Genomic DNA, 109,442 nt, shown 5'->3' on the forward strand with positions numbered 1-109,442 from the left:
CCGTTCGACGCTTTCATGTTGTGCGTGAAGTTTTGGGCCGACTCGAACGAGACGACGACCACGTTCTTGCCTTTATACTTCCCGAACATCTCCGGGTCCGGAGCCGCATAGTTCTGACGTGTGAAGTTCTCGACTTCGTCCAGTTCAGAACCGTCTGCGAGCGCCTTCTGGGCCGACGTCTTCGTTTGGAGCATGGCGTCGTAGACGTGGAAGTTGAACGTTCCTAAGTTTTTAACCAACAGCTCTCGGTCGAACGAGCGCGTCAACAGTTCTGGACGCTCCGTTTCGGCGAGGACGAGGTTGAACCCGAACAAAGCCGCGGCCGCACCGAACGTGATTAAGACGCGGCGTTGCGATGCCTGGCTCGTCTCGTTCATCTTCCATAATAGGAATGGAAGCACGACGAGGTCCCCTAATAGAAGCAAGTCTTTCCATTCGAGAAGCGACAGGAATGAAGACGAGAGCGTCTCCATGTTCGACGACTGGAACAAGACCGGTACGGTCAAGAAGTCTGTGAACTCACGATAGTACGTCGTATCCGCGAACAAGATGAGCGAGGAGACGAGGTACAGACTGTACAGTGCCCACTTCCGCTTATTCCCCCCAAAGAAGAAGCTGAAAGCGAACAGGAACAACGTGAAACTGAGCGGGTTGATGATGAGGATGAATGCCTGGACCGCGTTCTCGGCCGGCATATTGAAGAAGAACTGATACGCGATCAGCGACTTCGTCCATAACAGGATGGTGAACATCCAAAACAGACGGTGTGTCTTGAACGAGTCGAGCGCCGTCTGGCGGAAGCGGTCCATCCTTCCTTTCGATTGATTCATGGGATTCATGTAAACACTCCTTATATGGAATTCAAGTTAAAGATTCATTTTCTTTTTAGACGTATAAGCTATATTTTAACGTTCCCTTGAACTCAATTCAACTAATTGACGTTTACAACTATACACAAACTTAACAATCCGATTGCAATGTTTACGAAAAAAAGACTACCGAGTCGCCTCGGTAGCCGATTACGAGTGATTCGCTCACCCGATGAGATCCATCCAAATTTTTACTGTACTCGCTAAAATGAGTAACGCTAAAATCATCTGCAGTGATTTCGTCTTCATGTTTTTACCGACGTTCGCGCCGAGCGGTGCGGCGATCAAACTGGCGATAATCATGATGACGGCAGGTTCCCACACAATTTGGTCGGTGATAATTTTCCCTGCTGTCGAGCCGATTGACGAGATGAACGTGATGGCGAGCGAACTCGCGATTGCCATCTTCGTCGGAATCCGGAGCACGACGAGCATAATCGGCATCAAAATGAACGCGCCTGCCGCCCCGACGATTCCCGCGGCCACCCCGACGACGAACGCCGAACTCGCTGCAATCACTTTATTGAATGTGACTTGGTCGAGCGGGACGTCCTCGACGTTCTTTTTCGGTAAGAACATCATGATTGTCGCAATCGTCGCGAGCACGGCGTAGACGACGTTAATCAAGTTCTCAGACAAGAGCGTCGAGCCGTAGCCGCCGATGAAACTCCCGATCAAGACGGCGACACCCATATACAGGATGAGCTGCTTGTTCAAGTAGCCGCCTTTCCGGTATGCGTAAATCCCACCGATTGTCGCGAAGAAAACTTGAATCGCGCTGATCCCCGATACTTCATGGGCGCTGAACGCTGCGAAGCCGAGAAGCGGTGGAATGTACAACAGCATCGGATATTTAATAATCGATCCGCCAATCCCGACCATCCCCGAAATGAACGACCCGATAAAGCCGATCAAAAAGATGGTGATAATAAATCCAAATTCCATATTAACTCCTCCAATTCCCTACCCTCTATATAAGTAAGTTTTATTGTTGTTCCCAAGCAATCATGCCGCCTGAGATATCATAAATTTCCGTGTAGCCACGTTCTTGCAACAGCTGTGCCGCTTGAGCACTTCGATTTCCGCTCTGGCAGATGACATAAATCGGTTCATCTTTCGGATAAGGTAATTCGGTTGCATTTAATGATGAAAGTGGTGCGTTCACCGCTCCTTCAATATGCCCCCCCTCGTATTCATCCACTTCTCGGACGTCTAACAAGGTTATTTCTTCGTTTTCCAATCTGTTTTGCAGTGTTTCGACGTCGATTTTTGTAATTCCACTCTCATCTGACGTAAAAAGAACGATTCCGACCGTCGCTAGCACTAAAATCGATACAATCATCATGATTTTCTTCAATTTTCGACCTCCGATTCTTTTTCTTGCATTCAGTATACCTCAGGGGGTATATTAAAAACAACGAAAGAAACTCACTTCAAAAATTCTTGAATCACAAAGGAGATTTATCACTCATGAAAACCATTTCGACTACTGAACTAGAAACGTTGCTTCAATCTGATGAGACGCTCAACTTGATTGATGTTCGAGAGACAGACGAATTTGCAGGTGGCCACATCAAGCAAGCGAAAAACGTCCCACTCTCTGAATTCGGTGCGAAAGTCGATGAGCTCGATCGTTCGAAACCGATTCACGTCATCTGTGCGGCAGGCGGACGAAGCATGAACGCTTCGGCTTACCTCGACTCACTCGGCTTCGATGTCGTCAACGTCGATGGCGGCATGATGAGCTGGACAGGTGAAACGGTCTAACAATCTTCTATATATACAGTAAAAAAAGCACAGTCGTTTACAGTCAACTATTCTTAGGGGGTATTACACATGTTATTACGTTATTTCTATGATCAAAAATTAGCACAAGCATCTTATATGGTCGGTTGCCAAATGACCGGCGAAGCCGTCGTCATCGACCCGGCCCGTAACATCACACCTTATCTTCAAGAAGCTGAAAAAGAAGGCATGAAAATCGTCGCGACGGCTGAGACTCACATCCACGCCGATTTCGTATCAGGTTCACTCGAGCTTGCGAAACGCACCGGTTCAACAGCTTACCTCTCAGACGAAGGTGACGCGTCATGGAAATATGCGTTCGCGAAAGACATCGATTCAAAACTCGTCAAAAATGGCGACACGTTCAAAGTCGGTAACGTCACACTCGAAGTCATGCATACACCAGGCCACACGCCAGAACACATCTCGTTCTTACTCTATGACCGGAACCAAACACAACCGATGGGCATCTTCACAGGCGACTTCGTCTTCGTCGGCGACATCGGTCGTCCTGACTTGCTCGAAGAAGCAGCTGGCGTAAAAGGAACGACAGCCATCGGTGCCGAGCAAATGTTCAACTCGCTCAAGAAGTTCAAAGCTCTTCCTGACTTCGTTCAAGTCTGGCCGGGCCACGGTGCCGGCAGTGCCTGTGGGAAAGCGCTCGGCGCCATCCCGACATCGACAGTCGGTTACGAGAAAGCGACGAACTGGGCACTTCAAATGACTGATCAAGATGCGTTCATCAAAGAGTTGACGACGGATCAACCAGAACCGCCGAACTACTTCGCAATGATGAAGAAAGTAAACAAAGAAGGCATTCAAGTGACGAACATGATCGCTCGTCCGGAAGTCGTCGGTACGGACCGCCTCGACACGCTCGTCGACGAGACACAAGTCGTCGATACACGTACAGGGGAAGAATTCGCCAAAGGACACGTCCCTGGTACCATCAACATCCCATACAACACGAAATTCGTCTCATGGGCCGGCTGGCTCGTCAACTTCGACAAAGACATCACGCTCATCGCGAGCGCGGAAGACGTCGAACAAGTGCAGACCGATCTTCAATCAATCGGTCTCGACCGTCTCCGCTTCATCGTCCCAGTCGAAGAGCTCGGTCAAGAACTTTTGACGGAAACGTACACGGACGTGACAGCGGAACAAGCGATTGAATCAGCTGAAAAAGGTGACGTCTTCGTCCTCGACGTCCGAAATGCGACGGAATGGAACGCGAGCCACTATGAGAAAGCCGAGCGCATCTTACTCGGTAAGTTGGCGCGTGACCACGAAGGCCTCCCGACAGACCAAACGATTGCCGTTCACTGTGCGTCAGGCGTCCGTTCACGGATGGCCGCGAGCGTGCTTCAATCACTCGGCTACAAGGATATCCAAAACATCCTCGGTGGCTATGGTGCGATGAAGACTGTCCTCAATGCAGAACAAATCGGCTAATGCTATACTACAAACAAAGAAAGCGCCCACTCGTCTGGGCGCTTTTTCTCTAGGAGGGATTGTGTGATTGCGATCGGTCCATTGAACGTTCGACTCGATTTACTGGCTATGATGGCCAGCCTGCTCATTCTCTACATCGGTTTTAAAAAAATCGGCTTATCGGAAAAAGACCGCGACGTCGTCCTCGGCACATGGTTCGCCGGTTTCCTCGCGTGGAAAGGAAGTGCAATCGTCCTCGGTCTCGCGTCGACGGGTAGTTTGGCCTTATCCCTTTATGCGACCGGGGGCACGTGGTCAATCCTGATCGCCGCTGGTGTGATTGCATTTTTCGTCTACCGGCTCTTGCCTAGCCTTCGTGGCTATTGGTTGTTCTCGGCCTTGTTCCTTTGGTTTGCGATGACGCTCGTCGTCCCGAAATATGGGACGCTCCCGCTGCTTTCTTCATCGCAACCGCTCCATCTCTATATGGCCGCCCTCATCGTCTTACTGCTTATCGCGACGTGGCGCTGGATGCGGACACCGACGCTCGGAGCGCTGCTCTGGACGGGGGTCGGTGCATTTTCGATTTGGTTGATCGGGTCAATCGTCACCGGTACGTTGAAGTTGTGGTGGATCATTCCATTCTTCCTTCTCATCGCCGTCGCCGCCTACGTGGCGCGACCGTCCCAGAAGGCCATTCAATACGGACTCGGTCTCATTGTCGTGCTCGCCATCATCAACGCCAGCCTACCAGACGAGACACCACGGCTCGAAGCCGGTTCGTCTCAGACCGGTTTGAACATTGGTCAAGTGCCGCCGAACTTCGAATTGAAGCGGACGGATGGGACGACGTTCAACTTGAGTAAGTTGCGCGGCGAACGGGTCGTCGTCAACTTCTGGGCGTCGTGGTGCCCACCGTGTCGGGCCGAGATGCCCGACATGGCCAAGTTTGCCCGTGAACAAGACGATGTGACCATCGTCGCCGTCAATACGACGACGAGCGAACGGGATGTCGCTGATGCCGAATCATTCGTCGCCCCGTATGAAGATGCGTTCGAAGTCGTCTACGACGAGAACGGGATGGTCGGGGATGCGTATCGGATTCAGGCGATGCCGACGACGTACGTCCTCGATGAAAATGGGGTCATCGTCGCCAAGCAATTCGGCGCCATCGACCACGCCTGGCTCGATGCTCAGACAAATTGAAAGTAAAGGAGCGGTTTTCTCTCGATTGAGAAAAGCCGCTCCTTTATTTGTCTCGCCGGTAATTCTACTCATCTTTTTTCGTAAGCTTCAAATTCTTTTGAACCTCGTTTTGGAGGATCAGGATCTTGTTGAATAGATAACCACCCTACTAGACCTGTGACAAGCGAGAACAGACTGATCCCCAGTTGAGAAATCGACACAGACGTCATCAATCGGTCAATGATATTAACAATGATGAATGTACTCATGACGTGAAGGAACAAAGCTAACATCCCTGTATGTGATTGGATGACATTGAGAGTCGTCAACGCCTTCAATAAAGCCGACAGAAACAAGTTAATCGGGATCTCTGACAGTCCGTATACGAGGAAGAAGAGGAGCAGACTCCACAACGATTCATATTGTAGACCGAGTATTTTCAAGATTAGAAATTCAAGAGACGTAAACACAATCAATATGATGGAAATAATTAACGTACAAATCAATAAAGGTTTGATTCCTTTTATCGTGATTGCCCCCTTCTGTATAGACAGCGCCCCCAAATTAAAAACCGCCTGAGCGGTTCTTAATTTTGCTTTGAATAACCTTGAGTCTTCAAGAAGTCTTTTACGTCGAGCCGGGTCGGTTTCGATAACATCCGTCCCATTTGTCCGGTCCACGTGTCGCTTCGTTGGTTCGACCCACGGGCCGCGTAGTAGTCGTGAATCGTCGCATCGTACGCATCGAGTTCTTGTTTCAATTGCTCGGCGTCTGCGACGTATGTGTTCTCGTGATAAATATGTTCGAGCGGGAGACGCGGCTTTTGACCTTCGACGTGCTCCGGTACACCGATGGCAAGTCCGAAGAGCGGCAATACCCGCTCCGGCAGACCGAGCAGTTCCTTCACAGCGAACATATCATTGCGAATCCCGCCGATATAGCAAATGCCGAGGCCCATCGATTCGGCGGCCACGACGGCATTTTGCGACGCGAGCGCGACATCGATGACCGCGACAAGCAACTTCTCGTCCGTCTCGAGCGTCGCATTCACTTCGGCCTCCCTCAGTTCACCGATCAACTCATGTCGATATAAATCAGCGCAGAAGACGAAGAAGTGACCGTTGTCGATGACGTACTGCTGGTTACCGGCGATTTCAGCCAGTCGAGCTTTCTTCTCCGGGTCGGTCACCCCGATGATGGAATAGGCTTGGATGAAGCTCGATGTCGAGGCGCGCTGAGCACTCTCGACGATGAGTCGGATTTGTTCGTCGGTCAACGTCTCGTCCGTGAACGAGCGAACAGAGCGGTGGTTCAATAGTGTTTCGATGACTTGATTCATGAAGCTTCCCCCTTTTTTCTTATCTTGGCATAACCACAAGATCGGGACAATTTTGAAAGCTTCTATTCAGACATCCACCTCAAAAATCGCCCACGGTAGCCAAAGGACAGATTCTGTCTCCACGTCTTCTTGATTGCTGTATGTACAATAGCGTTCCGCTTCTTCAAATGTCGATATGAATCCGTGTCTATTCAACTGGAACGAGAACTGTTTGGCAAAATCTTGTTCTAGCCCATTACATAGATACGAATGAAACATGCCATTCTCATAACCGAGCACTTCGTACCCGAGCAGTCTCCCTACTGGCGCGCCGCATCCATGTCGCAATAAACGTTCGACACCATAACGCTCAAGACTCTCTCCTTCGTCCCCTTCTGCTAAAAAGTCAGCAACATAAGACTCAGGCAAACCGAGTTCAATGATGTCGAGCTCGATGTGAGAGAAGAAACGATTGCGAAGTCTCTTGGCGAGTTCAACCGTCTGAAACGTTTGAGGGTATCCGAGGTCCCCACTCTCTTGATGAATCTCCACCCATTCCGTGAGCTTAAAGAACGCTTCTTCGCTAAGTCGCAGTCGTTCTCGATACGCCTTCTTACGCTCTTTTGAAGTCCCCCAAAGCACATCGAGCGTCGGGTGTTGCTCACAAATGCATGCACTTGCTGATTGTACGGACTCCGGAATAAGTTGCGCGTCCATATAAGCTGCTCGTTTTGTACGTTCAATCAGCAAATACCCCCCACTTCGTATATTCATCTCATCCCCTCCACTTTCTAGTATACGCAAAAAAAGCAGAGTGGCCTGTTCCCACTCTGCTTGCGTGTTTATTCTGTGACTTGACTCAAGAACGGTGTGATATCGACGTTAAGTGCTTCCGAGAGACGCGCGCCGAGGTCGCGGTCGGCCCGGTAGAAGTTGCAGATCAAGAGGAGCACCGTGTTTTCATGGCGAACTTCTTTAATATGCGCCACCAAGTTGTTCACGAGTGCCGTCTTCTCTTCTTCCGAGTAGCGACGGTACACTTCTCCAGCTTGACCGAAGTCGTTCGTCTTCTCGATTTTTTGACGTCCGGCCACGCCTGAGAGTGGTTGTTCCGTCTCGATATAAGCCGCATCCGGTTTCGGTGCGTCCTCATAGCGGTTCGGTTCATAGTTGACCGGGCTCGTTTGTTGTTTGAACGGCATCACGCCATCACGCTGATTGTTCGATACTTGTGCGAACGGACAGTTGATTGGGAGCTGCAAGTAGTTCGCTCCGATACGGTAACGTTGCGTATCCGAATAGGAGAACAAGCGACCTTGGAGCATTTTGTCTTCCGACGGTTGAATCCCAGGTACAAGCACGCCCGGGTTGAAGCCGACCGATTCCGTCTCGGCAAAGTAGTTGTCGACGTTTTTGTTGAGTGTCATCGTGCCGACGAGTTGATACGGGATGACGTCTTCGAACCAGTCTTTTGTCGCGTCGAGCGGATCGAAGTCGAAGTTGTCCATATCGGCCGGGTCGAGGATTTGGACGTAGAGATCCCATTCTGGGAAGTCGCCTTCCTCGATGGCGTTGAACAAGTCGCGTGTCGCATGGTTGAAGTCTTCGGCCTGTACTTTCGCCGCGTCTTCCATCGACAAGTTTTTAACCCCTTGTTTTGGGACCCAACGGAGTTTTATGTACACCGTGTTTCCGTATTCGTTGACCCATTTGAATGAGTGGACCGATGAACCGCGCATATGACGGTATGAGGCTGGAATCCCTTCATCGCTGAACAAGTGGATGAGCATGCTCGTCGATTCCGGCGTGAGCGACATGAAGTCGAAGAAACGGTCTGGGTCTTGCAAGTTCGTCCGTGGGTCCGGTTTGAGTGAGTGGATCACGTCTGGGAATTTGATGGCGTCACGGATAAAGAAGACCGGTAAGTTGTTTCCGACGAAATCATAGTTCCCTTCTTCCGTGTAAAACTTGACCGAGAATCCACGTGGGTCACGAAGCGTCTCTGGTGAGCCAAGACCATGAATGACGGTTGAGAAGCGAGCGAAGATTGGTGTCTCTTGTCCCTCTTCCTGCAAAAATTTGGCTTTTGTATATCGTTTCATGCTATTTTTAACTTTGAAGACACCGTGTGCTCCGGCACCACGGGCATGAACGACCCGCTCCGGCACGCGCTCACGGTCAAAGTGGGCGAGTTTTTCAATGAGTTGATAATCTTCGAGAAGTGTCGGGCCGCGGCGACCCGCTGTGATGGAGTTGGCGTTATCCCCGATTGGGACGCCTTGGTTAGTAGTTAGACGACGATGTTGATCCATATTGTTGCCTCCTCTTTATAATTATTCTTACAAAGTTAATGATATTAAAAGATAATAATTATTACAAATAAAACGCTCGAGCACTGCTAGGGCGTTTTGCAATCGCTTTCAGTTTTTACGTTTCTTGTGTTGTTCTTTCCGGTGAATCTCGGTCACGAGCAAGGCTGCGATAATGCCGCCGAGTGATCCGGCAACGAGATCGACCATCGTGTCGTCGTTCCCGTTCCCTTGCATCGTCGTGTTCAATAGCAAGTCCGATGTGAATTCATACATTTCCCAAAGTGCCGCCCCGGCCATCGCGAAGACGACGATATAGACGAAGACGAACCGCTTCGGCATCTCAAGTCGGATGTCCTCATCAAGTCGACTTAAGAAATCGAAGCCGAGAAACGCCAAGAAGACGCCGCTCAACACGTGAAGAAACGTGTCCCACCAACCGTTCGAATACAAGCCGACAATCGACCCCAAGTACTGCGACGCAAACAAGAATAAGATATAGGCGACTTTCATTTTAGCGTCGAACTCGGTTTTGAACGTCTTCTCGAGGATGAACGGAATCAAACCCGACACGATCCCCGCCCCGGCGACGCTCGCGTCAAACCACTCTCCTTCGATGATTGACGTGACGAGTATGACCGCCATGAACAACACGAACCCGAATTCCAGTAGACGTCCTCGTGTCAGTTTCATCTCTGAGCGCCTTCCTTCGTAAGAATGTCTCACCTACCGTATTCCCGTTTCAGCGACCGTTTCAACAATCTCGTCCGAAAATTCGTGCTTTTGTCGGATTCTTCCGTCATCGGTTTGTCTCATACTGAAAGAAACGATTCGAGGAGGAACACTCATGCCGATCAACCCGTATCTCAATTTCAATGGCAACTGTCGCGACGCCGTCCTGTTTTATGCCGACGTCTTCGCCGAGCCCGCCCCGGACATCATGACGTTTGCTGCCCAGCCTGGACCGGACGGTGAACCGGTACCGGATGAGCTGGCCGACCTCGTGCTCCATGCCCGTCTAAGCGTCCACGGCACTTCGCTCATGTTTTCGGACGCGATGCCGGACGGTCCGGTCACGTTCGGACAGAACATCACGCTCGCCGTCGTGACAGATGACCTCCACGCCATCCGTCGTGAATTCGAGGCCCTATCTGACGGCGGCCGTGTCCTCATGCCGCTCCAAGAGACGTTCTGGAGCAAAGCGTACGGTATGGTCGAAGACCGTTTCGGTGTCCAATGGCAATTCAGTCACGAGGCGTAAACGAAAGACCCCATCGCAAATCCGCGGTGGGGTCTCGTTTATTTCTGGGCGACAAAAAAGATTCGTTCTGCGTTCGGGCCCGGAGCTTGGTCCGTAAAGTCGGCCGTGACCGATTTCACATGGAAGCCGGCTCCGATGAGCCATTGCATATATTGCCCCGGCTCATACGTCCGTTGCTCATGCGTCTCTTCGACACGCTCATACGTGCCATCCTCAAGGGCGACAAAGAACGTCAAATCGTGAACGACCGAGAGCGGTGCTTCGCCTGGGTCGGCGAACCAGATATACGAGCAATCTTCCCCGTTCGAGGCATACGTCTTCTGGTTGAAAAGCGTCTGCATCTTGTTTGGCGAATGCACATCAAAGATGAACATGCCGCCCGGTTTCAATTGTTCGTACACCGCCTCGAACGTGTCGATGACATCGGCCTCATCCTCGAGATAGCAAAGCGAGTCACAGAGGATTGTCACGGCGTCGACCGGATGTGGCAATTCAAGCTCCCGCATGTCCTGTTGCCAGAGCGGAAGCGTGATGCCTGCCTCGAGCGCTTTCTCTTGGGCGACTTCGAGCATCGACTCAGATAAGTCGAGTCCGATCGTCTCGTAATACTGCGCCAAGCGAATCGTCGCCGAGCCCGTCCCGCATCCGACGTCAGCAAGCGATGCACCGTCTTTGACATGGCGGCGCACGAAGGCGACCCAGTCCTCGTACGGGGCATCTTTCATCAACTCATCGTAGACGTAGGCGAACCCTTCGTACGCCATTAGCCGACTTCTACTTCCACTTGTGGCGCATCTGCCCACAGTTTTTCAAGGTTGTAGTAGTCGCGGTCATCGCGATGGAAGATATGGACGACGACGTTTTCGAGGTCAGCGAGCACCCAACGTGCCGAGTCCATGCCTTCGAATTTGTGGAGCGGAAGCTCATGCTCGCCGGCCACGTCTTTGATTTCGCGCGCAATCGCTTGGACTTGCTTCTCTGAGTTACCGTGGCAGATGACGAAATAATCTGCGACTGGTGAGATGCCTTCCATGTCGAGGACGACGATATCTTCGGCACGCTTATCGTCAGCGGCCTTCACGATCAATTCTAATTCTTCTTTTACAGTCATACTGTACCTCCTAGGGTGTTTTCACAAAATGGTTATACGTCTCAATCGTCAGTGGGAAAATCCGCACCGACTTGTTCAATAAATAAGCAATCGTCTGGCGCAACGTCGCGACGACGGCCGCTTCGAGCGAACGATCCGCGAGGTCACGTAAGACGTCGACGCCGGGATACGACCGATTCGGTTCGATTGCGTCCGCAACGAATAAAATCTGGTCGAGCCGGGACATGCCCGGTTCTCCGGTCGTGTGGTTCTTGATGGCCGACACGACGGCCGGGTCAAGGTCGTACGCTCGGTCTAACAGGATGGCCCCGACCGGCGCATGCAACAGCTCGTCATCAAACGCAAGCAAGCTCGGGTCGAGGTTCTCCTCGACCACGACTTGCCGCATCATGTCGGCATCCAAATATTTCGCATAGTCGTGCAACATCGCCGCGAGTCGCGCCGCTTCCACATCAGCCCCGTACAAGCGGGCCAACCGGTCGGCCGTTTCGACGACACCGAGCGTGTGGATGTAGCGTTTCTCGGGCAACGTCGCCTCAATCAATGATTGTGCTTCCTCATACGTCATACAAGTCGCGCTCCTTGATATAAGTTTCGACATCGAGCGGGACGAGATATTTGATGGACTTGTCCCGTCTCATCCGCTCCCGGATATCGGTCGACGAGATCTCGAGTTGCGGCATATCGATCGTGCGCACATCTGCCTGTTTCGGGATGCGGTAGCGGCTGCCCGGACGCGCGACAGCCCCGAACGTGACGAGGGTGACGAGCGTCTCGTAATCGTACCACTTCTCGAGTGATTCGAGCGAGTCCGCCCCAATCAAGAAGAAGAACGTGTCGTCCGGAAACAAGTCCCGCAACCGTCTCATCGTCTCGACCGTATAGGACGGTTCGTCACGTTCAAACTCAATCAAGCTTAGTTTGAACGCAGGTTGATCCGCAATCGCCCGCCGGGTCATTTCGATTCGGTCTTCGGCCGGGCTGAAGCCCGCCTTGTGCGGCGGAATCGCCGCCGGCAGAAACCATACCTCATCGAGCTCCAACTGTTCGCGCGCCTGTTCGGCGATCAATAAATGACCGAGATGTGGCGGGTCGAACGTGCCTCCCATCAGGCCGATGCGGCTCATGGGAGTTTGATTTGGCGATTTTCTTTCTCAGTCGCCTGTTTGTACAAGACGATGACTTTTCCGATGACTTGAACGACTTCGGCTTTCGTGCCTTCAGCCAATTCTCCGGCTACGTCTTTCGGCGTATCGGTACAGTTTTGAAGCACTTGAACTTTCAAGAGCTCACGTTTTTCGAGCGCGTCGCTGATGTCTTTGCACATCGCTTCACTCACTCCATTTTTTCCGACTTGATAAATCGGCGAGAGGTGGTGTGCCTCGGCACGTAAAAAGCGTTTTTGTTTACCTGATAACATACTATTTATTCCTCCAATAAGCGTTCAATTAACTTCATTCCGACAAGTTGATCCGGTCTCACACCTGTCCAATATTCAAACGCCAAAGCGCCTTGTCCGACGAACATGGCAGTTCCGTTGACGATTTTCGCGTCTGCTTTGGCGGCTTCCTTTAAAAACGGTGTGACGAGTGGACGATATATGATATCACAAACGACGGTGTTTTGTCGTAAACCTTTTAACGATCGTGGTGAATCGACGCCGTCCATGCCGACCGATGTCGTCTGGATGATGACGTCATACCGTGCGATCTCGACATCTGTGAGCGCCTGCGCCTCGATCCCGAACGCGTCCGCGAGACGCTCCGCCCGTTCCATCGTTCGATTCGTGACCGTGACGTCACGGGTCGGCAAGGCACTGATGATGCCGCGCGCTGCCCCACCCGCCCCGATGACGAGCACATGGCCCGTCCAATCGGTCCAGCGGTCGAGCGCGGCGACGAGGCCGGCACCGTCCGTGTTCGTCCCAATCAGCTTCCCGTCCCGCTTATACACCGTGTTGACGGCACCAGCGGCTTCGGCCGCCACATCGAGTGTATCAAGGTACGGGATGACAGCCTCTTTATACGGGATTGTGACGTTAAATCCGTCCCAGACACCGTCACGCATCTGTTGAAACAAGTCCTCGATTTCGTCCGGGGTGACGTCGAGCGCCTCATAGCGCCCGAAAAGCCCAGACGCTCTCAGCCACTGCTCGTGCAGGACGGGAGAGAGCGAATGAGCAATCGGGTGACCGATGACGGCCAGTCTCATACGAGCGCCTCACGCAATGTGACGGCAACTCCTTTTGGTGCCCATGCGGCGATGCGTCCACCTTTTCCGTGAATCGCAACCCAACCGAGTCCGCTGAAGACGATGTCTGTCTTGACGCCGTCACGGAGACTGAACTCGTGACGCACGAGCGGAGGCAATAGTTGCAACGTTTTCTCGTTCGGCGGATTGAGCATCTTACCGATATGGTTTTCGTATAGTTCATCTGCTTTGTCGAGCTTGGTCCGGTGTGTCTTCAACTCGTTCGACATGTAGACAACGAACGAGCGCTTGTTGCCTTCCATGTAGTCGAGCCGGGCGAGTCCACCGAAGAAGAGTGTCTGCTGCGGGTTCAATTGGAACACGTGCGGCTTAATCTCTTTTTTCGGGGTGATCGTCTTCAAATCTTTCGCATCGACATAATGCGCCATTTGATGACGGTTGATAATCCCCGGCGTATCGTACAGGTTCGCATCATCGTCGAGCGGGACGTCAATCAAATCGAGCGTCGTTCCCGGGAAATGACTGACCGTGATGATAGCCTCGTCTTCTGCTCCGAAGCGCTTGATGATTTGGTTGATGAGCGTCGACTTCCCGACGTTCGTACAACCGACGACATAGACGTCCTTGCCTTTACGATAGTACTCAATTTTCTCTGCGAGCTCGTCGATGCCGTGCCCTTTTTTGGCACTGATCAAGTGCACATCGACCGGGTTCAAGCCGAGTTCTTTCGCTTCAGACTTCATCCAGTTGGCCATCCGGTTCGGGTTGACCGACTTCGGTAATAAGTCGACTTTGTTCCCGACCAAGAGGACGGGGTTCGTGCCGACTGAGCGTTGTAGCCCTGGCAACCAGCTGCCGTTGAAGTCGAAAATATCGACGATTTTAATGACGAGCGCTTCTTTGGAGCTGATGCCGTTCAAGATGCGCAAGAAGTCGTCATCTGTCAATTCGACGTCTTGAATTTGATTGTAGTGCTTCAATTTGAAGCAACGTTGGCAAATGACGATCTCGCGATCGAGTGCCGATTTTGGTGCATAACCGGCACCGGTCGGGTCTTCCGTTTGAATAGCGACACCGCAACCGGCGCAATAACGTGTTGTTTCTTCCATAATGTTGTCTGCTGTCATTTAAGTTGCCTCTTCTTCATTCACTGTAGCGCCTCGCCGCTACTCCTGAAGCGTTAATTCCGACGCCTTACGCGCCGTACATGGACAGCCTCCTTCTTCCTGTGCGTTCGAGGTCCTTATTCATCTTTTTTATGTGAATCTTCGGAACGTGAGTGCATCGCTTCACCGATTTTCTCAGCGACGGCCACTTTGGCGCGCTTCGCATCGACGGCGAGTTCCTCAACTTTTTTCGTGATCAACACGTACTTTCCGCGACGTTTCATATGGGCGAACACGACTTTTTCAAGCATGCGATTGAACTTCGTGACGAGTCCGTCCGTCTTGACGACCGGTTGCACGTGGATGACGTGAATCCCGGCCATGTTGGCACCGAGTACGTCCGTGAACAATTGATCGCCTAAGAAGATGGCTTCTTTCGTCGAATAGCCATATTTTGCGAGCGCCTGTTTGAATCCAGACGGTAACGGCTTTTTCGCACGTGCCACATAGTGAAGGCCGAGCGGTTCCGTGAACGTACGTACGCGGTTCTCGTTATTATTCGAGACGACGATGACATCGAGGCCGTGTGACTTCACTTTTTCAAGCCATAGCAAAAGAAGCTCTGGTGCGTGCGGGACGTCCCAGGCCACGAGTGTATTATCAAGGTCCGTCAAAATTACACGTACCCCACGGTCTTTCAATTCTTCAAGGTCGATGTCAAATACTGACGCGACGAACTGTTTCGGATAAAGTCGATTAAACACGGTTAAATTCCTCCAATTAGCTAAAGCGATTCAACTACTATACATGTAGTGATATCCCTTCTATGGTAAACGAAAACCGACCAAACGACTAGTGTATCGTTCGGTCGGCCTGAAAAAGTTTTAAAAAATCAACCGTTTTGCATCGTCCCGATGCCTTCTCCGAGTCGAACCGGGCCGATTTTGGCTGGGTCGATGGTGACGCGGCCTTTCTCAAAACAAAGGATGACGGTCGAGCCGAATGAGAAATAACCGACCTCGTCGCCTTTGCCCGCGTGTTCGCCTTCAAGCGTCCATTCGATCGTATTGACGTTCAACGCCCCGACCATGATGTGCTCGTATACTCCAACGGCCGTCTCGAAGCGTGTGACGCGACGATAGTTGCGTGAGAGCGGACGAACCGTCTCCGTCAACCCGATGTCATTCACCGGTGCCGAACGGTCACCGAGTTCATAATGACTGAGCACCCGCCCGGCGAGCGGGACGTGGACGCGGTGATAGTCACGCGGGCTCAAATAAAGGACACAGACCGTACCGCCGGCGTAACGTCTTGCTTCTTGTTGCGATCCGAGCAGTTCGGCGAGCGTGTACGACTGACCCTTGACCTCGAAGCGGCTGTCGTCCGTAATATCGGCCACGATGGATAGTTTGCCGTCGCATGGTGAGACGACCGAGTTCGGGTTGGCGTCAATCGGCCGGACCCCGTCTTTCAAATGACGTGTGAAAAAGGCGTGCAGGCTCGGATAAGCCTCGATCGGTTCCGCCGCTTCATCAACGTTGATTTGATACGTTTTCGCAAACGACGGGATGAAGGCCCGGCTCGCTGACGATTCAGCGAAGGCACGGAGTCGCTTGGCAATGACCGGGGTCGCGTTCAATTCAAACAAAGTCTGATATAAGCGGCTTTTGATCACTGTGTGCCCTCCTCGTTTTTAAAGAACGTTTCATACTGTTGCTCAGAGACCGCTCCTTCAACACGTCCGACTTCTTTTCCATCTTGGAAACGAATCATCGTCGGTGTCCCGTTGATGCCATAAGTCGTCCAGACGTTGTGGTCGGCCAAGTTGATGGAGACGGCGTCATTCTCTTCGATGAGTGGCTCGACGTATGGTTTGACTTGCTCACAGTATTCGCAACCTGTCTGCCAGAAGTAGACGACGACTTCCTCTTCTTCTGAAATCTTCGTCTCGAGCTCGTCAGGTGTGACGGCGTTGACGCCCGTCTCCTCGTTCGCGTTGTTCAAGAAGAACAACAAGCCGAGACCGATGACGATGATGACTCCGATGATGGCGAACGTGATGAAGTTCGCCCGTTTGGCATTGTTTTTCATATTCGATTCCTCCTAATAATATAAAAAGAACTGACTCGGATATGAGCCAGCTTGGTTGTAGACGTCTTACTTCTCTTGTGCGACGTCGCTAATCCCCATATCTTGGTTAAGCGTGTCCAAGAGTACAATAAAGATCGTGATGACGACGCCAAAGAATGTCGCGAGCATCGCGTTGAACGTCACGCCATCGACAGCAGAAATGATAAAAATTGCTGTATTCGAAAGCAAGATCGCCCAGAACAATGTGACTAAGTAACGCATCGATAGTCCCCTCCATCTCACAGATGATTCATGAAAAATTCATACGTCCTTAGTATAGCATTGTTACCGTAAAATGTGCGACCTCGATTGTATATTCTTTCCGTCGAAACGGGAAATATGGTACGGTTTGAGAAATAAGCAACTCGTAGAAAAGAGGAAACCCTATGTCACGTTATTTAATCGCAGTCGATTTGGATGGAACGTTGTTGCGCGACGACAAGACGATCAGTGAGCGCAACGTGCGCGCGCTTCAAGCAGCCCGTGAGGCGGGTCATGAAGTGATGATCGCGACCGGTCGCCCACAACGCCACTCGATCATGTATTACGAAGAGCTCGGCTTGACGACACCGCTCATCAACTTCAACGGCGCGCTCGTCCATCACCCGAAAGATCCGTCATACGCAGTGACGCACCGGCCGATTCCCCTCAAGACGGCGCACGAAATTATCGAGGAAGTATCGGAAACGAAAGCGCACAACATCGTCGTCGAAGTGACCGACCACGTCTATTTCCATAAAGATCCGCAAGAGTTTTACAGCCCGTACGCCGAGCGCGCGCTCAGCGTCACGTCGGGCAACTTGCTCAAACACTTGCAGGAAGAACCGACATCGCTCCTCATCCACGCGACGAAAGAGCACGTCGACAACGTCCGCGCTCGTTTGAATAAAGTCCACGCCGAGGCCGTCTTGAACCGCCAATGGCGCATGCCAGAGCACATGATCGAGGTCATGAGCCAGAACACGTCGAAAGCGCTCGGGTTGCGCGAAGTATCGAAACATCTCGGTATCAACCGCAAAAACATCATCGCGTTCGGCGACGAGGAAAACGACCTCGAGATGCTCGACTACGTCGGCACCGGCGTCGCGATGGCCAATGCCATCAGCCAGTTGAAAGCCGTCGCGGATGAAGTGACCGCTTCAAATATGGAAGACGGCATCGCCATCTACCTCGAAGAAAAACTTGGCATCAAAGCATAATCCACACACCGACTGTTCATGCAGTCGGTGTTTTTTGCGTTCGATTCTAACCATGGTCAAATAAAGCGCCACAAATAGTCGTCAAAAATCTTGGTCATCACTTTCGGGGTGTTCGCGATGTACACATTGATTTGTTCCACGTTCGATTCATACGGATCCGCGTCACGTTCATCCGTCGGGAAGTCTGAGATTCCTTTGATGACGATGCATTCGACGTCATTTTTCTTGCAGATATACGCGATGGCGCCTGCTTCCGTATCCGCGATGGTGATGTCGTGTCCTTTCAGTTCCAGGTAGTCGTTCCACATCACGACCGCCCGATCGGCCGTCGCAATGGTACCCGTCAAAAAATCGTCCCCGTAGTTCGCTAGTTCAATGTCGACGATGAACGATTGCTTGATCAGCGGCTCTACTTCTTTGACCGTGCAATCGTATTGAACAGCGCGATGAGGGATGAGGATATCCAACTGGTTGAACGTATCGTCGATTCCGGCGCACGTGCCAGCCACAATCACTTTCATTAAATTGAAGCGAGACATCATATATTGATTGGCACCGACCCCGTTCGCTTTCCGCACACCGGTGCTGTAGAAAACGAGTTCGACATCATCAAGCGTCCTCTTGAAATACTCGCCATACGGGTAACTGAACCGTTCATCCACGCTAACGTCATAATACTCCAATGTCGCTTCATACTCCCATTTCGTCGCAATACTGACTCCAATCATCACACGTCCCCCTCACACTCGTTTTATCTCTACCTATACAATAACCCCCGCTGAGCGTTCAGCGGGGGTTTATTTTAGCGTCGGAACGCACCTTCGACATCTTCAGTCGGGACCATATTGATGAAGACGCTTGGATCGGCGTCTTTACAGATGCGTGTGATTTCACGCACTTCGTGTCGTTGAGCGACCATCATGAGCGTCGCTTTCTCGACTTTCGAGTATGTGCCGATCGCCGGCATGAGCGTGATGCCGCGGAAGACGTGCTGGTGCAACTCCTTCGTCACTTCGTCCGGATGACTCGTGACGATGAAGAGCGTCTGGCGCTGCGTATTCGTATAAATCTCATCGATGACTTTCGACGTCACATATAAGAAGACGATCGTATAAAGCGCGGTCTGCCAACCGAACAACGCACCGGCCCAAAGCGCGATCATCATGTTCATGAGGAACAGATAGACGCCGACCGAGTTGTTCGTGAACTTCGCTAAGATCAGGGCGACGATATCGAATCCGCCGGTCGAGGCACCGAAACGAATCGTAATCCCCGAACCGATGGCGAGCAAAACCCCACCGAACACAGCGTTCAAAAGCGGGTCGTCCGAAATGATTGACGACTGCGGAAGCACGCGAATGAACACGGTGACTGCCGCGACGCTGATCAATGTATGAATCATCATGTTCTTGCCGAGCATGAAATAACTGACGATCAACAGCGGTACGTTCAAGACGAAGAACCAAATCCCTTCCCCGAGCTCAAACGGTGTCCCCGCAAACAGTTGCGTAAAAATTTGGGCGAGCCCCGTAAATCCGGTCGAGTATACCCCCGCCGGGATTAAAAATAATGTCATGGATAATGCAACGAACACTCCCCCGATAATCGAAACGATTCCGATGCGAGCGTGTTCTTTAACGGCTTCCGTCAAGTTTTGTCTCCCCTTTCAAAAATGGCTAAGAATCAAGATAACATAGTTTTCTAGTGCTGCCTACCATAAAAATAATGGGATGTGTCCACGCTCTTCATAAAAAAACAAGCCGGCCGAGGCCGACTTGTTGAACTGATGCGTTTGGTCACGCTTTCACCGTCTCGATTGTCACGGCATCGTTTGCCGGGACCGTGACGATGTTTCCGTATACGCGGATGGACACGTCCGTGCCACCTGTCTGTTTGATCGTCACTTGTTCACGCGTCGACGTGACCGTCAAGTGATGACCGCGCCAGAGCATGTTGAACGAGTACCCGTTCCAGCCTTTAGGAATCATCGGGCTGAATGTGAGCTCCGACTCAAGGGCGCGCATACCTGCGAAACCGTGAACGATCGACATCCATGAGCCGACCATCGACGTGATGTGAAGCCCGTCTTCCGTGTCGTTGTTATAGTTATCGAGATCGAGTCGTGCCGAACGTTGGTACAACTCGACCGCCTTGTCTTCATAGCCGACTTCGGCTGCTATAATCGAGTAGACGCAAGGCGACAAGCTCGACTCATGGACCGTACGCGGCTCATAGAAGTCGAAGTTGGCCCGCTTCTGTTCGACCGTGAAGCGATCGCTGAACGTATACAGTCCTTGTAGCACATCCGCCTGCTTGATGAAGTTCGAGCGGAGGATACGGTCCCACGACCAGTTTTGGTTGAGCGGCAAATGTTTCGGATCGAGGTCTTTCACCAAAATCTGTTCTTTATCCATGAAGCCGTCCTGTTGCATGAACACGTCTGGGACGAGGTCATCTTTCGGGTAGTACATCTTCGTTTGGATATCGTTCCACTTCGCGAGTTCTTCGTCTGAAAGACCGAGCGTCGCGACAAGTTCTTCAAGGCGCGCCGGCTCTGCTTCTTTCAAATAGTTGTACACTTCTTGCGTGTACTCGAGCGTCCAAGCGGCAATCAAGTTCGTATACCAGTTGTTGTTGACGTTGTTGTCGTATTCGTTCGGACCTGTGACGCCTAGAATCATATACACGTCTTTGTGCGGGACAAAGTTGACGCGGCTCGCCCAGTAACGCGAGATCTCGACCAATACTTCAAGTCCGTATTGACCTAGGTATGACTTGTCGCCCGTGAAGTTCGTATAGTTGAAGATGGCGTGGGCGATCGCACCGTTCCGGTGAATCTCTTCATGCGTGATTTCCCACTCGTTGTGGCACTCTTCCCCGTTCATCGTCACCATCGGATAGAGGGCGCCTTCCATGCCGACGTTCTTGACCGAGTTCTCTTTTGCTTGCGGCAATTGGTTGTGACGATATTTGAGCAAGTTCCACGATACTTCCGGTTTCGTCGTCGCCAAGTAGAAGTGGAGGCAATACGCTTCCGTGTCCCAGTATGTGGCGCCGCCGTATTTCTCGCCGGTGAACCCTTTCGGTCCGATGTTGAGGCGCGAGTCCTCGCCCGTATACGTCTGATACATGTTGAAAATGTTGAAGCGGATACCTTGCTGCGCTTCAGCGTCGCCGTCGATGCGGACGTCCGCGTCTTCCCAACGAGCGAGCCATGCTTCCGTCTGCTCGGCGAGAAGCGTTTCGAAGCCTTTTTCGAACGCCATCTCGACACGTTGCATCCCTTCCGATTGTAACGCCTCGACTTCATAATCACGGTTCGTGACGACCGAGACGTACTTGTACGCCGTCGCCGTCTCACCAGCTGGTGCCGTGACCGTGAACTTGTTGGCGACGTAAAGGTCCGTCGCTTCGAGCACTTCGCAACGTGCCCCCTCGACGTCAGCAATCATCGATGCCGTGACGTGCCAGTCGAGCTTCTTCGTTTTCGTTGTCACGAAACCGAAACGCTCTTCGACGCCGTGTTCGACCGGCAACCAGAACTTCTCATCGTAGTTCGAGTCTTCGTTGACGACATCGCCGTCCAAGAAAGGTGTGAATTCGACTTTCGCTTCGTAGTTGACCGGAGTGACGTTGTAACGGATCGCCAAAATCTCTTTGTCGACGATTGAGAAGAACCGGACGACTTCGACGTTCGTCTCTTCCGTCCCGTTCACGAGCGTGAACGTCCGCGTCAAGACACCGCGCTGCATATCAAGTTCACGCGTAAAGTCTTTCACTTCCCACTTCGCCAAGTCGACCGGCGTCCCGTTGATGGCGACACGAAGCCCAACGACGTTCGTCGCGTTCAATACTTTTGCGAAGTATTCCGGATAACCGTTCTTCCACCAACCGACACGTGTCTTATCTGGGTAATAAACACCGGCCACGTAAAAGCCTTGATGTGTATCGTTTGAATACTCTTCTTCAAAGTTGCCACGCATCCCCATATGTCCATTCCCGAGCGAGGTAATTGATTCCGCCAGGCGATTTTCTTCCGGATGTAGGCCTTTTTCCGTTACTTTCCATTCGTCGACTGCAAACAATCGTTTCATCTGTCTGCCACTCCTTTTTCTCTACAAGGCTACTCGTCATTAGACAATCGAATCATGCAACCGTTTGTCTATGAAAGCGCTGTATTTCAATCTCACCTCTCATTTTACACGACTCGCACGAGAATGCAATCGTTTGCATAAACTTTTTTCTTACTTTTTGGAGCAAACAAAAAACCTACCACCTTTTCAAGAAGGCAGTAGGTGCTCTAGTCACTTGTCTTGGTCGCGCCCGAACGCCGCGTTCGCTTCGTGCCCTTCGAACGCCGGGTTGTTTCCGTCATTGAACCCCGTGTCCGGTTCATCGAGAATCAAGGCGTAGCCTCCGTTTAAAATATCGCCATACGCGCGGTTGACGTCGTCGTCAGCGAGACCGAGGTCGAGCAACGCCCGCTTCACTTCCTGCTCGCCTTCGGCCACACCCGCGAACTTTTGCATCCAGTTCGCGCTCGCTGCTTCCACTTTTGCGTCGGTGTTCCGTTTGACGAGCGAGACGTCATCTTTGTCTCTCGCGACGACATATAAGTCGCTCTCCTCATAGCCTTCCTCGGTCAGTTGATCGATTTTGGCGACGAGGGCCGCCTCGTCTTGGTATGTGTCTACAAATCGACGTTTGCTCATCGTGTCTCATCCTTTCGGGTTGTCTGGTCATGAATCGTGACGTCGGCCTGGCCGACCTCGGTCACTTCAATTTCTTCTTTACGGAGCGTCTCCGTCATGGTTTTCACGTCTTCGGTCACTTGTTTCCGGACGATAATCTCTTCGACGACGACAGGACGTTTGACGATGAACGCCCGTTCCTCGATGACTTGAATCCGGAGATGGTCCCCTTCGTCAATCGTGCGAATGCCGGGCTGATTAAAGTCATAGTCCTCGAGCACGTCTTCTGACCCTGGTGTCCGCTCCACATGAACCTGTTCCCTGCGGACCGGGACTTCAATCTCTTGAACTGTCTCCGCGACGTGTCGATTGATGACGACCTCGCCCGTTTGAACGGCTTGTTTCTCGACGGTCAAGCGTTCCTCGTGCAAGGCAAGCGTCTGTTCTTCCGTCTCCGGTTCTGATTTCATTTTCGGGCGGCCGGCCTCAAGCGATTGGTCGCCACGGTCGGCATCGACGTACAAGAAGAGTCGTCCCTGCTCGACTTCCTGAGCGAAGCGATCCTGTTGCTCCTTCGTGAGCCGCATGCTACCAAGCCAGCGTTCAATCGGTCGCTCGCTCGATGTGACGAGTGAGGCGACCGTACCCGGTTCGTCGGTGACGAGCACATATAACTTCGACTGGCGTCGGACCGCGTCCGCGACGTCGGCTCGTTTGACGAGGACGTACATGTCCTCTTCGGCGTATCCTTCTCGTTTCAAATCGACCGTTCGATTGAGCAGCGCCTCCGGCTGGTCAAATACTTCAGAGATAATCGCATGTTTCATGGCATTGATTCCTCCTATGGTTACTTGGCGAAAAAAAGGATGGTCCCTCAGAGAGAGCCATCCTTGTCGAGGTACTTGGTCAATCGATTACAGGCGGTCACGCTCGTCGCGACGTTTGCGATCGAGATCATGATCGCGATGGCGAAGGTCGTCTTCCCCTTCGATATGCGCTTCTTCTTTACGCAACGTCTCACGTACCGTTTCCGTATCTTTGACTTTCTCTTTGCCGACGATGATTTCTTCGGCAACGACATCTTTCTTCGTCACATCGACACGTTCTTCCGTGACCGGTACGCGAATCTCATCGCGGTCAGTCGTCGCATCGAACGAATGCCCCGTCGCTTCACGGTCCCCATCGACACGGCGACGTTCGACATACACTTCATCGTGCTCGACTTCGACATCGACGCGTTCTTCGCGTTCGACGACATCTTTCTCGACGCGAACTTCACCAGTCTGCACACGTTCCTTGTTCACAAGGAGACGCTCTTCGTGCAACTCGAGTTTCTGTTCGTCCGTCAAGTCCGTACGGTTACGGATGTCCTCATCCATATCGTTGAAGCGGTTCGAGTTGACGCCTGCACCTGTTGCACCGATGCCGGCACCGGTTACGCCAGTCCCTGTTCCGAAGTCACGCGCGGTCATATTGCCCGCTTCGTTACCTTCTGATCCGTAACCAGCTGATGTGCGGCCGCCTTCGAACGTATCGTTACGTCCGTCGTCAAACACGCCGTCATTCTTGTCGAGCAAGAGGACCATGCCGCCGTTTTCGATATCTTGGTGATGACGCGCCGTCTCTTCTTCTGAGAAGCCAAGTTTATCGAACGTGTGACGTACTTCGTCTCCGCCGTCTGCTACTCCGAAGAAACGATCGAGCCATGACGCTTTCGTTTCTTTTACTTCTGCATCCGTTTCGCCGCGAACCATCGAAAGGTTCGACTTATCTTTCACAACGACGTACAGATCGTCTTCGCGATGCCCTTGGGCGCGAAGCTCATCAATTTTTGACACAAGCTCTGACTCCTGATAGTAAGTGCCTACATAACGTTTGTTATCCATGATTGTATCTCCCTTTCAAATTCTTTATTTTTTTGGTTATTGGCTGGGCGGATTCGTAATGATCTGCCATTCGGCCGGTAATGTAGATGTTCCCTTGCAACTCCGTTTCATGCATTTCTTTCACGATTGTAATCTGTTTGTAACGATATGACTTTTGACCGATTGATTCCCCTTCTATTATATGCATCCGGATTGAACATTAAAAAACCTCCCGCATGACACGGAAGGTTTGCCCTCATTCAACGATTTCAGTTTTCTTTTTCTGCCCACATGACTGACGAACGACCAAATAATGCGGAACGATGACGCGTTTCCCGTAAGGTGGCGCGCTGTCTCCAATCTGTTCAATCAGACAGTTCGTTGCCTCGAAACCGAGGCCGAAGATGTTGATTTCGACCGAAGTGAGCGGCGGATTCGAATGTTCGGCGATGTAGACGTTGTTGAAACTGACGACGGCGACGTCCTCAGGTATCTTAAGCCCCATCTCACTGAGCGTGCTGATGACGCCGAGCGCCATCATATCGTCACTGACGACGACGGCTGTCGGTGGTTCCTCTAACTGGAGCAACTCCCGCACGGCTTTGGCCCCGCCCTTCGTCATGAACTCGGCACGAGCGATATAGTCTTCCCGAACCGGGATGCCCGCCTCCATCAACGCTGTCGCGTACCCGTTGCGACGATCTTGTGTGACGGCGAGTTTATCGGATCCCCCGATAAAGGCGATGCAACGATGGCCGAGGTTGTATAAATGTTTCGTTACTTCACGCCCGGCCAAATAGTTGTCCGTGTCGACGTACGTAATCGAGGAGGCATCTCCAAACGGCTTCCCGACGACGACGAACGGGAATTTTGTCTGACGTAAGTATTGAACGACTTTGTCGTCTTCACGTGAGTACAAGACGATGACGCCGTCAACGCGACGGCCTTGGACCATCTCGATGACCCCCGACAAGACCTCTTCTTCGGTCACGCCCGTCGTCATGTAAAGCGAGTAACCGTTTTGGTGGGCTTTCGTACTGATTCCACGCAATACTTCAGGGAAAAATGGATTTTGAAGCGTTTTCGTCGCTGCGCTCGGCATGACGAGACCAATCGACTGTGTCGAGCGGTTGGCGAGACTTCGCGCGTGAATGTTCGGATGGTACCCGAGTTCTTCCATCGAACTGCGTACACGCTCTTTCGTTTTCTGACTGATACGCGGACTGTTGGCGATGACGCGAGACACGGTCGACGGTGCGACATTGGCGTGTTTGGCGACATCTTTAATCGTGATTTGCATGATGCTCCCCCTTGCTTCCGTTAATTCAAAGTTCCCTATCACAGGGTATCGTCAGCTCGCGCTCTTGCGACGCTTCCACATGACCAATCCAGTCAAGAAAATCGGGATGGCGATGACAAGTAGACCGATCGTCCACATGTTCACTTCCGATTCTTCGACGATGTAGGCGTTCGCGCTTTCTCCTGCGAGCTTGATGGTGAACGTGCCACGTTTGTCGGTGACAAGTTGTGAGAACAAGAGACCACGAAGGCGTGTATCTTCCCCGACTTCGCTTACCTCGAATTCAATCTCTCGGTCCTCGGCGTTCATATTGATAGCGTACAAAGCGACATCGTCGCCGTCACGACGCTCGAACACGGCCATGCCGTCTTTCGAGGCGATCATGCGTTGTTCGCCGGTCGCGAAGACGGGATATTCCTCTCGCATCCGGTTCATCATCGTGACGTATTCATGGAGCTCTTCATTTCCAGGGAAATCGGTCATGGCCCGGTTCGCCGGATCGGCTCCGCCCTTTTGTGCGTTCTCCGTCCCTTGGAAGACGATCGGCATGCCTGGAGACGCATAAAGAGCGAACAATCCGAGGCGTAGGCGACGCTCGGCCGACTCGGCCCCGCCGAGTTCCGCGACGTGCATGAATCGTTCTACGTCGTGGTTATCGAGGAACGTCGCCATTTGGTTCGGGTCGTTGAAGAACGTCTCGGCGTAGCTCGCGGCCACGTCGATTTCGTCCACACTCGCCGACTTTTGCGTCATCGTCTTCGAGACGCGGTCGTAAAACGTGAAGTTCGTGATGCTGTTGAAGCCTAGGTCATCATATTCCGCGACGTACTGTGGATCCGGGTCGAACACTTCGGCCAACAGATAAAAGTCGGGGTCGACGGCCCGGACCGCTTTAACGAAGTCTTCCCAAAACGGTTTGTCGACGTGACGTACCGTATCGAGACGATAGCCGTCAATGCCGGTCTCTTCAATCCAATACGTGGCCGCATCGAGTAAGTAGTCTTTCACTTCCGGGTCTTCCGTTTTGAAGTCCGGCAAGTCGAACAGCCAGTGCGTCTCGACTTGTTCTTGATCGTTCCAAAGCACGATCGGCAACTCGTCATGGAACCAGTCCGGTCGTTCTTCGACCCATGGATGTTTCGGACCGACGTGGTTGACGACGAAGTCGAGGATGACTTTCATGTCCCGTTTATGGGCCTCGTCGACGAGTTCTTGCAAATCTTCTTTCGTCCCAAATTGGGGATCGATGTTATAAAAGTCTTTAATCCAATATCCGTGATAACCGTCCGGCATGTTCTCAAACACCGGTGTCAGCCAGACGGACGTGAACCCGAGCGACTCGATATAATCGAGCTTTTCAATCACGCCGCGGATATCGCCCCCGTGAAAGGCTTTCGGGTCATCTTTGTCGACCTGCGCGTTGTTGTCCGGATTCCCGTCAACAAATCGGTCGACCATGATAAAGTACATGCGTTCCTGTTCCCATGATGCTGCTTCTTTCGCTCCGACGATTGTTGGAAACAAAAGAAGCGACAGAAGAACGAGCACGACGCCTCGCCTCATATCGCTTCCCCCTTAAGTGAGTATTATCCTTTCGTACCACCGGCAGTGAGACCCGAGACAAAGTAGCGTTGGAACATGAAGAACAAGAGGACGATTGGAAGGGCCGAAAGGACGGCGCCTGCCGCGAACAACGTGAAGTTGTTGTCGAACTGTCGAGAGATCATGTTGTAAAGACCAACCGCGAGCGTCTGTTTCTCTGGTGAACGAAGGACGAGCGATGCCAAGATGAAGTCGTTGAACGGGCCCATGAAGTTGAACAAGGCGATCGTTGCGACGATTGGCTTCGCGAGCGGCAAAATGATTTGCCAGAAGATACGAAGGTGACCGGCACCATCCATCCGAGCAGCTTCATCGAGCTCTTTCGGAATCGTATCGAAATAACCTTTTGCCAAGTACGTGTTCATCGGGATTGCGCCTCCGGCATACAGCAAAATAAGGGCTGTGTGCGTATCAAGAAGGTTGAGCATGTTCAAGAGCACGTAGATGGCGATGATGGCAACGAATTGCGGGACCATCTGTAAGACGAGGAACATGACGAGCGAGTTCTTCCGTCCCACGAAACGGTAACGCGAGAAGACATAACCTGTAATCGTTACCAAAACGACTGAGAGCAACATTGTGATGACTGCAATTTTTAATGTGTTCACATACCATAAACTATAATCCGAAATAGATAGATCGAACAAGTTTTTATAGTGAATAAATGTCGGGTTCGACGGAATGATGGTCGATGTGATCGTACGACCCGGGTTGAATGACGTCCCGACCACCCAAAGCATTGGATAGAGAATGATGATCGACGCAAGCGTCAAGATGACATAAGAGAACGCCAAATTGATTCGTTTTTGTTTTTTCATATCAGATCATATCCTCGTCTTTGAAAGATTTTGTCCGACGGAACTGGATGACGGCAAGTGTCATGATGAAGAATGACAAGATGAGCGTAATCGCAGCCGCAAGTCCGTATTGCGGGTTGGCTCCGAGCGACAATTTGTAAATCCATGAAATCAAGATATCGGTACCGCCGGCAGTTTGGCCCGGAACAGCCGGTCCACCACCGTTAAAGAGATAGATGATGTTGAAGTTGTTGAAGTTGAACGTGAACTGCGTGATGAGAATCGGTGCTGTTGCGAACAAGAGCATCGGCAATGTGATTAAACGGAACTTATCAAAGATGGTCGCACCGTCAATCGTCGCCGCTTCATATAAGTCACCCGGGATGGATTGAAGCACCCCAGTCATGAGCGTCATGATGAACGGGAAGCCGAGCCACCATTGAATCAAGATGAGCGCACTGCGTGTCGCCGTCGGATCGGTCATCCAGTTGATCGGATCAAGTCCGAACGCCGGAAGAATCGTCGTATTGAATACCCCGAACGATTCGTTGAACATCGAACGGAAAATCAAGATCGTGATGAACGCCGGTACGGCCCATGACAAAATCAAGATTGAGCGGAACAAGCGACGGAAACGAAGACCTTCTTGGTTCAAGAGGACTGCAAGGAAGATCCCGATGGCGATGACACCGACCGTCGAAGCGACTGTCCAGACGAGCGTCCAACCAAGAACGCCGACGAACGTGTCACGGAAAATATCAATTTCAAAGATTCGTGTGAAGTTCTCAAATCCGACCCATTCCACGAGTTTCGCCGGTGGTGCGTTGTTGTAGCGATAGTTCGTGAAGGCGATCAAGAATGTGAAAATCAATGGAAGAATAACGGTGAAGACGAGCAAGATGAGCGACGGAATTAACATCAGGTATGGGAATCCGTGGTCGCGCAAGTTGCGAAGTTGCACTTGGAACGTTGCAACGTTTAGGTGCTGATCACGAATGCGACCGACTCGGTAAGCGTCACGAATGTTCCAGACGTAGAACGCGATTCCGAAGAAAAGTAAGATCAATGCGACAATACCTTCTACCATCAAGAAGATGGAATGGTCGTTACGAGGTCCTGCCACTTCGCCAAGCGTGATCAATCCCCAAAGGCCGCCACGGTCGCCAGGTCCAGCGCCTGCTCCTTTGAAAAAGAGATCGTAGTTTACTGCAAAATAAGACATGATGACAATAAAGAAAGCGATCGCTTTCGCTTTTTGGTTGTTATAAAATTGACCGGCTCCCGGAATGATCGAGAGTAATGCAGCGTTCCGAGCATGATTGGTCGGTTGTTTGTCCGGACGTTGATCCGGCGTTTTCGGGTTCGCAATTGAAGCCATCCTCAATTTCTCCTTTCAATTTGAGCAAATCAATCGAGCAAGCGTTTGCTCAATTCTAGAAAATGAGGGGGAACGCCAGTCGGCGTACCCCATCATTTCTTGTCCTTATTGGTTGTTCGCTTGGATTTGTTGCTCGATGACTTTAACAGCATCGTCAGCTGATTTTTGTGCATCTTGCTTGCCAGTTGCTACGAGCTGAAGTGCTTGTGCCATTGGCTCCCAAACTTGTCCCATTTCAGGAATGTTAGGCATTGGGATTGCGTTCGTCGCTTGATCGAATACCGCTTTCGCAACTTCGTTCGACGTGATTGTCTCATTCGACTCGAGTGCTGCTACTGGTGGAATCTCGTTGTACGCTTCGAACATTTTCAATGCGTTCTCTTCGTTCGTGAGTTCTGCGAGGAACATTTCAGCCCACTCTTGGTTTTCTGTGTAAGCAGAAAGTGCGTATGTCTTCACGCCCATGAACGTCTTGATTGGCTCACCGTTTGGAAGTGTCGGCAATGCAGACGCTCCAAGGTTGACGCCAGCATCTTGGTAACCAGCTACGGCCCATGGTCCGTTCATGACTGTGTGTGCTTTCTTCTCAGTGAAGAGTTGGTCCATCGCTTGGCCACCAGACTCGCCGATCAACCCTTTAGGGAAGAGGCCTTCTTGGTACCATTTGCCGATGTAGTCGAAGCCTTCAACTGCGCCTTCGTTGTTCAAACCGATGTCAGTTGGGTCGAGCGCGCCGCCGTCTTCTTTGAAGACGTAACCGCCGAAGCCAGCCACTACACCGTGAGCGAAGTAGAAGTTATCCCAAAGACCGAGGAAGCCGTACTCGCCTTTGTCTTTAAGATCTGTAGACAACTTGTACAAGTCGTCCATTGAAGTAGGAGCTTCTGATACCAAATCCTTGTTGTACATGAGGACTGGTGTTTCAACTGATTTCGGATAGCCGTAAGCTTGTCCGTCGAACATGACAGCCGATTTCGAAGCGTCTGTGAACGCTTCAAGTGCGCCTTCATCCGTAAGTGGAGCCAAGTGACCTTGGTCAGCGATTGTTCCGATTTGGTCGTGTGGTACGAGAACGATATCAGGACCTTTACCAGCTGGGCCATCAAGCGCCAACTTGTCTTTTTGATCCGTCATTTGGACTTCAACGACTTCAACTGCGACGCCGTGTTCTTCTTCAAACGCCTTCGCAACTTCTTTCGTCGTTTCCGACTTTTCAATATCTTCCCAAATTACGATTTTTTCTGGCTTGTTCTCGCTAGAAGAACCGCCTTCGTTAGTAGAACCGTTGTCCGTACCGCCACCACATGCAGCAAGTGCACCGAAAGCGAATACTGCCGTTGAAAGTCCTGCTACCATTTTTTTCATCTTCATGATGAAAAACCTCCCCAAGGAATAGTATGGTCAGATTTGCGCAATCGCACTGGCCTACTGATTTTAAACAACTCCGCTACAGAATCAGTAGGTTAGTGAAAACGTTTGCATCCTCACCTCAATTTTTATTATACAGTTGTGTAAGCGTTTTACAAGACTTTTTTTTAGGATTTTTTCCTGCTGTTGTCCCATTTATCTCTTTTTGAACTTTTTGTAGGTGTTTTTCTTATGAAACAAGGAATCGAACGATTGACAAAATGTAAACGCTTTATTAACCTTTGCTTGAGCAAACGTTTTCACAACTGATGTTTCTTTTCTGAACAGACAGTGTAAAATGGTAACAACCCTAAGAGAGAAAGGAACGATTTCATTTGATTAAAGAAGCTATCTATCATCGCGCCATGTCCCCTTTCGTGTACAAGTACGACCGAGAAACGATACATATTCGATTCCATACGAAAAGAAATGATATCCAATCTGTTGACTTAATTTGGAATGACCCATATGACTGGCATTCGGAAGACCCGGCCATGTGGAACTTCGATCCGGACAAGCCGAGCTTCTGGCGCACGTTCGAGACACCGATGGAAAAGATCGGACACGACGACCAATACGACTATTGGTTCATCGCCATCAAGCCGCCATTCCGCCGGCTCCGTTACGGCTTCCGTCTCCATGACGGTAATGAGACGGCCGTCTATACGGAAAAAGGTTGGTTCGAAGATAAGCCGCTCGATGATACGGGCTACTATTTCTGCATCCCATTCATCAACCCGGTCGACATCTTCCATGCCCCGTCGTGGGTGAAAGATACGGTCTGGTATCAAATCTTCCCGGACCGGTTCGCGAACGGTGACTCGTCACTCGACCCGGAAGGCACGCTCCCGTGGAATAGCACCGAGCCGACAATCACGAACTTCTTCGGCGGCGACTTCCAAGGGATCATCGATCATATCGACCACATCGTCGACCTCGGCATTACCGGCATCTACTTCTGCCCGATCTTCAAGGCGACGACGAACCATAAATACGATACGCTCGATTATATGGAAATCGATCCTCAGTTCGGAACGAAGGAACAGTTCAAACAACTCGTCGACCTTCTGCACGAGAACGGGATTAAAGTCATGCTCGACGCGGTCTTCAACCACGTCGGGTACAATCACCCGTGGTTCCTCGACGTCGTCGAGAACGGACCACAGTCGGAGTACCGGGACTGGTTCTACCTTCGTGACTTCCCGATCGAGACGACACCGAAGCCGAACTACGATACGTTCGCGTTCGAGAAGAACATGCCGAAAATCAATACGGAGCACCCGGCGCTAAAAGCTTATCTATTAGAAGTCGCGCGCTATTGGGTCGAGGAGTTCGGCATCGACGGCTGGCGTTTGGACGTCGCTAACGAAGTCGATCATGCGTTCTGGCGCGACTTCCGGAAAGCCGTGAAACAAGCGAACCCAGAAGCGTACATCCTCGGTGAGATTTGGCATGACGCGCAGCCGTGGCTTCAAGGCGATCAGTTCGATGCGGTCATGAACTACCCGTTCACGAACGCGAGCCTCAACTATTTCGCGCTCGACCGGACGTCCGCTTCCGAGTTCCGGGATGAATTGACGCGCGTCGAGATGATGAACACGACGAACGTGAACGAAGTGACGTTCAACTTGATTGATTCGCACGACACGCCGCGTGCCCTTACACGAGCGAAAGGACATAAAGGAAAGTTCAAGTTGCTCATGACGTCGATGCTCACGTACACGGGCAGCCCATGTATCTATTACGGGGATGAAATCGGGCTCGAGGGTGAACAAGACCCGGGCTGCCGTCGTTGTATGCCGTGGGATGAGACGCAGGAAGACCGGGAGCTGTTCCGCTATATCCAAAAATTGATTCGACTCCGCAAAGAGCACCCGGTGCTCGCCAACGCCGGCTCGTATCGCTTCAACCTCGTCGATAACGAGTCGAACGCACTCATCATTGAGCGTTGCACGAAAGACGAGACATATTTGATATACTTCAATAACTCAGAGACGGTATCGAAGCTGAACCCACTCTGGCATACGGGAAGCGCTTACGATTTGCTTCACGACCGCGATGTAGACTCACTTGAAGTCGAACTCGCACCGTTCAGCGCCACGATTTTGAAAATGAAATAAATTCGGTTTTGCACCCGTTTCGGCGGGTGTTTTTTTTGTTGAAAATAATTTGCTAAATCCCTTTCTTTTTCATATCAAAAGGAGTAACATGACCCTTGTGATTTTGACAACGTAAATATTTCATAGAGAGAATTGTAGAAACAAGGGAGAATACACATGCCGAATAAAAACACCGAACAGCTCAGTTTATTTAAAATATCGTGGCCGATCTTCATCGAGCTCGCGCTCCATATGGGGACCGGGATTATCGCCACGCTCATGCTGGCCCATTACTCCGATGCCGCCGCTTCTGCCGTCGGCGTCGCCAACCAAATTTTGAACGTTTTCTTAATCGTCTTCAGCGTGACGTCGGTCGGCGCGACCATCTTGATCGGTCAAGCCATCGGCGCCAATCGGATGAAGAAGAGTCGCGACTTTGCCCGTTCTGCCGTCAGCTTGAACATGTGGCTCGGCGTGATCATGGTCGCCGTCGTGTTCTTGTTCGGTGAGACGTTCCTCCGCCTGTTCGGTCTATCGGATGAGCTGTTCGACCACGGTCTCTTGTTTTTACAAATCGTCGGGTTGTCGCTCTTCACCGAGGCGCTCATCATGGCGCTCAGTTCCGTCCTCCGGAGTCACGGGATGACGAAACATGCGATGCTCGCGACGCTTCTCATCGATATCATCACGGCCATCGGAGCCATGATTGCCGTCATGGGTTGGTTCGGCCTCCCGGTGACAGGTGTCGCCGGTGTCGCCTGGGCCATCGTCATCGCCCGTTTCTCGGCGATGGTACTCTTGTTCTGGATCGTCAAGAAGCGACTCATGCTCCGCTTCCCGCTCAAAGAATTGATTAAGCCGCAACGCGATGATATCCGTGCCTTGCTCCAAATCGGGGTACCATCGGCCGGAGAGAACTTGTCGTATCAGTTCTCGCAAATCATCATCACCGGTTTCATCGCCACGATGGGTGAGGCGTCCCTCGCCGCCCGCGTCTACGTCATGAACCTGTCGATGCTCGCCTTCTTGTTCACGGTCGCCGTCGCGCAAGGGACGCAGCTGTTGATTGCCCGTGACATCGGCGGGAAACGGTTTAAAGAGGCGTATACCCGCGCCGTCAAGACGTTGAAGCTCGCCATGTTCGCATCACTCGTGGCCTCACTCGGACTCGCCGTCTTCGGTAAGTCGTTGCTCGGCCTGTTCACGTCGAACCCGGACATCATCGCCGTCGGCGTACCGATTTTATGGGCGACGCTCATCCTTGAGCCAGGTCGTGCCATGAACATCGTCTTGATGGGCTCGCTCAAGTCGGTCGGCGACGTTCGCTTCCCGGTCATGATTGGAATCGCCTCGATGTGGGGCGTCGCCGTCGTCTTCAGTTATTTGTTCGGTCTCCAGATGGGGCTCGGCGTCCTCGGGATTTGGCTCGCCTTCTCACTCGACGAGTGGTTCCGCGGTTTCTTCGCCTTCCGGCGCTGGAAATACGGGACGTGGCAACAAAAAGGCTTCCAGTTCGAACCGAAGCCAACTTCATAACCAATCAAAAAGAAGCGGTCGCTGTGACCGCTTCTTTTTTTATCGATTATCGATTTAAGAACGCCTGCATCGCCTGGCGATGAACGTCCGTCTGCCCACATTTCCGTTGCCAGATAATCTCTTGCTCGAGCCCGTCCTCGAACGAATCGGCCCGGAACAACGCCTTCATGCCTTGCACCGCCGTCGGTGACTTGGCTGCGAGCGTCTCGGCGTATGTCGTCAACCGTTCCAAGTACGCCTCATCCTCGACGAGCTCCGTAACGAGACCGAACGTCTCGGCCTGTTTGGCGTCAATCGTGCTGCCGCTCCACATCCAAGCGAGCGCGAGATCTGGCCGCATCAAGCGTCGCAAATGGTACGGTCCCCCGGCGTCTGCGACGAGACCGATTTTGATGAACGCCGAACTGAACTTCGTCGACCTTGCGACGAGCCGGACGTCCGCGGCGAGCGCCAGACTGAGACCCGCCCCCGCGACGACCCCATGAATGCCGGCAATGATTGGTTTCGGACAGTCGGCAAGCGCCCGCACGAGCGGATGATACACCTCTTCTAAATACACTCCATAGTCGGCGTCACTCTCAATCGTCAAGTCCTGTCCCGATGAGAAGGCACGCCCTTGCCCGACGAGCACGATGACGTGGACGGCCTCATCCGCCACGAGCTGCTCCATCGCTTCCCTCGCCTCACGAAGCAACGTCTCATTTAATGCGTTCAATTTTTCCGGCCGGTCCCATTTCAGCCAGCCGACCCCGTTCCGCTGTTCCAGTTGAATCGTTTCCATCCTGATTTCCCCCTTCATGATAAAATGAATCACTATTCATTTCTCTATCGTGGTTTCTGTTTCCTTCTTGTCATGAAAACTTTCCGAGTTCGATTGCCCGACGCTACCACTATTTGCTATTCTTAAAAGAGTCGTTCAACGAAAGGGTGGGACTGATGCAACTGACAAACGCCGCAAGACAACTGAAACAACGGAACGTCCCGTTCACGTATCACACATATGAAGTGGACGAGTCCGACGTCTCGGCCAAGCATGTCGCCGCATCACTCGGTAAACCGCTCGACCAACTGTATAAAACGATTTGTCTCGAGAACGAGCAACGCCGATTCGCCTTCTTTTTGATTTCAGGAGAGCTCGATATCGACTTAAAAGCGGCCGCAAAAGCCTGGGGTGCCAAAAAGGCGTCGCCCGTACCGATGAAGGAACTCGAGGCGCTGACCGGGTACATCCGGGGCGGGGTCTCGCCGATCGGTGCGAAGAAACGATTCCCTGTGTTTCTTCACGACAGCGCCAAACGAAAAGACACGATTATCATCTCGGCCGGAAAACGCGGCTATCAACTCGAACTCGCTCCGGCTGACTTGCTCGGATTCACGGACGGTCGCTGGTTCACTCAATAACAAAGATGGAGGCAATACCTATGTGGAAAGAACGAATCCGCTCGTGGATTCCTAACTCATTTACGTTCGGCAACTTGTTCTGTGGCGTCTTGGCCATCGTCTACGCGGCGCGCGGCGACTTTTCGAACGCGACGTTACTGATTATCATCGCCATGATGCTCGACAGTCTCGACGGACGGCTGGCCCGTATGCTCGGAGTGGCCGGTGACTTCGGGAAAGAACTCGACTCGCTCGCCGATGTCGTCACGTTCGGGGTCGCCCCGGCGTTACTCGCCTACTACACGTTCTTTATCGATTACGGCAATTACGGCCTCTTCTTCGCCGCCCTATTCCCGTTGTTCGGCGCTTACCGCTTGGCCCGCTTCAACTTATCGGCGACGAACGTCACGGCCAGCTACTTCTCAGGCGTCCCGATCACCGCGGCCGGCGGACTGCTCGCCGTCGTGACGACGTTCGGGGACCAGATCAATGAACTGCTCACCCCAATCTTTTTCACGGGTCTCGCCCTGCTCATGGTCAGCCGCGTGCGCATCCCGAGTTTCAAAGATGTGCCGCTCCCGCGCCATTCGTTCATCATCACAGTCAGTCTCATCTACTTGACGTACATGATTTTCGCCCGGTGGAAAGAATGGCCGTCGTTCTGGTTCATCGCCGTCACGTTCTACGTCTTATTCATCGCCTTCTCGTTCGTCAAGAAACGAAAACGGATGGCGAATTGATGGGTCCCTCTCAAGGGGCTCTTTTTTTGCATGCATTTATTAGACGGATGTCACAAACCTCTCTAGAATGGTAATAGAGGTGATGAAATGAAAGTGTATCCATGGATTTGGAAATGGTTTTTAGTTTGGTATGTCATCGGGGTCGTCCTCGTTGGCTTTGATTTGTTGCCGAGTTGGCTCGAATGGGCGAACCCGGTGTTCTTATGGCTCGCTGGGGCCATCGGCGGTTGGGTGATTGCGGACGGCGTCCGTCACGCCCGCTGGATTGTCCCGTTCATCTTCTTCGGCTCGATCGCTGTCGAGACGCTCGGTGTCAAAACCGGGTTCCCGTTCAGCGAGTACATCTACGCCGAGGCGTTCGGCCCGACCGTGTTCGGCGTACCGGTCACAATCGGAGCGGCCTGGCTCGCCGTCATCGGCTCGAGCTTTGCCGTCGCCCGCTTGTTCTCGTTCAAGAACCGCACGCTCTGGCTCGTCCCATTCCTCGCTGTTTGGCTCGACATGGCGATTGATCCGGTCGCCGCGAACGTGAAAGGCTATTGGGAATGGGCAAATGACGGTTTGTATTATGACATCCCGACGCAAAACTTCGTCGGCTGGTTCGGACTGTCGCTCATTTTCTCTTGGTTGCTCGACCGGTTTGAAGTCGAGGCGGAACCGATGTTGCTTGGGCACGGCCGTTATTTGTTCGTCATGCTTCACGCCTTGTTCGGAGTCACGGCCGTCAACGCCGGTCTCTACGGGATCGGTGTACTCAGCCTCGTGACCGCCGCAGGTCTCATCTTGATAGAACGGAGGAGCCGTCATGATCGAAGCGAGCAAAAAGAAATGGTTCAATAACCTGTTCTCGACGTTCGTCAAAGAGCGTCAAATCCGTCCGTTTTTCCATACGATTCACGTCCGGGCCGATGACGTGCCAACACCTGGATTGTTTTTGAGCACACACAGCTCGTGGTGGGACGGGATGATTCTGCTCATGTTGAACGAATATTATTTGCGTCACGACGTCCACGTCTTGATGGATGAGGATGGACTGCGCCGCTTCCCGTTCTTCCGCCACTTAGGTGCGTTCTCCATCAAAAAAGGCAAACTGTCGGACGTGCGCGCCTCGCTCGACTATGCCAATCGGCTATTACTCGCTGGCAAGTCCGTCTGGGTGTTCCCGCAAGGACGTGAGTATCCACAGGAGCATCGCCCGCTCGAGATTGGTTCCGGAGCAACGATGCTGATTCACAATCCAGAAGTCCGGTTGTGCGCCATCTATTATACGTTCGCGTCCCACGCCGCCCCGCTCGTCTATGTGCGGTTCCGCAACCATACGGTCGTCTCTAAGACGCGACGTGACCAAAAACAAGAGCTCGCCAAAGCACTTGAGCGACTATATGACGATACGCGCGACGACGTGATCGCACAATCCGACCGCTATATCGAACTGTTCCCTCCGAAGCGCAGTTTGGCGGATTGGACGGAACATCTGCTCCAAATTGGAAGAGGCCGCTCATGATCCTGCTCGTCATCACGTCCCTGATGCTCGTCTTCACGTTGGTGAACTTGCTATTCCTCCGGCCGCTCACCGTTCCGGCCCCTGTCCCTTCGACCGCGATTTGCATCCCGCTTCGGAACGAGGAGCGGAACGTGCCGAAACTCGTCACAAGTTTAATGGCCGCCTTGACGGATGAATGTCACGTTTATTTGTATGAGGACCGGTCCGAGGACGGTACATATGAGGTGCTCGTTCAAGCGATTGCGGGCGATTCCCGCTTCACCATCTTCCGTGGGGTGCCGCTCCCGGAAGGCTGGGCCGGTAAAGTCCATGCATGCCATCAGTTGGCGACCCGGACGACCGAGCCGTATGTATTGTTCCTCGATGCCGACGTGACGATCGACCCGACGTTCATCGGTCGACTTCACGGCACACTCGCCCGCGAAGGAGCGGTCTTCTTGTCCGGCTTCCCCCGTTTCCCGACACCGACTTGGCTCGGGAAACTGTTGATTCCGATGCAGCACGTCTTAATCGCCCAGCATTTGCCCCTGTTTTGGCGAAAAGTCCGTCATCCTGCCTTCGCCGCGGCCAACGGGATGAACGTCCTCGTCGAGCGGGCGAGCTACGAGGATGTCGGAGGGCACGCCTCGATTCATGATTCATTGATTGACGACATCGATCTCTGCCGCGAGTTCAAACGTCGGAAAAAGATCACGTCGCTCGTCAACGTCTCGCCGTATATCACGTGTGACATGTATGCGACGAATGAAGAAGTCTGGAATGGGTTTTCAAAGAACGTATTCAAGGGAATGAATGAAGCAGTGGGCATCGCCCTTTATTTCTTTCTCTACTACGGCATCCAGCTGTCTGCTTTCATCGCCTTTCTCGTCCGCATGGACTGGATTTCATTCTTGGCATGCGCGTTCGTTTTGCTCGCGCGCCTCGCCATCGATGTCAAATCGGGTGGCCGCCAATTTTGGCTCCACCCGTTCAGTCTCATCGCCTACTTGCTCCTCTTGTCGAGCGCGGTCGTGCGCAAATGGCGACGGAAGCCGATTTCATGGAAAGGCCGGACGTATCAATAATTAGGAGGCATACTATGAAACATATCGCCATTATCGGGGCCGGTCTCGGCGGCTTGAGTGCCGCCGTCACCTTGGCCGCCCGCGGTTACGACGTGACCGTCATTGAAAAGAATGAGCATGTCGGTGGGAAGCTCATGCCGATTATCACCGATGGACACCGCTTCGACTTCGGACCGAATACGATTACGATGCCGGACGTGTTCCGCTCCGTCATCCGCAACAGCGGCGCCAACCCGGATGACTATTTTGAGCTCGTCAAACTCGAGTCGCACACGGTCAACCACTTCTCCGACGGTTCGACGTTCACATTCGATTCGGACCGCGAAAAAATGGAAGCTGAGGTGCGCCGTCTGACCGGCGATAAAGCCGATAAAAATCAATTGGCCGCTTACTTAGACGAGGCGGAAAAACTGTTCGAGATTGCCAATCACCGCTTCTTCACGCGGATGGACTCGAAAATCGATACCGGTCTTTGGGCCGACATGATGAAAGTGCATCCGCTCAAGAGCCTGCATGCGCTCCATAAAAAGTACTTCAAGGACCCGCGCATCATCCAAGCGCTCGACCGGTATGCGACGTATATCGGCAGCAGCCCCTACGTCACACCGGGCACGTTCGCGCTCATCTCGCATCTCGAGCTGAATGACGGCGTCTATTTCGCCAAAGGCGGGAACTGGACGATCGCGAAAGGCTTCGCGAAACGGGCGAGCGAGCTCGGCGTCGAGTTCCGACTCGGCCATGAGGTGACGAAAATCGAAGTGACGAACGGGAAGGCCCATGCGGTCGTCATCGACCACGAAGAGGTCATGTCTTGCGATGCCGTCCTTCTGAACGGGGAACTGCTCACGCAATATCCGCGTCTCGTCGACGCCATGGACCGTCCCTCGTTCCCGGTACCGACACGCGACACGATCGAGCCATCGGTGTCCGCTTTCGTCATCATGGTCGGCTTGAACAAACGATTGAACCTCGCCCACCACAACGTCTATTTCTCAGACGACTACGAGGCCGAGTTCCGGGCCTTGTTTGAAGAGGAACGCTATGCCGATGAGCCGACGATCTATATCTCGAACTCGGCCCATACCGACCCGTCAATGGGAGAAGCAGGCGATAACTTGTTCATCCTCGTCAATGCGCCGGCCCATATGACCGATATCGATGCCGAGACGTATGAGCATTTGATTCGTCGACGGCTCCGCACGTTCGGTGTCGATTGGGAAGACAGCGATGTCTTGTTCCATCGCCGCGTCACTCCACTCGATTTGACCCGTGATTTTTACGCATATTACGGAGCGTTGTACGGGACGTCGGCCAACTCGAAAAAAGGAGCGTTCTTCCGTCCGTCGGCCCGCTCCGAAGACGTCTCAAACATCTGGTTTGCGGGCGGTTCGACCCACCCTGGTGGCGGTAGCCCGATGGTGACGCTTTCAGGACAATTCGCGGCCCGATCGATGTTAGAGGACATACCTCTGACAATTTGAACATTTTGTGAACAGAGGATTCGACACTTGTCGACACGGGACAGACGTGATAATATCATATTCGAGTTCAAGCAGTTTTGTAACGTTAGTTACACCTGTAGCGATCGAATGGCTTCCCCGAGCCTATCGCGTTTTGAACTTGTCACACCCGAGAAAAAAGTGATGAGCGAGTTTCCCCACTCGTATCCCGCAGCTGGAACAGCATGCATCTGATGTTCCCCCTTAGTCCATCAAGCATCCTGCTTCAGCGAAGATGCCCCATTGTCTCATTCCCCATGAGACGAGGCACATCTTTAGGGTTCATCACGTCCGATTCGTTCGTTTCCCCGATGAACGAATCACATAACGCTTACACCACTTTTGGTCCCCCGCCAAAAGTGGTTTTTTTTGTGCGCAAAAAAGGCAGCCGTCTCAAGACGACCGCCCTTGCTTATAATCTGGCCAACAGTTTGCCTTTTTGAATCGTCGAGACATACGCCCGCTTCGTGAAGACGTCATGCCCGTTCTGCCGGGCCGCATCTAAAATTCCTTCATAGAGGAGCGCTGCCGCCGCGACAGGCTTCCGGCTCGTCACAGGATACAAGTGATGCGTCTCCCGGGCGCTGCTGTATAACGCTTCCGCGCGACGGGCCACTGTCTCCCAGACGTCGATGAACGCCGGAGTCACTTGCCGCGCAAACAAATCGGCTTCCGCGACACCGAACTCGGCGAGCAACGATTGGGGCACATAAATCCGGTCCCGATCGAGGTCTTCCCCGACGTCGCGCAAGATGTTCGTCAACTGCATGGCAATCCCTAAATCGATGGCGCCTTGCTTCAATTGCTGGCGTCCAGCCGCATCGGCGTCCGGCGCGAGAATCGGTAACAGCATCAAGCCGACGGTGCTGGCCGCGTAATAGCCATACTGCTCCGTCTCCTCGAGCGTCGCATAACGCGTCTTATGTAAGTCCCATTTCATGCCTTCGGCCAACTCGAAGAACGGTTCGACGTCCATGTCGTATCGCTTCCAGACATCCTCGAGCGCCACCCAGAGCGCATCCGGCAATGGTTCGCCTGCCAAGAAACGATCGAACTCGGCCAAAAAATGCGTCAAACTTTCCTCAGGGCTGTCAGATTCGTCGACCGCGTCATCGAGTGTCCGACAAAACGTATAGACCGCAGCCACGGCTTGGCGGTCAGATTTAGAGAGCAGGGAAAAGGCCCGATAGAACGTGAGCGAGCCTTTTTTCATTACGTCTTCACATTGACGATACGCTTCTTGTGTCGTCATGGTACAATGCCCCCATTTCTTCTTCCATTCTTTTCACTAACAGTTGCGAGCCGATCATGACGATGGGAACGCCTCCGCACGGATGGACCGATGCCCCGACCGCATAGAGACGGTCGATCTGAGCATACGGACGGGCCTGCGGTTTGAACGCAGCCGATTGGGCCAATTTCGGGGCGATGCCGAAGCTTCCGCCCTCGAACAAGCCGAATCGTTCCGCGTCCATCGGCGTCCGGACTTTCATTTCCAAGACACGGTCTCTGAAATCGGGCACCATCCGTTCGATGCGGCCGATCAAATGCTCGATTGCACCGCTCGTTTCAAAGTCTTTCCGTTCCAATTTACGCGGCACCGGTACGAGTACGTACAGCACACTCGTGCCCGTCGGTGCGAGCGAGTCATCGATGAGGGACGGATTGAACGTATACATCGCTGGATACTTGCTCAGTTTACCATCTTCGAAGATGGTCCGCATCGACCCGGCGAAATCAGTCGGCAAATCGAATTGGTGGACCGGCAAGTCGATGTCCCCGTTCACGGTAAAATACAACAAGAGCGTCCCACTCGACGGTTCATACGATTTTGGCTTGATGCCATCAATCAAGCGTTCCATGAGCGGGAAGTCGCCGTTGACGACGACCGCATCATACGGATGGACGACACCGTCGACAACGACCGCATCCGCCCGACCTTCGACGACGCGGACGCGTTCCACGTTCGCGTTCAGCTTGAACGTGACGCCCCGGCGCTTCAACTCTTGTTCTATTTTCGTCGCCAGCGAGAAATATCCTCCTTTGACGTACCAAATCCCCTCTTCTTGCTCCCGATACGGAATCAAGCCATAGAGGGATGGCGTGTCATACGGGTTGCCGCCGATGTAGAGCGTTTGCAGACTATAGGCGACACGAAGACGTTCGTCCTTAAAGAAGCGTTTCATGTTCTCGTGGGCCGTCTCATACGCCTTCAAGCGCATGAGGAGCATCAATAACTTCGGCTCGAACAGATCCGTCTTGCTCTTATAGCCCCGGTCCAAGAACGCGTCGAAGCCGAGGCGATACTCTTCTCGTTTTTGGGCCATATATTTTTTGAATCCGGCACCCTCGTTGAAAAGACGGTCGATTTCGGCCGCCTGGCGCTCGATATCGCGATATTTATAGAACGTCGTCCCATCCTCATAACGGAGGCGATAGAGCGGGTCGACTTCAAGCAGTTCGAGCTCACGTTCCGGGAACCCGGCTTCTTGAAGCTGACTTTTCAGTTTCCCGGGTAACAGGACGATGGTCGGCCCCTCATCGACGCGGGCGCCGTTCTCGAATTCGACATAATTGAGTCGACCCCCGACGCGGGATTCTTTCTCATAGATGGTCACGTGTAGCGACGGATATTTATGGGTCAGGAGCAAGGCCGCGTAAAGCGACCCAATTCCGGCACCGACGAAGCTGATGTTCATTGGCCGACACCTGCCCGGTCACGCAATAGGTTCGCCGTGATCCGCGCCGACTCAAAAATCGTCGGCAGTCCGCTGCCTGGATGAGTGCCCCCTCCGACGAGCCAGACGTGATCGAGTTCCTCGAACTGATTGTGCGGACGGAAATACATCATCTGCGATAAGTTGTGTCCGAGATTGAACGTGGCTCCTTCATATACACCGAACGCTTCCCAGTCGTTCGGCGTGAGCGGCTGCATGACATCGATATGGTTACGAATGTCGCGATACGGTGAACGCGTCTCAAGCGCATCGAGGACACGTTCCGTCATCGTCGCCTCGAGCTTCTGCCAAGGCAAATTCGACAGATTATTCGGGACAGGCACGAGGACGTAGAGTGACGATTTACCGGCTGGCGCCAGCGTCGGATCAATGTTTGACGCGTTCTGCACGTAGAAGGAGAAGTCTTCACTCAGCTTCAAGTCTTGCGTCATCTCTTTCACGTTACGCTCGTAGTCGTCTGCGAAATGAATTGAGTGATGGGCGACGTCGTCATAGACGCGATCGAGCCCGAGATAGAGCATGAACGTCGAACACGAGTAGCGCTTCTTCTTCAGTTGTTTCGGACTCCAACGCGTGAGCGCATCACTCGGGACGAGCGTCGTCATCGCATGGGCGAAATCGGCCCCGACAATCACTTCATCGAACGCGTAATGCACGTTGTTCGCCACGAGACCGTTAACACGTTTCCCATCGAGCAAGAGACGGTCAACGCCTTCTCCGAGACGAATCTCGCCGCCCTCTTCTTCGATGACGCGCGCCATCGCTGTACATAGTTGGTTCACGCCGCCAATCGGATGATGGACGCCGTAGGCATGCTCCATATACGACAAAATCGAGAAGCCGCCTGGACAATCCCAAGCCGACATCCCTAAATATTTGGCTTGGAACGTGAAGGCGTACTTCAGCTCCTCGCTCGTGAAGTATTCCGATAACACGTCATATAACGATTTACCAATCGACAAGAACGGCAACGCCTTCAAAACACGTGTGGCCACGTAATCCGTCAGCTTGTCATGCGCCGTCTGCAGGACCGGCATCAACTTCGACAGCTTGATGGCTTGTTCGGCCATGAAGCGCTCATAGCCTTCCCCGTTCCCAGGGAACTGCTCTTCAATCGCCTGATGCATTTGATCGCGGTCGGTCGTCATCGACAGTACCCGGTTCCCTCGATCGAAATAAAGGTCGTACATCGGTTCAAGGCGTTTCATCTCGACGTAGTCATGTAAATCGCGACCCGTCTCTTCGAAAATCTCTTCTAAAATATACGGCATATTTAAAAAAGTCGGGCCACGATCGAACGCGAATTCTCCGACTTGAAGACGAGACGTTCGTCCACCGACGAACGCCTGCTTCTCAAATACTGTTACCTTCACACCACGGCTTGCGAGCAGCATCGCAGCCGCAAGTCCTCCTGGTCCGGCACCGATCACGGCGACTCTTTTTTCCGACACGTTGAACAACTCCCTATGTGAATAGTCTCTTATGCTTCTATCTCATTATAGAAATGACTGGAGACAAGTTCAAATTTGAATCGGCTCGTCGTGTGTCCGCCATGTGTCAATTGCCGCGCTCGGCAATGACGATATACCATGATCCTTCCGGGATGAATGGGATAAAGCGAATATTTTCAAAGCCGACTTGCTGCATTTGACGGCGCAACTCTCGAATTGTCGGTAACGGATGCAAGTTGTCGTGGAGGGTCATGAACGCATTGAACGCCGAGGCAAACCGAGAGCCGAGCGGCGTCTCTGCGAGCGGAGTGACGAGGACAGCGACACCGGACGCCTCGAGGTTCTCGAGCATCCGTTCGAGCAATTCGATTCGTTTTTCTGGCGAGAAGTAATAGAGCATGTTGTTCATCATGACGGCATCGAACCGGTCCTCATGATCCCATTCCATGAAATCGGCCACTTCGTAACGAATATCACCTGACTCATCCTGCTCACGGGCTTCGGCGATGACGTCCTCTTCTAAGTCAATCCCGGTCAACTTCCACTCTGGTTCGAGGCCATGCAGTTTACGCAAGTAACCACCGTGCCCGCATCCGATATCGAGCATCGTCTTCACGTCGGCCTGACGCAACAGTTGTTGGACGACTGGGAAAGCGACCGTCTCGACGAGCGTCGACGTCTGTGCAACGACCTGTCCATGCGTCGCCCCATCGAACGTCTTCTGTTTGCCCGACTCTAAAAAGTCAGGGTAAGCGATGAGCGCCGGGATATGCAGCTCCATCATCTCTTGCAGCATGAAACCGATACTGCGCTCATCCTCATGCGACAATTGATATTTCAAACTACGTGTCGGGAAGTAACGCCAGCCTCTCTTCTTCAAATGACGAACGGCGACCCCCACTTCAAGCCAACGCTCCAGCGCGAGCTTCGTCAACGGTTGCTTCAAGCGAAGCGTCATCTCCGCAAAGCTGGCCCCGCCTTGGAGTGCATCGAACAATCCATATTTATAGCCGATATATCCGTGCCAAAGCGGCAGGAACGATTCCGTTTGTTTCATCCATCTTCGCGCGTGCAAGACGCGTGACCATTCATTCATTTGTTGTTCCATCATTTCACCTCATCATCGTTATCACTGATTTTTTTATTTTCCCCTAATAATTTACGGACAAACAAAAAAATCCCACTCCGATGTGCGGAATGGGAATCAACCTTAAATGAAATTGCTAAAGAACGACTGTCCGTATGGCAACGCATAGCCGATGAAAATCGTCACGAGTGCAAGTACGACGAAACCGCCGAACATCGCGTTCGCTGGTTTTTTCTTCTTCACACGGATGAGCGTCATCTCACCGAAGATGAGCGTGAGCAGTCCGACCGTGATTTTCACGTGATAGAACATGCCGCCATCGTTCAATTGTAAATACAAATAAAGTCCTGTGCCGAACGCGACGAGCAACATGAGTCGAAACACCATGTGGGCAATCTTCCCGCTCTTGTTCGCGTTCTTATAGCCGACGTAGGCGACAGCGAACAAGACGAGTAATAAAATCCAGCTCGTGACGTGCGTGTGTAGGAATGCAGTCAATGGCATTCAAAGTCCCCCTTTCCATTATGTACAATCTCTATTGTACACGAGTCGCTCGCTTTACGGTCAAGCGGGTGATTGAAAAATCTTCGCTTCCACCAAAAAGGCGCCCCATCGATGATCGATAGGCGCCTTGCGTTGCTGACGTGGTTAAGCTGTCGTCGTTTCTTGTTCACGGACGGCGTATTCATAACTTGGAATGACGACCGTGAACGTCGAGCCTTGATGCTGCACCGACTCGACATGAATCTGACCGGCGTGACCGCGGACGATCTCCTGACAGATCGGAAGGCCGAGTCCGGTACCGCCGATTTCACGGCTGTCCGAATTGTCGACACGATAGAACTTGTCGAAGAGTCGGTCGAGCGCATCGCTCGGAATCCCGATTCCTTGGTCTTTCACTTTAATCGAAATGGATTGGTCGTGATGGGCCAGTTCGACTGTGATTTTCCCGCCACGCGGCGAATACTTCACGGCGTTCGAGAGCAAGTTACTCATCAACTGTTTGAACTTCTGACAGTCGGCGAACAGTTCATACGGGCGATCATCGGCCGTGACGAGTTCGAACTGATGTTTCAACGATGACGCCTCATAGAACGTCATCATATCGCGAATGACCGGCTCGACGTCGAGCTGTTCGCGGTCATACATTTGACTGCCGGCTTCCATCCGTTGTACGTCAAGGAAGTCGTTGACGAGATGCGTCAAGCGCTCCGTCTCGGCATGAATCGTCTGCAAGTATTTCGCTTGCTTCTCGTTCGGCAACTGCTTCTTGACCATGAGCTCGGTGAACCCATAAATCGAAGAGAGCGGGGTCCGCAATTCATGGGAGATGGTCGAGATGAACTCGCTCTTCAAGCGCTCCGCCTCGGTCTCGCTCGTGATGTCACGGAAGACGAGTAACGTTCCTTTCGATAACCCGCCGACGACGATGCGTTCCGCATACATCTGTAGGTTCATCTCCCCTTTACGAATCGAGAAACTCACGCTGTCATGCGGGAAGTCGTCCGTGAACAAACGATCGGTATACTTCAAGAAATCGTCTTCTTGATCGACTGTCGTTGAAATCGTCTCGCGCCATTCGTTCCATGATAGTTCCGCGAGTTCGCTCGACGTGATGTCGTCAAGCTCAGGGAACATCTCATAGAGCGGACGGTTGACGAAGACGTCATCGGTCGAGTGTTCGACGTAAATGACCGCCTCGCGAATCGAGTCGAGAATCCGTTCCGTCTTCCCTTTCTCACGGGTCATCTCTTCAAACAGACGCATCCGGAGAAGTGAGAGCGACAACTGACGGGCGAACGACATAATGTCGCCCATCTGTGTCTGCGTGAAGCGGTCTTTATAACGAACGAGATAGATGAACGCGATAATCGAGTCATCCGTCGGATCATGGACCGGCACGGCCGTCTCATACATATAGTATGGATACGGGAGCGGATGGTCGCTCGCGACTTGTTTCGACGAATGGACGGTCGTCCGCAGTGTCATCGCCCGCGTCAAGACCGAATTCTCGCTATCGAGCAATTGACGCGTGAGCGTCTCGTTCAAGCCGTGGCTCGTGATCGAGAATGAACCTGTCGCATCGACGAAGACGAGCGCGCCGACTTCTGAGTCGGTGATGGCGACGAGCTTCTCGATAATTTCTGGATAGGCCGTGAGCGAATCGCGGGCCGCGAGCGTCTCGGTCAATTCGTTACGATAAGCCAAGTGTTGCTCGTTCTGTTGCGTCTGCTCCAAGATCTCTTCAAGCTCTTGCTGTTGCGCTTGAAGCTCTTCTTGTTGAGCAATCAACTCTTCTTGTTGCGCTTGCAACTCGTGGTTCTTCTCAATCAAGTGACGTTCGTTGTCACGAAGCGTCTCGGCCATTTTGTTGAACGACCGTGACATCGTCCCAATCTCATCTTCACGCTCCATCTGGTCGCTCAAATCGACGATCTCGCCTTTAAGCAGACGGTCCGATGCGATCGAGAGACGTGAAATCAAACGCGTTTGACGGCGCAAGAACGGTTGGATGAACAATAAAATCAAGGCCGCGAACGACAAAATGCTCGCAATCCACAAGAACTGAAGAATGTCGTTATTCAACTTCCAAGCGTCATACACTTTTTGTTTCTCGCTATTCATCAAGTCCTTATAATCGGATAAGGCCGTCTCGATCTGTTGAATCGGGCCGAGCGTATCGATGCCACGCTCTGGGCTATACGGCACGACGCCCTGTTCGATCAAACGCTGGGCTGTCGGCAACGCCAACACCGTCTCTGGGTCGATGGTCGTCTCGGTGATTTCACCTTCTGCCCGCAATTGACCGTACTCCGTCGTCACCGGAAGGATGACACCGAAATAGAAGTCATGAAACCCTTGCAAATCCTCCGCGAAAATCTCACCTTGTTTCGTCTGGACGACGCTCTTGAACCAGTTAATCTCTTGTTGGAACTCGTTCTCTTTCGCCTTGGCCCGCTCAAGTGCCTCGGTATCCCCAAACAAGAGGAAGCCACGAGAATCATATTGAGCGCCTTGCCAGTCGTCCCAAAGCACGTTCAACCGGTCAATCCGCTCATCGACATCTTGTAGTCGTTGTTCGTTCGCCGCAACCCGCTCTTCCATGTACATGTACATGAAAATTGAGCCGACGAGCGCGAGCGCGAGGAACGAGTAGAGGACGACCATGAGGTCGCGACCGAGTTTTTGTTTAAACCATCTGTTCAATTCACGATGCCTCCTATAATCTTCACCAATTCAAGTGGACTGAACGGCTTCGAAATAAAGTAGTCGACGCCAATCTCATTCGCGCAATCACGATCAGATTGTTGGCTCTTCGCCGTGAGCATCATCACTTTCGTATGTTGACGTCCTGGAAGTTTTCGTACTTTCTCAATGACCTCAAGACCGGTCATGCCTGGCATCATATGGTCGACAATCACGAGGTCATACTCGTTCTGTTCGATTAGCCGGTAGGCTTCAAGGCCGTCTGGTGCTTCATCAATGTCATATCCTTCATCTTCTAATGTATCTAAAACAAGCATGCGCAATACTTCTTCATCTTCTGCTAGTAAAATTTTTACCATGACGATTCCTCCATTTTTTATCCCATTCCATTATTTTAACGGATTCAGTTCGTAATCACAAAAAATAAGGGTGTACGGTGTATAACCGTACCCCTTTTTCTTCACAACGTCTACATTATAATACAACAATTTCCTGCAATTCGAGCGAATAAATGAGCATCTGCCCGACCGTGATTCCCCAAATCGCCTCGATTGCCTCACGATAAAGCGAGAGTTGGACGTGATAGCGGTCTCGCAACATTTGTTTGGCCGCTTCACGGGAACCGCTCGAGAAAAGCACGGAGTCCGATTTATAGTCAAGGAGCACATACGTCTCTCCGTCATAAAACAGACAATCGATAATTCCTTGAATCAGCACGTGCTCGTCGGTGAACACCCCTGTCGGATTGACTCGCTCGGCCGGGACCGTGTACGTGAACGGTAGCTCGCGCCAACCTGTCCCGGTTTGAAGCGCTGCTGTCAACGAGCGTCCTGTTTCAGAGGCAAAGAACGCCTCGATTTCGGGACTCGCAAGCCGTGCCGTCTCGGCCTCGACCGGGCTGAGCATGCTTTCCGCTTCCCAGCGGTCGATTTGGACATCGAGCGGTTTGGACGGGTCAATTAATTGGAAGACGAGATGTAACGTCGTCCCCCGTTCCGCCCCTGTCTGTTGAGATTGCTTCCATTTCGGTTCTCGATACGGGGTGTCCGTCGCCCGGTACGTCTCTTCGAACGCCGCCTGTTCAAGCTGAAGCGCCCGTTTCAACTCGGTCACCGTTTGTTTGGCCGCCGTCTCCGTCGCAGCCTGCGCCGGATAAGCGTAGGCGAATGCCTTGTGGACGAACTCGCTGACGTTCGCTTCGTCTTTCACCTTGAAATCGATCGCCTCGAACTGTTTGACGTGATGGAGCTGCGCCATCATCTCTTGGAGCGTCGCGACTTCTGCCAAATCTCCCTCACCGATGATGCGATACGTCCACGGTGTCGCTTCTGGTTGCGGAGCGATAACCGGCAAGCCTTGTTGTTCTAAGAACGAGGCAGCCCCTTCAAGTTTCAGGAGTGCCGGAGCGACCCAATCGAGATACGTCTTCGCGTCACGACGCGACTCGGCCGATAACGTCGTCCCGGTCTGCTCGACGTGCAGCCACTTCTGAATCTGTTTCCCCGGTTCTTTAATCGTCCCGACCAAAATCAATTTCTCTTTGGCACGGGTGAGGGCGACATACAGGACGCGCATCTCTTCGGCTTTCATCGTGGCATCGAGATCGCGGCGAATCATCTCTTTGACGAACGTCTCCGTCTTCGTCCGGGTGACGACATCGATGGCGTCGAGTGAGATGCCATACCGTTTATGGAAGATGACGCGCTGCATTTGGTCGCGTTTATTGAACTGCTTTCCAAGCTGGGCGACGATCGTGACCGGGAATTCCAGTCCTTTCGACTTATGGACCGTCATGATTCGGACGACGTTCTCTTCTTCGCCGAGCGAACGCGCCTCTGACAAATCCTCACCGTTATCTTGCAGTCGGTCCATCACGCGGAGGAAGCGATACAAACCGCGGTATCCGCTCCGTTCATAGGACAAGGCCCGATCATAGAGCGCCTTCAAGTTTTCTTGGCGTCCTTTCCCACCTGGCAAGCCGCCGGCGAAATCGTAGAAGCCGGTGTCGTTGAACACTTGTTGAATCAGCTCCGACAAACTATGGTTCCGTGCGAACGTGCGCCACGCTGACAACGCGTCGAGCACATCGCCGCACTTCAGACCGAGGTCATCCTCATCGTCCGCTTTCGCTTTGAGCGCCTCGAAGAACGAGTCCTCCGATTCAAGACGAATCTTGGCCAGTTCTTGGTCACTGAAGCCGAACATCGGTGAACGGAGCGCTCCCGCGAGCGGGATGTCTTGAAGCGGATTGTCAATCAGTTTCAACACGGCGAGCATCATGCGAATCTCGGTCGCCTGGAAATAGCCGCCGTCTGAATCGGTATAGGCCGGGATGTTGTACTGTGTCAAAATATCCATTAGCTGTTCGACGCGCTCTTTTTTTGAGCGGACCAAGATGACGATATCGCGATATTCGCACGACCGCAGCAAGCCGGTCGCCTCATCGGTCACTTTGAACGGTTCCTCGCCCGAGACAAGTTCTAAAATCCGGGTCGCGATGGCGCGTCCTTCGAGCTCTTGTTTCGAGAGATCACGACTCTCACCATTGACGAGAATCAGCTCAGGTCTCGCCTCGAGCTCCTCATACGCCCGGCCTGGCACGAGTCGGGCCGCCTCATCGTATTCAATCTCACTTACTTCCTCGTCCATCAACCGGACGAACAAGTCGTTGATGCCATGGAGCACTTCGGCCCGGCTCCTGAAGTTTTGGGACAGGTCGATCCGTTGTCCCGAACCACCTTGTTTGAACCGGGTCGCCTTTTCGATGAACAGACGCGGCTCGGCATGGCGGAACCGATAAATCGATTGTTTGATATCGCCGACCATGAACAAGTTGCCGACGTGTTCGGCTTCGTGGCTGACGAGTCCGATAATCGTCTCTTGGATCTCGTTCGTATCTTGATACTCATCGATCAACACTTCGGCGAAGCGCTGTTTATAGAGCGATGCGACCGAAGACGGTCCGTCCCCGTCGCGCAAAATCGCGAGCGCATAATGTTCAAGGTCGCTGAAATCGACGAAGGCGCGGTCCCGCTTCGCCTGCTCATAGGCGGCACCGAACGTCCGGACGGTCTTGACGAGCGTCTCGACGAGCGGACATTGCGTCATCAAGACCTCTAAATAGTCCGCTCCGCTCGTGCCGGCCTGTGCGGTCGCTTCGCTCAACTTCTTCTTCGCCTGGTCGTAGGCCGGTTTCAACACCGTGTGGTAGACATGATGTTCGTCTTTCTTTTGGACGGATTTCATCGTCCCGAATTTGACGGCGCGGGAAGCCGTCTCGAGCTCGCTCCACTTGAACGAGTTCGGATCAAGGTTCGCGAACGGCAAAATCGCCTGTTGCACGTTCTCGGATTGCGCCTCATAACCGGCGAGCCGAAGCTCGATGGCGACGCGACGAAGTTGACGCAACGCTTTCTCGATGTCTACCCAAAGCAGGTGACCGAATTCGATCAGCAATTGCTCATCGTCCGGGTCCCCGTCAAATTGATACAACGAGACGAGCTCATCCAGATAGGCTTCCGGGTCAGGCAGTGTTCGCGCATAGTGATAAAGTCCGAGAATCAACTCCTCAATCTCACTGTCCCCGCGGTCGGACGTATAGGCGTCAATCAAGGCGAAGAACGCTTGGTCTTGTTCGCCATAGGCGTCTTCGAGCACGTCTTCGAGCACATCGTCCTGCAAGAGCACCAAATCACGCTCTTCAGCGATTTTGAACGCCGGGTCGAGGTCGAGCAAATAGTAATTCTCTCGAATCACCTCGAGACAGAACGAGTGAATCGTCGTGATGAGTGCTCGGTTGAGCATTTGGCGTTGTTTGCGAATATATGCGTTCTCCGGGTCGTCACGAAGCGCTTGATCGAGCGCTTTGGCGATTCGCCGCTTCATCTCGGCCGCGGCCGCATTCGTGAATGTGACCACGAGCATGCGGTCGGCCGTCAGTTCGTCCGTCTCATCCAAGAGACGGCTCGCAAGTCGTTCCACGAGGACTGCCGTCTTGCCGGAACCGGCTGCCGCCGAGACGAGCACGTGCGATCCTCTGGCATCAATGGCCGCTTGTTGGTCATTCGTCCACTTCATCGACGTCACCTCCTAATCTTGACAAGACGTCATCTTTTTCTAGCTTTTTCAATTGCCGTGTCTCGTTGGACAACGCCTCATCAAAGTGACAGACACTTTGGAACGGGCACGTCTGGCATGGCCGGCGTTCTTTATACTCATACGGTTCGACCCCGATTTCACCGTCATACATCGCCTCGGCGCTCGATTGGGCCAAATCGATGGCATGGTCCATCAACTGTTCGAGTTGCGGTGGCGAGACGACTTTTTTCGTCGTGTTCGCATCGAGCGTCCCGTCTTTCTTGTACTTGACCGGGATGACGATTGATTTTTTCTGGTCGAGTTTCGCCGTCCGGTCCATCATCTCTAAAATGGCCGGATCATCGACGAGCAACCCTTGCATCTGATACGACTCGAGCACCTTGCGTTCGGTGTCGGTATCCGTCTCGGCCGGAGCGACGAGCGGGCGATGGACGTGGAAATAGAGCGCGGCCGCTGGGGCGACGTTCTCTTGCGTCCAGGCGTTCGCCTGCTCAATCAACACTTTCAAATAGATGAGCATCTGCATCGCGAGCCCGTAATAAATCTCGGCGAAGTCGATCTCTCGTTTACTCGACTTGTAATCGACGATCCGAACGTACAATTGGTCGTGAATCGAAGCCGTATCGACCCGGTCAATCCGACCGACGAGTTCGCACGTCGCCCCGTTACTGAGCGTGAACGATACCGGCGGGAAATTGCCGCTGCCGAAAGCGAGCTCAAAGGCGACCGGATCGAACCCGTCTCGTTTCGACTGCTCGATTAACACTTCCGCCGTCTTGCTGACGACGTCGGTCAATTTTTTCTTCAAATAGCCATACCGGTTCGAACTCATCAAAATCGCGTTTTGAATCTCTGGTGTGACGAGCTCGACGGCCGCCTCGGCGAGAGACGAACATTCCTCCCGGCTCACATCACGCCATTCTTTCCCTTCCATCTGCACGGTCTGGGACATGTGCTCGATGGTGCGATGATACAAGTTGCCGATATCTGGCGCCTCTAAGCGATACAAGCGGCGCTCTTTTAAACGAAGGCCGTAACTGGCGAAGTGACGGTACGGACAGGCTTGGAACGTCTCGAGCCGCGAGACGCTCGCCCGAATCGAGTTCGTGTAGAGCGACTTGGCGACGTCTTCCGGTAACGGCTTGGGCACGTTTTGATAGAAGAGCGCGCTCGTCAATAACCGGATCCGCTCGCGGCCTTCCGGATGTTTCAACAGCTCGTTATATACCGTGAACCACGTGTCTTGAATCGGGTAGTGGCGACTGAGCCGCTGTAATTCGAGCGCCGTGACCGCTGCCGTCTGATTCACGTTCGTGATGAACGACAACTGGTCGCTCGGGCGATGTTCACCGGCTTCTGCGAAGTGGGTCGTCACGACCTTGCCACCGCCAAGCCGCGCCTTGAGGTCCGCGATGAAGCTGGCCGGCTGAATCGCCTTGCCGGCGCGGTCGACGAGGGCGTAGCTGACGAACAGCCGATGACTCGGTGCAGTGAGCGCCTTATACAAATAGTACGTCTCATCGTCAAACAAGTGCTCGGTCGCTTTCCCGGCCCGGACGCCGTTCTCGTGCATGAAGTCGAGGTCCTGGTCGGTCAATAGTTTCGACTGGGTCGAGACGAGCGGGATTTGATCTTCGTTCGCTCCGAGCAGGAAGACGACTTTCTTATCAAGCAACCGGCCCCGAACATAATCGGTGACCGTCAATTGATCCAAAGAAGGCGGGACGAGCGCATAGCGCAGACTATCGAGCCCGGTGTCCATCATTTGGAGGAACAGCTCGGTCGAGAGCGTCTCGTCCGGTGCGGCCGCCTCTAGCTGTTCAAGCAAGTGCAACACCGCGTCCCATACTTGCGTATGTTCGCGCGCCTCGAGCAAGCGTGCCTCTTCGAGCGCCTCATCTCGCCAATGGGCAAGACAGGACGCCACGCCGACTCGTTCCAAGAATGCGTAGATGGCATGCGTGTAAGCCTGCATCGTTTTCGCTGCCTTCAAGTCATCCAACAACGGGTCGAACGTGTCGACGACGGTTTGCCGATAGCGATTGAGCGCCGTCTCTACGTCGAGTTCTTCCCCGGTCAACCGTGCCTCTTCCTCGGCACGACGTTTCAAGTACCACGCATCATGCCAATGGTAATGTTTAATCCCCCGTTCAATCACGAACGCCTCGAGCCGGTCGACCGATGTGCGTCGATGCTCCGCATCGAGCAGAATCAATTCCGTCTTCAGTGCGCGAAACACCGGCTCTTCCCGGTATCCACGGAGTGCGACTTCAATCGTCGCCTTCAGTAATTCGACGACCGGATGATCGAGCATCGGTTGTCGCTCATCGAGGAAGAACGGCAAGTTCATTTTTTGTAGCGCCTGCGTCGCCAAATCGCCGTACGCTTCAAGCGAACGGGACACGAACGCGATATCGCGGTAACGGAAGCCTTCCTCACGAACGAGACGCACGACTTCACGGACGGCGGCCTCGACTTCCACCGACCGGTCGACGGCCGCGTGTAACACGACGTTCGAATCGGGACGGGTATACGGGGCTGCCGTCACTTGCCCGAACGTGGCCTCGAGATAGGCCAAGCTCGGATGTTGGAAGCGAGGCGCACCCGTATGAGGCGTGTCACTCGACGAGATGCCCCGTTCGGATAACAGCTCTTTGAAGCGCATGAGCGTACGCTGTGTCGGTCCGAAAGACGGATGGGGCCGGTAGAGCGAATCCGGATCGATCGTCAACAGGACATCGAGCGGCGCCTTCTCCGCCAAAGCGACCAGCACCGCCAGCTCCTGCTCGGAAAATTCATTGAACCCATCGACGTAAAACCGGGTCCCGGTCAAGTCGATGTCCGGCAACAGTTGCAGCAGCACGTTAAAGTAATCTTCGGCGTGCAGCGATTTCCCCGCTGTCATCGTCAAGAAGCCTTCATACAGGATGGACAGGTCCTGCAGTTTCAGCGACCGGTGTTGGTCTTGTTCGCTCAAGCGGAGCAACTGCTCCGGATCGACGAGTCCTCGTTTGAGGAGCGTGATCAACGCATTCAATTCCTCATAGAAACCGAACTGATTCATCGTCCGGCGGAACAAGGTCAAGCGTTCCTCGTTCATCTCGACGACACGGCGCAACAGCAAATGTGTCCCCGTCTGGTCCAAAAACTGTTCGGTCGCGACGCCACGGTCGCGCATCATCAAAAAGGCGAGACGGCGCATCGATAAGACTTGAATCCGGGTCGACCCGTTCAAGCCGTCGGTCATCGCCATCTTCCGTTCCATTTCAAACGACATTTGGTCTGGGACGAGCATATAGATGGTCGGTCCGCTCGGGTCACGCTTCAGCTCTTCGATGACTTGTTTCGTCATCCATTCGCTTTTTCCGCTCCCGGAACGCCCGACGTGAAAAGTGACCGTCATTTAGGCGAACACCCCTTCCCTTTTTTCTTTATTATGACCCATTCCGCGCAGTTTGTAGAGGGAAATCCTTCGAGACCCCGGCAAGAAAATTGGCCAGCCCGCATCCTTCCCAATTTCAGCGAAAATCGATTAGACTGGACGTATGAGGGGGAAATGAACATGAGTGCATATGAACAATTCGGCGGCGAGCGTGGAGTCCAACAGCTCGTAGACGCCTTTTATGATCTCGTCTACGCCGACCCGGTCTTGTTGCCGTTGTTTCCGGACGACAAAGAGCGGGTCAAAGCGCATCAATTCGAATTTTTAACACAGTTGCTCGGGGGACCGAAACTGTATACGGAACGTCGTGGTGGCGGTAACTTGGCGATGATCCATCGTGACCACCCCATCTCTGAGACTCATGCCGGACATTGGCTCGGCTGCATGGAGCAAGCGCTCAAAACGGTCGATGCGCCCGAGTCGATCAAACAACAGCTGTTCCATCGCTTGATCATGTCATCCTCGAACGTCGTCCGCGTCTGCTCGCACCATTTTGAGTAGTCAGCCTTTCGAAAAGCGGGTATGATAAGAAAGTAAGTAAAGGAGGTCGTTTTTCATGACAGAAGAAGAAAAGAAAGAGGCCGTTTCGTCTGAAGAAGAAACGGAAGAAGTAGAACCGACGGCAGTCCTCGCCGACGCCCTCGAAGAGGACGAAGAGGAAGAAGACCAACCCGAAGAAAAGAACATGGACCACATTAAAGGTGTGTTCAACTATATGCACGAGAACGGACGAGAGTACCGCGTCGTCTTTTATCAGGACCGCAAAAACCTCGTCTTCCGTGAACTCGGCAACGGGAAAGTCGAATTCGTCGGACGTTTCACTGACGAGGCATACGATGAAGAGAATGAAGCAGAGATGCGCGAACTCGGCGAGCAACAGCTCGAACGGATTCTTGCGGATCGTCTCAAATAAAAAAATCGCCCGAGTTGGGCGATTTTTTTATTTTCCTTTGTTCCGCTTTTTCTTGCGCAGTGCATAAATGACTCCGGCAATCCCACCAGCGACGGCAATCCCGGCCATGGCAGGCACGAGGATTTTCTTCGTCGGAATCATCTCTTTGACCCGTTCGTACGGTGTCGGCACCGACAACTCGAGTTGAACGGCCGACTCACCATGACCGTTGGCCCGCGCTTTGCGTGCCGCATCGGTGATGACGACGCGCCCCGTCGTATAACGGCGATTTCCATGCTCATCCGTATACGGACGACGTACGCGTTTGACACCGCGAACCGTCTTCCCACGGGCTGCATCCGGACGGACGACGCGTTCGCTCGTCCACGCTCGTCCCCCTGTCGCACTGTAAGCCGGGCGAATTGTCCGGCGATTTAACCATGTGTATGAATCATTCATCGTTGATTCCCTCCAATATTGTGAAGTCCTTTTCTTATTATACCCATAGAGCATCTCACAAAAACATACGTCTCCCGACGTAAACGAACAAAGGATGGCCCACCTCGGGCCATCCTTTGTCGTCATGCAATTACTCTGTGAACGGTTTATCCCGGTGGCGACGTTTCGCTAAAATCAAGTAGTAAGCCGGAACGAGCACGAGCGTCAGTACCGTCGAGAACAGAATCCCTGACACGATACAGATGGCAAGTGGTTTGAAGAGTGGGTCTTGTCCGAACGCGACCGGCAAGAGGGCGACGACGGCGGTCAAGGCCGTCAACAGGATCGGACGAATCCGGGCCCGCCCTGCCTCATAGACAGCGGTCGTGACAGCCATGCCGTCCCGAATCCCTTGCTCGATGAACTCGAACAAGACGACGGCGTTCCGCACGACGATTCCGGCGAGCGAGACAATCCCCATCGAAGCCATGAAGCTAAATGGCGTCTGTGTGACGAACAGTCCGACGACCGCTCCGGCAATCGCCAAGTAAATCGTGAACAGGACGAGCATCGGCAGTGACAATGAATTGAACTGGAACGCGATAATCAAGAAGATTAAGAACAAGACGACGACGAACAACGTGGCGAGTTCAAGGAAGAACTCGTTTTGTGTGTCACTTGCCCCCGATTGATCAAAGGCGATCCCGTCATCGGTCAATGCAGACTCCGCATCGGCGAGCACGCGGTCGACGTCTTGTTTGAACGCTTCCTCGTCCATACCTTCGCTCGCAAAGATTTGGAGCGTCACGGTCCGTTCTCCGTTTTCACGCGGAATCTGTTGAATCTGTTCCGTCGTCGTTTCGGTGACGAACGTGCTGAGCGGTGCGACCGGTGGGCCGGCTTCCGTTTCGACTGGGACGAGAATATCGTCTAAAGCGAGCGCCTCACGGTTTGCTTCCGCATCGACGACAATTTTCACATCGCGCTGTTCGACACCATCATCGAACGTTCCGATTGGAATCCCGTCCGTGACGAGGCGAATCTGGTCACTGATCGCTTTCGCGGTCACGCCAGCAGCCGCCATCGCGTCACGGTCAAGCTCATACGTGAGCGTTTGGAACGGCTCTTTAATGTTATCGAGGACGAGTGCGCCGTCAATCTCTTCGAGGTCTGCTTTCACGGTATCCCGTGCCGCCACGAGCTCGTCGATTGTCTCGCCGCGCATCGTGAACTCGACAGGTGCCGAAGTCGGCGGTCCTTGTTGTTGCGTATCCAAGAAGATTTCAGCGTCCGGGTTATTTTCCCGGATTTGTGTCGTATACTCATCAATCAATTGAATCGCATCGATTGTCTCGTTATCGACACGGACGACGATTTGGCCGGTGTTGTCACCTGTTTGGTCGAGTCCACCCGTGAACAGGCTCGGTAACCCGCCCCCGGCAAAGATGGACGTCTCGGTGACGCCATCGATGCTTTGGAACTCTTCCTCGATGGCTTGAAGTCTCCGTTCCGTCTCTTCCAAGTCGGTCTGGACCGGTAACGTGACGCTCGTCACGACTTCTGGTCGGTTCGCGGCCGGGAAAAATTCGAATGGTGTCAATAGAATCAATCCGTACAAGGCGGTCGTGATGACGAAACCGACGAGTCCGAACGTCCATGGACGCTTCGCAACTTTTGGCAACAACGTGTCCGCATAGAAATTACTGAGACGGTTGAGTGGTTTCCCTAACCAACCCGGCTCTCGTTTCGAGACTTTGACTTGTTTCCGGTTCAACCAGTATTGGGCAATCGGGACGAGAGTCAAACTGATGACCATCGAAGCGAGCACCGATAACGCCAATACGGTCGGCAAGGCGCGGATAAAGTTCCCGTTTGCACCTGACAAGAGGGTCAATGGCAAGAAAGCGAAGACGACGGCGAGCGTCGAAGTAACGATCGAGCCCCACACTTCTTTCGTCCCGCGTACGGCACCTCCCATCGCCGTATCCCCTTTCCGGTAACGACGCAGGATGTTGTCGTTGACGACGATGGCGTCATCGACGAGAATCCCGAGGGCGATGATGGCACCGATGATGGAGATTTGGTTCAAGTCGACCCCCGTGAAGCGAAGCGGGATTAACGCGAGCAAGAACGATAATGGAATCGCCAAGCTGACGATGATGGATCCTGATACCGTCAATCCGATCGTCGTGACGACGATGACGGCAATCATGGCGACGATGAACTCTTTTGTCAACGACGAGAAGATTGCGTCGACCGCTTTTGCCTGCTCGTAATAAGGGACGAGCTCGACGCCAGAGACGTCTCCGACTTCTGCGGCGACGACTTCATCGACGCGTTCTTGAAGCGTCGGGATATCTTGTCCCGACTCGATCGTGACTGTCAAGGAAATGGCGGGCATCCCATCGAGCGAGACGAGGTCGGTGACCGCTTTTTCCGTCTCTTCGACCGTACCGACGTCTTCGAGTAGAACGGGCGTCCCGTCTACCGATCCGACGACGACTTGGCCCATATCATTGACGTTCGTCAAACTGTCGATTGCCAACTGATAGATGCCCTCTTCCGTCGACTGGCGTCCGAGGGGTGTCGTCTTATATTCTTCATTGATGGCCGTCAAAACGTCCGGGAAGGCGAGTTGACGCTCCCCGAGTTCGGCCGAGTCGAGCGAGACGACGAATTCGGTTTCTGGCAATCCTTTGATTGTCACACCGGTCACGCCATCGGTCCGCAACAATCGTTCCTCCAACCGCTCGACATCTTCTCGAGCCGCTTGCAGCGTTTCGCGGTCGTCCGAAGTCAACAAATATGAAGCGACCGGCAATTGTCCGATCGAATCATTGACGGTCGGTGCCAGCGCATTCTCAGGCAAGCGCGGTGCGGCATCCGAGATGGCTTGGCGCACGTTCGCCTGGAGCTCACTTCGGTCGAAGCCGTCTTCATACTCGACTGTGATGTTTGAGAACTCGGATGCGGATAATGATGACACATTCTCGATTCCTTCGAGTCCTCTCAATTCAGTCTCCAAAATATTCGTGACGTTCCGTTCGACCGTCTCTGCGGTCGCGCCTGGATATGGCGTCTGAATCAAGATGATATTGACACTCGTCTCCGGAATTTCACGCTTCGGAAGTTGGAAGAACGTGAGCACCCCGACGACGACTGCGACGAGTAAAAACACAATGACCAGTTTTCCTCGTTCAATCATTTTCTGAAAAAACATGTTGACCCCTCACTTTCAAATGATGTGCAAATACACATATGAACTATTCTTCTTCATCATAGAGGGGTTCGTCATCGATTTCAATCTTTAAACCTGACTGAATGTGTTTCAGTGAAAGCGTTTTTGAAACGAATACGATAACTCGATGGAACGCTGCTTCTGCTTATAGACGGTATGATTCGACACCGGCACTTCGACCGATTCACCTGAATGAAAGATAATTCGGCTCCCTTTTCCGCTCTTCTCCGCATCATAGACTTGAGAGAAGTTGATCCAGGCACAGTCGGGGCTTTCTTTGGCAATGGTCGGGAAAAATACGGCATCTGCATGCCAATCCATGATGACGGGCGTTTTCCGGTGCGGTCCGAGTACGTCACGGGCCGCTTCAATCCGTCCTTGGATACTTGAACCGTAATACAGACAGGCGGATTCGAGTAAGTGAAGGGGTGAGCCTTTCAAGCGTCTGACCCCGTCGGATTGATAGACGAGCGTCTCCGCCTCCCCGTACTCATTAAACACCGGAATCAAAGCTCTTGTTTCATTCGTCAACTGAGTCATCTGATCTGCCTCCATCATGGATGTATTGCCTTACCTCTCATTCATACCAAGGAGTCACCGTTTCCACAAATCGAGCTCAAACATTTCCCACTTAAAAAACCAGCCAACGAGTGGCTGATTTTTTAATTTCGATGATCTAACTTTAGTTTTGGATTCGAATTCGATGGCGGAAAGTGAAAATGTACAGCAACTCCGTCACTCGTATTTCCCAAGGCGACCGTCCCCTCATGAAGCGTCACAATCCGTTGAACGATGAAGAGACCGAGCCCAAACTTTCCTTGTTTTCCGCGTGAGAATTGATGGAACAAATCGAGGTTCTCATCGACCGGTGGACCATCGTTCTCAATCGTAATCTCGACGCCTGCCCCAGTGTGAGACAGACGGATATGAATCCTCGATTCGGCGTAGCGCAAGGCGTTATCGAGCACGTTCTCGAACGCGACGCGAATCTGTTCCCCATCACCGAGCATCTCACCGGCATGCCCTTCGACCGTCCAGTCCAAGTTGCCACGCAATTTGAACCGGCTGACGAGCAGCTCTACCAATTTATCGAGATTGATTGGTTCAAGTCGCATCTCTTGGCCTTTGAAATATTCCAGCTTGGTGACGTACAACAAATCGACGACTTTCTTCTCGAGACGCGATGCCTCTTCATCAATGACTTCGGCCGACCCTTTCAAGTCTCCGGTCGGATAGATGCCGTCCCCAATCGATTGGGCGTAACCACGGATGACCATGATTGGCGTCTTCAAGTCGTGGGAGATGTTTTGAAGCAAAGCCTGTTGGGCCACGTCCTGCTCTTGCAACTCTTGCCGCATCGCATCAATTGACCGGGCCAATTGGCCGAGCTCGTCTTCACGGGCGAGCGGGAGCACCGTCTCCCATTGACGGTTCGAGATTTTTTCGACCGCCCGTTCCATCTCGACGATCGGCTTCGTCAGCTCACGCGACATCCATAAGGCCGGAATCAACGACAGCAAGCTGATGACCCCGATTAAAATCGAGATGCGCCAGTAGAGCGTCGAGACGAGCTCACGGCGATAGGCGTCCCACGCATAAGATGCCTGATAGATGAGCTCCCCGTCGTATTCGTTTTGACGGATGATATAGTAGACATCCTCTCCGTCAATCGTCGTCTGATATTTAGCGACCTCGCTCGTCTGTTCGATCGCCTCTTGATACATCCGGTTCGTCAGTTCGAGTGGGGCCGATCCATAAATGATTCGTCCGTTCGGTAGAAAGATGAGCTGGTTGACCGAACGGGACTCTTGTTGGCGACGGTCATATTCAATCGGATTTTGCGGGATATTTTCCAACTCGTTCGTATTACCCAGGTAATAATCGACATCTTGTAACGTCTCATACACTTGTTCATCGATGAACTGCGTGATTGAGGAACGAATCGTCAATAAAATCATCAAGGCGAGCGTCACGATGATGAGGAGAATCAACACCCAGATTTTCCACATGAGCCGCTTCGGCTGAAGGTGATCGAGCTTCATGGCTTAACGAGTCGATAACCGACGCCATAAAGCGTCTCGAGCTCCAAGCGATGCAATTTCTTCCGCAGGCGCCGCACCAAATCATCGACGACGCGGTCCGAACCGAAATAGTCATGGCCCCAGACGCCTTCGAGAATCTGTTCACGCGACAACGCCGAACCCGGGTGTTCGAGGAAGAGGAGCAATAAGTCGAACTCTTTCGACGTCAAATCGATTTCATCCTGTTCGTGTCGGATGAGACGTTTCTCGGGATAAATCGTATATTCCCCATACTCGATATGTTCGTTCGATTTTGAGCCGTACACCCGGTCAATCAACTTCTTCACCCGGATGACAAGCTCGCGCGGCAAGAACGGTTTGGCGATGTAATCGTCAGACCCCATCTCGAGCCCGATGATTTTATCGATGTCTTCGTCACGTGCCGAAATAAAGATCGTCGGCGTGAAGGCGTTCGTCGCCTTGATTTGTTTCAACAGTTGGAACCCATCCAAGTCTGGAAGCATGATATCGAGCACCCATAGATCCGGCTCGTCCTTGATGGCAGCTTGAGCCGAGATTCCGTCCGTGAACGACCGAACGCGATACCCTTCCTGCTCCAAATATGTGACGAGCATTTTGTTCAAATTGATTTCGTCATCCACTAAATAAATTGTGTACATTCGAGTCACCTCTGCAACGTTTTTACATATCATATCAAACAATTATGGACAAAAGATGGGAATGGGGTCGTTTCTTGGGCGCTGAATGTGCTCGCCACACGTCAACGAATCGACAAAAAAAGAAGGGTCTCCCCTTCCTTACCGTGTCGGCCGAGTGCGCATCTGTTGCGCGAGGAATACCGTGCCTCCACTCAGTAAGGCCAGTACGCCGCTAATCATTACGAGTTCCATCTTGCCCCCACCTTCCCCATTGATAGCGATTCTCATTATCACCTATAATATAGCATGTTTTGACTCGCTTGAACATCACAAAAAAGCTCCCGCCGTCAGGCGAGAGCTTTGAATCATGCGTTAACGTCGTAGCCTTGTTCTTCGATGGCTTCAATCATCGCTTGTTTCGAGATTTTATCGTTATGGATGACATCGACCCGATGGTCCTGGAGCGAGACGATTGCTGATTCGACGCCGTCTAATTCCGTCAGCGCCCCTTCGACCGCTGCTTTGCAATGGTTGCATGTCATACCTTCTACTTTTAAAGTCGTTTCATTCATGTTGATTTTCCTCCTTGTGTTTTCAATCGTAACGCATTCAAGACGACAGAGACCGAACTGAACGCCATCGCTGCCCCGGCAATCCAAGGGGCGAGTAGACCCGCCGCTGCGACCGGAATGCCCAGACTGTTATAGGCCAGCGCCCAGAACAGGTTTTGCCGAATGTTGCGCATCGTCAATGAACTCATTTCGATGGCGCGGTTCACGCCCTCGATGTCTTGTCCCATCACTGTGACGTCAGCCGCTTCTAACGCGACATCCGTCCCGCTTCCGAACGCGATGCCGACATCCGCGACGGCGAGAGCCGGCGCATCATTCATGCCGTCCCCGACCATGGCGACACGTCCTTGGCGCTTCAACGCTTCGACGTGATCCGCTTTCTCGACCGGTAGCACCTCGGCGATGACGTTCGTTTCGGGAATCCCGAGTTGACGGGCGATATCGAATGCGACTTCTTTGCGGTCACCGGTCAAGACGTACACTTGTCTCGTCAAGGCTAGATGTTGCACGACGGCACGGCTCCGCTCTTTCAATTGATCTTGTAGACCGAACGCCGCGACGATTCCAGACTCGTCGGCCACATAGACAGGCGTCATCGCCTGCATGTCCCATTCCGGTAAGGCGAATCCGGCTTCTTGCATCATGCGGACCGAACCGATACGTAGAGGTTTCCCATCCACGACCGCTTTCAATCCTCGACCGGCCAACTCTTCGACACGTTCGACCTGGCCGCTTCCTTCACCACGACCGATTGCCTCGGCGAGCGGATGTGTCGACTGGCGTTCGGCCATGATGGCCAACTTCAAGAACGCCGCGTCTCCGAACGTCGCCACCACTTCCGGCGTCCCTTTTGTGAGTGTCCCCGTCTTATCGAAGACAACGATGTCGACACCGTTCAACGATTCGAGTTGGCCACCACCTTTAAATAAGACGCCTTGTTCGGCGGCACGGCCTGTCCCGACCATAATCGATGTCGGGGTCGCCAAACCGAGCGCACACGGACAGGCGATGACGAGGACGGCGATCGAGGCCCGAATTGCCATATCTAAATCGTTGAACCCGAGTGTCCACACCGCGAACGTCAAGGCGCTGATGGCGACGACGATTGGGACGAACACACCCGAAATCCGGTCGGCCTGCCGTTGAATCGGCGCCTTGTCCGTTTGGGCCTGTTCGACGACGCGGACAATTTGAGCGAGCATCGTCTCGCTACCGACACGTTCGGCAACCATCAACACCCGATGTGAACGGTTAATCGTTCCGCCGACGACGTCAGCTCCGACAGTTTTCTCGGATGGGATTGACTCCCCGGTCAGCATCGACTCATCGATGACCGTCTCTCCTTCGACGATTTTCCCATCGACCGGCACTTTCTCACCTGGACGAACGACGATGACGTCACCGGATTTGACCAAATCGATCGCGACCGAGCGTTCGACACCATCGACGAGTAAAATCGCCTCTTTTGCCTGTAACGACAGGAGCGATTTGAGCGCGTCCGTCGTTTTCTCTTTCGCTCGGGCCTCTAACCATTTCCCGAGCAATACGAGCGTGATTAGGACGGCACTCGTCTCAAAATAAAGTGACGGATGCATCGGATGGGCGAGCATCTCGAAGACGGAGTAAAAATAAGCCGCCGACGTCCCGGTCGCCACGAGCACGTCCATATTGGCCGCGCCGCTCTTCAAACTCTTATAAGCACCTTTATAAAACTGGGCCCCAATCCAAAACTGGACCGGCGTGGCGAGCGCGAATTGCCACCACGGGCTCATCAGCCAATCGGCCTGGAACGTCACACCTGGGATGTGCGTAATCATGACGAGCAGAAGCGGTGCCGACAACAGCGCCGAGATGAGCACTTTTCGCTCGAGCGGGCGCAGGTCGTGTTTTGGCGTCAGTTCCGCCTTTCGTTCTGCGCCATAACCGATTTTTTCGATGCGGGCGATCAGTTCGTCTTCGGTGATGCCGTCGTCGACGCGAATCGTCGCCGTCTCGAGCGGCAAGTTGACGGTCGCTTCGACACCGTCCATTTTATTTAACACTTTCTCGATGCGGGCCGAGCATGCGGCACATGTCATCCCTTGAATCGACAGTTCGACGGTTTTCATCGGAACACCTCCTTACTTCTTGATGCGGCTGACGATTGTCATCAATTCGTCAATGTACGGGTCCATGTCTTCCGTTTCACTCGCATGGACTAAACATTTACGCATGTGACGTTCGAGCAGTTGCATCTCGACTTGTTTGAGTGCCGCTTGAATAGCTGACGTCTGGGTCAAAATATCGACGCAGTAGCGGTCGCTCTCGACCATCTTTTGAATCCCACGTACTTGTCCTTCGATCCGGCGCAGCCGTTTGCTGAGCGCTTCACGTTCTGCGTCTTCACGCGGAACGATTGGTTGGTCATGCATGAATTCTTCCATGTTTATCACCTCACCACCAATATACCCCTACCCGGTAACGGTGTCAAATCTTTTGAACAAAAAAGGACGACTGATTTCGTCGTCCTTCTCTCCCGTCAATTACGTTGGAATTGCTCGCTCTTCAAGACGGTCCGTAAAATCTTCCCGGTCGTGTTCCGCGGTAGCTCCTCGATGATCTCGATGTGCGTCGGCTGTTTGTACTTCGCCAGTTTCGTCGCCGCGAACGCTCGAATCTCGTCGAGCGTCACCTGTTCGTCTCGCGTGACGATGAACGCTTTGACCGCTTCCCCTTGTTCGGCATCCGGTACCCCGATGACGGCTGCTTCGACGATGCCCGGATGTTGATAGAGCACTTCTTCGACTTCGCGCGGATAGACGTTATAGCCACCGACGATAACCATGTCCTTCTTCCGGTCGACGATATAAAAGTAACCGTCTTTGTCACGTTTCGCCAAGTCGCCCGTATAGAGCCACCCGTCGCGAAGCGTCATCGACGTCTCTTCCGGTAATTTATAATAGCCTTTCATCACGTTCGGTCCACGGACGATCAGTTCACCGACCTCGTCGACCCCGACCTCTTCACCTAGTTCGTCGACGACCTTGTTCTCGACGTGGACAATTGACGGACCGATCGATCCGGCTTTCCGTTCGCCGTGGAGCGGATTGAAACACGTGACCGGTGACGCCTCGGACAGACCGTATCCTTCAAGAATCTTACACTCGAACTTTTGCTCGAACGATTCGAGCAACTGTACTGGCAGACTCGCTCCACCGGATACGAAGACGCGGACGTGCTTGAGCGCCGAGGCGTATGCTGGAACTTTCATCGCCGTCTGCAACAGGAAGTTGTACATCGTCGGGACACCGGCAAAAATGCTGACGCGATGTTTTGGGACGAGGTCGAACACGTCCTGCGGTGAGAATTTTGGCAAGATGACAATCGTCGCCCCGCGCAAGAGCGGTGCGTTGACGATGACCGTCAAACAGAAGACGTGGAACATCGGCAAGGCGGCGAGCGCTTTGTCTTCCGGCGTGATCTCCAAATACTCCCCGATCGAATGGGCGTTCGAGAACAAGTTGAGATGTGTCAACAAGGCGCCTTTCGGTTTCCCGGTCGTCCCGCTCGTATACAGGATGACAGCGACCTCGTCCTCATCGACTTCGACCACTTCAACTTTCGTCGTCGCGAACGCCTCGCTGAACGGTAAGAACTCGATGTCTCCATCCCGCTTCAACGCCGGTACGTCTGCATACGTGACCGAGATGACGAGTCGGAGTTGCGGTAAGTTCGTGAGTGCGGCTTCCGCTTGCACGACGAGCGTCGACAACGCGACAATCGCTTTCACGTCGCCATCGAGCAAGATGTAGGCCATCTCGTCCGGTGTGTATGTAGGGTTGATCGGAATGACGACCCCACCTCGGGCGAGCACCGCGAAATACGAAATCAAGAACGCGGGGCTGTTGCCGAGGACGAGCGCGACGTGGTCGCCTTGACCGATGCCTTTTTGCTCGAGCGTCGCCGCCATCGCCTCGACTTGTCCATAGAACTGTCCGTAGCTGACCGTGTCTTCCCCAAACACGTAGGCCGCCTTATTCGGATGCGCGGCCACAACGCCTTGTAGTGCCGTGACTAAGTTTGCCATGATAATCCCCCTTTGAAAATGAATGACTATTCACTTTTGAGCCGTAAAAAAGAGCACGGCAGCCGCGCTCTTTTTCAGTTATCTTCATTGTACATGAAACGCCTCAATAAGAAAACGCTTTCAAGTCCATCGTCTGCAAATGATACAATCCGGTCCGGCTCTGTACGTGCACGAGCGCCTGTAACGTCTCATCGTCCATGAGCAAGTCGTCCATCAACTTATGGAGCGCCGACTGTTTCGCTTCCGTCGTCGCCGTGATGAAGAAAATCGCTTCGGCCCGAATACTCTCTCCCGCAATCGTCTGCATCACAAACGGTTGATTGAGATGCAACAAGGTGATGCCGTCTTGTTTTGAGACGTGAATCGGTACATCGACGACAGCGACCGGTACGGCGACATCGGTAACGCCCGACGGGATCGTCCGCTCTTGCTCCGTCACGACGCGCGTGAACGTGTCATTGACGATACCTCGACCTTCGAGTTCAAGGCCAATCGCTTGGACGGCGAGATCAAATGTCGGTTGCTCCGTCACCCACATCAAATTCGTGTCCATCCATTCAGTGATAAATCGATACATATCGTTTCCTCCCATTGGTTGACTCCATCTCACGAAAGCGCTTGCACTGATTATGATACGCCTCGCCGGAACGACACGCAACGGTCCAGACAACCTGTCACGAAAACGCCAAAAAGAAGGACCTCTGTAGGGAGGCCCTTCTGCATGAAAACCCGCTTCAGCTAATGAGATCGACGAGTTCTTCGAGCTCGACGTTGCCGAAGTAATGTTTGACGTCAAGCTGTGACAATTGTTCCCGAATCGCGCCGCGTTCGAACCGCGTTCCGACGAGGGCTTGTTCGACGTCATGGATATCCCCGACACCGAAGAAGTCCCCATAGATTTTCGCTTCCGTGATTGTACCCTTGTTAACGTTCAAGCGGACGTCAATCGTACCAATCGGGAATCGACGTTTCGACTCGACATCAAACTTCGGCGATTTCCCGAAGTTCCAGTCCCAGTTCGCATAGCGCTCTTTCGAGATATCCTGAACAATTTCCCAGTCCTCATCGCGAAGCACGTAACGTTCTGGTTCCTGTCCGTCATAAATCGAATGGAGCAGCGCCTCGACAAAGTGCTCCATCGCCATCTCTTCTTCTAAGAACTCCGTGATGTTGGCGACACGGCTACGGACCGACTTGATGCCTTTTGAACGCATCTTCTCTTCCGAGACGTTGAGCGAGTTGACGACTTCCTCGATGTTCGAGTTGAACATGAGTGTTCCGTGGCTGAACATACGGCCGCGCGTCGTGAACTGAGCGTTACCGCTGATTTTCCGTTCGCCGACTTGGATATCGTTACGTCCCGTCAACTCCGCCTCGACGCCGAGCTGCTTCAAGGCGTCGACAATCGGTTGCGTGAACTTCTTATAGTTGTTGAACGAGTTGCCGTCATCTTTTGTGATGAAGCTGAAGTTCAAGTTGCCCTCATCATGATAGACAGCACCGCCGCCCGACAAACGACGGACGACGTCGATGCCGTTCTCTTCGATATACTTCAAGTTAACTTCTTCTGATGTGTTCTGGTTCTTGCCGATGATGATCGACGGGCCGTTAATATAGAACAAGAAATAATCCTCATGCTCGACGTTCAAATGTTTGAGGATATACTCCTCGACCGCCAAGTTGAGTTTCGGGTCCCGGATATCCGGGTTGAAAATAAATTTCACAGTAGGTTCCTCCTAAGGATAATCGTTAATTGTATTATACGAGACGGCGGCCCGGCGCTACAACTTGTTTACTTCCATTCCCCGTTCATGACGCGCTTCAATGCGTTCGCGACGCCGTATTCGTCATGACGCTCTGTGACGTGGTGGCTAATGGCAATCAAGTCTTCGTGACTATTGCCCATCGCGATTGCTTTACCGGCCACCTCAAACATCGGGACATCGTTCAAGTTGTCCCCGATGACGACGACTTCCGATAAATCGACGCCGAAATGCTCGGCCAATTTTTTGACGCCGTGCCCTTTATCAGCCCCGTTCGCCATGACTTCGATATTGTCATTGCCTGAAGACGTGACGTAAACGCCTTCCACGCGCTCATCGATTTCCGTCCATAGTGAGGACATCTTCTCGAAATGACTCGAAAAGGCGATGAATTTATAGACGCGTCCGGCCTCATTCTTGATGAAATCCTCGATGTCTTCGACGAGACGGACGTCCTCGTTGACGTAATAACGTTTTTGGAAGAACTCATACATCTCGAGCGACCGCTCATCGCCGTTCTGCTTCAAGTTCTCCATCGTCGCATCGATCAAATCGAGTCGGCTCGCGACGAGGCCCGCCTCTGAATACATTTCATAGAAGACGTCCGAATATTTGTGGTCTTGATGCAACACCGACACGACCTCGAGCGCTTCTTCCGTCGTCAAATCGATTTCATGCAACACGTCACCCGTTTCCGTCAGCACGCGGCCGCCGTTCGAAGAGACGATCGGGCACGTGAGACCGACCTCGTCGAGAATCTCTTTCGCATTGAAGTAATTGCGTCCCGTCGCAATCGCAAAGCGAATCCCTTGTGCTTCTGCCGCACGGACGATTTCTGCCGTCTCGGGCGCAATTTTCGTGTGGTTGTGCAGGATTGTGCCATCCATATCGGATACGAACAATTTATACGTTGTCATCAACATCCACTCCTCTTTTTCTGTTTCGCTTATAACTATAACAAAAAGAGAGGCCACCGGAATAATCCGACACCTCCCTTCACGAATCTTTAACCTTCTTCTGCGAGCACTTTGATTTGTTCATGGACGCTCTTGATGCAGTCTGGCATGCCGATCCCGTCGTAGGCGATGCCTGCGAGCAAGATGCCTGGATAGACGCGGCCCATCTCGGCGCGCAACGCGCGGACCCGGTCCGAATGGAAGACGGCGTAAGGTGGCAACCCGTCCCGGAGCCGGCTGACGACCGTCTCGAGCGGTGCTGCTTTAATCGTCATCAAGCCGCCAAGGTCACGTAACGCCGTCGCGACAATCTCCTCATCGGACGCATCGACGATTTCATCGGCGCCCGGACGTCCGAGAAAGACGCGCAGGACGTGATACCCTTCCGGCACGGCGTGCGGCCATTTTTGGTCGATGAACGTGCACGCCGTAATCGTCACATCCGCCTCTTGGCTCGTGACGAAGCCCGTCCCGACGAACGGTAGCTCGATATCGTCTTCTTTGAATACGAGCGAACACGTCGCCGTCGCGTGCGGTTTCATATCCGCGAGAAAATTACTGTCGACTTTCGGTAAGAACTGACGGATGAGCCGGGGCGGGACCGTCAAGATGAGGTGATCGGACTCGATATCGCCTCGATTCGTCAGCAGGCGATAGCCGCCTTCAATCTCCTCGACTTGTTCGACCGAACAGTTCAAGATGATTTCGGTGCGCTCTAGCCGCTCGGCAAGACGATCAGTGAGCGACTTCAATCCTCGTTTGAGTGAAGCGAACTGTCCAACTTTCTTGGCGCCGACTTCCGCGACCCGTTGTTCAGGGCGCAAGTGACGCATCCCTTCATACAAGTTCCCATGTTTCTTCTCGCCTTCGATAAACTGTGGGAACGTCGACAAGGCGCTCATTTGATCGATGTCTCCCGCGTAAATCCCGGAAAGAAGCGGTTCGATCAGCCGGTCGACGATCGGGTCCCCGACCCGTTCACGCAAGTACAAGCCAAGGGAGACGTCCGTTTCCGGTGCTTCGACGTCCGGTGGCGATAAGAGCATCGCCCGGAGTGCGGCATGTTCTTCGTCCGATAAGAGTGTCGTGTCCTTGAACGCATCGACGTCGAGCGGGATGCCCATGACCGTCTGTTTCGGAATCGGATGCAGCCCGTCATGATGGAGCACGTACGCTTGACCGACCCCGTTTCGGACGATTTCATCACCGAGACCGACGTCATGAATCAAATCCGTCATCGCTGTCTTGCGGAACACGTACGAGTCGGGCCCTCGTTCGACCGCAAATTCCCCCGTTTCAAACGTATCGATTTTTCCGCCTAACCGTCCGCTCGTCTCGACGAGCTTGATCGTGACGTCGTTCGGTAAATAACGCTCGGCATAAAAAGCGGCGGTGAGACCTGTGATCCCACCACCGACAATCGTTACATTACGCATGATGTACAATCACGCTTTCCATGCGATCGGCGATGGCTTCAATGAAGCTCCGCTCCGCGTTTGGCATGTTAGGACGCGCGTAGTGAACGCCGAGGCGGTCACAGACGACTTTACATTCCACGTCGTTATCGAAGAGCACCTCGAGGTGATCCGCGACAAATCCGACCGGCGTGTAAACGAACGCTTCATAGCCATGCTTTTCATAAAGTTCAGCCGTCAAATCTTGGACGTCCGGCCCAATCCACGGGTCAGGCGTGTTGCCTTCCGACTGCCAACCGACCTCATAGTTCGGTACGCCCGCCGCTTGGGCGATTTTGTCAGCCGTTTCTTTCAATTGATCCGGATACGGGTCGCCACCTGCCAAAATCTTCTCTGGCAGACTGTGCGCCGAGACAATCAAGCAAGCCTTCTCAGCCGGCACCGGCAAGTTCGCGAACGTCGTTTTGATGGCTTCCGCCCACCAATTGATGAATTTCGGCTCATCGTACCACGATTCGACCGAACGGATCTCGATGCCGTATTTCGCGGCTTCTTCATGCGCCCGTCCGTTGTACGACTTGACGCTGTATGACGAGTAGTGCGGGGCCAATACGACCGAGACCGCTTCTTTGATGCCGTCGTTCGCCATTTGCGCGACCGCGTCTTCTACGAACGGTTCGATGTGCTTGAGCCCGATATAGAGCTTGAAGTCGATTTCGCCCACGTGGCGCTCGTTCAAGATGTCACGGAGCGTCTCCGCTTGATCGATTGTGATTTTCGCGAGCGGCGACACGCCACCGATGGCCTCATAGCGCTCCGTCAAGTCTTGGAGTGCTTCCGGTGAAGGCTTGCGGCCATAACGAATGTGCGTATAGTAACGCTCGATATCTTCAGGTTTGTACGGTGTCCCATAAGCCATTACGAGTAATCCGACGGTTTTCATAATGATTTGCCTCCCATTTTTTCACGTGAGTAGTCATGGATAAATGCTGTCAATTTGACGAGCACAGACGGATCGACTTCCGGGAACACCCCATGTCCCAAGTTGAAGACGTATCCAGGTTGTTTCATCCCCTCATCGAGGATTTCTTTCACTTTCGCTTCGATGATCGGCCACGGAGCCAGCAAGAATGACGGGTCAAGGTTACCTTGGACTGCTTTCGTGATGCCGCGGTCGCGCGCTTCTTGAATCGACAGACGCCAGTCGAGTCCGACGACGTCGAGCGGCTGGTCTTGCCACTCTTCGACGAGATGGCTCGCTCCAACACCGTGCATGATGAGCGGAATGTCGAGCTTGCGCAACTCGGTGAAGATCCGTTCTGTCGTTGGTTTAATATAACGAACATAATCTTTGCGGCTGAGCGTCCCGACCCATGAGTCGAACAACTGGAACGCTTGGATGCCGGCCTCCGCCTGCGCCGTTGCATACGTGATGACCATGTCGCCAAGCTTCTCCATAAGTGCGTTCCATACGTCCGGCTCAGCGTACATGAGCGCTTTCGTCCGATGGTAACTCTTCGATGGTCCGCCTTCAATCATATAACTCGCGAGTGTGAACGGCGCACCCGAGAAGCCGATGAGTGGGACTTCCAAACGTTCCCGAAGCAAACGGATCGTCTCGAACACGTACGAGATGTCGTCCGTGTTAAGCGGTTTTAAGCGTTCCACGTCTTCCATCGTCCGGTATGGGTTATCAATGACCGGACCGATGCCGCTCTTGATTTCCACATCCACGCCCATCGACGGGAGTGGCGTCATAATATCTTTATACAGAATGGCCGCGTCGACTCCTAGTTGTTTTACCGGGAGCTCTGTCACGTAGGCACACAATTCGGCATCATGCGTGATTTCGAATAATGTCCTCGTTTTTTTGATCTCACGATATTCTGGTTGGTAGCGTCCGGCTTGGCGCATGTACCAGACGGGCACATAGTCTGTCGCCTCTCCTTTAAACGCCTTCAAAATAGTATCGTTCATACGTCGCGTCATTCCCCTCTATAATTCTCCTACACTCTTCTTCTATAGGTATGTGAACTCAAAAACATTATACAGAAATTAATTAGAATAATGCTAATGTGAAGCATTTTCATTGTGTTTTCTTTGTGTCATTTCTTTGGCGGATACGTGCGGAATGCCGAATTGAGCTGACCACGAATCAAATCGTCACGCTGTTTCGTCGACAAACGCTTCTCGCGATCTTTAATGTCTTGAATCCGCCAGCCGTCTTCAAGCTTCGAGGCCACATCAATTAATCGTTCCACATCATGGAAAGAATATTTACGTGAACCGCCTTTTGTCCGTTCTGGAAAGACGAGCCCTTTTGACTCATAATAGCGGACTTGTCGCTCCGAAAGTCCCGTCAGTTCAGTAATGACGCCCATTCCAATTACTTTCTTCGACTTATAGTCCATCGCTCGTCCTCCTCCATCACAAAAAAACTATGTCAGATAATCTGACAAATTGCAATCCAAGTCGAATTTTTCGTCTTACACTGAAAACAACTTTTGAATCACCAATCGAAAAAAAGGAGGAATCGCAACATGGAAGACATCTTATATTATATGGACACGCTGTTCGTACTCATCGCCGCTTTGCTCGTCTTGACGATGCAACTTGGATTTGGGTTGCTCGAGACGGGGACGCTCCGGGCTAAAAACGCCGGGCACGTCGCAGTCAAACAAATCATCAGCCTCTCTGTGGCGGCACTCGCCTTTTGGGCTGTCGGCTTCGGCCTCTCATTCGGGGACGGGACCCGCTGGTTCGGGACGGAAGGATTCTTCATGAACGGATCGTTCACGAGCCTCGATTGGGCCAACGTCTCAATCGACATCAAATTCTTGTTCCAGTTGTCATTCGTCGCCGTAGCGCTCGCCATCGCCTGGGGCGGGTTCGCAGAACGGGCTAAACTGTCTGCATACGTCTTGTTCGGCGTCTTCTTCGTCGCCATCCTGTATCCAATCGTCGCCCGCTCTGTATGGGCTGGTGGACTTCTCGGGACGATGGGCATGCAAGACTTCGCCGGTTCGGCTGTCGTCCACCTTCAAGGCGGAATGGCTGCCCTTATGGCCACCATCATCTTAAAACCACGTCGTAAAACGGAATCACTCGCCGGTCATAACCACGTCTTGACGGTCGTCGGTGGACTCGTGCTCTGGCTCTGCTGGTTCGGTTTCAATGCCGGATCGACGATGTCGGTCGCGGACGGCTTCTTCGGTTACGTCGCTCTTACGACGATGCTCGCCACGGCTGCCGGCGCTCTCGGCGCTCTCGCCATCGTCATGATTCACAAGAAAACGGCCGACATCCCGACAATCGTCAACGGTGTCCTCGGGGCACTCGTCGCCATCACCGCTGCCTGCGCCTTCGTCGAACCTTGGGCCGCCATCGTCATCGGTGCCCTCGCTTCGATTGCCACGTACGGTACGAGCATCCTCATGGCGAAATATATCGACGATCCGCTCTGCGCCTTCTCGGTGCACGGTGTCGCGGGAATCATCGGGACACTCGCGCTCGGATTCTTCGCCTCGCCTCGCTTGGTCGAGATCACAGGAATCGGTTCGGCCGGCCTCTTCTACGGCGGCGGCTTGACTCAACTCGGTGTGCAAGCACTCGGCGTCTTGATTGCGATGGTCATCGCCGGTGGCGGTAGCTACGCCTTCTTGAAACTCCTCGACGTCACGATCGGTCTTCGTGTCACGGAAGAACAAGAAGATATCGGCCTCGACATCGCCGAGCACGGTGTATCCGCATACGGTGAAGTCGAGACAGAACCTGAAACTCCGGCACGTCTCCCGAAAATTCTCGGGTCGAGCGTATCGGTCATGTCACCAAAAAAATAACGACAACAGTCAGGGACACCCAATGCGGGTGTCCCTGTTTCATGTCAATCGACTCAAGTAGTATCGGACGACCAGGTACGCGAGTCCGAGACCGACGAGCGCGTCCCACGTCGCCCCAAACAATAGCGAGGCAACGCCGAGGGCGAGCAGTTGCGCGAACAACAGCCGCGTCGCCCACCATTTATAGGCGACGAGCCGCTCGGTACGTGTGATTGGCAACCACGACGCCATCGACACGGTGTCGAGCCGTTTAAATAATGGCACGAGCTGGAGCGCCGTCAACCCAACGAAAAGCGGGACGACCAACCCGACATACCATCCACCCGAGAGCCACATGACAACGAGCGCGACGGCGGAAAGACGCAACACGAGATCGAGCGAATCGTTCGACCGCATGACCCGGAGCCCGTACACGTATCGGGCGGCATCGGCCTGTTTCAACACCGACCGCTCGAGCAGGCTCACGATGAACGACCGTTCCCGCACGTCTTCCCGCATCGTCGGCACATCGACGAACCAACTGACGACCCGGTTGAACTGGGCTTTGCTCTTTTCTTCGAGCGTGAGCCAGTCAAGCAGCGGGATGCGCCGATTCCGTCGCACGTGGAGCAGGACAAACGGGACGAGTGCGGGCACTGGCGTCAACAACGGCACACTGAACAGCATGAGGAAGCCGCTGGCGAGTGCGCTCGGCAAGACGACGTATTTAATCCCCTCCAACTTGGCGAGACGACCCGCGGCTGAAATGAGTACACTCGTGGCGAGGATGGCTCCGACTTCGACCGACGTGAGCGCTTGTGTCCGGACGAGCAGCGGCAACACGACAAGCATGACGAGGATGGCGCGGACGGCGGCAAAGACGACATTGAACAGGCGGATGCCTGTCATGAACGCTTGAATCTCACCGAGACGCGGCAATAGGAAGACTTGATCCGCTTCTTGAATCAACGTTCGGGGACGATGGCCGAGCGGAAGGAGCAACCAAATCAGCGCCACGATCCATTCACTCGGAAACGCCGGATCCAAATCCATTAAAAACTGGTTATACACGAACGCCCCGTAGATGAGCGTGAAATAAAGCGTGAACAATAAACCGCCGTTCGCGACGTAGCGGCTGTATTTCACGACGTCTTCCACCCAGACGCCAAATCGTTGTTTGAATACGTTCATCGTTTCCGCTCCTCGGCCTCGATCGCCTCGACGTAGATGTCATCGAGCGTGGCGTCCGGACGTAGACCGTATGTCTCGCGCAACTGCGCGGCCGTCCCGGTCGCGATGACCGACCCTTGGTGCAAGAAGACGAAACGGTCGCAGTGGCGCTCGGCCGTCTCTAAAATATGTGTCGACATCAAGATGGCGCAGTCTTCCTTATACTCGTCAAACAATCGCAGCAGTTGACGGATCGCGAGCGGGTCGAGTCCGACGAACGGTTCATCGACGATCAAGAGCGGCGACTTCGTCACGAGCGCACAGAGAATCATCGCTTTTTGGCGCATCCCTTTCGAGAAGACGGACGGGAACCAGTCCAGTTGCTTCTCCATCCGCATATCTCGGGCCAGGCGCTCGGTCCGGCTCGTCAAATCCGATGGATCGATGTCATACGCTTTCCCGATCAACGTCAAATGCTCACGCAACGTCAGCGTGTCATATAAGATAGGGGTCTCGGGTATATAACTTATTTTCTTACGATAATTCTTTTCTGACGAGTTGAGTGTCTGGCTATCGACTTCGACCGATCCTGAAATCGGATCAAGCAATCCTAAAATATGTTTGATCGTCGTCGATTTCCCCGCTCCGTTTAGCCCTATCAGCCCAACGAGCTCCCCTTTTTTTACATCAAACGAAATATCGTGCAACACTTGTTTACCTATATAACCGCCATTCAAATGGTCGACGTGCAACATGAAAACTCCACCCCTCATTTTCAACTTTTTTTTGTGATATATGTTTTAAAAGCTGTCACATGGGAATAATCTGAACTGTAAGGCATTTTAAAACTTATTCATTACTTCCATTGTTCCATAAAATTGTTAGTGAGAACAATGGACAAAACAGAAAGGAGAATGTTTTTATGGGTTGGATTATCACTTTAATCGTCGGGGGTATTATCGGTTGGTTAGCAGGTCTTATTTTAGGTAAGGATGTACCAGGTGGCGTCATCGGGAACATCATTGCTGGTATCATCGGTGCTTGGCTCGGTGGCCTCATCTTCGGAGACTTCGGTCCTGCAGTTGGCGGCATCGCGATTATCCCAGCACTTCTCGGTGCGATTATCTTGATCTTGATCGTATCGTTCGTTATGAAATCAATGAACCGTAAACGTTAATCTACGGCTCACGCAAAAGGGACCCTCGCCGAGGGTCCCTTTTTTTGTCATGTCAAAATGAGATAGATGGCTTCATCCCGCTCGATGAACCGTTTCTCGCTCTGTAAGCGCAAGAACGTGAAAATCGACTCGAGCAACGTCCGGTCGTAGCTCCATTCGAGGCCGAGGTCCGTCTCGACTTTTTCATTCGGTTCGCCCAAGAGCGCGAGCAGGTCGTCGGGCCGCTTCTGTAAATCGATATCAATGCGATCGATCCGGCCGTCAACAAACCGTAGTTCCATCCCATCATAGCGCCAGACGTCGCCCCGTTCCATCGGTTCGCCAATCTCGTCGACGACTGTCTGTTCCCGTTTGTTCATGAGCGCCTCAAGCGTCTCAATCGAATGACCGGTTTGCGCCTCGACCTCGATTTCAATCAATTCGGCCCGCTCGAGGTCGAATTGTCCGGCCACCGTCTCGTCCTGGTCCGGCAATAACCCAAACGCCAGTTGCGCATCTTCCGTCAACGTCACGGCCTCGGTTTCGGTCACCGTTTCTCCATCGACGACGGCGACGGCTTTGACGTCGTAGCGGCCCGGCATGCGAACAATCTCAATCGTCGTGCCGGCCTCATCAATCCGTCCCGCCTGCACCCCGTCTATCCAAATATTCGTCAGCGGAACGTCTGCAGACGTCCGCAACGTCTTTGGCAACAACTCAATCCGATAATCCGCAAAGCCGAACCGCCCTTCGCCCGTATCAACGAGCCGGAACAACCCGTCCGTCTCCATGCCTTGTGCCCGATCGGACCGATCCTGTGCCACTTCCGAGATGGCCTCGCCGCGAATCGACTTTTCTTCATTCAACCAACCCATGAACCGGAGTGCTTCGGCTCGCGTGAGCGGTTCCGCTTCATATTCGACGTTCTCCTGGAAGAAGCGGACGTCTTCGGTCAACAAGGCGTCCTTGAAGCGGACGTGAATCTTGTCGTTGGCGGCAGCCGGTTTATATCCCCATTGATAGAACGCACCGACCGCGAGGCCAATCCCGAGCGTCACGAGCAGCCCGAGGTAAATGTTTCGTCGCCGTGACTGTTTTTTCGATCGTACATACGCCATCCGTTCCCTTCCTCTCTCTACTTACTATTGATTTCAGTGTAGGGTGAATTGTCTGTCCGGACAATCGTTCTTCCGCCTGAATTTCCATGTTATGATGAGATGGATTAGTCATTCATGAATGGAGGAGTCAGCATGCACACTGAGGACAACTGTATCTTTTGTAAAATCGTCAACAACGACATCCCGTCGTATAAGGTATACGAGGATGACGCCGTCGTCGCGTTCCTCGATATCTCTCAAGTCACGAAAGGGCATACGCTCGTCATTCCGAAACATCATGCCCGTAACATCTATGAATTGCCGACCGATGTGGCCCGTGACGTCTTCCAAGCCGTTCCTGCCGTCGCGAACGCGATTCAGCGTGAAACAGGTGCCATCGGGATGAACGTGTTGTCTAACGCCGAAGCGATTGCCGGACAGACCGTCTATCACTTCCACATCCACCTCTTGCCGCGCTACGGCGAGGCGGACGGATTTGGTGCCAAGTGGGAAACGCATCAAGACGCGTACTCATCTGACGACATGCAGGCGATCGCTGCCGGTATCAAAGCAAACCTGTAACGAACAAATGGACCGCCGCCTGTTGAGCGACCGGTCCATTTTTTGTCTTGCGCCTCATGACGAGTTGATTGAATCGAGATGGCGTTTCCGCTCTTCCTCGATTTGGGCACGCTCGACTTGTAATTTAATCGCCTGCTCGTATAACTGTTGCCGCGATTTGACAGATTCCGCTTGTTCGAATTCTTTTCTTAACAAATTTAGACGGGCGTCTATTTCAATCAGTCGCTTTTCAAGCAAAGTTTGTTTCCGCGTCTGTTCATTATGTTCCGACGCTTCATATCCCGCCTCGAGTGCTTCCATTATTGTCTGTGCCCAAGGGTCATCTCCCAGTCGCTTGGCCGCGTTATACAGGTCTAACATGTCATCAACCCAACGCTTTTGCATATTCACTGGAGGTCACCTTCCTTTACCTACAGTTTAAAATAAAATGATTTTTCGGTCAAAATTGAATGTTCTGAAAAATTTTATTTAAGATATAGGTTTTTAATCTCTCTTTTTTGGTAAAATAATATGAAAAGAATGTATTCTAGTATCAGCGTGCTCGAGGAGGGGAATGTATTGTCGAATCACAATCGTCGCGATTGGGTTGCTTTCGGCTTTGTCGTAGCGTTTCTAGGAGCTGTGACCGTGAAAAAACTCGCCCGTGGAACGGCGAATGACGCGGCGGCCAATCAACACCGAGCGTCTACAATCACTACGTTGAAAGAACAATTCCAAAAAGTCGCTAAAGATGCGTCGCAAGTTGCGGCGGCAGGTAAGTTACAAGGAAAAGAATTGACAGATCAAGTGAAAGCCGAAGTCGAACGCTATCAACAAGACATTCAGCCTTCAATCGAGCGGATCCAAGGAAACCTAAACGAGCTTTCGAACGTACAGTCAGATGCGACCGAAGCGAAAGCGGAAAAGGCCAACTGACCGGTCTGTCGTCATCGCCCGTCGTTTTAGTCACATTGTATCGGAAAGGATGGATCGACATGGAACACGAAAAAGAATTCACTGGCCCTGAGGCCATGCTCTATAGTCATAAAATCATTCAGCTTAGTAAGGCACTGTGGAAGACGGTCGAGAAAGACTGGCAAAATTGGATTAAACCGTTCGATTTGAACATAAACGAGCACCATATTTTATGGATCGCTCACGCCCTCGGCGGCGCTTCGATCTCAGAGATCGCCAAATATGGGGTCATGCACGTATCGACGGCGTTCAACTTCTCGAAGAAGTTAGAAGACCGCGGTTTGCTCACGTTCTCGAAAAAGGAGACGGACAAACGAAATACGTACGTCCAATTGACGCCTGAAGGTGAAGCGCTCTTGCTCGAGACGATTCATGCGTTCGATCCGGAAGAGAACGGCGTCTTCCGCGCCTCGCTCCCGCTCCAAGAATTGTACGGGAAATTCCCGGACTTGACGGACATCACCGCAATCGTTCGCCGCTTGTATGGCGACAACTTCATGGACATCTTTGCAGAAACGTCGAAGATGATCACGGAAGAAGCCGGACGTCGCCCTGAGGACGACGAGATCAGTAAAGAAGCTTGACCTGCCGATACAGCGGTTCCGTGACGTCTAGCGCCATCCCTTGGCGCACACACGCCGCGAGAATCGTCTCGGCCTCTAAATGGGGATGAAGCATCCCGACGAAATGAACGAGCAAAGGCTCCACGGACGACAGCCCGTAGCGCATTTGCTCGTTTTGTCGTTCTCGGATATCATCCAACAACGCGAAAAACGCAACGACTTCTTGCCGTGTCAGATTTGCCTTGAGCACCTCATGTTCAAAGGGCCGCTCCGACCAATCGACCGCCCCGAGCAACAGTTCCATTTGAAACGATAATTGATTGATTTTCTCTTCTAACGACACGTTCTCCACCCCATCATTTCACATTCTCTTTCATCATTATACGACACGTTTCTGTGCTATGATACTACACAGGCAAGAGAACAGCTGTTATCATTAACAAAATGTGTTATAGTCGGATTTAGAAACTTATAGATTTATAGGGGTGGAATATATGTCAAACGGAATGACGAATGAACCGAACAAACAGAATAAGAAGTTTTCAACAGGCGCCCTCGTCGGCGCATCAGCGATTGCACTTCTCATCGGTGTCGGCGGCACGTACGCGGCGACAAGCGGCGGGTCTTCTGACAACTCTACAGTTGTTTCATTTGAAGGCGGCGAAGTGACGCGCGGCGAAATCGCCGACATGAGCTACGACCGCATGGTCCCACAACTTGCGTTCCAAGAAACGATGAACGAATTGCTTGAAAAAGAGTACGGCGATAAAGTCGAGCAAGAAAAAGTCGACGAAGAGTTCAGCAAGACCGAAGAACAGTTCAACTCGAAAGAAGAGTTTGAGCAAGCGATTCAACAAGCCGGCATGACGAACACGGACGAGTTCAAAGAAGCGCTCCGCGGTCAAATGCTCGTCGATGCTGCGAAATCAGAACTCGTTGAAGTCACAGACGAAGATATCGAAGCACAGTTCGCGAAAGAAAACGTCGAAGTCAAGGCGAGCCATATCCTTGTCGAGACAGAAGAAGAAGCCCAAGCGATTATTAAAGAATTGAACGACGGTGGCGACTTCGCTGACATCGCGAAAGAAAAATCGACAGACACAGGTTCTGGTGAAAAAGGTGGCGACCTCGGTTACTTCTCAGCCGGCGCCATGGTCCCTGAATTTGAAGAGTACGCGTTCCAAGAAGACGTCGTTGGCAAAGTTTCTGACCCGGTTCAGTCACAGTTCGGCTTCCACGTCATCAAAGTCATGGACCGTAAAGAAAAAGACCTTAAACTCGAAGACGAGAAAGATCGCATCCGTGAAGCATTGGCGACTGAAAAAGCCGCTTCTGTCGACGCGAATAAGATCTATGCTGAGTTGATCGAGAAATATAACGTCGATGTGAAAGATGCGAAAGCATCGACACAGTTCGATGCTGTGAAAGACGCTCTTAAAGCGGAAGAAGAAGGTACAGAAGAAGCTCCAGCCGAGGAATCGACAGAGCAGCAATAAACAAAAGACGTCCCGCGGGACGTCTTTTTATATGCCTTCATAACTTTGGTTTATAGAACGCCCGGTTATCGAGCGCCATGACCCGTTCTGTGAACGTACCAGGTTCGACCCCTTCGAACGCCTTATCGAACATGTTCATCCGGGCGTCGATGTTGTCGATGAAGAAGAGCATCTCGGCTTCAGGGAGCTGCGGCGCGTTCGCCGATCCCCATTCCGGTTTCCCGTGATGGCTGAGGACGAGGTGTTGGAGCAACGTCACGACTTCACGGTCGGTGCCGAGCTCTCGGGCCACGACTTCGATTTCAGATGCCATGAGCGACAAGTGACCGAGCAGCTTGCCTTCGAGCGTATACTCCGGTGTGATCGCGTCCGATAACTCGATCACTTTCGCCAAGTCGTGGAGCACGACGCCCGAGACGAGCAAGTCCCGATTCAATTGCGGATAGAGGTCGCACATCGTGTCAGCCAGCTTCAGCATCGACAGGACGTGGAAGGCGAGTCCCGAATAGACCGCATGGTGATGGCGCACCGCTGCCGGATACGTGAAGTACGCTTCCTCGTTCCGGTCGACGAGCGCCGTCACGAGTTGTTTCATCCCTACGTGCTCCATCGCCTCGATATAGCCGCGAATCCCCGTCTCGAGTTCTGACTTCGGCACTGGGGCCGAGCGCACGTATGGCGCGATGTCCGTCTCACCTTCGATGATGGAGATTTGTTTCAACTTCAACTGGGTCCGGCCACGGTAGTCCATCACTTCCCCGGAAGCATGGACAATCTTTTTCGTCGCATATTTTTCCGTATCGGCACTGTCCCATACTTTCGTCTCAATCTCCCCGCTCTCGTCGCATAGGATGAGCGTCAAATATGGTTTGCCGTTTCCGGCGAGTCCTCGATACGATTGTTTAATCATCACATATTGGTTCAACGTGTCGCCCACTTTGAGCTGACCGATTTTAGTAGTCGTCAAAAAAAGCACCTCTCTTCTTGTCAGTACCTACATCTTAACGAAAGTTCAGGTCAGATGCCAACTTTCTAAGAAAAGCGGGAATACTTGAGAGAGAAGCATATTGGGGGAATGGAAGATGAATTGGAATTGGTATACACGACCAGAAGAAATCGTACATGTCGACAATCACTATGAGGAAGCGTACACGTATTGGCTCGAACAATTGACGACGGCGAAAGTGACAAAAATCATCGTCGAACGCGATTATATGTACGGATCGCTCACGCTCGATTATGAACAGTTGGAACGCGAACCACAAAAAATCGGGCACTATTTCGTGACCCGAGATTTCCTGTGGACAATCGGGTTTGATGAGCTGTATTGCGAGACGGTGGCCGCGAAGCAGTATGACTCGCCAATCGAGGCGTTCTATGACCTGCTCTCTGAAAAAATGGACTATTATTTTCATGGCATCGATGAGTATGAAGAACGCTTGATGATGACCCAGCGCGAGATGAGCGGCCAAGTCCCGCCTGAATTTATGAATGAGATTTTCGGACTCCGCAACGAGATTGAACGATGGTCCGACACCGTCGTTCCATATCGTGAACTGCTTATGGCCGGACGTGAGGCGTTCCTCGATGTCGACTTAGATGAATTGAACGCCTATCGCCTTGCCACGTATCGGGTCGACCGGCTCTTGACGCTGATTGAACATTACCAAGAGGATGTCATCGCGTTAACCGACCTCGCCTCGACGCTGTCGAACTTTCGCGGCAACGAGATTATGAAGGCGTTGACCGTCTTCACGGCTTTGACGACACCAGTCGTCGCCTTCGGTGCCATCTGGGGAATGAACTTCAAAGCGATGCCTGAACTGAAATGGCCGCTCGGTTACCTGTTCGCCTGGGTGATGATTATGCTCTTCACAGGCTTGGTCTATGCGTGGTTGAAACGGAAGAATTGGATCGGTTCGCTCTTACAGTTCCCGAATCAAGTCCACAATCAAAAACGTCTAGAAAAACAACGGAAAAAGAGAAAACAGTAAAAAAACGAACAAAAGTTCGGTATACTGAAAGGAGCAGCTGCCATAGAAAGGTGATGTACATGGAACGATTGATTATCCACGTTGATATGGACGCGTTTTACGCTTCGGTCGAACAGCGGGACCGTCCTGATTTACGTGATAAGCCTGTCATCGTCGGTGGCGCCCCCCACAGCCGTGGTGTGGTCGCCACCTGTTCGTATGAGGCGAGAAAATACGGGGTGCACAGCGCCATGTCGTCACGGCGTGCGTTTGCGCTCTGTCCTCAGGCGACGTTCGTCAAACCGCGCTTTCACGTTTATCGGCACGTCAGCCAACAAGTGATGGCGATTTTCAAGTCTATCACGCCGCTCGTCGAACCGCTCTCGCTCGACGAGGCCTATTTGGATGTGACCGAGAACACACTCATGAGCACGTCCGGCCCTTATATCGCGCGCTATATCCTCGGGGAAATCAAACGCCGGACGGGACTGACGGCCTCGGCCGGAGTCGCCCCGTCGAAGTTCGTGGCCAAGATCGCCTCAGGATTCAACAAACCGAACGGACTGACGGTCGTCGAAGCAGCCGATGTCGAGTCGTTCCTCGCCCCGCTCCCGATCACGACGATGCACGGGGTCGGCAAAGTGACGGCCCAAACGCTGTTCAAGCACGGCTACCATACGATTGCCGATTTACAGCGTGCGCAACCTGAACAACTGAAGGCCATTTTCGGATTCGACCGCGGGAGCCAACTATATGAACTCGCGTCCGGTCGTGATAACCGTCCCGTCGTCCCGACGCGGGAACGAAAATCGATTGGCTCCGAGACGACGTTCGCGTTCGACCTCGATGACCCGGAAGAAGTGTATGAACGGGTCGTCCCGGAAATCGAAGACGTGCTCCATCAACTCGACCGACGCGAACTCAGTTGCCAGACGGTGACGATTAAAATCAAGACGAGCGAGTTCCAGGCCCGGAGCCACCAAATCAAACTGAACCATCCGACGCACGACCACGACGAGATTAAACGGCTCGCCCGCCGCCTGTTCGACGAGATGGCGATCACTGAACCGGTCCGCTTGATCGGGATGACGGTGTCCGATTTGATCCCCCGTACTGAGACGGCGCGTCAGCTCACGTTCGAGGAGCTGACGAAACCTTCGCTTGAATAATGAATGGTCATTCAGTACAATGGAAGCAAAGGGGGGCGAACGGATGGAACAGTATACGATCACAGCGTTCGAGAACGACGGCACGGTCGTCTTGAACGATTCATTTACTGCGGCAAGCGATGACGAGGCGAAAACGAAAGGGCTCACGTTGCTTGAGGAAGCCGGGCACCTCCATAAAGGGGCCCGCATCGCACGTCGCGGCCAACTGATCTACTTCGAGCGCTGTAAACTGCCAGGAAAACTGAAAGGCACGGCCTCATAACAGAAGCGCCTCGGGAATCCCGAGGCGCTTGTTCATTCACTATATTTGGCTTCCCACTCGCTGCGCCACTCCATGTAATCGGGATGCAGCTCTTCCGCCGTCTTGCCGTCTAGCGAGTACGCACTGCCGACGAGCGGCTCGGCCGAATCCGGGAACGACGTCCCGCCGATGATTTCACCGTCCACCATCATCACAAAGACGTTCGCCTGACCAAGTGGATGGTTGCGGACAATAAAATGCTCTTGCCGAATATCGCGTCCGATATAGGCATCCGGAGGCGTCGTCTGCACCTCCCACGTACTGCGCGTCGGCAACTCAAGCAAATCCGCCTTCTCAAAGCTTAACGTTCGATCCCCTTCATAAGAGACGACGTCATAGCCTTGCTCCTCTAAGTACGCCTTGGCCACTTTGGCATCCGCCTCGAGCGTCGGTGCCGGCTGTTCGCTCTCATTCGAGCAGGCTGCAAGCAGCAGGGCACATACAATGATTCCGATTCGTTTCCACATCGTTTCTCCACCTCATTATTTAGCATTTTTTTACATATTAGGCAGATAAATCAACATGTCCTTCAAAACGGAAAGATGAGTAAGATCGTGAAAATCGCAATGACCGCTGTCACTACTTGCAACGGCAAGCCGACTTTGACGAAATCAAAGAAACGGTAGCCGCCGATTCCGAACACCATCGCATTCGTCGGCGAACCGAACGGGGTCATGAACGCGAGCGATGCCGCAATCGCGACGGCGACGACGAACGGGACGGGGCTCACTTGAAGCGCCATGGCGAGCGATACGGCGAGCGGTGCGAACAAGACGGCCGTCGCCGTATTCGAGATGATTTGACTGAGCGCCATCGTCGCGAGGAAGATGGCGACGAGCACCCAGACCGGTCCGTCTTGACCGAACGAGTCGCTGATCCACGTGACGAGCCAGGCCATAATCCCGGCATTGTCGAGTGCTTGACCGACGGGAATCATCGCGGCAATCAATAACAACGATGACCACTGAATCGAGTCATAGGCGACATCCATATGCCGCACGGCTCCGGTGAGCACCATGGCCAGTGCTGCGAGCCATACCGCCACGGTCGGGTCGACCCACTCGAAGACGAGGAGCGTGACCATCATGAGCATGATGAGACCCGCTGCCAGCTGATGACGCTCGGACACGGCCCGGTTCGCGACATCGGTCACCCGCTCATTGGCGAGCAACAGGGACGTCTCGTCCCCAGCTCGTTCTAAGTCACCCCACTCCCCTTGCGCGACGAGCATATCTCCGCGCTCGAGCGGAACGTCTTTCAATCGTGTGATGGCAATCTCTTCGTTCGGACGGATGACTTGAAGCACATTCAACCGATATTCGTTGCGCAAGTGACTATCCGATAAACAACGACCGACGAGCGGGCTATCCGTTGGGATGGTGAAGACGGCTACGCCGGCCGCTTTCCCGTAGACGGCCTTCAAGTCGACGTGTTCCACCGTCACCCCTTCCCTTCCGGCAATTCGCCGGACATCCGCCTCTGCTCCGCTGACATACACTTGACCTTCAGTGAGACGCGTATCCGCACGCGCCGTGACAAAGCGGTGCGTCATGCCTTTTTGTTGTTCGCCGACGACGATTAGACCGTCTCGTGACCAATTGACGTCGCGGAGCGTCCGCCCGATTAAAGGGTGCCCTTTCGAAAGGGATAAGGCGAATAGGCTCACGTGCGGCACCGCCAAGCGTGGCATCGTCGCAGCGCGCACATCGCTCGTACCGAGCAGCCGATTGCCGATGACGTAGAAATAGAACAGCCCGACGACTGCCATGACGAGCCCAATCGGTAAGAGCGCGAAAAAACCGAGCGTGCCAGCGGACGTGTTCCGTAACGTCTCAGCCGCCACCAGGTTCGGCGGCGTCCCGATCAGCGTCATCGTTCCGCCGATACTCGAGAAGAACGCGAGCGGCATCAACAGTTTGGCAGGACTCGTCCTCATCTGTCTCGACATGGCGAGTACGACTGGAATCAATAAGGCGACCGTCCCTGTATTCGACATGAGACTCGACAACAAGGTCACCGTGACCATCAAAACGAGAAAAAGACACACCTCACTCCCTTTTGCGAACGGGATAAGCGCAGCACCTAACCGTTCGGCCAAACCTGTGTGAAATAGGCCGGCCCCCACAATGAACAGTCCGGCGATCATGAGCACGACCGAATTCGAAAAACCGGCCATTGCTTCAACCGGCGTCAATTGATTCGTCAAGACGAGCAACAAGAGACCGATGAGCGCAACCAAGTCGGCTCGGAGCCAGCCTCCAATAAACCCGATAATCATGATCGTTAAAATCACCAAGGTGACCATCACGTCCACCCTTCCTTGTGAAAGTTTCTACAAGCTTACTATACCACGCATCATGTAAGCGTTATCATAAGGTGGGTGACAATCTTGGCAACAAAAAAACGGATGGCTCGATTGCCATCCGTATCTCGTCTTATTGAACTTCGTGATCATTGACCATCGGAGCGTAAAGCTCTTCAAGTGGCTTCATGATAATTTTCGTCACTTCTGTGACGAGTTGATGCATGCGTTGCTCTTCTTGCATGAGCTCCATGATCAATTCGTTCTGTTGAACGCCCATCATTTTCGTTTGCGCGTCCATCATCTCTTGTTCAGAGATTTCTTCGCCTTGCATCTGCTTCTGTTGAAGCGTCATTTGGATGTCACGGAAGTCAGCGAATAACTGGTTCGCTTCTGCATCCGCATTGACACGGTCGTATAGTGAAGAGAGATTTGTGAACTCCTCAGAATCGCGAAGTGCTTTTTCCAATTGGTAAGCATGATCGTACAAGTTTGTTTGTGACATGTGACGTCCTCCTAAATACTATTAGGGCGTGCCTCTTAAATGATGGCAATCAACCCTTGAATCAACCCAATCATACCACCTAACAAGGCGCCAAGCCATGTTATTGCCCGGAACTCTCGTTTCGAGATCGAGAGAACAATCTCTTCGAGGTACGATGTATCGAGCGAGCTCACCTGCTCTTGCACGATTTGGTCGATTTTGAGGCGGTCCATGACTGTCTCCATTTGATCCGTGAAGCGCGTGATGACGAGTCGTACTCCAGCCGGGACGAGCTCGTCGACGACGCGGTCTTCAATGTCCCGTGTGTACGAGTGGACCGTCCGATCGAGCAACTCCCCGACCGGCAAGCGCGAGACGACTTCCGTCGTCACACCGTCAATCAACCGTTCCTCTAGACGGTCGTCAAGCAACGTGTCGACCGACCGTTCGCTGAACCGTTCGAACTCACGTGTAATCATTTCCGCCATACCCGATCGCGTCGAGCCGCCGCGGAGGATATTGATAATCTCCGGTCGAATCATCTCGACAAAATTCAAGTTCTGGACGAAACCGGCGATGAATCCAAGCCGACGCTGGACGAACGAGTCGACCATGTGTCGAAGTTGGGCCTCACCCTCGACGGAATAGAAATACTCCTCCGACTTGACGAGCAAGGTATCGACAATCTCCGGAATGATGCCCCGGACGCGGTCCATGCCGTCTTCACCGAGAATCTCATACAGTTTACGCGTCTTCACATCTGCGAGGACGAGCCGGAGCTCTTGGCGGAGCTTCGTGTCCGCTTCTGCCAAGACACGAGTCTCGGCATCCGGATAAAGTGGTTCGATGAGCGATCGAATCGTCTGATCGGAGCGCAGCATCGTCCGCACCTCACCTTGGACGTAATACGTGATGTGGCCACCGACCTGTTCGTCGAGCAGGCGCTTGCGCATCCCTTCCGGGGTCAACAAGTGTTTGACGACGGTCTTACCGAGGCTCGTCGCCAACTCATCGCGCCGTTTCGGGATCAAGCCTGGCGTGAACGGGACGCGCATGTTCCCAATATATTTAGGATGATGGGGCCGGAATAACATTTTGATGGCGAGGAAGTTGGTCACTCCCCCGATTGTCGCACCGATGGCGATCATAATGAATACTTTGACTAGACTCTCCAAACTGTCTGCCTCCGATCTGAAATATGATACATTTGTTGAAGAGGTGATTGTGTTGACTACGATTGAACGAATTAAATCGATTTTCCCGATGGCTGTCCATCGGTCCGAAGAAGCGTCCAGTGACGTTCGCTGGTATCAAGCCCAGGACGGCACGGTATTCGGTCTCCCTAAACTGGAGCTGACGGAGCGTGAGCGACAGTTGCTTGAATGGTTCGCCACCCCACTCCTGACAAGACTCGACCCACGACAAGCCAAATGGCAGGACCGTCTACTCACCGATGCGTACCGGTTCGACCGGCCGTTCCGTCTCATGTCGCTCGTCCTGCATTATCAAGACCCTGAGGCACTCGAACAATTTTTAGACGTGTTAGCTGACTTTATGCCTGAAGCAGAGATTGTTCTCATGACCCGGTCTCACGTTGAAATCATTGAGACCGATCAGTTCGTCGAGCTGACCGAGTTCGAAGACGTCTTGCGGGCGATCGCGAGCGATTGTTACGTCGAGGCGCATGTCGTCTATAGCGCACGTCCGCTCGGTGACCTTGCGCCACTTTATCACCAGCATCAGGCGCTACTCCCACTCGCCAAGCTCTCTACTAAAGCTTACCCTGCTAGTCAATTATTATACCATTATTTACTACAACGCCATGAGACTTTTGATGTACGTCCCCGTCTGACGGCCCCTGTCGTCGCGTCACTCGATAAGACGACAATCGATTTATTGGAGGCGTTGTTCGCCAACTCGTTGAACGTATCGCACACGGCCAAGGCGTTATTCATGCATCGAAATACGCTCAACTATCGGCTCGATCGGCTCTACGAAGCGACCGGTTATGACGCTAGGCAGTTCTACGATGCCGGTCTGCTCCAATTGATTGTCACGTTGCACAAATCTGAGTAATCGTTTTTGTGCAACGTGTACATATTCGATGCAAGCGGTTTCATCGTATAATCAGTCTTGTAAGCGCTATTATACAAGAACAGATTCCCAGGAGGCTAACGACATGGCAGAAATTCAATTAAATCACATTGATAAAATATACGACGGTGGTGACTCGAAGGCAGTCAGCGATTTCAACTTGCACATCAAGGACCGCGAATTCATCGTCTTCGTCGGACCTTCAGGTTGTGGTAAATCGACGACGCTCCGTATGATCGCAGGACTCGAAGAAATCTCGAGCGGCGACTTCATCATCGACGGCAAGCGCATGAACGACGTCGCACCGAAAGACCGCGACATCGCCATGGTCTTCCAAAACTACGCACTTTACCCGCACATGAGTGTCTATGACAACATGGCGTTCGGTTTGAAACTTCGCAAGTTCCCGAAAGATGAAATCGACCGTCGCGTCCAAGATGCGGCCCGTATCCTCGGACTTGAAGAATACCTTCAACGTAAACCGAAAGCACTCTCTGGTGGTCAGCGTCAACGTGTCGCCATCGGCCGTGCCATTGTTCGTGATGCCAAAGTGTTCTTGATGGATGAGCCGCTCTCAAACTTGGATGCCAAGCTTCGCGTTCAAATGCGTAAAGAAATCATCCAGTTGCACAACCGTCTCGACACGACGACGATTTACGTTACCCATGACCAAACGGAAGCGATGACACTCGCGACTCGGATCGTCATCATGAAAGACGGAATCATCCAACAAGTCGGTTCGCCAAAAGAAGTATACGAAAACCCAGACAACATCTTCGTAGCCGGCTTCATCGGATCACCTTCGATGAACTTCTTCCGCGGTAAATTGGCTGATGGGAAGTTCCTCGTCGGCGGCGAAGAAATCAACGTCCCTGAAGGCAAAATGAAAGGTCTTCGTGACCGCGGTTACGTCGGCAAAGAACTCGTGCTCGGAATCCGTCCAGAATCGATTCACGATGAGCCAATCTACATCGACTCGCCAACTACGCACACGTTCCGCACGCACATCGACGTTGCCGAGCTCATGGGCGCTGAGTCGTACTTGTACGCTGAACTCGGTGGCCACCAGTTCACGGCACGGATCGATGGACGTTCGAACATCCACATGGGTGACGATGTCACACTCGCACTCGATATGACGAAAGCTCACTTCTTCGACACGGAGACAGAACTCGTCATCCGTTAATACAAAAATCCCTTCGATTGGTTGCAATCGAAGGGATTTCTTTGTGTTAGCGAATCGCATACCGACGTTCGAGACGATGCTGCCCCGCTTGGATGAGCGTCGACAAGATCCAATAGATCGATGCCGAGAACAACAGGAGCGGCATGACGAGATACGTCGTCGCGGCGATTTGGTCTGACACGTACGTCAACTCTTGGACGGCGATGACCGAACCGAGTGACGTCGATTTGATGATATCGATGACCGAGTTGGACACCGGTGGGATTGCACGCGATAGCGCCTGTGGGAAGATGATATCCTTGAAGCGCTTCGCACGCGGGATCCCAAGGGCGACACTCGCCTCGACTTGCCCGCGATCGACCGAATTGATGGCCGCGCGGAACGCTTCCGAGATATAGGCCGCAAAGTGAAGGCCTAACCCGAAAATGAGCGCCTGCATCCCGCTCAACTGGACGAAACCGGTCAGACCGACGTAGAGGATGAGGAGTTGCAAGAGGAGCGGTGTGCCTCGGAAGAACGAGATATACGTGCGCGTGAACAAACGAACGACTTTGACAGGGCTGCTGTGTAAGACAGCGATGATCAGACCGAGCACCAAGGCGAGGAGAATCGACAGGATACTGGCGATCAACGTCAATTGTACGGCTTCGATATAGGCCGAACGGTTCTCGATGACGGTCGTGATCAGTTCACTCATTGACTGATGTCCTCACCGAAGTACTTCTCACCGATCTCAGCCATCGTGCCGTCTTCTTGCATCTCAGCTAACGCGTCGTCCAACTTGTCGAGCACGTCTGAGTCTTGACGTGTCATGTAGCCCGCTTCACTCTTATTGAAGACGTCTCCGACCGCTTTCACGTCGTAACCTGTCTTCTCAAGCTCTGTCAAGATGAAGAGACGGTCGTTGAGTGCCGCATCGAGACGTCCGACTTGAAGGTCTTGGAGCACTTGGTTCGCGCCTTTGTAGAACTTCACTTCAGCACCGGCTTCTTCAGCGAGCTGCGCATAGACTGAACCTTGTGTCGAGCCGACGTCTTTGCCGTCGAGGTCATCGATGCCTTGAATGTCTTCGTTGTCCGAAGCGACGATGACTTGCGCACCTGATACCGCGTACGGAGTTGAGAACGCGTATTTCTCTTCACGTTCTGGGGTGATACTCATTTGGTTGGCAATCATGTCGATGCGTTCTGCGTCGAGGGCCGGTACGAGTCCTTTGAAGTCCATTGGCTCGTATTCGACCGTGTAACCGGCACGCTCGGCCGCTTCGTTCAATACGTCGATGTCATACCCTGTGATTTCACCTTTGTCTTTGTACGTGAATGGCGGGTACGTCGCTTCTGTCCCGACTGTGATGACGGCTTCTTCTGATCCGCTGTCTGTCTCTGTCCCGCAAGCCGCGAGCACCCCGAACGATGCTCCGATTGCAAGTACTGCTGTTAATGATTTTTTCATGGTAATTTCCGCCTTCCTGATAATCCGTATATGATTACATGGTTATGAACAATACACTCATCATACTGAGGGGGGCATATCTTGTCAAACAAAAGACACCACCCTCGTCAGGGCGGTGTCGTCGATTAATCGATTGCTTTCGCTTGCTTCATGACATCGCGTTCAATCGCTTCCCGTTTCACTGTCGTTTTCTCCGCGCTATCGGCGTGGACACTGAAATAGAATTTGATTTTCGGTTCGGTCCCAGACGGACGCAGGCAGAACCATGAGCCGTCCTCGAAGATGAATTTGAGTACGTTCGACGATGGCAACTCGATCGCTTCCGTCTCGCCTTGCTGCAAGTTTTTCGCGACTTGTTGCTTGTAATCCTCGAAGCGGACGACTTCGTAGCCGCCGACTTCTTGTGGCGGATTGGCGCGGAACGCCTCCATCATTCGACCGATTTGTTCGAGACCGGCCTTTCCTTTCAACGTCATCGATTGGAGCGACTCCTCGTAGAAGCCATACTTCTCATAGACGGCTTGGAGGGCATCGTACAACGTGCGCCCGTGCTGTTTATGGAAAGCCGCCATCTCGGCGCCGAGCAAGCACGCCTGGACGGCATCTTTGTCACGGCAGAAGTCTCCAATCAAATAACCGTAGCTCTCTTCGTAACCGAATAAGAACTGGTACTGGCCCGACTCTTCATACTGCTTGATTTTCTCGCCGATGAATTTGAAACCGGTGAGCGTGTTCTCGAGGTGGACCCCATACGCCTTGGCGATGGCCGCTCCGAGTTCCGATGTGACGATCGTCTTCGCGACGAAGCCGTTCGTCGGAAGCGTCCCCGTCTCCACTTTTTGAGACAAAATGTAATCCATGAGAAGCGCCCCGGTCTGGTTCCCCGTCAAGACGAACCATTCGCCATTGCGGTCACGGACCGTGAAGCCGACACGGTCGGCGTCCGGATCCGTCGCCATGAGCAAGTCGGCCCCGACGCGGTCGCCGTACTGCATCGCGAGCTCGAAGGCAGCTCGTTCTTCCGGGTTCGGATAACTGACCGTCGGGAATGCCCCGTCCGGCTCAGCTTGTTCGTCGACGATGGTGACGTGTTCGAACCCATATGCTTTCAATCCTTCCATGACCGGGCGACGTCCCGTCCCATGAAGTGGTGAATAGACGATTTTGAGCGGATCGCCTTGGACGTCCGTATGAATCCGAATCGATTGGAGAGCTTCCATGTATGCCGCATCGACCGACGCATCGACCGTGACGAGTATGCCCTCGGACCGAAGCGGCGCCTCATCTTTGACGTCAATCTTCAATTCATCTTCGATGGCATTGACGTACGAGACGAGCTCATCAGCTTCGGCCGGTGGCAATTGTCCACCGTCGGCGCCATACACTTTGAAGCCGTTATATTCCGGCGGGTTGTGGCTCGCCGTGATGACGATGCCGCCGAAGGCGTTCAAATGACGGACGGCGAATGACAACTCTGGCGTCGCCCGCAAACTCGGGAACAAGTATGTCTTAATCCCGTTCGAAGCGAGTGTGCGTGCCGCCTCGAGCGCAAACTCTGGCGAGAAGTGACGTGAGTCGTGGGCGATGACGACGCCGTGACGTTTCGCTTCTTCCCCTGACGCGGCGATAAAATCGGCAAAGCCTTGCGATGCCTTACGGATTGTATAGATGTTCATTCGGTTTGCCCCTGGACCGATTTCACCGCGCATACCGCCCGTCCCGAATTCGAGCGTCTTATAGAAGGCATCCTCGAGTGATGTCTCGTCTTGCTCGAGCACCTCGAGTTCGGCGCGCAAATGCGGCTCGAGCGCCTCGTGTTGTTTCCATCGGTCATATGTCTGTTGCCATCTCATGGTCAGTTCCCCTTTCGACATTCAAAAATTCAATCGAAGTACTCGCCAATTTGTTCCATCTTGTATACGATGGGAGTAACGAAACTTCGAGGTGATACTATGTTTCCAACTATGCGTGCCCAAGAATTGAAACACATCGTCCATACGGACTCGATCCGCTTCATTGATTGCCGCTATTCATTAAACGACGCCTCATACGGAAAGTATGCGTATCGACAAGGACATCTGCCGAACGCCGTCTTCCTTGATTTGATGGAAGACTTGTCCGGACCGTTGTCCGAGCACGGCGGACGCCATCCGCTGCCGTCTAAACAGGCATGGACCGAAACGCTCCGCCGCATCGGGATTCAACGCGATGACTTGGTCATCATCTACGACGACGGCTTCCCGTTCGCCGCTCGTGCGTGGTGGTTATTCAAGTGGGCCGGCCATGAGCGCGTCATCGTGCTCGAAGGCGGCATCCAATCCGGCATCACTTACTGCGGGGAGACGACGACAGACGTCCCGTCCTATCCCGTTTCCGACTATACACCCGTCTTCCAAGACAAGATGATCGCGACGATTGAAGACGTGCGCGCCGCCACCGTCACTGGTGGGTTATACGATTCAAGAACGGCCGACCGTTACGACGGCAGCCATGAACCGATTGACCGCAAGCCCGGGCATATCCCGAACGCCGTGCTCTGTCCCTATACCGAGGCCGTCACCGACTTAGGGACGCTTCAAGACTTCCACGATTTGAAAGAGCATTACGCCGACGTCCTCGATGTCCCGAATCCCATCTTTTATTGCGGGAGCGGGGTCACCGCCTGCGTCAACATTTTGGCGCTACACGCCCTCGGTAAAGACGATGTGCGTCTGTACCCCGGCTCTTACTCTGATTGGATTAGTTATCCAGAAAACAAGGTCCACCCGTAACGGGTGGATTTTTTTATTTGACGCTCGTCGGTTTAATGTTCCAAACGGCGTTCGCATATTCTGTGATCGTCCGGTCACTCGAGAAAATACCCGATTTGGCCGTATTGACGATCGAACTCTCGGCCCAGCGTGCCTTGTCGGCGAATACTTCATCGACACGACGCTGTGCCTGCATGTATGACGCGAAATCTTTCAAGACGAGGAAGTCGTCATTATAGACGAGAAGCGAATCAAAGATTGCTTGGAATTGATATTCCCCGACCTTGTCGAACGTCCCGTTGACGAGCGCGTCGACGACGTTGCGCACTTCCATGTTCGCATGGTAGATGTCGGCCGCATGGTAACCGCCGAACTTCTTATAGTTCATGACTTCTTGCGGCGTCAATCCGAAGATGAAGATGTGGTCGTCGCCGACCGCATCGCGAATCTCGATATTGGCCCCGTCGAGCGTCCCGATGGTGAGCGCTCCGTTCATCATGAACTTCATGTTGCCGGTACCTGACGCCTCATAGCTCGCTGTCGAGATTTGTTCACTCAAGTCCGAACCAGGGAAGATGCGCTCGGCCATCGAGACACGATAGTTCTCGAGGAAGACGACCTTGATGAAGCGGCTCGCCCGTTTGTCATTGTTGATCATCGAGGCGAGGGCGTTGATATAGCGAATGACTTCTTTGGCGTAATAATAACCTGGTGCCGCCTTCGCCCCGAAGATGAACGTCCGTGGGACCATCGTGAACGTTGGATCGGCTTGAATCTTTTGATAGAGCGCGTGAATGTGCATCGCGTCCATCAATTGACGTTTATAGGCGTGCAGCCGTTTGACTTGGACGTCAAAAATCGAGTCCGGATCGACGGCGATGCCCGTCTCAGCTTGGATATAGCCGGCTAGGTCAAGTTTGTTTTGTTGTTTCACGTTCATGACCTGCTCTTGGAAGCTCGCATCTTTTGAGACACCCATCAACTTCTCGAGGTCGTTCGGATGTTCGATCCATGACGTACCAATCGCATCCGTAATCAAATTCGAGAGGCGTGGGTTCGACTTGAGGAGCCAGCGTCGATGTGTGATGCCGTTCGTCTTGTTATTGAACCGGAGTGGGAACATCTCATACAAGTGACGCATTTCGCGTTGCTTCAAGATGTCCGTGTGAATCCGAGCGACCCCATTCGTCGAATGCGAGCCGACGACGGCAAGGTTCGCCATATTGATGTGTTCGTTCGACACGATCGCGATCTCGCCCATATGTGGCTCGAGATGCGGATAGTTGACGAGGACGTCTTTACAGAAGCGGCGATTGATTTCGGTGATGATTTGATAAATGCGCGGCAATAACCGTTCATACATCTCGACCGGCCACTTCTCAAGCGCCTCGGCGAGGAGCGTATGGTTCGTGAACGACATGACGCTCTTCGTCACACGCCACGCTTCGTCCCACCCGTAGCCGTGGTCGTCCATTAAAATCCGCATGAGTTCAGGGATGGCCACGACCGGATGCGTATCGTTAATATGGACTGCATAATGGTCGCCGAGGTGCTTCAAAGATTTATTATGACGTAAGTAAGACGCAATCATCGACTGGACGCCCGCCGAGACGAAGAAGTACTGTTGCTTCAAACGCAACACTTTTCCTTCGTACGTCGTGTCGTCCGGATACAGGAACTCAGAGATGGTCGCAATCGACTGCTTATACTTCAGCAAATCTTTATACGAACCTTTCGTCCGTTCCATATACTCCTCGTCATCAAACGGCGACTCGGCGTTCCAAAGTCGGAGCGTGTTGACGACGTCGTTCTTGTACCCGATGACCGGCATATCGTAAGGGACGGCTCGAACGACTTCGTCCGGATGATGGACGACCCGGAGCCGATCCCCGATTTGGCGCATCTCAATCCAGCCCCCGAAATTGACGTCGATGGCCCGGTCCGCTCGGCGCGTCTCCCACATGTTCCCGTCACGTAGCCAGTTGTCCGGCAACTCGACTTGATAGCCGTCGACGATTTTTTGTTTGAACAAGCCGTAACGATAGCGAATCCCGTTCCCGTGTCCCGGGAGACTGAGCGCTGCGAGCGAGTCGAGGAAGCAGGCTGCTAGGCGGCCGAGACCGCCGTTGCCGAGACCTGGTTCCGGCTCATATTCGGTGATATCGGTGAAGTTGAATCCGAGCTCCTCGAGTCCCTCTTGCACGACTTCAAGGACGTCCATACTGAGTAAATTGTTGTACAGAAAACGACCGAGCAAAAATTCAAGTGAGAAATAAATGACTTGTTTACTTTGTTTTTCTTCGTGCTTGTCGCGGGTGTTGATCCATTTCGGAATCGCCTGCTCGCGCACCATCGTTGCCAACGTTTGATACACTTCCTGCTCGGTCCCTTCATCAAACGACTTCCCGTTTAATGCGACAAATCTCTCTTGGAATGAAGTGACGAAGCTCTGTTTGTCTGTAAACATATGTGTGTAAAACTCCTTCCGGTCATGCAAATAGGTGATACAACTCACGGTATTGCTTCGCAGATTGTTTCCAGCTGAAGTCCGCGGTCATCGCTTGATGGACGAGCGCGTTCCAATTGTTGTCATCATAGAAGACACGAATCGATTTCTCGATCGTCGCGAGCATCTCGTGGGCGTTATAGTTCAAGAAACCAAAACCTGTGCCTTCTTGTGTGTATTCGTTATACGGTTTGACCGTATCGCGCAATCCGCCCGTCTCTCGTACGATTGGGAGCGTTCCGTAACGCATTGAGATGAGCTGGCTGAGACCGCACGGTTCGAAGCGGGACGGCATGAGGAATGCGTCCGATCCGGCATAAATCAAGTGTGCGAGTTCGATATCGAAACCGATATACGACCCGACCTTGCCAGGGTGTGACGCCGTCATGTGATGGACGATGCCTTCATATTCCGGTTGACCCGACCCGAGGAACACGAACTGACAGTCCAAGTTCCCGAGCTCTTCACTCACCGCTTCAATCAAATCGAGGCCTTTTTGTTCCACGAGTCGACTGACGAAACCGATCAACATGACATCGTCACGCACCTCGAGGCCGAACCGTTCTTGAAGCTCACGCTTGTTGACAAGCTTCCCTTCTTTGACCGTATCGAGGTTGTACGTCTGGGCGATGCGCTTGTCCGTGCTCGGATCATTCGTCGCCAAATCGAGGCCGTTCAAGATGCCTCGGACGTCGACAGACCGGTAACGGAGTGTCGCATCGAGCCCTTCTCCGTAATACGGTTCCATGATCTCATCGCGATACGACGGGCTGACCGTCGTAATTTGGTCAGAGTGGACGAGACCCGCCTTCATGTAGTTGACGAGACCGTTATGTTGAATCCCTTCCGCCGTGAAGTGTTCCGGACCGAACTGTAACAGCTCGCCGAGGACCGCTTCCGGGAAGATGCCTTGATATTGCAGGTTATGGATGGTAAAGACGGTACGAATGCGTTGATACGCCTCGATATGTTGATAATGGATCCGCAAGAAGGCTGGGACGACACCGGTCTGCCAATCATGACAGTGGAGCACGTCGGGCACGTCTTCCGCTTCGAGCTTGCCAATCATCTCGAGAACGGCACGAGAGAAGAATGCGAAGCGCTCGGCATCATCGTAATGGCCATAAAGCACGCCTTCCCGTTTGAAGTAATATTCGTTGTCGATAAAGTAGTATGTGATCCCATCACGTTCGAGCTTGAGGACGGCACCGAATTGCTTGCGCCATCCGACCGGGACGATCAGGTCGAACATGTATTCCATTTCATCTACGTACTCTTGAGCAATCGTGCCATACTTCGGCATGATGACACTCACTTCTTCACCAAGGCTAGACACCGCTTGAGGGAGCGAGCCGATGACATCGGCAAGCCCCCCCGTTTTCATGAACGGTGCCGCTTCTGAAGCGACATACCATATTTTCATAATATCCCCCTTACACCGTTGTCCGTTTTCCGATTACGATCGGTTCATCGACCGTACCACGAATGACTTGCCCTCGTTTGACGACCACTTCTTTATCTAAAATGGCGTTCTCGACGACAGCCCCTTCTTCGATGATCGATTTGGATAGAATGATTGAGTTTTTAACGCGGGCGTGTTCGCTGACGACGACACCGCGGAAGAGAATGCTGTTTTGAACTTCACCGCTGATTTTACAGCCGTTCGCGACGAGCGCCTCATTCACCTTCGACCCGTTCAAATAGCGTGTCGGTGGCTCATGTTTAATCTTCGTATAAATGTGTGGGAAGTCATAAATGATTCCCTCATGACGAAGTAAGCGCATACTCTCATTATAGTATGAAAGCACAGAGTGAATCACCTGCATTTTGCCAGTATAGTGATACCCGTGAACGTGGAGACGGTGAAGCTGCGGACGGATGACACCGTCGAGCAAGTCATACTCGCCTCTTGACGTCGCTTCATCGACGAGACGAAGGAACAGGTTTTTCGACATGACGATCGTCTCCGTATACGTATACTCATCGCTCGGGCTGTATCCGCGCTCACCGATGCCGACGACGCGATCGTTCTCGCCGAGACGGATCGGGCGGCAATAGCCACACTTCTGTTCATGGCCTGTATAGGCGAGCGTGATGTCCGCCCCCATCGATTTGTGATGCTCGAGCATGTCTTGGAAATCGATTGTCGTCAACACGTTCGAACCTGTGATGACCACATACGGTTGCTTGCTACGCACAAAATGTTCGCGGTGCATCGAGAAGTTGGCCAAATCGCCGAGGTACGCTTCTCCGTCAGGTTTGAGTGCCGGCGGGAAGATGTGCAGGCCGCCTTGTGAGCGGTCTAAATCCCATTCTTTCCCTGATCCCAAGTGGTCCATGAGTGAGCGGTATTTATCAAGTGTGAAAATACCCACTTGGTTGATGCCTTGAGTGATCATGTTCGTCAATGTAAAGTCAATTAGGCGATAACGCCCTGAGAACGGGACAGCCGCTAAATTGCGGTGCCCCGTGAATTCAGGAAATAAGCCCTCTTCGGTTCCTAGGTTGATGATCCCTAACAAATCATTCGTCAACAGTAACGCCTCCTTGCGTCGGTCTTTTTTTAAATCAAGCACGTTGTTTGAAGACTGTGCCGCTCTCGATATTTTCATGTGGTTCAATGACAACGATCTCACCACCCGGCTCGCCAACTGTCGCGCCGTCTTCAATAACGGCACAGCTCGCGACGATCGCTCGATGAATCGTTACGTCTTTTCCAATCCGTGCTCCCGGCATGATGACCGAGTCTTTGACGAGCGAGCCTTCACCGACACGAACATCGTAGAACAAGACCGAATGTTGGACCTCGCCCTCGATTTGGCAGCCTTCGTTAATAACCGACTGTTCGACACACGCATCTTTCCCGATGAATTGCGGTGTTTGGTTCGGGTTGACCGAATAGATTTTCCAGTTCGGATCGTAAAGGTCGAACGGTGGATCTTCTTCGAGCAAGTCCATGTTGGCTTCCCAAAGCGATTGAATCGTTCCAACGTCTTTCCAGTAGCCTTTGAATTTATAAGCGAACACGTCTAAGCCGTCGAGAAGCGTATTCGGAATGATGTTTTTCCCGAAGTCGAAACTTGATGTCTCGTCTTCCGCGTCTTGAATCAAATGCTCCCGAAGTACTTTCCAGTTGAAGATGTAAATCCCCATCGAGGCCAAGTTGCTCTTCGGCTTCTCTGGCTTCTCGTCGAACTCATTGATGCGAAGATCGTCGCTCGTATTCAAAATCCCAAAGCGTGGCGCCTCGTCCCATGGAACTTCCATGACTGAGATCGTGACATCGGCTTGTTTCTCTTTATGGAAATCGAGCATCTTCTCATAGTCCATCTTGTAAATGTGGTCCCCCGATAGGATCAACACGTACTCCGGATCGTAGTCGTCGATATAGCTCAAGTTCCGATAAATCGCATTGGCCGTACCTTCGTACCAGTTTTTTCCCGACTGAGCTTGGTATGGTGGTAAGATGGCCAAGCCTCCATTGCGGCGGTCCAAATCCCAGGCTGACCCGATGCCTAGGTAACGGTTCAATTCCAGTGGCTCATATTGTGTTAACACGCCCACCGTCGTGATTCCCGAATTGGTACAGTTCGATAATGGAAAATCGATGATCCGGTACTTCCCTCCAAAGTTGACAGCAGGTTTTGCCGTCTTCCGTGTGAGAGGCCCGAGTCGTTTCCCTTCTCCTCCTGCGAGGAGCATCGCAACCATTTCTTGCTTCATAGTACAGCCTCCTAAATTCATAATATAAACATCTATTACCCTCTTTCTCTACTTCCTAATGTATTCCTGCCCAAATTATTATATGATAACGTTTACATTTTGAATTTTTTTGAAAGATTGACGATATAATGTATGAAGAGAGAGGTGAGACGATGCGAGCGTGGATTGGGACACTATTTTTTGCTGGACTGTTAGCCGTCGGCGGGACGATCAGCGGAGCGTTAAAAGAAGAGATTGAGCAAGCGAAACAGATTATGACGTGGGGTGAAAAGACGGTCAACGCGACCCCGCTCGCGTCGAAACATGCCGTCACGTTGACGTACAAAGGCGGGACGGAACGGCTCTATTTGAACGGTCGACGCGATGACGTCTCTGTCGCGCGCTTTCCGGCCCACCTCCGTGAAGCCATCATGACCATCGAAGACCGCAAGTTTAACGCCCATCCGGGATATGACCTCGGCGGTATCGCTCGGGCTTTCATCAATAACGCCAATGAATCCTCGCGCCAAGGCGGCAGCACCATCACCCAACAGCTCGCCCGGAACGTCTATTTGACGCACGAGCGGACATATGAGCGCAAAGTGAAGGAATTATTGCTCGCCCGGGCGCTTGAAAAACAATATAGTAAAAAAGAAATTATGACAGCATACAGCAATGTCATCTTCTTCGGACATAACGTTTATGGGATTCAAGCAGCAGCCGAGACGTATTTCGCCCGCCCGCTCGAAGATTTGAACTGGAATCAAATCGCTTTCCTGTTAACCATCCCGAACAATCCATCTTTATATGATCCGCTCGATCCGTCAGAATCGTTCTATGAGCGCAAAGATCGAATCCTCACCCAGCTCCGTGATGCCGGCGTCATATCGAGACAAGCGTATGAAACGCATCATGGGGTGAAGCTGACGGCGACGTACCGTCAACACGTCGTCCGTTATCCCGATTATATGGATACGGTCATGAAAGAGGCGATTCGACTCGTCCGCTCACGTTATGATCTCGATGAAGAAGCAGCCAGAGACTACTTGGCGACCAATCAAGCGACAATCGAGACGCATCTGTCCGTCGCCCGGCAACAACAGGCGAAACAAGTCATGACAAAACTGCCGAACGGTTTGAACGGCGGCTACGCCGAGCTGACGCCGAACGGACGCATCATCGCCCTCGTCGATTCAGAGATGACCCAATCGGGTGAATTCAATCGGGCCACGCAAGCGTTCCGCCAACCTGGGTCGGCCATCAAACCTGTCCTCGTGTTCGCGCCCTATATAGAAGAGACCGGAGCGAAACTCGATACCATCCTCGACGGTCGGCCAGTCTGTTACGGGACGTATTGTCCGACGAACAGCGGAAATCGTATCCTCGGTGATGTATCGTTCCGCGATACGGTCGCGTATTCCTACAACACGCCGGCGCTCGCCGCCTTCACCGCGATCGATCAAGAGGCAGCGTATACGACGGCGGACATGATGTTCAGCCAGTGGGACGCTAAGACCGATAACAGTCTCGCCAGCGCACTCGGCGGTTTGACCCAAGGCGTGTCGCCCAAAGAGCTTGCCGCCGCCTATACCCCGTTTCTCAACCAAGGCGTGTACGTGTCCGGCCAGACGATTAAACAGATTCGCTTCGAGTCGGGCGCAGCTACAATCACGCCAAGCATGACGAAGCAAGCTGTCTGGTCGAAAGCGACCGTCGCGACGATGCGGGAGGCGTTGTCCGCTGTCACCACTTACGGGACGGGACGTTACGCCAACCAAATCAAAGGGCCTTATATCGGCGGGAAGACCGGTACGACGAACTCGCATAAAGACATGTGGTACGTCGGTTTGACCGATGAGTCAATCACGGCCATCTGGCTCGGCGCCGACACGCCGCGGCCGTTCCCGGAGCTCGCCAACCGGGCCTATCCTGCTATCGTTTGGACGGAAGCACATCGCTAAAAAGCCAGGGACATCGTTGTCCCTGGCTTTTTATGGTCGTCGATACGTCTGGCACGTGTAGTCCCCCCATGCCTCGAACAGTTCATGTTGTTGAATCAGTTTCCACGGATTGAACAGCGTCTGTCCGTTCTTGTTGAAGAAGAGTCCGGCGCCGATGCAGTATGTCGCGTGTTGGACACGCCCTGCCTCATCGACGAACGTGAGCACATCCCCTCGTTCGGTCAGTTCCGACTCGGTTCTCATGTAACCAGCCTGAACGAGCGTCTGGAGGAATGTGCCAGGATGAACCCATTGCGTCGCCATCCACTCCGCACCTGTCACTGCGAACAGCGTGGCCGCGAGGCAATTGCTGCCTGACGTGACCGGGAAGGTGTTGGCAAGGCGTCGCACATGGTCAGGGCAAGTATCGGGAATAGAACTCGCCGTCCACTCGTCCCAAGCTTTGGCGTACTCGAACGTCAGTTGACGACGCATCTCGTCTGGCATCACCTGAAAGGCTGACTGATGTAAGATGAGATACGGCACATCGTCTACCGTCACAATCGAAGTCGCCAACGAATCGATTTCCATGTCAGTCGCCGGGAAAACGAGCCCTCGTCCGACCGTGACTTGATAGGCAAGCAACTCGCGTCTCACTTCTGGCAATAATGTCGCGATCCAACCAGGCGGCGCATGCAAGACGACAACAGCCTCGCGGTCGATGGTCCAATACGTATAGGCGTTGGCCATGCGGATGTCCCGATAAGACGGATGCACGTCGAATTCTGCTCGTGGGATCATCAAGACGTTCGCATCCGCACCGAGTCGCGTCACGAGTCTCGCATCCGCCATGAATAAGTCCATCGGTGGCACCATCGAACCCATCCATGCCTGGACGACTTCTTCGGTCGGAATGAGGGGAATCGTCGCATTCACCGTCATAGGATGATGTCCCCGACCGAGTTAAACAAGCGTAGCATCGCCCAAGCGAGGCCGCTCAACAGGATGGCCCACATCATCGCTTGAATCAAGAGCAGACCGATTGCCCGAAACGTCGACATCAACTGACTGACTTGCCATATGTAGTAGAACAAATAGAGGACGAATGTGCCGAGCAATACCGCGATGACGGCAAGGAGCGAGTTCAGGAACAAGAAGCTGATTCCCGATCCGACTAAGAAAATCGTCGCCCCTGGCTTGAGACGATGGAGCGAGCTGCCGTTCGTCTCACGCGCGAAGAAGGCGAATCCGAGTTGATTGAACGTGTCGGCCACGAGCTTGAAGGCGCTGAACAGCATGAAGTAAATGGTAAAGAACACGACGAGCACGAGCACTTTTGACTCCTGTACGGACAACAGGGCGATAATCTCGCTGTAGACACCGACACGGGTCAGCCATTGAATCACATACTCGCTCGTGGCGATCGCAAGCGACATCGAGAACAGAATAATCCCAATCAACGGGGCATAGCTTAACAAGTACACGTTTGTTTTCATATCGGCTCCAATTTCACAAGAATTTCTCATATTCAGTGCAAATCTATTATCAAGTATATTATAATATTCGTAGTCACGGAGAACAAAAGGGGGATTTTCAGATGGGTTTGTTACTAATGGTCGGAATCAGCGTCGTCTTCCTCGCAGCTATCTTTACAGCTGGATACAACAGAAAACCTGAAGGTAATCAATAAGAGCCGAGATTCTCACGAATCCGGCTCTTTTTTATTTCAACCCAGCATATCCTTGTTGGCGGAGCGCCTCATAGACGATAATCGCCGCCGTGTTCGAGACGTTGAGCGATCGCACGAGGTTCGATTGCGGCAAGCGGATGCAACGGTCGAGGTTATTCTCGATCACTTCCATCGGCAACCCTTTCGTCTCGCGACCGAAGACGAAGAAATAGTCTTTGTCGACCGCAGACACGTCGAGGTCACTCGGGTACTGTTCCCCGTACTTCGTAATGTAAAAGAACTCTCCGTCCGGGTGCTTGGCCCACAGTTCGTCAAGCGAATCGTGATACCGCACGTCGACGAACTGCCAATAATCGAGCCCGGCTCGTTTGAGCATTTTATCGTCTGTCGAAAAACCTAACGGACGAATCAAATGAAGCACCGAATTCGTCGCAGCACATGTGCGCGAGACGTTACCTGTATTCGCCGGGATTTCTGGTTGGAACATTACTACATGGATTGCCATAATCTACTCCTCACTTCACTTGTTCGAGATCAAGTAATCGTTGTTTTTGATGAATACCGCCACCGAAACCGGTCAGTTGTCCTCCGCTACCGACGACCCGATGGCACGGGAAAATGACGGGCAACGGATTCCGGTTCAGTGCCTGGCCGACCGCACGAACCGCTTTTGGTCGTCCGATTTGTTCGGCGATTTGTTTGTACGTCCGCGTCTCTCCGAACGGGATTGTTAAGAGCGCGTCCCATACTTCTTGCTGAAAGACGGTCCCGTTCATCTCGATCCACTCGCGGTCAGACGGTTGAAGCCCGTCTTGTTCGACACGCTCGATCAGTTCGGTCAGCCAAGCTGGTGCCGAACCATCATCCGCTTCCGTCTCCGCAAAGTCTAACGCACATAGCTTTCCATTGGCGTTCAATTCATAGCCTAATGTTCCCCATTTAGATGACACGGTCTTCATGACTCCACTCCTCTCGGAATAATCGAATCTCTTCATGTACGAGCTCCGACGTCTCCGTCGACTCGATCTGTTGATAAATCGTCTCGGCTTCGGCTCCAAGAATCGCCCCGATTGCCCAGACCGCTGTCGCCCGCATGTCTTCGCGCTCATCCTGTTGGATGAAGTCTTCGAGCACCGGCACGGCTGACGGTTCCCGATAATGGGCCAACGCTAAAATCGCATTTCGCTGAATCGGTTTTTTCCCGCGCCATGCGCCAGACAGATGACCGAACTTTGCTTTGAACTCGCGATTGCTCATATTCAAGAGCGGGACGAGCAACGGTTTGACGATTTCCGCTTCCGGAATCAGTTCCTCATGATGACGCCAGTCCTTCTTCCGATTATACGGACAGACTTGTTGGCACGTGTCACAGCCGTATAGCCGTCCGCCGAGCTTCGAGCGGAACTCGCGTGGCATGAGCGTCTTCATTTGCGTCAAATAGGCGATGCAACGTTTTGCGTCGAGCACACCCGGTTCGATGAGCGCCGTCGTCGGACATGACGTCATGCATTTCGTACATTCTCCGCACCCGTCCTCAATCATCTCATCCGGTGGTAAGTATGTGTCCAGGATCATCTCGCCTAGATAGAGGTACGACCCCTTCTCGGGCGAAATGATGGAACAGTTCTTGCCGCTGAAGCCGATTCCGGCCCGTTCGGCCACCGCCCGATCGACAAGCTCTCCCGTATCGACCATCGAGCGTGTCCGGACGCCCGGGACGAGCTGTTCAATATACGCCTGCAATTGTTCGAGTCTCGAGCCAACAGCGCGATGGTAGTCGAGCCCCCACGATGCCCGGGCGAACAAACCGCGGCGCTCATCGGCCACACTACGCGGCGCGTCCTTCAATTTGCTCGGATACAAGATGGCGATTGCAATAATCGACTGCGCTTCTTCAAGTAACAGCGTCGGTGTCGTCCGTTTGTCCAAGTCAGGCTCCTCGAACCCCGAAGCGAATCCCTTTTCTTGCTGCTTCACGAGACGTTGCTTCATGACGATGAACGGGTCGGCCGTCGTCACTTTCAACTCGTCAATCCCAATCGTCGTCGCGTACGCCACAATCTTCTGTTTAAGTCTTTCCGGGCTCATCCCGTTCATCGAATCACCTCTTTCATGCCTATTTTCGCATACAAAAAATCTCCCCGCCAGTCGGCAGAGAGATGATGAAGCGGGTGAAGAGAATCGAACTCTCGTCATCAGCTTGGAAGGCTGAGGTTTTACCATTAAACTACACCCGC

The 109,442-nt window shown here is 52.9% G+C and carries 106 protein-coding genes and 1 tRNA gene; 28 read left to right on the top strand and 79 right to left on the bottom strand.

What is annotated here, in order from left to right:
* From M467_RS23555 to M467_RS23565, 3 genes are all read right to left on the bottom strand, one after another.
* Positions 1-839 (bottom strand): LTA synthase family protein (locus M467_RS23555; protein WP_021066634.1); only part of this gene is annotated, 839 nt, incomplete at its 3' end.
* Between the two features lie 195 nt (positions 840-1,034).
* A complete protein-coding gene (locus tag M467_RS23560; protein WP_021066635.1) occupies positions 1,035-1,814 on the bottom strand; it encodes a sulfite exporter TauE/SafE family protein in 780 nt (259 codons plus the stop codon).
* Between the two features lie 40 nt (positions 1,815-1,854).
* Entirely contained in the window at positions 1,855-2,226 is a 372-nt protein-coding gene (locus M467_RS23565; RefSeq protein WP_021066636.1) for a rhodanese-like domain-containing protein, read from the bottom strand.
* Positions 2,227-2,339: 113 nt separating this feature from the next.
* Here M467_RS23565 and M467_RS23570 point away from each other — a divergent pair, with 113 nt between their 5' ends.
* The 3 genes from M467_RS23570 (at position 2,340) to M467_RS23580 (ending at position 5,291) form a co-directional block, all read left to right on the top strand.
* Complete coding sequence (locus M467_RS23570) at positions 2,340-2,636, top strand: rhodanese-like domain-containing protein (protein ID WP_021066637.1); 297 nt, start codon at positions 2,340-2,342, stop codon at positions 2,634-2,636.
* Between the two features lie 69 nt (positions 2,637-2,705).
* A complete protein-coding gene (locus M467_RS23575) occupies positions 2,706-4,106 on the top strand; it encodes an MBL fold metallo-hydrolase (protein ID WP_021066638.1) in 1,401 nt (466 codons plus the stop codon).
* 63 nt (positions 4,107-4,169) lie between these two features.
* Positions 4,170-5,291 (top strand): TlpA disulfide reductase family protein, encoded by a 1,122-nt coding sequence (locus M467_RS23580; RefSeq protein WP_021066639.1) that lies wholly within the window; start codon positions 4,170-4,172, stop codon positions 5,289-5,291.
* A 68-nt stretch (positions 5,292-5,359) separates the two neighbouring features.
* Here the strand turns inward: M467_RS23580 and M467_RS31885 are convergent, their stop codons facing one another.
* The 5 genes from M467_RS31885 to M467_RS23605 form a co-directional block, all read right to left on the bottom strand.
* A complete protein-coding gene (locus M467_RS31885; RefSeq protein WP_081637934.1) occupies positions 5,360-5,950 on the bottom strand; it encodes a YrvL family regulatory protein in 591 nt (196 codons plus the stop codon).
* On the bottom strand, positions 5,857-6,609 hold the full coding sequence (gene nfsA / locus M467_RS23590) for an oxygen-insensitive NADPH nitroreductase (protein WP_021066641.1): 753 nt from the start codon (positions 6,607-6,609) through the stop codon (positions 5,857-5,859). The genes M467_RS31885 and nfsA overlap by 94 nt, the downstream gene beginning before the upstream one ends.
* Before the next feature lie 66 nt (positions 6,610-6,675).
* Positions 6,676-7,362 (bottom strand): hypothetical protein, encoded by a 687-nt coding sequence (locus tag M467_RS23595; protein ID WP_021066642.1) that lies wholly within the window; start codon positions 7,360-7,362, stop codon positions 6,676-6,678.
* 68 nt (positions 7,363-7,430) lie between these two features.
* A complete protein-coding gene (locus M467_RS23600; protein ID WP_021066643.1) occupies positions 7,431-8,900 on the bottom strand; it encodes a catalase in 1,470 nt (489 codons plus the stop codon).
* A gap of 108 nt (positions 8,901-9,008) precedes the next feature.
* Entirely contained in the window at positions 9,009-9,590 is a 582-nt protein-coding gene (locus tag M467_RS23605) for a DUF2238 domain-containing protein (protein ID WP_021066644.1), read from the bottom strand.
* Between the two features lie 154 nt (positions 9,591-9,744).
* Here M467_RS23605 and M467_RS23610 point away from each other — a divergent pair, with 154 nt between their 5' ends.
* Entirely contained in the window at positions 9,745-10,158 is a 414-nt protein-coding gene (locus M467_RS23610; RefSeq protein WP_021066645.1) for a VOC family protein, read from the top strand.
* Positions 10,159-10,196: 38 nt separating this feature from the next.
* Here the strand turns inward: M467_RS23610 and M467_RS23615 are convergent, their stop codons facing one another.
* From M467_RS23615 to M467_RS23665, 11 genes are all read right to left on the bottom strand, one after another.
* Positions 10,197-10,922, bottom strand: coding sequence for a class I SAM-dependent DNA methyltransferase (locus M467_RS23615; RefSeq protein WP_021066646.1), 726 nt, complete (start codon positions 10,920-10,922; stop codon positions 10,197-10,199).
* Positions 10,922-11,269, bottom strand: a complete 348-nt coding sequence (gene rsfS / locus M467_RS23620) for a ribosome silencing factor (RefSeq protein WP_021066647.1) — start codon at positions 11,267-11,269, stop codon at positions 10,922-10,924. Before rsfS ends, M467_RS23615 begins: the two co-directional genes overlap by 1 nt.
* A 10-nt stretch (positions 11,270-11,279) precedes the next feature.
* Positions 11,280-11,837 (bottom strand): bis(5'-nucleosyl)-tetraphosphatase (symmetrical) YqeK, encoded by a 558-nt coding sequence (yqeK, locus tag M467_RS23625; RefSeq protein ID WP_021066648.1) that lies wholly within the window; start codon positions 11,835-11,837, stop codon positions 11,280-11,282.
* Positions 11,827-12,396: a nicotinate-nucleotide adenylyltransferase gene (locus M467_RS23630; RefSeq protein WP_021066649.1), complete on the bottom strand. Its 570-nt coding sequence runs from the start codon at positions 12,394-12,396 to the stop codon at positions 11,827-11,829. The genes yqeK and M467_RS23630 overlap by 11 nt, the downstream gene beginning before the upstream one ends.
* Positions 12,393-12,689, bottom strand: a complete 297-nt coding sequence (yhbY, locus tag M467_RS23635; protein WP_021066650.1) for a ribosome assembly RNA-binding protein YhbY — start codon at positions 12,687-12,689, stop codon at positions 12,393-12,395. Before yhbY ends, M467_RS23630 begins: the two co-directional genes overlap by 4 nt.
* Positions 12,690-12,694: 5 nt before the next feature.
* Positions 12,695-13,480, bottom strand: a complete 786-nt coding sequence (gene aroE / locus M467_RS23640) for a shikimate dehydrogenase (RefSeq protein ID WP_021066651.1) — start codon at positions 13,478-13,480, stop codon at positions 12,695-12,697.
* On the bottom strand, positions 13,477-14,589 hold the full coding sequence (gene yqeH, locus M467_RS23645; protein WP_029595938.1) for a ribosome biogenesis GTPase YqeH: 1,113 nt from the start codon (positions 14,587-14,589) through the stop codon (positions 13,477-13,479). The genes aroE and yqeH overlap by 4 nt, the downstream gene beginning before the upstream one ends.
* Before the next feature lie 134 nt (positions 14,590-14,723).
* The gene (locus tag M467_RS23650) at positions 14,724-15,350 is read right to left on the bottom strand and encodes a YqeG family HAD IIIA-type phosphatase (RefSeq protein ID WP_021066653.1); all 627 of its coding nucleotides are present in this window, start codon (positions 15,348-15,350) and stop codon (positions 14,724-14,726) included.
* A gap of 128 nt (positions 15,351-15,478) precedes the next feature.
* Positions 15,479-16,261: a phosphatidylserine decarboxylase gene (locus tag M467_RS23655; protein ID WP_021066654.1), complete on the bottom strand. Its 783-nt coding sequence runs from the start codon at positions 16,259-16,261 to the stop codon at positions 15,479-15,481.
* The gene (locus M467_RS23660; RefSeq protein ID WP_021066655.1) at positions 16,258-16,677 is read right to left on the bottom strand and encodes a thioredoxin family protein; all 420 of its coding nucleotides are present in this window, start codon (positions 16,675-16,677) and stop codon (positions 16,258-16,260) included. The genes M467_RS23655 and M467_RS23660 overlap by 4 nt, the downstream gene beginning before the upstream one ends.
* Before the next feature lie 66 nt (positions 16,678-16,743).
* Positions 16,744-16,938: a YjzD family protein gene (locus M467_RS23665; RefSeq protein ID WP_021066656.1), complete on the bottom strand. Its 195-nt coding sequence runs from the start codon at positions 16,936-16,938 to the stop codon at positions 16,744-16,746.
* Between the two features lie 164 nt (positions 16,939-17,102).
* Here M467_RS23665 and M467_RS23670 point away from each other — a divergent pair, with 164 nt between their 5' ends.
* Positions 17,103-17,915: a Cof-type HAD-IIB family hydrolase gene (locus M467_RS23670; protein WP_021066657.1), complete on the top strand. Its 813-nt coding sequence runs from the start codon at positions 17,103-17,105 to the stop codon at positions 17,913-17,915.
* A gap of 56 nt (positions 17,916-17,971) precedes the next feature.
* On the opposite strand, the gene M467_RS23675 is transcribed toward M467_RS23670, so the two are convergent.
* From M467_RS23675 to M467_RS23730, 11 genes are all read right to left on the bottom strand, one after another.
* Positions 17,972-18,643 carry a 5'-methylthioadenosine/S-adenosylhomocysteine nucleosidase family protein gene (locus tag M467_RS23675; RefSeq protein ID WP_021066658.1) on the bottom strand — a complete coding sequence of 224 codons (672 nt, stop codon included), beginning with the start codon at positions 18,641-18,643 and terminating at the stop codon, positions 17,972-17,974.
* A 74-nt stretch (positions 18,644-18,717) separates the two neighbouring features.
* A complete protein-coding gene (locus tag M467_RS23680; RefSeq protein ID WP_021066659.1) occupies positions 18,718-19,566 on the bottom strand; it encodes a YitT family protein in 849 nt (282 codons plus the stop codon).
* Between the two features lie 145 nt (positions 19,567-19,711).
* Positions 19,712-22,009: a glycoside hydrolase family 65 protein gene (locus tag M467_RS23685; protein WP_021066660.1), complete on the bottom strand. Its 2,298-nt coding sequence runs from the start codon at positions 22,007-22,009 to the stop codon at positions 19,712-19,714.
* 210 nt (positions 22,010-22,219) lie between these two features.
* Positions 22,220-22,627 (bottom strand): general stress protein, encoded by a 408-nt coding sequence (locus M467_RS23690; protein WP_021066661.1) that lies wholly within the window; start codon positions 22,625-22,627, stop codon positions 22,220-22,222.
* On the bottom strand, positions 22,624-23,433 hold the full coding sequence (locus tag M467_RS31475; protein WP_021066662.1) for a YsnF/AvaK domain-containing protein: 810 nt from the start codon (positions 23,431-23,433) through the stop codon (positions 22,624-22,626). Before M467_RS31475 ends, M467_RS23690 begins: the two co-directional genes overlap by 4 nt.
* Positions 23,434-23,520: 87 nt before the next feature.
* A complete protein-coding gene (locus M467_RS23700; protein WP_021066663.1) occupies positions 23,521-24,492 on the bottom strand; it encodes a YsnF/AvaK domain-containing protein in 972 nt (323 codons plus the stop codon).
* Positions 24,493-24,727: 235 nt separating this feature from the next.
* A complete protein-coding gene (locus M467_RS23710) occupies positions 24,728-25,771 on the bottom strand; it encodes a LacI family DNA-binding transcriptional regulator (protein WP_021066665.1) in 1,044 nt (347 codons plus the stop codon).
* Between the two features lie 51 nt (positions 25,772-25,822).
* Complete coding sequence (locus tag M467_RS23715; protein WP_021066666.1) at positions 25,823-27,334, bottom strand: alpha-amylase family glycosyl hydrolase; 1,512 nt, start codon at positions 27,332-27,334, stop codon at positions 25,823-25,825.
* Between the two features lie 23 nt (positions 27,335-27,357).
* Positions 27,358-28,191, bottom strand: coding sequence for a sugar ABC transporter permease (locus M467_RS23720; protein WP_021066667.1), 834 nt, complete (start codon positions 28,189-28,191; stop codon positions 27,358-27,360).
* Position 28,192: 1 nt separating this feature from the next.
* Positions 28,193-29,548, bottom strand: coding sequence for a carbohydrate ABC transporter permease (locus tag M467_RS23725; RefSeq protein ID WP_021066668.1), 1,356 nt, complete (start codon positions 29,546-29,548; stop codon positions 28,193-28,195).
* Between the two features lie 105 nt (positions 29,549-29,653).
* On the bottom strand, positions 29,654-30,919 hold the full coding sequence (locus M467_RS23730; RefSeq protein ID WP_021066669.1) for an extracellular solute-binding protein: 1,266 nt from the start codon (positions 30,917-30,919) through the stop codon (positions 29,654-29,656).
* Positions 30,920-31,290: 371 nt separating this feature from the next.
* Between M467_RS23730 and M467_RS23735 the strand changes: the two genes are divergently transcribed.
* A complete protein-coding gene (locus M467_RS23735) occupies positions 31,291-33,075 on the top strand; it encodes a glycoside hydrolase family 13 protein (protein WP_021066670.1) in 1,785 nt (594 codons plus the stop codon).
* Positions 33,076-33,231: 156 nt separating this feature from the next.
* Positions 33,232-34,590, top strand: coding sequence for an MATE family efflux transporter (locus M467_RS23740; RefSeq protein WP_021066671.1), 1,359 nt, complete (start codon positions 33,232-33,234; stop codon positions 34,588-34,590).
* Between the two features lie 46 nt (positions 34,591-34,636).
* Here the strand turns inward: M467_RS23740 and M467_RS23745 are convergent, their stop codons facing one another.
* Entirely contained in the window at positions 34,637-35,371 is a 735-nt protein-coding gene (locus M467_RS23745; protein ID WP_021066672.1) for an enoyl-CoA hydratase/isomerase family protein, read from the bottom strand.
* 155 nt (positions 35,372-35,526) lie between these two features.
* Here M467_RS23745 and ybaK point away from each other — a divergent pair, with 155 nt between their 5' ends.
* The 6 genes from ybaK to M467_RS23775 all read left to right on the top strand — a co-directional run bounded on the left by ybaK (position 35,527) and on the right by M467_RS23775 (position 40,759).
* The gene (gene ybaK / locus M467_RS23750) at positions 35,527-35,991 is read left to right on the top strand and encodes a Cys-tRNA(Pro) deacylase (RefSeq protein ID WP_021066673.1); all 465 of its coding nucleotides are present in this window, start codon (positions 35,527-35,529) and stop codon (positions 35,989-35,991) included.
* A gap of 20 nt (positions 35,992-36,011) precedes the next feature.
* Entirely contained in the window at positions 36,012-36,710 is a 699-nt protein-coding gene (gene pssA, locus M467_RS23755) for a CDP-diacylglycerol--serine O-phosphatidyltransferase (RefSeq protein ID WP_021066674.1), read from the top strand.
* An 87-nt stretch (positions 36,711-36,797) separates the two neighbouring features.
* The gene (locus tag M467_RS23760; RefSeq protein WP_021066675.1) at positions 36,798-37,550 is read left to right on the top strand and encodes a carotenoid biosynthesis protein; all 753 of its coding nucleotides are present in this window, start codon (positions 36,798-36,800) and stop codon (positions 37,548-37,550) included.
* The gene (locus M467_RS23765) at positions 37,516-38,214 is read left to right on the top strand and encodes a lysophospholipid acyltransferase family protein (protein WP_021066676.1); all 699 of its coding nucleotides are present in this window, start codon (positions 37,516-37,518) and stop codon (positions 38,212-38,214) included. Before M467_RS23760 ends, M467_RS23765 begins: the two co-directional genes overlap by 35 nt.
* Entirely contained in the window at positions 38,211-39,278 is a 1,068-nt protein-coding gene (locus M467_RS23770; protein ID WP_021066677.1) for a glycosyltransferase family 2 protein, read from the top strand. The genes M467_RS23765 and M467_RS23770 overlap by 4 nt, the downstream gene beginning before the upstream one ends.
* A gap of 14 nt (positions 39,279-39,292) precedes the next feature.
* Positions 39,293-40,759: a phytoene desaturase family protein gene (locus M467_RS23775; RefSeq protein ID WP_021066678.1), complete on the top strand. Its 1,467-nt coding sequence runs from the start codon at positions 39,293-39,295 to the stop codon at positions 40,757-40,759.
* Between the two features lie 430 nt (positions 40,760-41,189).
* Here M467_RS23775 and M467_RS23780 read toward each other — a convergent pair whose 3' ends face one another.
* The 9 genes from M467_RS23780 to addB all read right to left on the bottom strand — a co-directional run bounded on the left by M467_RS23780 (position 41,190) and on the right by addB (position 56,761).
* Positions 41,190-42,029 carry a phytoene/squalene synthase family protein gene (locus M467_RS23780; protein WP_021066680.1) on the bottom strand — a complete coding sequence of 280 codons (840 nt, stop codon included), beginning with the start codon at positions 42,027-42,029 and terminating at the stop codon, positions 41,190-41,192.
* Positions 41,998-43,476, bottom strand: a complete 1,479-nt coding sequence (locus tag M467_RS23785) for a phytoene desaturase family protein (protein WP_021066681.1) — start codon at positions 43,474-43,476, stop codon at positions 41,998-42,000. Before M467_RS23785 ends, M467_RS23780 begins: the two co-directional genes overlap by 32 nt.
* Positions 43,473-44,999: a phytoene desaturase family protein gene (locus M467_RS23790; protein ID WP_144060663.1), complete on the bottom strand. Its 1,527-nt coding sequence runs from the start codon at positions 44,997-44,999 to the stop codon at positions 43,473-43,475. The genes M467_RS23785 and M467_RS23790 overlap by 4 nt, the downstream gene beginning before the upstream one ends.
* A gap of 73 nt (positions 45,000-45,072) precedes the next feature.
* Positions 45,073-46,074, bottom strand: coding sequence for a class I SAM-dependent methyltransferase (locus M467_RS23795; protein ID WP_021066683.1), 1,002 nt, complete (start codon positions 46,072-46,074; stop codon positions 45,073-45,075).
* Between the two features lie 102 nt (positions 46,075-46,176).
* Positions 46,177-46,557, bottom strand: a complete 381-nt coding sequence (locus tag M467_RS23800; protein WP_021066684.1) for a YisL family protein — start codon at positions 46,555-46,557, stop codon at positions 46,177-46,179.
* 144 nt (positions 46,558-46,701) lie between these two features.
* Positions 46,702-49,260 carry a sensor histidine kinase gene (locus M467_RS23805; protein ID WP_021066685.1) on the bottom strand — a complete coding sequence of 853 codons (2,559 nt, stop codon included), beginning with the start codon at positions 49,258-49,260 and terminating at the stop codon, positions 46,702-46,704.
* On the bottom strand, positions 49,257-49,619 hold the full coding sequence (locus M467_RS23810; protein ID WP_021066686.1) for a response regulator: 363 nt from the start codon (positions 49,617-49,619) through the stop codon (positions 49,257-49,259). Before M467_RS23810 ends, M467_RS23805 begins: the two co-directional genes overlap by 4 nt.
* A gap of 115 nt (positions 49,620-49,734) precedes the next feature.
* Positions 49,735-53,337, bottom strand: a complete 3,603-nt coding sequence (gene addA / locus M467_RS23815; RefSeq protein ID WP_021066687.1) for a helicase-exonuclease AddAB subunit AddA — start codon at positions 53,335-53,337, stop codon at positions 49,735-49,737.
* On the bottom strand, positions 53,321-56,761 hold the full coding sequence (addB, locus tag M467_RS23820) for a helicase-exonuclease AddAB subunit AddB (protein WP_021066688.1): 3,441 nt from the start codon (positions 56,759-56,761) through the stop codon (positions 53,321-53,323). The genes addA and addB overlap by 17 nt, the downstream gene beginning before the upstream one ends.
* A gap of 159 nt (positions 56,762-56,920) precedes the next feature.
* Between addB and M467_RS23825 the strand changes: the two genes are divergently transcribed.
* Positions 56,921-57,301 carry a truncated hemoglobin gene (locus tag M467_RS23825; protein ID WP_021066689.1) on the top strand — a complete coding sequence of 127 codons (381 nt, stop codon included), beginning with the start codon at positions 56,921-56,923 and terminating at the stop codon, positions 57,299-57,301.
* 55 nt (positions 57,302-57,356) lie between these two features.
* Positions 57,357-57,713: a hypothetical protein gene (locus M467_RS23830; protein WP_021066690.1), complete on the top strand. Its 357-nt coding sequence runs from the start codon at positions 57,357-57,359 to the stop codon at positions 57,711-57,713.
* A 27-nt stretch (positions 57,714-57,740) separates the two neighbouring features.
* Here M467_RS23830 and M467_RS23835 read toward each other — a convergent pair whose 3' ends face one another.
* The 16 genes from M467_RS23835 to M467_RS23910 all read right to left on the bottom strand — a co-directional run bounded on the left by M467_RS23835 (position 57,741) and on the right by M467_RS23910 (position 75,231).
* Positions 57,741-58,151: a hypothetical protein gene (locus M467_RS23835; RefSeq protein ID WP_021066691.1), complete on the bottom strand. Its 411-nt coding sequence runs from the start codon at positions 58,149-58,151 to the stop codon at positions 57,741-57,743.
* A 130-nt stretch (positions 58,152-58,281) separates the two neighbouring features.
* Positions 58,282-61,350, bottom strand: coding sequence for an efflux RND transporter permease subunit (locus tag M467_RS23840; RefSeq protein WP_021066692.1), 3,069 nt, complete (start codon positions 61,348-61,350; stop codon positions 58,282-58,284).
* Positions 61,351-61,458: 108 nt separating this feature from the next.
* Positions 61,459-61,908, bottom strand: a complete 450-nt coding sequence (locus M467_RS23845) for a competence protein ComK (RefSeq protein ID WP_021066693.1) — start codon at positions 61,906-61,908, stop codon at positions 61,459-61,461.
* A 122-nt stretch (positions 61,909-62,030) separates the two neighbouring features.
* Entirely contained in the window at positions 62,031-63,410 is a 1,380-nt protein-coding gene (locus tag M467_RS23850) for a sensor histidine kinase (RefSeq protein WP_021066694.1), read from the bottom strand.
* Positions 63,407-64,069 (bottom strand): response regulator transcription factor, encoded by a 663-nt coding sequence (locus tag M467_RS23855; protein ID WP_021066695.1) that lies wholly within the window; start codon positions 64,067-64,069, stop codon positions 63,407-63,409. Before M467_RS23855 ends, M467_RS23850 begins: the two co-directional genes overlap by 4 nt.
* Positions 64,070-64,413: 344 nt before the next feature.
* The gene (gene copZ / locus M467_RS23860; RefSeq protein WP_021066696.1) at positions 64,414-64,620 is read right to left on the bottom strand and encodes a copper chaperone CopZ; all 207 of its coding nucleotides are present in this window, start codon (positions 64,618-64,620) and stop codon (positions 64,414-64,416) included.
* Positions 64,617-66,728 carry a heavy metal translocating P-type ATPase gene (locus tag M467_RS23865; RefSeq protein ID WP_021066697.1) on the bottom strand — a complete coding sequence of 704 codons (2,112 nt, stop codon included), beginning with the start codon at positions 66,726-66,728 and terminating at the stop codon, positions 64,617-64,619. Before M467_RS23865 ends, copZ begins: the two co-directional genes overlap by 4 nt.
* Positions 66,729-66,740: 12 nt before the next feature.
* Positions 66,741-67,043, bottom strand: coding sequence for a metal-sensitive transcriptional regulator (locus M467_RS23870; protein ID WP_021066698.1), 303 nt, complete (start codon positions 67,041-67,043; stop codon positions 66,741-66,743).
* A 95-nt stretch (positions 67,044-67,138) separates the two neighbouring features.
* Positions 67,139-68,686, bottom strand: coding sequence for a long-chain-fatty-acid--CoA ligase (locus tag M467_RS23875; protein WP_021066699.1), 1,548 nt, complete (start codon positions 68,684-68,686; stop codon positions 67,139-67,141).
* 103 nt (positions 68,687-68,789) lie between these two features.
* The gene (locus tag M467_RS23880) at positions 68,790-69,263 is read right to left on the bottom strand and encodes a PTS sugar transporter subunit IIA (RefSeq protein WP_021066700.1); all 474 of its coding nucleotides are present in this window, start codon (positions 69,261-69,263) and stop codon (positions 68,790-68,792) included.
* Between the two features lie 157 nt (positions 69,264-69,420).
* Complete coding sequence (locus M467_RS23885; RefSeq protein ID WP_021066701.1) at positions 69,421-70,410, bottom strand: lipoate--protein ligase; 990 nt, start codon at positions 70,408-70,410, stop codon at positions 69,421-69,423.
* 68 nt (positions 70,411-70,478) lie between these two features.
* The gene (locus tag M467_RS23890; protein ID WP_235045178.1) at positions 70,479-71,366 is read right to left on the bottom strand and encodes a Cof-type HAD-IIB family hydrolase; all 888 of its coding nucleotides are present in this window, start codon (positions 71,364-71,366) and stop codon (positions 70,479-70,481) included.
* Positions 71,367-71,455: 89 nt separating this feature from the next.
* A complete protein-coding gene (hemG, locus tag M467_RS23895) occupies positions 71,456-72,841 on the bottom strand; it encodes a protoporphyrinogen oxidase (protein ID WP_031200093.1) in 1,386 nt (461 codons plus the stop codon).
* Complete coding sequence (gene hemH / locus M467_RS23900; RefSeq protein ID WP_021066704.1) at positions 72,834-73,763, bottom strand: ferrochelatase; 930 nt, start codon at positions 73,761-73,763, stop codon at positions 72,834-72,836. Before hemH ends, hemG begins: the two co-directional genes overlap by 8 nt.
* Positions 73,760-74,809 (bottom strand): uroporphyrinogen decarboxylase, encoded by a 1,050-nt coding sequence (gene hemE, locus M467_RS23905; RefSeq protein ID WP_021066705.1) that lies wholly within the window; start codon positions 74,807-74,809, stop codon positions 73,760-73,762. The genes hemH and hemE overlap by 4 nt, the downstream gene beginning before the upstream one ends.
* A 116-nt stretch (positions 74,810-74,925) precedes the next feature.
* A complete protein-coding gene (locus M467_RS23910; protein WP_021066706.1) occupies positions 74,926-75,231 on the bottom strand; it encodes a MerR family transcriptional regulator in 306 nt (101 codons plus the stop codon).
* Between the two features lie 129 nt (positions 75,232-75,360).
* Between M467_RS23910 and M467_RS23915 the strand changes: the two genes are divergently transcribed.
* A complete protein-coding gene (locus tag M467_RS23915) occupies positions 75,361-76,659 on the top strand; it encodes an ammonium transporter (protein WP_021066707.1) in 1,299 nt (432 codons plus the stop codon).
* A gap of 39 nt (positions 76,660-76,698) precedes the next feature.
* Here the strand turns inward: M467_RS23915 and M467_RS23920 are convergent, their stop codons facing one another.
* Together M467_RS23920 and M467_RS23925 are read right to left on the bottom strand one after the other, a co-directional pair.
* Positions 76,699-77,829 (bottom strand): ABC transporter permease, encoded by a 1,131-nt coding sequence (locus tag M467_RS23920; protein WP_021066708.1) that lies wholly within the window; start codon positions 77,827-77,829, stop codon positions 76,699-76,701.
* Positions 77,826-78,563 (bottom strand): ABC transporter ATP-binding protein, encoded by a 738-nt coding sequence (locus tag M467_RS23925; RefSeq protein ID WP_021066709.1) that lies wholly within the window; start codon positions 78,561-78,563, stop codon positions 77,826-77,828. The genes M467_RS23920 and M467_RS23925 overlap by 4 nt, the downstream gene beginning before the upstream one ends.
* Positions 78,564-78,730: 167 nt before the next feature.
* Between M467_RS23925 and M467_RS23930 the strand changes: the two genes are divergently transcribed.
* Positions 78,731-78,985: a GlsB/YeaQ/YmgE family stress response membrane protein gene (locus M467_RS23930; protein WP_021066710.1), complete on the top strand. Its 255-nt coding sequence runs from the start codon at positions 78,731-78,733 to the stop codon at positions 78,983-78,985.
* A 47-nt stretch (positions 78,986-79,032) separates the two neighbouring features.
* Here M467_RS23930 and M467_RS23935 read toward each other — a convergent pair whose 3' ends face one another.
* Positions 79,033-80,082: a hypothetical protein gene (locus M467_RS23935; protein WP_021066711.1), complete on the bottom strand. Its 1,050-nt coding sequence runs from the start codon at positions 80,080-80,082 to the stop codon at positions 79,033-79,035.
* Positions 80,083-80,214: 132 nt separating this feature from the next.
* Between M467_RS23935 and M467_RS23940 the strand changes: the two genes are divergently transcribed.
* Positions 80,215-80,643 carry an HIT family protein gene (locus M467_RS23940; RefSeq protein WP_021066712.1) on the top strand — a complete coding sequence of 143 codons (429 nt, stop codon included), beginning with the start codon at positions 80,215-80,217 and terminating at the stop codon, positions 80,641-80,643.
* Positions 80,644-80,697: 54 nt separating this feature from the next.
* On the opposite strand, the gene M467_RS23945 is transcribed toward M467_RS23940, so the two are convergent.
* A complete protein-coding gene (locus tag M467_RS23945) occupies positions 80,698-81,027 on the bottom strand; it encodes a hypothetical protein (RefSeq protein ID WP_235045179.1) in 330 nt (109 codons plus the stop codon).
* Between the two features lie 174 nt (positions 81,028-81,201).
* Between M467_RS23945 and M467_RS23950 the strand changes: the two genes are divergently transcribed.
* Both M467_RS23950 and M467_RS23955 read left to right on the top strand, forming a co-directional pair.
* On the top strand, positions 81,202-81,558 hold the full coding sequence (locus M467_RS23950) for a hypothetical protein (RefSeq protein ID WP_021066714.1): 357 nt from the start codon (positions 81,202-81,204) through the stop codon (positions 81,556-81,558).
* Between the two features lie 59 nt (positions 81,559-81,617).
* Positions 81,618-82,181, top strand: a complete 564-nt coding sequence (locus M467_RS23955) for an HTH-type transcriptional regulator Hpr (RefSeq protein WP_021066715.1) — start codon at positions 81,618-81,620, stop codon at positions 82,179-82,181.
* Here M467_RS23955 and M467_RS23960 read toward each other — a convergent pair.
* Positions 82,165-82,503 carry a DUF1878 family protein gene (locus tag M467_RS23960; RefSeq protein ID WP_021066716.1) on the bottom strand — a complete coding sequence of 113 codons (339 nt, stop codon included), beginning with the start codon at positions 82,501-82,503 and terminating at the stop codon, positions 82,165-82,167. The genes M467_RS23955 and M467_RS23960 overlap by 17 nt on opposite strands.
* Before the next feature lie 151 nt (positions 82,504-82,654).
* Between M467_RS23960 and M467_RS23965 the strand changes: the two genes are divergently transcribed.
* Entirely contained in the window at positions 82,655-83,656 is a 1,002-nt protein-coding gene (locus tag M467_RS23965) for a peptidylprolyl isomerase (RefSeq protein ID WP_021066717.1), read from the top strand.
* Between the two features lie 37 nt (positions 83,657-83,693).
* Here the strand turns inward: M467_RS23965 and M467_RS23970 are convergent, their stop codons facing one another.
* Positions 83,694-84,566, bottom strand: coding sequence for an HD domain-containing protein (locus M467_RS23970; protein WP_052013676.1), 873 nt, complete (start codon positions 84,564-84,566; stop codon positions 83,694-83,696).
* A 172-nt stretch (positions 84,567-84,738) separates the two neighbouring features.
* On the opposite strand from M467_RS23970, the gene M467_RS23975 reads away from it, so the two are divergent.
* Genes M467_RS23975 through M467_RS23985 form a run of 3 tightly spaced genes read left to right on the top strand, consistent with a single transcriptional unit; the run spans position 84,739 to position 87,060 of the window.
* Complete coding sequence (locus tag M467_RS23975; RefSeq protein WP_021066719.1) at positions 84,739-85,650, top strand: magnesium transporter CorA family protein; 912 nt, start codon at positions 84,739-84,741, stop codon at positions 85,648-85,650.
* Between the two features lie 59 nt (positions 85,651-85,709).
* Positions 85,710-86,798 carry a DNA polymerase IV gene (dinB, locus tag M467_RS23980; RefSeq protein WP_021066720.1) on the top strand — a complete coding sequence of 363 codons (1,089 nt, stop codon included), beginning with the start codon at positions 85,710-85,712 and terminating at the stop codon, positions 86,796-86,798.
* Between the two features lie 43 nt (positions 86,799-86,841).
* Positions 86,842-87,060 carry a YhzD family protein gene (locus tag M467_RS23985; protein WP_021066721.1) on the top strand — a complete coding sequence of 73 codons (219 nt, stop codon included), beginning with the start codon at positions 86,842-86,844 and terminating at the stop codon, positions 87,058-87,060.
* 32 nt (positions 87,061-87,092) lie between these two features.
* Here the strand turns inward: M467_RS23985 and M467_RS23990 are convergent, their stop codons facing one another.
* The 4 genes from M467_RS23990 to M467_RS24005 form a co-directional block, all read right to left on the bottom strand.
* Positions 87,093-87,566, bottom strand: a complete 474-nt coding sequence (locus M467_RS23990) for a hypothetical protein (protein ID WP_021066722.1) — start codon at positions 87,564-87,566, stop codon at positions 87,093-87,095.
* Between the two features lie 62 nt (positions 87,567-87,628).
* Positions 87,629-89,404 (bottom strand): SLC13 family permease, encoded by a 1,776-nt coding sequence (locus tag M467_RS23995; protein ID WP_021066723.1) that lies wholly within the window; start codon positions 89,402-89,404, stop codon positions 87,629-87,631.
* A 130-nt stretch (positions 89,405-89,534) separates the two neighbouring features.
* Complete coding sequence (locus M467_RS24000) at positions 89,535-89,906, bottom strand: YlbF/YmcA family competence regulator (RefSeq protein ID WP_021066724.1); 372 nt, start codon at positions 89,904-89,906, stop codon at positions 89,535-89,537.
* 35 nt (positions 89,907-89,941) lie between these two features.
* A complete protein-coding gene (locus tag M467_RS24005; RefSeq protein WP_052013677.1) occupies positions 89,942-91,033 on the bottom strand; it encodes a DUF445 domain-containing protein in 1,092 nt (363 codons plus the stop codon).
* A 76-nt stretch (positions 91,034-91,109) separates the two neighbouring features.
* On the opposite strand from M467_RS24005, the gene M467_RS24010 reads away from it, so the two are divergent.
* A complete protein-coding gene (locus M467_RS24010) occupies positions 91,110-91,961 on the top strand; it encodes a PucR family transcriptional regulator (RefSeq protein WP_031200098.1) in 852 nt (283 codons plus the stop codon).
* 103 nt (positions 91,962-92,064) lie between these two features.
* Entirely contained in the window at positions 92,065-93,165 is a 1,101-nt protein-coding gene (locus M467_RS24015) for an ABC transporter ATP-binding protein (protein WP_021066727.1), read from the top strand.
* A 46-nt stretch (positions 93,166-93,211) separates the two neighbouring features.
* Here the strand turns inward: M467_RS24015 and M467_RS24020 are convergent, their stop codons facing one another.
* The 3 genes from M467_RS24020 to M467_RS24030 form a co-directional block, all read right to left on the bottom strand.
* Entirely contained in the window at positions 93,212-93,862 is a 651-nt protein-coding gene (locus tag M467_RS24020) for an amino acid ABC transporter permease (protein ID WP_021066728.1), read from the bottom strand.
* The gene (locus tag M467_RS24025) at positions 93,859-94,617 is read right to left on the bottom strand and encodes a transporter substrate-binding domain-containing protein (RefSeq protein WP_021066729.1); all 759 of its coding nucleotides are present in this window, start codon (positions 94,615-94,617) and stop codon (positions 93,859-93,861) included. Before M467_RS24025 ends, M467_RS24020 begins: the two co-directional genes overlap by 4 nt.
* Before the next feature lie 125 nt (positions 94,618-94,742).
* The gene (locus M467_RS24030) at positions 94,743-96,470 is read right to left on the bottom strand and encodes a phospho-sugar mutase (protein ID WP_021066730.1); all 1,728 of its coding nucleotides are present in this window, start codon (positions 96,468-96,470) and stop codon (positions 94,743-94,745) included.
* A gap of 99 nt (positions 96,471-96,569) precedes the next feature.
* Between M467_RS24030 and M467_RS24035 the strand changes: the two genes are divergently transcribed.
* Positions 96,570-97,388, top strand: coding sequence for a sulfurtransferase (locus M467_RS24035; RefSeq protein WP_031200099.1), 819 nt, complete (start codon positions 96,570-96,572; stop codon positions 97,386-97,388).
* A 13-nt stretch (positions 97,389-97,401) separates the two neighbouring features.
* Here the strand turns inward: M467_RS24035 and M467_RS24040 are convergent, their stop codons facing one another.
* From M467_RS24040 to M467_RS24055, 4 genes are read right to left on the bottom strand one after another with little or no spacing between them, the layout of a single operon-like run.
* On the bottom strand, positions 97,402-99,834 hold the full coding sequence (locus M467_RS24040; protein WP_021066732.1) for a glycogen/starch/alpha-glucan phosphorylase: 2,433 nt from the start codon (positions 99,832-99,834) through the stop codon (positions 97,402-97,404).
* Positions 99,835-99,856: 22 nt separating this feature from the next.
* The gene (gene glgA, locus M467_RS24045) at positions 99,857-101,296 is read right to left on the bottom strand and encodes a glycogen synthase GlgA (protein ID WP_021066733.1); all 1,440 of its coding nucleotides are present in this window, start codon (positions 101,294-101,296) and stop codon (positions 99,857-99,859) included.
* Positions 101,297-101,306: 10 nt separating this feature from the next.
* Positions 101,307-102,407 (bottom strand): glucose-1-phosphate adenylyltransferase subunit GlgD, encoded by a 1,101-nt coding sequence (glgD, locus tag M467_RS24050; RefSeq protein ID WP_021066734.1) that lies wholly within the window; start codon positions 102,405-102,407, stop codon positions 101,307-101,309.
* 34 nt (positions 102,408-102,441) lie between these two features.
* Positions 102,442-103,596: a glucose-1-phosphate adenylyltransferase gene (locus M467_RS24055; RefSeq protein WP_021066735.1), complete on the bottom strand. Its 1,155-nt coding sequence runs from the start codon at positions 103,594-103,596 to the stop codon at positions 102,442-102,444.
* 152 nt (positions 103,597-103,748) lie between these two features.
* Between M467_RS24055 and M467_RS24060 the strand changes: the two genes are divergently transcribed.
* Positions 103,749-105,536, top strand: coding sequence for a transglycosylase domain-containing protein (locus M467_RS24060; protein WP_034797186.1), 1,788 nt, complete (start codon positions 103,749-103,751; stop codon positions 105,534-105,536).
* A gap of 30 nt (positions 105,537-105,566) precedes the next feature.
* Here the strand turns inward: M467_RS24060 and M467_RS24065 are convergent, their stop codons facing one another.
* From M467_RS24065 to M467_RS24090, 6 genes are all read right to left on the bottom strand, one after another.
* Positions 105,567-106,457: a hypothetical protein gene (locus tag M467_RS24065; RefSeq protein ID WP_021066737.1), complete on the bottom strand. Its 891-nt coding sequence runs from the start codon at positions 106,455-106,457 to the stop codon at positions 105,567-105,569.
* Entirely contained in the window at positions 106,454-107,011 is a 558-nt protein-coding gene (locus M467_RS24070) for a DUF5366 family protein (protein ID WP_021066738.1), read from the bottom strand. Before M467_RS24070 ends, M467_RS24065 begins: the two co-directional genes overlap by 4 nt.
* Positions 107,012-107,236: 225 nt before the next feature.
* Positions 107,237-107,710 carry a tRNA (uridine(34)/cytosine(34)/5-carboxymethylaminomethyluridine(34)-2'-O)-methyltransferase TrmL gene (trmL, locus tag M467_RS24075; protein WP_021066740.1) on the bottom strand — a complete coding sequence of 158 codons (474 nt, stop codon included), beginning with the start codon at positions 107,708-107,710 and terminating at the stop codon, positions 107,237-107,239.
* A 10-nt stretch (positions 107,711-107,720) separates the two neighbouring features.
* Complete coding sequence (locus M467_RS24080) at positions 107,721-108,164, bottom strand: methylated-DNA--[protein]-cysteine S-methyltransferase (RefSeq protein ID WP_021066741.1); 444 nt, start codon at positions 108,162-108,164, stop codon at positions 107,721-107,723.
* Positions 108,145-109,293, bottom strand: coding sequence for a tRNA epoxyqueuosine(34) reductase QueG (queG, locus tag M467_RS24085; protein WP_031200100.1), 1,149 nt, complete (start codon positions 109,291-109,293; stop codon positions 108,145-108,147). The genes M467_RS24080 and queG overlap by 20 nt, the downstream gene beginning before the upstream one ends.
* A 78-nt stretch (positions 109,294-109,371) precedes the next feature.
* Positions 109,372-109,442 (bottom strand) — tRNA-Gly (locus M467_RS24090).

It is taken from the genome of Exiguobacterium chiriqhucha RW-2 (genome assembly GCF_000416965.1).
Taxonomy (GTDB): Bacteria; Bacillota; Bacilli; order Exiguobacteriales; family Exiguobacteriaceae; genus Exiguobacterium; species Exiguobacterium chiriqhucha.

What these genes read in the sequence shown, in the direction of transcription:
- M467_RS23560 (WP_021066635.1), bottom strand. Translation starts at nt 1,814, where the DNA reads ATGGAATTTGGATTTATTATCACCATCTTTTTGATCGGCTTTATCGGG.
- M467_RS23570 (WP_021066637.1), top strand. Translation starts at nt 2,340, where the DNA reads ATGAAAACCATTTCGACTACTGAACTAGAAACGTTGCTTCAATCTGAT.
- M467_RS23575 (WP_021066638.1), top strand. Translation starts at nt 2,706, where the DNA reads ATGTTATTACGTTATTTCTATGATCAAAAATTAGCACAAGCATCTTAT.
- nfsA (WP_021066641.1), bottom strand. Translation starts at nt 6,609, where the DNA reads ATGAATCAAGTCATCGAAACACTATTGAACCACCGCTCTGTTCGCTCG.
- M467_RS23595 (WP_021066642.1), bottom strand. Translation starts at nt 7,362, where the DNA reads ATGAATATACGAAGTGGGGGGTATTTGCTGATTGAACGTACAAAACGA.
- M467_RS23600 (WP_021066643.1), bottom strand. Translation starts at nt 8,900, where the DNA reads ATGGATCAACATCGTCGTCTAACTACTAACCAAGGCGTCCCAATCGGG.
- M467_RS23605 (WP_021066644.1), bottom strand. Translation starts at nt 9,590, where the DNA reads ATGAAACTGACACGAGGACGTCTACTGGAATTCGGGTTCGTGTTGTTC.
- M467_RS23610 (WP_021066645.1), top strand. Translation starts at nt 9,745, where the DNA reads ATGCCGATCAACCCGTATCTCAATTTCAATGGCAACTGTCGCGACGCC.
- M467_RS23615 (WP_021066646.1), bottom strand. Translation starts at nt 10,922, where the DNA reads ATGGCGTACGAAGGGTTCGCCTACGTCTACGATGAGTTGATGAAAGAT.
- rsfS (WP_021066647.1), bottom strand. Translation starts at nt 11,269, where the DNA reads ATGACTGTAAAAGAAGAATTAGAATTGATCGTGAAGGCCGCTGACGAT.
- yqeK (WP_021066648.1), bottom strand. Translation starts at nt 11,837, where the DNA reads ATGACGTATGAGGAAGCACAATCATTGATTGAGGCGACGTTGCCCGAG.
- M467_RS23630 (WP_021066649.1), bottom strand. Translation starts at nt 12,396, where the DNA reads ATGAGCCGCATCGGCCTGATGGGAGGCACGTTCGACCCGCCACATCTC.
- yhbY (WP_021066650.1), bottom strand. Translation starts at nt 12,689, where the DNA reads ATGTTATCAGGTAAACAAAAACGCTTTTTACGTGCCGAGGCACACCAC.
- aroE (WP_021066651.1), bottom strand. Translation starts at nt 13,480, where the DNA reads ATGAGACTGGCCGTCATCGGTCACCCGATTGCTCATTCGCTCTCTCCC.
- yqeH (WP_029595938.1), bottom strand. Translation starts at nt 14,589, where the DNA reads ATGGAAGAAACAACACGTTATTGCGCCGGTTGCGGTGTCGCTATTCAA.
- M467_RS23660 (WP_021066655.1), bottom strand. Translation starts at nt 16,677, where the DNA reads ATGAAAAACAATGCCAAACGGGCGAACTTCATCACGTTCGCCATCATC.
- M467_RS23665 (WP_021066656.1), bottom strand. Translation starts at nt 16,938, where the DNA reads ATGCGTTACTTAGTCACATTGTTCTGGGCGATCTTGCTTTCGAATACA.
- M467_RS23670 (WP_021066657.1), top strand. Translation starts at nt 17,103, where the DNA reads ATGTCACGTTATTTAATCGCAGTCGATTTGGATGGAACGTTGTTGCGC.
- M467_RS23675 (WP_021066658.1), bottom strand. Translation starts at nt 18,643, where the DNA reads ATGATTGGAGTCAGTATTGCGACGAAATGGGAGTATGAAGCGACATTG.
- M467_RS23685 (WP_021066660.1), bottom strand. Translation starts at nt 22,009, where the DNA reads ATGAAACGATTGTTTGCAGTCGACGAATGGAAAGTAACGGAAAAAGGC.
- M467_RS23690 (WP_021066661.1), bottom strand. Translation starts at nt 22,627, where the DNA reads ATGAGCAAACGTCGATTTGTAGACACATACCAAGACGAGGCGGCCCTC.
- M467_RS31475 (WP_021066662.1), bottom strand. Translation starts at nt 23,433, where the DNA reads ATGAAACATGCGATTATCTCTGAAGTATTTGACCAGCCGGAGGCGCTG.
- M467_RS23700 (WP_021066663.1), bottom strand. Translation starts at nt 24,492, where the DNA reads ATGGATAACAAACGTTATGTAGGCACTTACTATCAGGAGTCAGAGCTT.
- M467_RS23710 (WP_021066665.1), bottom strand. Translation starts at nt 25,771, where the DNA reads ATGCAAATCACGATTAAAGATGTCGCCAAACACGCCAATGTCGCACCG.
- M467_RS23715 (WP_021066666.1), bottom strand. Translation starts at nt 27,334, where the DNA reads ATGAGGCGAGGCGTCGTGCTCGTTCTTCTGTCGCTTCTTTTGTTTCCA.
- M467_RS23720 (WP_021066667.1), bottom strand. Translation starts at nt 28,191, where the DNA reads ATGAAAAAACAAAAACGAATCAATTTGGCGTTCTCTTATGTCATCTTG.
- M467_RS23725 (WP_021066668.1), bottom strand. Translation starts at nt 29,548, where the DNA reads ATGGCTTCAATTGCGAACCCGAAAACGCCGGATCAACGTCCGGACAAA.
- M467_RS23730 (WP_021066669.1), bottom strand. Translation starts at nt 30,919, where the DNA reads ATGAAGATGAAAAAAATGGTAGCAGGACTTTCAACGGCAGTATTCGCT.
- M467_RS23740 (WP_021066671.1), top strand. Translation starts at nt 33,232, where the DNA reads ATGCCGAATAAAAACACCGAACAGCTCAGTTTATTTAAAATATCGTGG.
- M467_RS23745 (WP_021066672.1), bottom strand. Translation starts at nt 35,371, where the DNA reads ATGGAAACGATTCAACTGGAACAGCGGAACGGGGTCGGCTGGCTGAAA.
- ybaK (WP_021066673.1), top strand. Translation starts at nt 35,527, where the DNA reads ATGCAACTGACAAACGCCGCAAGACAACTGAAACAACGGAACGTCCCG.
- pssA (WP_021066674.1), top strand. Translation starts at nt 36,012, where the DNA reads ATGTGGAAAGAACGAATCCGCTCGTGGATTCCTAACTCATTTACGTTC.
- M467_RS23760 (WP_021066675.1), top strand. Translation starts at nt 36,798, where the DNA reads ATGAAAGTGTATCCATGGATTTGGAAATGGTTTTTAGTTTGGTATGTC.
- M467_RS23765 (WP_021066676.1), top strand. Translation starts at nt 37,516, where the DNA reads ATGATCGAAGCGAGCAAAAAGAAATGGTTCAATAACCTGTTCTCGACG.
- M467_RS23770 (WP_021066677.1), top strand. Translation starts at nt 38,211, where the DNA reads ATGATCCTGCTCGTCATCACGTCCCTGATGCTCGTCTTCACGTTGGTG.
- M467_RS23775 (WP_021066678.1), top strand. Translation starts at nt 39,293, where the DNA reads ATGAAACATATCGCCATTATCGGGGCCGGTCTCGGCGGCTTGAGTGCC.
- M467_RS23780 (WP_021066680.1), bottom strand. Translation starts at nt 42,029, where the DNA reads ATGACGACACAAGAAGCGTATCGTCAATGTGAAGACGTAATGAAAAAA.
- M467_RS23785 (WP_021066681.1), bottom strand. Translation starts at nt 43,476, where the DNA reads ATGAACATCAGCTTCGTCGGTGCCGGAATTGGGTCGCTTTACGCGGCC.
- M467_RS23795 (WP_021066683.1), bottom strand. Translation starts at nt 46,074, where the DNA reads ATGGAACAACAAATGAATGAATGGTCACGCGTCTTGCACGCGCGAAGA.
- M467_RS23800 (WP_021066684.1), bottom strand. Translation starts at nt 46,557, where the DNA reads ATGCCATTGACTGCATTCCTACACACGCACGTCACGAGCTGGATTTTA.
- M467_RS23810 (WP_021066686.1), bottom strand. Translation starts at nt 49,619, where the DNA reads ATGGTAAAAATTTTACTAGCAGAAGATGAAGAAGTATTGCGCATGCTT.
- addA (WP_021066687.1), bottom strand. Translation starts at nt 53,337, where the DNA reads ATGAAGTGGACGAATGACCAACAAGCGGCCATTGATGCCAGAGGATCG.
- addB (WP_021066688.1), bottom strand. Translation starts at nt 56,761, where the DNA reads ATGACGGTCACTTTTCACGTCGGGCGTTCCGGGAGCGGAAAAAGCGAA.
- M467_RS23825 (WP_021066689.1), top strand. Translation starts at nt 56,921, where the DNA reads ATGAGTGCATATGAACAATTCGGCGGCGAGCGTGGAGTCCAACAGCTC.
- M467_RS23830 (WP_021066690.1), top strand. Translation starts at nt 57,357, where the DNA reads ATGACAGAAGAAGAAAAGAAAGAGGCCGTTTCGTCTGAAGAAGAAACG.
- M467_RS23835 (WP_021066691.1), bottom strand. Translation starts at nt 58,151, where the DNA reads ATGAATGATTCATACACATGGTTAAATCGCCGGACAATTCGCCCGGCT.
- M467_RS23840 (WP_021066692.1), bottom strand. Translation starts at nt 61,350, where the DNA reads ATGTTTTTTCAGAAAATGATTGAACGAGGAAAACTGGTCATTGTGTTT.
- M467_RS23845 (WP_021066693.1), bottom strand. Translation starts at nt 61,908, where the DNA reads ATGACTCAGTTGACGAATGAAACAAGAGCTTTGATTCCGGTGTTTAAT.
- M467_RS23850 (WP_021066694.1), bottom strand. Translation starts at nt 63,410, where the DNA reads ATGAAGCTCGATCACCTTCAGCCGAAGCGGCTCATGTGGAAAATCTGG.
- M467_RS23855 (WP_021066695.1), bottom strand. Translation starts at nt 64,069, where the DNA reads ATGTACACAATTTATTTAGTGGATGACGAAATCAATTTGAACAAAATG.
- copZ (WP_021066696.1), bottom strand. Translation starts at nt 64,620, where the DNA reads ATGAATGAAACGACTTTAAAAGTAGAAGGTATGACATGCAACCATTGC.
- M467_RS23865 (WP_021066697.1), bottom strand. Translation starts at nt 66,728, where the DNA reads ATGAAAACCGTCGAACTGTCGATTCAAGGGATGACATGTGCCGCATGC.
- M467_RS23870 (WP_021066698.1), bottom strand. Translation starts at nt 67,043, where the DNA reads ATGGAAGAATTCATGCATGACCAACCAATCGTTCCGCGTGAAGACGCA.
- M467_RS23875 (WP_021066699.1), bottom strand. Translation starts at nt 68,686, where the DNA reads ATGGCAAACTTAGTCACGGCACTACAAGGCGTTGTGGCCGCGCATCCG.
- M467_RS23880 (WP_021066700.1), bottom strand. Translation starts at nt 69,263, where the DNA reads ATGTATCGATTTATCACTGAATGGATGGACACGAATTTGATGTGGGTG.
- M467_RS23890 (WP_235045178.1), bottom strand. Translation starts at nt 71,366, where the DNA reads ATGACAACGTATAAATTGTTCGTATCCGATATGGATGGCACAATCCTG.
- hemG (WP_031200093.1), bottom strand. Translation starts at nt 72,841, where the DNA reads ATGCGTAATGTAACGATTGTCGGTGGTGGGATCACAGGTCTCACCGCC.
- hemH (WP_021066704.1), bottom strand. Translation starts at nt 73,763, where the DNA reads ATGAAAACCGTCGGATTACTCGTAATGGCTTATGGGACACCGTACAAA.
- hemE (WP_021066705.1), bottom strand. Translation starts at nt 74,809, where the DNA reads ATGACGCGACGTATGAACGATACTATTTTGAAGGCGTTTAAAGGAGAG.
- M467_RS23910 (WP_021066706.1), bottom strand. Translation starts at nt 75,231, where the DNA reads ATGGACTATAAGTCGAAGAAAGTAATTGGAATGGGCGTCATTACTGAA.
- M467_RS23915 (WP_021066707.1), top strand. Translation starts at nt 75,361, where the DNA reads ATGGAAGACATCTTATATTATATGGACACGCTGTTCGTACTCATCGCC.
- M467_RS23920 (WP_021066708.1), bottom strand. Translation starts at nt 77,829, where the DNA reads ATGAACGTATTCAAACAACGATTTGGCGTCTGGGTGGAAGACGTCGTG.
- M467_RS23925 (WP_021066709.1), bottom strand. Translation starts at nt 78,563, where the DNA reads ATGTTGCACGTCGACCATTTGAATGGCGGTTATATAGGTAAACAAGTG.
- M467_RS23930 (WP_021066710.1), top strand. Translation starts at nt 78,731, where the DNA reads ATGGGTTGGATTATCACTTTAATCGTCGGGGGTATTATCGGTTGGTTA.
- M467_RS23935 (WP_021066711.1), bottom strand. Translation starts at nt 80,082, where the DNA reads ATGGCGTATGTACGATCGAAAAAACAGTCACGGCGACGAAACATTTAC.
- M467_RS23940 (WP_021066712.1), top strand. Translation starts at nt 80,215, where the DNA reads ATGCACACTGAGGACAACTGTATCTTTTGTAAAATCGTCAACAACGAC.
- M467_RS23945 (WP_235045179.1), bottom strand. Translation starts at nt 81,027, where the DNA reads ATGCAAAAGCGTTGGGTTGATGACATGTTAGACCTGTATAACGCGGCC.
- M467_RS23955 (WP_021066715.1), top strand. Translation starts at nt 81,618, where the DNA reads ATGGAACACGAAAAAGAATTCACTGGCCCTGAGGCCATGCTCTATAGT.
- M467_RS23965 (WP_021066717.1), top strand. Translation starts at nt 82,655, where the DNA reads ATGTCAAACGGAATGACGAATGAACCGAACAAACAGAATAAGAAGTTT.
- M467_RS23970 (WP_052013676.1), bottom strand. Translation starts at nt 84,566, where the DNA reads ATGATTAAACAATCGTATCGAGGACTCGCCGGAAACGGCAAACCATAT.
- M467_RS23975 (WP_021066719.1), top strand. Translation starts at nt 84,739, where the DNA reads ATGAATTGGAATTGGTATACACGACCAGAAGAAATCGTACATGTCGAC.
- dinB (WP_021066720.1), top strand. Translation starts at nt 85,710, where the DNA reads ATGGAACGATTGATTATCCACGTTGATATGGACGCGTTTTACGCTTCG.
- M467_RS23985 (WP_021066721.1), top strand. Translation starts at nt 86,842, where the DNA reads ATGGAACAGTATACGATCACAGCGTTCGAGAACGACGGCACGGTCGTC.
- M467_RS23990 (WP_021066722.1), bottom strand. Translation starts at nt 87,566, where the DNA reads ATGTGGAAACGAATCGGAATCATTGTATGTGCCCTGCTGCTTGCAGCC.
- M467_RS23995 (WP_021066723.1), bottom strand. Translation starts at nt 89,404, where the DNA reads ATGGTCACCTTGGTGATTTTAACGATCATGATTATCGGGTTTATTGGA.
- M467_RS24000 (WP_021066724.1), bottom strand. Translation starts at nt 89,906, where the DNA reads ATGTCACAAACAAACTTGTACGATCATGCTTACCAATTGGAAAAAGCA.
- M467_RS24005 (WP_052013677.1), bottom strand. Translation starts at nt 91,033, where the DNA reads ATGATCGCCATCGGTGCGACAATCGGGGGAGTGACCAACTTCCTCGCC.
- M467_RS24015 (WP_021066727.1), top strand. Translation starts at nt 92,065, where the DNA reads ATGGCAGAAATTCAATTAAATCACATTGATAAAATATACGACGGTGGT.
- M467_RS24020 (WP_021066728.1), bottom strand. Translation starts at nt 93,862, where the DNA reads ATGAGTGAACTGATCACGACCGTCATCGAGAACCGTTCGGCCTATATC.
- M467_RS24025 (WP_021066729.1), bottom strand. Translation starts at nt 94,617, where the DNA reads ATGAAAAAATCATTAACAGCAGTACTTGCAATCGGAGCATCGTTCGGG.
- M467_RS24030 (WP_021066730.1), bottom strand. Translation starts at nt 96,470, where the DNA reads ATGAGATGGCAACAGACATATGACCGATGGAAACAACACGAGGCGCTC.
- M467_RS24035 (WP_031200099.1), top strand. Translation starts at nt 96,570, where the DNA reads ATGTTTCCAACTATGCGTGCCCAAGAATTGAAACACATCGTCCATACG.
- M467_RS24040 (WP_021066732.1), bottom strand. Translation starts at nt 99,834, where the DNA reads ATGTTTACAGACAAACAGAGCTTCGTCACTTCATTCCAAGAGAGATTT.
- glgA (WP_021066733.1), bottom strand. Translation starts at nt 101,296, where the DNA reads ATGAAAATATGGTATGTCGCTTCAGAAGCGGCACCGTTCATGAAAACG.
- M467_RS24055 (WP_021066735.1), bottom strand. Translation starts at nt 103,596, where the DNA reads ATGAAGCAAGAAATGGTTGCGATGCTCCTCGCAGGAGGAGAAGGGAAA.
- M467_RS24060 (WP_034797186.1), top strand. Translation starts at nt 103,749, where the DNA reads ATGCGAGCGTGGATTGGGACACTATTTTTTGCTGGACTGTTAGCCGTC.
- M467_RS24065 (WP_021066737.1), bottom strand. Translation starts at nt 106,457, where the DNA reads ATGACGGTGAATGCGACGATTCCCCTCATTCCGACCGAAGAAGTCGTC.
- M467_RS24070 (WP_021066738.1), bottom strand. Translation starts at nt 107,011, where the DNA reads ATGAAAACAAACGTGTACTTGTTAAGCTATGCCCCGTTGATTGGGATT.
- trmL (WP_021066740.1), bottom strand. Translation starts at nt 107,710, where the DNA reads ATGGCAATCCATGTAGTAATGTTCCAACCAGAAATCCCGGCGAATACA.
- M467_RS24080 (WP_021066741.1), bottom strand. Translation starts at nt 108,164, where the DNA reads ATGAAGACCGTGTCATCTAAATGGGGAACATTAGGCTATGAATTGAAC.
- queG (WP_031200100.1), bottom strand. Translation starts at nt 109,293, where the DNA reads ATGAGCCCGGAAAGACTTAAACAGAAGATTGTGGCGTACGCGACGACG.